We start from the raw sequence: 82,772 nt of genomic DNA, 5'->3' as shown, positions 1-82,772 counted from the left end.
CAACGGTATTGGGGGAGGGGACCAAGAAACTCTCCAAGCGCGACCCGCAGTCGAATCTGTTCGCCCACCGCGACCGCGGCTTCATCCCCGAGGGGCTGCTGAACTATCTCGCGTTGCTCGGCTGGGCGATCGCCGACGACCACGACCTGTTCAGTCTCGACGAAATGGTCGCCGCGTTCGACGTCGTCGACGTCAATTCCAACCCGGCCCGCTTCGATCAGAAGAAGGCCGACGCCCTCAACGGTGAGCACATCCGCATGCTCGAGCCCGCGGATTTCGCGCGCCGGCTGCGCGACTACTTCGACGTCCACGGACATCGCGTCGGATTGGACGGCGCGGCGTTCGCCACCGCCGCCGACCTGGTCCAGACGCGCATCGTCGTGCTCGCCGACGCGTGGGACCTGCTCAGGTTCCTCAACGACGACGAATACGCCATCGACCCCAAGGCCGCCGCCAAGGAGCTCGGTCCGGACGCCGCCGCGGTGCTGGACGCCGCGCTGGCGGCGCTGGACGGCGTGACGGACTGGACCACGGCGCAGATCGAGGCCGCCCTCAAGGGTGCGCTCATCGAAAGCCTCGGCCTCAAACCGCGTAAGGCGTTCGGTCCGATCCGGGTGGCCGCCACGGGAACGACGGTCAGCCCGCCGTTGTTCGAATCGCTGGAGCTGCTCGGCCGTGACCGCAGCGTGCAGCGGCTACGCGCCGCACGCGAAACGGTCGCCGGATAGGCCCTAGACCTCGCGGGCCTCGCATGCGGATTGTCCCGAGAGTCTTTGGTAGTCTGCACTGCGGCTCACAAAGGCCGACAACGGTTGGCGGCAGCGGTCTTCCGAGCAGCTCGATGCGGCTCCAAATGACCGTTGACCAGCGGTTTTAGGCAGCCAATGGGGTATGGTGTAATTGGCAACACAGCTGATTCTGGTTCAGCCATTCTAGGTTCGAGTCCTGGTACCCCAGCAAAATCTCGCCACCTCAAGCGATTAGGTGGGGTTTGGAGCGTGAGCTATGCTGACTCTCCGGATCGTGTCCGGCCCCGTCGTCTAGCGGCCTAGGACGCCGCCCTCTCACGGCGGTAGCGTGGGTTCGAATCCCATCGGGGCTACAAAAAATTATTGGCCGGTGCCCAGCACTGCCGGTGCGGTGGATCCACCCACGGGCATGGCCGGCAGACCGAGTTTGCGGTGATCCCACGAGCGGTCGCGGTGGGCGAACAGATTCGACTGCGGGTCGCGCTTGGAGAGTTTCTTGGTCCCCTCCCCCAATACCGTTGGCAGGTGCGCGAACTCCGGGATGCGCTCGGCCACGCCGATCCGGATCAGCGACTGGTACAGCGCGAGCTGACGCGGCGTGGAGGGCAGCAGGTCCTCGCCCCGCAGCACGTGGGTGATTTTCATCAGCGCGTCGTCGCAGGGGTTGACCAAGGTGTACAACGGATCTCCGTTGGCGCGGGTCAGCGCGAAGTCCGGCACGGCGCCCGCGGCGAAATTGGTGGGTCCGCGCACCAGGTCGTGCCAGCCGAGGTCTTCGTCGGGCATCCGCAGCCGCACCACCGGCTTGCGGCCCTCGGCCAGGAAAGCGGCGCGCTGGGCATCGGTCAGCTGCCGGTCGAAGTTGTCGTACCCCAGTTTGGGGTTGCGGCCCGCCGCGATGTGGCGCGCCTCAACCTCTTCCGGCGTCGAGAAAGCGTAGTAGGCCTCGCCCGCTTCGAGCAGCTTGGCCACCACGTCCCGGTAGATCTCTTTGCGCTGCGACTGCCGGTATGGGCCGTAGGGCCCGCCGACCTCGGGCCCCTCGTCCCAGTCGAGGCCCAGCCAGCGCAGCGCGTCGAGCAGCGCCAGATAGCTTTCCTCGCTGTCGCGTTCGGCGTCGGTGTCCTCGATGCGGAAGACGAAGGTGCCACCCGTGTGCCGGGCGTAGGCCCAGTTGAACAGCGCGGTGCGGACCATCCCGACGTGCGGGGTGCCGGTAGGCGACGGGCAGAACCTGACGCGGACTTTCGTTTCGGTAGTCACGACTTTCCCTTACGGACCACGGGATTGGTGAGGGTACCGATGCCCTCGATGGTGACGGAGACCGTGTCGCCGTCCTCGATCGGACCGACCCCGGCCGGCGTTCCGGTGAGGATGAGGTCGCCGGGCAACAGGGTCATCACGGCCGAGATCCACTCGACGATGGCGCCGACGTCGTGAATCATCAGAGAGGTACGGCTGTGTTGCTTCACCGCGCCGTTGACGTCGGTGCGGATTTCGAGATCAGCCGGATCGACGTCGGTGACGATCCACGGACCCACCGGACAGAAGGTGTCGTGCCCTTTGGCCCGGGTCCACTGGCCGTCGGCCTTCTGTTGGTCGCGCGCCGACACGTCGTTTCCGATGGTGTAGCCCAGGATGCTGTCGGCGGCCTCGGCCGCCGAGACGTCCTTGCAGGGCCTGCCGATGACCGCGGCCAGCTCGCCCTCGAAATGCACGGGTGATGCGTTGGCGGGCAACCGGATCGGCACGTTGGGTCCGACGATGGCCGTATTGGGCTTGAGGAAGATGATGGGATCCGGCGCCGCGGGGCCGGTGAGCTCGGTCATCTCGGCGATGTGATCGGCGTAGTTCTTGCCGATGCAGACCACCTTGCTGGCCAGTATCGGAGCCAGCAACCGCACATCGGCCAGCGGCCACGATCGGCCGGTGAAGTTCGGCGTGCCAAAGGGATGCTCGGCGATCTCGCGGGCGATCATGGCGGCGGGATCGGCGAGTTCGCCCTCGATGCTGACGAAGGCGACACCGTCCGGGCTGGCGATTCGACCAAGGCGCATTTGGTTGAGCCTACTGATGAGTGGTTTGGGCGTCGCAAAGGCAGCAGGCACACGGTAATTACCAGCGCTTTTCGGGGCGTGTGCGAGCATTGGGGATGCAACCGGCAACGACCACGACGCGTGAACTGGGTGCGGGCGGGCGCTGGTCGATCATGGTCGTATCGCTGGTGGCCACGGCGAGCTCCTTCCTCTTCATCAACGGCGTCGCGTTCTTGATTCCCTCGCTACAGACCGCGCGTGGAATCCCGCTCGACGAGGCCGGTCTGCTGTCCTCCATGCCGAGCTGGGGCATGGTGGTGACGCTGGTGTTGTGGGGCTACGTGCTCGACCGCGTGGGCGAGCGGATGGTGATGGCCGCGGGTTCGGCGCTGACCGCGGTGGCGGCCTACGCCGCGGCCTCGGCACATTCGATGGTGTTGATCGCCGTCTATTTGTTCCTCGGCGGCATGGCCGCGGCCAGTTGCAACACCGCCGGCGGGCGACTGGTGTCGGCGTGGTTCCCGCCGCACCAACGCGGCCTGGCCATGGGCTTCCGCCAAACCGCGCAACCCCTCGGAATCGCCTTGGGAGCGCTGGTAATTCCGGAGCTGGCCGAACACGGCCCGGCTGCGGGGCTCAGATTCACGGCCTTGGCGTGCGCGTTCGGGGCGGTAGCGAGTGCGGTCGGCATCATCGACCCGCCGCGCAAGCCCCGGGAGAAGGCCACCGATTCCGAACTGGCAAGTCCCTACCGAGGGTCGTTGGTGCTGTGGCGAATTCACACCGTGGCGGGCCTGATGATGGTTCCGCAGACGGTGACCGTCACGTTCATGCTGGTATGGCTGATCAAGAATCTGCATTGGTCGGTCGCGGCCGCCGGCAGTCTGGTGACCCTTTCGCAACTGCTGGGCGCACTCGGCCGCGTGCTGGTGGGCCGCTGGTCCGACCGCATCGGCTCGCGCATGCGACCGGTCCGCATCATCGCGGGCGCCGCCGCGGTCACCCTCTTCCTGCTGGCCTGGGCCGACCTCCTGAATTCGAGTTGGCAGGCGCCCCTGATGGTCGCCATCTCGGTGATCGCCGTGCTGGACAACGGTTTGGAGGCCACGGCCATCACCGAATTCGCCGGGCCGTTCTGGAGCGGGCGCGCCCTGGGCATTCAAAACACCACCCAGCGGGTGCTGGCCGCGGCCGCGCCACCGCTCTTCGGTGCGTTGATCACCGCCGCGAAATATCCGAACGCGTGGATATTGTGCGGACTGTTTCCGGTGGCCGCGGTGCCATTGGTGCCGGCGCGGTTGCTCCCGCCCGGCCTGGAAACTACAGCCCGGCGGCAATCCGTTCGCCGACTTCGGTGGTGGCGAGCCGTTCGCTCCCACGCGTGGAGAGATAGGCCTCGACAGCCCGATCCACCCGCCTAGCCGCATCGTCCTCGCCGAGATGGGCGAGCAGCAACGCCACCGACATGATCGCCGCGGTCGGATCGGCGATACCCTGACCGGCGATGTCCGGCGCGCTGCCGTGCACCGGCTCGAACATCGACGGGTTGGTCCGGGTGGCGTCGATGTTTCCGCTGGCGGCCAAGCCAATTCCGCCGCACACCGCCGCCGCCAGGTCGGTGATGATGTCACCGAACAGGTTGTCGGTGACGATCACGTCAAAGCGACCGGGATCGGTGACCATGAAGATGGTGGCGGCGTCAACGTGTTGGTAGGCGACCTCGACGTCGGGGTAGTCCTCCCCGACCTCGGCCACGATCCGCGACCACAGCTTCCCGGCGAAGGTCAGCACGTTGGTCTTGTGCACCAGCGTCAGGTGCTTGCGGCGGCGCTGGGCGCGTTCGAAGGCATCGGCCACCACGCGCCGCACGCCGAAGGCGGTGTTGAGGCTGACCTCGGTGGCCACCTCGTGCGGCGTTCCGGTGCGAATCGCGCCGCCGGTGCCGGTGTAGGGGCCCTCGGTCCCCTCGCGCACCACCACGAAATCGATGTGCGGGTTCCCCGCGAGCGGACTGCTCACGCCGGGATACAGCCGGCCCGGTCGCAGGTTGACGTGATGATCCAGTTCAAAACGCAGGCGCAGCAACAGACCCCGCTCCAGCACACCGCTGGGCACCGACGGGTCGCCGATCGCCCCGAGCAGAATGGCGTCGTGCTGGCGCAGCTCGGCGAGCACCGATTCCGGTAACAACTCACCGGTGGCGTGAAAACGCCGGGCGCCCAGGTCATAATCGGTCTTCTCGACACCCGGCAACACCGCGTCAAGGACTTTGAGCGCCTCGGCCGTCACTTCCGGGCCGATACCGTCGCCGCCGATAACCGCGAGTTTCACGACAGATCAACCACCTCAAGCTTGTTGGCGCCCACCGCCGCGCCGATCGCCGACCGCACCTCGCTCGGCACGTCACGGTCGAGCCGCAACAGAATCGTCGCGCCCGGGCCCTCGGCGTCCTCGGAGAGTTGCGCGGCTTGGATGTTCACGCCCGCCGAGCCGAGCAGGGTCCCGATCTTGCCCAGCGCCCCGGGCTGGTCGACGTAGTTGATCACCAGGTTGGTGCCGCGTGCCCGCAGGTCGAAGTTGCGGCCGTTGATCTGCACGATCTTCTCCACCAGCTGCGGCCCGGACAGGGTTCCGGCCACGTTGACCGCGGTGCCGTCGTGGGCGACCGCGCGCACGTCGACGACGCTGCGGTGGTTCGGGCTCTCCGAAGCCGTCGTCAGCTCGGCGGTGACGCCGCGTTCCTCGGCCAGCGCCGGCGCGTTGACGAACGTGACCGGCCCCTCTACCACCGCCGAGAACAGTCCGCGCAGAGCCGAAAGCTTAAGCACCTCAACGTCTTCGGAGGCAAGCTCGCCACGCACCTGTACCGACACCGACACCGGCGGCCCGTCGGACAGCGAGGCGGCCAGCACCCCGAGCTTGCGCACCAGGTCCAGCCAGGGCGCCACCTCTTCGTTGACCACGCCGCCGCCGACGTTGACGGCATCGGGGACGAATTCACCGGCCAGCGCGAGCTTCACGCTTGCGGCGACGTCGGTGCCCGCCCGGTCCTGCGCCTCGGAGGTGGACGCACCCAGGTGCGGCGTGACCACCACCTGCGGCAGCTCGAACAGCGGGCTATCGGTGCACGGCTCCTTGGCGAAGACGTCGATACCGGCCGCGCGGACGTGTCCGCTGCTCACCGCTTCGGCCAGCGCGGCCTCGTCCACCAGGCCGCCGCGGGCGGCGTTGACGATGATGACGCCTGGCTTGGTCTTCGCCAGCGCCTCCTTGCCGATCAGGCCCGCCGTCTCGGGCGTCTTCGGCAGGTGCACCGAGATGAAGTCGGCGCGCCCGAGGAGGTCGTCGAGGGGCAGCAGTTCGATGCCCAGCTGAGCGGCCCGGGCCGGCGAGACGTAGGGGTCGTAGGCGATGAGGTGGGTGCCGAAGGCCGTCAATCGTTGGGCGACCAACTGCCCGATCCGGCCCAGCCCCACCACCCCGACCGTCTTGCCGAAAATCTCGGTGCCGTTGAACGACGACCGCTTCCAGGCGTGCTCGCGCAACGAGGCGTCGGCCGCCGGGATCTGCCGGGCGGCGGCCAAGAGCAGCGCCAACGCGTGCTCGGCGGCGCTATGGATGTTGGAGGTGGGGGCGTTGACCACCAGCACGCCACGCTCGGTCGCGGCGGCCACGTCGACGTTGTCCAGCCCCACCCCGGCGCGGGCAACGATCTTCAGCTTGGGCGCGGCGGCCAGCACCTCGGCGTCGACGGTGGTGGCCGAGCGCACCAGCAGCGCGTCGGCCTCGCCCACCGCGGCCAGCAGCTTTTCCCGATCCGGCCCGTCTACCCAGCGCACCTCGACCTGGTCTCCCAGGGCGGCGACAGTCGATTGGGCGAGTTTGTCGGCGATCAATACAACAGGCAGATTCACCCGGCCAGCCTAACGGCTCCGTTTGACGGGCATCGACGGGCTCACCACTGCCATAACCTGCGACGACGGCCGTTGGGCGCGGGCCGGCGAGGTCCTACGATGCGCTGATGACCAAACTCGCGATCATCTACTATTCGGCCACCGGGCATAACACCGCGATGGCACAACGCGTGGCCGCCGCAGCCGAGTCCGCCGGCGCCGAAGTCCGGCTGCGGCACGTCGCCGAGACCCGCGACCCGGAATCGTTCGCCCAGAACCCCGCCTGGACCGCGAATTACGAAGCGACGAAGGACCTTCCGGCGGCTTCCGGTGAGGACATCGTCTGGGCCGACGCGGTGATCTTCGGTTCGCCGACCCGCTTCGGCTCTCCCGCTGCGCAATTGCGCAACTTCCTGGACTCGCTCGGCGGGCTGTGGGCCGAGGGCAAGCTCGCGGACAAGGTGTACGCGGCCTTCACGTCGTCCAACACGGTGCACGGCGGTCAGGAGACCACGCTGCTGTCGCTCTACATCACCCTGATGCATTTCGGCGGCATCATCGTCCCGCCCGGCTACACCGACCCGGTGAAGTTCGTCGACGGCAATCCGTATGGGGTGAGCCTGGTCTCCACCCACGACAACATCAACGAGTTCGACGACGCCACCGGGAACGCCCTGGACCACCTGGCCCGCCGCGTGGTCGAAACCGCCGGCCGGCTCCGCGACACATAAACCACGCACACGACACGCCGTAAACGGTCGCCGTGGTTTAAGTTTCGCGGACGGGCGGCCTGCGGACAGCTACGCCGTCTCGGTGATGGGCCGGTCGACCCAGCTCATCAGGTCGCGCAGCTTCTTGCCGGTCACCTCGATGGGGTGCTCGGCGTTCTCCCTGCGCAGCCGTTCGAGTTCCTTATTGCCGCCTTCGACGTTGGCGACCAGCTTCTTGGTGAAGGTGCCGTCCTGGATATCGCGCAGGATTTCGCGCATCCGCTCTTTGGTGCCGGCGTCGATGACCCGCGGCCCCGACAGATAGCCGCCGAACTCCGCGGTGTCGGACACCGAGTAGTTCATCCGCGCAATGCCGCCCTCGTACATCAGGTCGACGATGAGCTTGAGCTCGTGCAGCACCTCGAAGTAGGCCATCTCCGGCGGGTAGCCCGCCTCCACCATGACGTCGAAACCGGTCTTCACCAATTCCTCTGTGCCGCCGCATAACACAGCCTGCTCACCGAACAGGTCGGTCTCGGTCTCGTCCTTGAACGTGGTCTTGATGACGCCGGCGCGGGTGCCCCCGATGGCCTTGGCGTAGGACAGCGCCAGCGCCTCGCCGTTGCCGTTCGGGTCCTGGTCGACCGCGATCAGGCACGGCACACCCTTGCCGTCGACGAACTGGCGGCGCACCAGGTGGCCGGGACCCTTCGGCGCCACCATCGCCACGGTGACGTCGGCGGGCGGCTTGATCAGACCGAAGTGGATGTTGAGCCCGTGCCCGAAGAACAGTGCGTCACCGGGCTTGAGGTTGGGCTCGATGTCGTTCTTGAAGATGTCCGCCTGCGCGGTGTCGGGCGCCAGCAGCATGATGACGTCGGCCCACTTGGCCACCTCGGCGGGGGTGTCGACGTCCAGGCCCTGCTCCTCGACCTTGGCCCGCGACTTCGAACCCTCCTTCAGCCCGACGCGCACCTGCACACCGGAGTCGCGCAGGCTCAGCGAGTGCGCGTGCCCTTGGCTGCCGTAACCGATCACACCGACCTTGCGGCCCTGGATGATCGACAGGTCTGCGTCGTCGTCGTAGAACATTTCTAGTGCCACTGTTGAATATCTCCTTGTGTGTTACTTGGCCGTGGCGATGCCGCGCGGACCGCGGGACAACGACACCACTCCCGATTGGACTATCTCGCGTATACCGAACGGTTCCAGCACCCGCAGCAGCGCCTCGATCTTGCCGCGATCACCGGTCGCCTCGATGGTCAGCGCCTCGGTCGATACGTCGATCACCTTGGCGCGGAAGAGGTTCACCGCTTCGATCACCTGACTGCGGGTGCCGGCGTCGGCGCGCACCTTGATCAGCGCCAGCTCGCGCGACACCGCGGCACCCTCGTCGAGCTCGACGATTTTGATGACATTGATCAGCTTGTTGAGTTGCTTGGTGATCTGCTCGAGCGGGGTCTCCTCGGCGCTGACCACAATCGTCATGCGCGACATGTCCTTTTGCTCGGTGGCACCGACGGCAAGCGACTCGATGTTGAAACCGCGCCGGGAGAACAGCGCCGCCACGCGCGCGAGCACACCTGGCTTGTCCTCCACCAACACCGACAGCGTGTGGGTGTGCATCAGGCGTGCCCTTCGCTCTCGTCGTCGAACAGCGGGCGAATGCCGCGGGCGGCCTGGATCTCGTCGTTGCTGGTGCCGGCGGCCACCATCGGCCACACCTGCGCGTCGGCACCGACGATGAAGTCGATCACCACCGGACGGTCGGTGATCGCCCGGGCCTGGTTTATCACGTCCTCGACGTCTTCCTCACGCTCGCAACGCAATCCGACGCAACCCAGCGCCTCCGCCAGTTTCACGAAGTCCGGGATGCGATGCGAGTGCGTGGCCAGGTCCGTCTGCGAATACCGCTCCTCGTAGAACAGCGTCTGCCACTGGCGCACCATGCCCAGGTTGCCGTTGTTGATCAGCGCCACCTTGATCGGCACGCCCTCGATCGCGCAGGTGGCCAACTCCTGGTTGGTCATCTGGAAGCAGCCGTCGCCGTCGATGGCCCACACCTCGGCCTCCGGGCGAGCCATCTTGGCCCCCATGGCCGCCGGGATGGCGAACCCCATGGTGCCCAGCCCGCCGGAGTTGATCCAGGTGCGCGGGTTCTCATACGAGATGAACTGCGCCGCCCACATCTGGTGCTGGCCCACCCCGGCGACGTACACCGCGTCGGGGCCGGCGATCTGGCCGAGCTTTTCGATGACGTATTCCGGGCCGAGGCTGCCGTCGCTCTGCGGGTCGTAGCTCAGCGGGTAGGTGGACTGGACGCTGTCCAGATAGGCCCACCATTCCGTCATGTCTGGGATTGCCGCGGTGCCGGAATGCTCGTAGTGCCGCAGCATCGCGATCAGGTCGGCGATGACCGCTTTGACGTCGCCGACGATCGGCACGTCGGCATGGCGGTTCTTGCCGATCTCGGCCGGGTCGATGTCGGCGTGGATGACCTTCGCCTCCGGCGCGAAGGTGTCGAGCTTGCCGGTCACCCGGTCGTCGAAGCGGGTGCCCAGGGCGATGAGCAGGTCGCTGCGCTGCAGCGCCGCCACCGCGGCGACCGTGCCGTGCATGCCGGGCATGCCCATGTGCTGCCGATGACTGTCGGGAAACGCGCCCCGCGCCATCAGCGTGGTGACCACCGGGATGCCGGTCAGCTCGGCCAGCTCGCGCAGCTGCTCGGTCGCCTCGCCGCGGATGACGCCGCCGCCGACGTAGAGAACGGGCTTGCGGGCGTCCGCGATCAGCTTGGCGGCCTCGCGGATCTGCCGGTTGTGCGGCTTGGTGTTCGGCTTGTAGCCGGGCAGGTCCATGCGCGGCGGCCAGCTGAAAGTGCACTGCCCCTGCAGCACGTCTTTGGGGATGTCGACGAGCACCGCGCCCGGACGGCCCGATGCGGCGATGTGGAAGGCCTCGGCCATCACCTGGGGGATCTCGTCGCCCGAGCGGACCAGGAAGTTGTGCTTGGTAATCGGCATCGTGATGCCCGAGATGTCGGCTTCCTGGAAGGCGTCGGTGCCGATCAGGGTGCGACCGACCTGGCCGGTGATGGCGACCACGGGCACCGAGTCCATCTGGGCGTCGGCCAGCGGCGTCACGAGATTGGTGGCGCCGGGGCCCGATGTGGCCATCATGACGCCGACCTTGCCGGTGGCGTGCGCGTAGCCGCTGGCGGCGTGGCCGGCGCCCTGCTCGTGGCGAACCAGCACGTGGCGAAGCTTTTTCGAGTCGAACAGCGGGTCGTAAACCGGCAACACGGCGCCACCGGGAATCCCGAAGATCACCTCGACGCCGAGTTCCTCCAGCGACCGGATCACCGACTGGGCGCCGGTAAGTTTCTCGGGCCCAACACGTTTCGGCTTCTTTGTGGGGGCGGCGGCGGGGGTTTCCGCCGCGTCCGAGGCGATGTCAGCGGCACGCTCCGGCTGGGTGGCGTGCTGCCTGGTTGGTGCGCTCACTGTCTTTCGTCCTTATTCACTCTGGGAGTCTCGCTGGGGGCAACAAAAAACCCCCGACAGCTCTTCTGCTGCACGAGGGTTGCGCGTTGGTCTGGATAGCTTCAAATGCCGAAGAGGCTAGTCAGGCACCAACGCGCCGACTAATTACTACGAGCATCCCGGGCTGTCCGGCGGTATCCATAACGTCCGACGTTAGCCTTCGCACAGCTCAGCAGTCAAATCCGCTGCCGTCGGCTCGCGCGGAGATCCGGTGCCCCGAGCCGGGTGAAATGATGGTCGGGTGGCTACCGGTTCGTCTTCCCACACGCCCGTGGTGATCAAGGTCTCGCCCATCGCGCACCTTGCCGTCGGATTCTTGACCCTGGGGTTGCTGATCCCGGTGATGCTGTGGCCGCTGTCCGTGCCGCTGCTGGTGATACCCGTGCTGTTGTCGGCAATGATCGTCCGACTACGCACCGTCGCCGACGATCGAGGCGTGACGGTCCGCACGCTGCTGGGCAGCCAGACCGTGCAGTGGGATGACATCGACGGGCTGCGCTTCCATCGGGGCTCCTGGGCACGCGCGCACCTCAAGAGCGGCGCGGATTTGCGGTTGCCCGCGGTGACGTTCGCGACCCTGCCTCAGCTGACCGAGGCCAGCTCCGGGCGCGTGCCCAACCCCTATCAGTGAGGAATCAGGCGATCGGGTTGACCCCGTTGAGCAGCACCCACACCGCGATGCCGGCGGCGATGCCCACCAGTAGGGCGACAAACGACCCGATGAACGGACGATGGGCCCAGCCCCGCCGCGCGTCGAGCCCGTAACGGCCGGGCCCGCACAGGATGACCGCGACGGCCAGGACGATCAGAGTGATCTGGTATTCGTGCCCGTCCGGCAGGAAGTACGTGAAGGTGTGCGGATGCGGGCGCGCCGTGATGGTGGCCAGCAGGCCGTTGATCAGGAAGGCCAGGGCCCCGGCCGCGGCCAGCGGAGTGAACAGCCCCAGCACCAGCAGCACACCGGCGACGAGCTCGCCGCCCGCACTGACGTAGGCGAGGATGTCGGCGTGCTGGTAGCCGACGTCGGACAGCGAGTTCTTGAACCCGCCCACCCCGGAGCCGCCCCACCAGCCGAAGAGCTTCTGCAACCCGTGGGCGGCCAGCACGACACCGAGGCCGACCCGCAGTATCAGCAAACCCAGATGCTGGGTGCCGCGCCGGCCGACGTCGTGCAGCCGGTCGTGGTGGTCGTCCCCGTCGATCTCGGCGGGCTCGGCGGCCGCGTGCCGGGCGGACTGCGGCTGGACGTAGGGCAGGGGCTCCTGCTGGTCGAGCACGTTGTAACCCGTCGCCCTGGGGCCGCCCACGCCCGCGTGGTCGCCCATGTAGGGGATGACGGTGGTGGTTCCGGTGGAGGGGTTGAAGTCGCCGGGGTAACCGACGGGCGTCAGATCATCTTCGGGGTCAACCACACGCGCCGTCGCGGGGCGTCCCGGGGTTGGCTCCGGGGATTCGCCGGGCCGCTGCCAATGTCCGTCATTCGGTTGACTGGTCACGCGTGACAGGGTAAGGGCAATTGTCGCTGAATTGGGGATTTGAGCGGCGCTTTCGCCAGGCAATCGGTGGTTTGCCCGCCAAACCGGCGCGGATCGGCCCGAAATTAGCCCGCTCGCGGCTCCAGCGGGTACCAAACGGCACATTTCGGGTCCCGAAGGCGGGCCGTGGGCGGCGCCAGAAGTGTTCCGCTGGTGTGGCGCCGGGCGGGCAGGCCCATGCGTGTGGCGGCGGCGGGCGCACTATCCGTAGCCTGTCGGTCATGCGACTACGGCGCTCGGTTCGGTGCGGGTTTGCCGCGCTCTGCGCGGTGGCGCTCGTCGCGAGCGGCTGCGCGCGGTTCAACGACGCCCAGTCGCAGCCTTTCACCACCAACCCGGAACTCAAGCCCCAACCCAGCTCGACGCCTCCCCCGCCGCCGCCGCTGCCGCCCACGCCGTTCCCCAAGGCGTGCCCGGCTCCCGGCGTGATGCAGGGCTGCCTGGAGAGCACCAGCGGACTGATCATGGGGCCCGACAGCAAAACCGCGCTGGTGGCCGAGCGCACCACCGGCGCCGTCAAGGAGATCTCGGTCAGCGCCGAGCCGAAGGTGAAGATGGTCATCCCGGTCGACCCGTCCGGCGACGGCGGCTTGATGGACATCGTGCTGTCACCGACCTATGCGCAAGACCGGCTGATGTACGCCTACATCAGCACGCCCACGGACAATCGGGTGATCCGGGTGGCCGATGGCGACATCCCCAAGGACATCCTCACCGGTATCCCCAAGGGGGCCACCGGCAATACCGGAGCGCTGATCTTCACCAGCCCCACCACGTTGGTGGTGCTGACAGGTGACGCGGGTAACCCCGCGGCCGCCGCCGACCCCAAATCGCTGGCGGGCAAGGTCCTTCGCATCGAGCAGCCGACCACGATCGGCCAGGCGCCGCCCACCACGGCGCTGTCGGGTGTGGGCTCCGGCGGCGGCCTGTGCATCGACCCCGTGGACGGCTCGTTGTACGTCGCCGACCGCACGCCGACGGCGGACCGGTTGCAGCGCATCACCAAGGCTTCCGAGGTCTCCACGGTGTGGACATGGCCGGACAAACCCGGCGTGGCCGGCTGCGCGGCGATGGACGGCACAGTGCTGGTCAACCTGATCAACACCAAACTGACGGTGGCCGTGCGGCTGGCGCCGGCGACGGGTGCGGTCACCGGGGAACCCGACGTGGTGCGCAAGGACACCCATGCCCACGCGTGGGCGCTGCGGATGTCACCCGACGGAAACGTCTGGGGCGCAACGGTCAACAAAACCGCCGGAGATGCCGAGAAGCTCGACGATGTGGTGTTCCCGTTGTTCCCGCAGGGCGGCGGCTTCCCGCGCAACAACGACGACAAGACCTAATCGGGTTTTGCGGAGCACGCCACACCCGTACCGTGGACGAACCACCACATGATTCGCGAATTCGATATCGCGGGTGATATCCCTTCCGAGACTCGCCTAATGATCGGCTGACGTCTCGCGCGCCCCGCCGAGTTGCTCCTGGTGGGCCGGCTAGCCCTGCCCGCAGGCGGCCAGCACCAGTTCGCGCACCCGTGCCGCGTCGGCCTGGCCCCGGGTGGCCTTCATCACCGCGCCGACGATCGCGCCCGCCGCGGCCACCTTGCCACCGCGGATCTTCTCCGCCACATCGGGATTCGCGGCCAGCGCCTCGTCGACCGCGGCCTGGGTCACCGAATCGTCGCGCACCAGCTCGAGGCCGCGGGATGTCATCACCTGTTGGGGTTCGCCCTCGCCGGCCAACACCCCCTCCACCACCTGGCGGGCCAGCTTGTTGGACAACTTGCCCTCGTCGACCAGTGCGATCACCGCGGCGACCTGGGCCGGGGTGATGGCCAGTTCGTCCAGGCCGATGTTCGCTTCATTGGCCTTCTGCACCAAGAAGTTTCCCCACCACGCGCGCGCCTGCTCGCTGGCCGCGCCGTGCTTGACGGTCTCCATGACCAGTTCCACGGCGCCGGCGTTGACCAGATCGCGCATCACCTCGTCGGAAACGCCCCACTCCTGCTGAATCCTCTTGCGGCTCAACCACGGTAGCTCGGGAATCGTCTGACGCAGCTGCTCGACCAACTCGCGGCTGGGCGCGACCGGTTCCAGGTCGGGCTCGGGGAAATAGCGGTAGTCCTGGGCTGTCTCCTTGGCACGGCCCGGGCTGGTGTACCCCGCCTCGTGAAAGTGCCTGGTCTCCTGAATGATCCGACCCCCGGATGCGAGGACCGCGGCCTGCCGTTGCATCTCGTAACGCACCGCCACCTCGACGCTTTTCAGCGAGTTGACGTTCTTGGTCTCGGTGCGCGTGCCGAACTCGGTCGTCCCGGTCGGCATCAGCGACACGTTGGAGTCGCAACGCATCGAACCCTGGTCCATCCGAACATCGGATACGTCCAAGGCGCGCAACAGGTCTCGCAGGGCCGTGACGTAGGCGCGGGCGATCTGCGGGGCCCGGGCGCCGGCACCCACGATGGGCTTCGTCACGATCTCGATCAGCGGCACGCCGGCCCGGTTGTAGTCGAGCAGCGACGTGGTGGCGCCGTGGATCCGGCCGGTCTCACTGCCCAGGTGGGTCAGCTTGCCGGTGTCTTCCTCCATGTGCGCGCGCTCGATCTCGACCCGCCAGGTGGTGCCGTCGTCCAACGGCGCTTCGAGGTACCCGTTGATGGCGATCGGCTCGTCGTACTGGGAGATCTGGTAGTTCTTCGGCATGTCCGGGTAGAAGTAGTTCTTCCGGGCGAAGCGGCACCAGGGCACGATCTCGCAGTTCAGCGCCAGTCCGATCCGGATGGCCGATTCCACCGCCGTGCGGTTGAGCACCGGCAGCGATCCGGGCAGGCCGAGGCACACGGGGCATACCTGGGTGTTGGGTTCGGCGCCGAAGGCGGTGGAGCAGCCGCAGAACATCTTGGTGACCGTCGACAGCTCGACGTGCACCTCGAGGCCGAGTACCGGGTCGAAGCGCGCGATGACGTCGTCGTAGTCCATGAGATCGGCGCTGGCAGCAACACTCATGCCGTCGATCGTAGTGGTGACCGCGAGCGCGGCGGAGCCGGGCGAAGCGGGTCACCACCATCAGGCGTAGTGGTGACCGCGAGCCCGGTGGAGCCGGGCGATGCGGGTCACCACCATCAGGCGTAGTGGTGACCGCGAGCGCGGCGGAGCCGGGCGAAGCGGGTCACCACCATCAGGCGTAGTGGTGACCGCGAGCGCAGCGGAGCCGGGCGAAGCGGGTCACCACCATCAGGCGTAGTGGGTGACCGCGAGCGCGGCGGCACCGGGCGAACTCAGGGCCAGTGTGGCGAGCGCGGCACCGGGAACCGGTTGCGCTCCTCACCCCTACCCGGGAACATGTCGGCCAGCACGGCAGCCATCTCGAGGTAACTGCGGCGGCTTTCCTTGCTCAGCCGATCCAGCTCGATCTGCTTGCCCTCGTGTATGTGGCGATCGAACGGCAGCACCACCGTCGCGGCTACCCGTGCGGACAGTCGCTCGAGTTCCTTGGCGGCCAGCAGCTCTACCTTGGCCGGCTCGACGTGGTTGATCGCCAGTATCGTCGACCGCACCAACGCTTGATAACCGTTGTTGCCCAACCAATCCAGCGTGGTGGCCGTCTTTCGTATCGCATCGATGGAGGTGCTGGTCACTACGACCAGCGCCCGCGCCTCGGGCAGGACCGCTTCCATCACACCGGAATTGAGGGCCTTGGGGCAGTCCACCAGCTCGACCGAATAGTGATTCCGCAGCAGCGAGAACGCCTTCACCACGTCGTGCCGCTCGAGTCGCCAGTCGGTGTGCGCATAGTCCGGCAAGCCGAGCACTTCGAGGCCGAAATTGTTCATGTAGGTGTGCGCCCGGACATCCGTATAGTTCGTGACCGCCTTGTCGGCGAGCAGATCGGCCATGTTCAGGGAGTTCGGACGGCCATGCCGCTCCGCCAGGTCGCCGGCGTCGATGTCGACGGCGACGATCCGGTCATGTCGCACGTCGGCGAACGTGGACCCCAGCGCCTCCACCACCGCGGTCTTGCCGACGCCACCTTTGAGGTTGAGGACGGCGATGGGAAATGCGCTGCCCACCGCCGCGCGAATGCGGTTGCGTAGGTCCTCTTCGTACCGTGAGTCTCTGCCGGGGCCCAGATCGATGCCGATCACGCGATGGACCACCTCGCGCCAGTTGAACCTCGCGGAACCCTCCCGCGCCTGCTGGTCCAGGCCGTCCAGTGCTGTCCCGCCCGGCAGTCGCGCCGGCGGCGGCGCAGGGGCTCGCACGGCCCGGGCGGGCGCAGCTGGCGGCGGGGGCGGCGGCGGCTTGAACGGCGGACGACGAATGGACGGATCCGAGCGATGGGGCTGTGGCACCGTGGCGGCTGCCGGATCGGTGTCGACGCGCCGAGGTGGCTGCGGCGGAATGACCGGCGGGCCCGGTGGCCCCGCCGACGCCGCGGGATGTTGAACGACTCCGCGAACCGAACCGCGGTTGCTCACCCTCCCGGTATAACCGCTGGGGACCAGTCCGGAAACCACGAATTTGCGCCGACCGGTTCTAAGCTGGTCAATCGCCGGGCAAATTCAGGTCGCCGTCACCCGCCGTTTGCCGTATTTAGGGCGAAATCATCCGAAGAAGGCCGCGGCGTCGTCGTAGCGACTCTCGGGCACCAGCTTGAGCTGGCGCACGGCGTCGGCCAGCGCCACGCGGCCGATGTCCTGCCCACGCAGGGACACCATCTGGCCGTATTCGCCCGCGTGCGCGGCGTCGGCGGCGTTGACGCCGAACCTGGTGGCCAACACCCGGTCGTAGGCCGTGGGCGTCCCGCCCCGCTGGACATGGCCCAGCACGGTCACCCGGACATCCTTGTTGATCCGCTTCTCCACTTCGGCGCCCAGCTGGGCCGCGACGCCGGTGAACTTCTCGTGGCCGAACTCGTCAATCCCGCCTTCGCGCAACGAGATCGAACCCGGGACGGGTTTCGCGCCCTCCGCGACAACGCAGATGAAGTGCGAATCCCCGCGCTGGAAGCGGCGTTTGACCAGCCGGCACACTTCTTCGACGTCGAAGGGCTGTTCGGGAATCAGCGTCATGTGCGCACCGGAAGCCAGCCCGGCGTTCAGCGCGATCCAGCCGGCGTGCCTGCCCATCACCTCCACCAGCATCACCCGCTGATGGGATTCGGCGGTGCTGTGCAGGCGGTCGATGGCCTCGGTGGCCACCGTCAACGCGGTGTCGTGGCCGAAAGTAACGTCGGTGCAATCGATGTCGTTGTCGATGGTCTTCGGCACCCCGACGACGGGAACGTTCTCCTCGGACAGCCAATGCGCGGCCGTCAAGGTGCCTTCGCCGCCGATCGGGATGAGGACGTCGATGCCGTTGTCGTCCAATGTCTGCTTGATCTGGTCGAGCCCGGCCCGCAATTTGTCGGGATGCACCCGGGCGGTCCCCAGCATGGTGCCGCCCTTGGCCAACAGCCGGTCATTGCGATCGTCGTTCTGCAGTTGGATGCGCCGGTTTTCCAGCAACCCGCGCCACCCGTCCTGGAAGCCGACGACCGACGAGCCGTACCGGGCATCGCAGGTGCGCACCACCGCCCGAATGACGGCATTCAGCCCCGGGCAGTCGCCGCCTCCGGTGAGAACTCCGATCCGCATGCCCTCATCTTGCCCTGCCCGCCACTCGCACGGCGACGAAAGGTCAGATGGCGGATGGCAGCGGGCCGCGGGCGGCCTCGTAGGCGGCGCCCACCCGGTACAGCCGGTCGTCGGCCAGCGCCGGCGCCATGATCTGCAGCCCGACGGGCAGCCCGTCGTCGGGCGACAAGCCCGACGGCACCGACATGCCGCAGTGGCCGGCCAGGTTCAACGGCAGCGTGCACAGGTCGAACAGGTACATCGCCAGCGGGTCGTCGACCTTCTCGCCGAGCGCGAAAGCGGTAGTCGGGGTCGCGGGCGACACGACCACCTCGACGGACTCGTACGCCTTGTCGAGGTCGCGGGCGATCAGAGTGCGTACCTTCTGCGCCTGGTTGTAATAGGCGTCGTAGTAACCGGCCGACAGCGCGTAGGTGCCGATCATGATGCGTCGCTTGACTTCCGGCCCGAAACCGGCGGCCCGGGTCAGCGCCATCACTTCCTCCGCGCTGTGCGTCCCATCGTCACCGACGCGCAGCCCGTAGCGCATCGCGTCGAAGCGGGCCAGGTTGCTCGACACCTCCGACGGCAAGATCAGGTAGTAGGCGGCCAGCGCGTATTCGAAGTGCGGGCAGTCGACTTCGCTCACCTCGGCACCCAGTTCGTTCAGCCGGCCGACCGCGGCCTCGAACGAGGCCAGCACTCCCGGCTGGTAGCCGTCTCCGCGAAGCTGCTTCACGACCCCGACGCGCACGCCCTTGAGGTCACCGGCCGCGCCCGCCTTGGCTCCGCCGACGACATCGGGCACCGCCGCGTCGACGGACGTGGAATCGCGGGGGTCGTGCCCGGCGATCACCTGGTGCAGCAGCGCGGTGTCCAACACCGTGCGCGCGCACGGGCCGCCCTGATCCAACGACGACGCGCACGCCACCAGCCCGTAGCGCGACACGGTGCCGTAGGTCGGTTTGACACCGACCGTCGCCGTCAGCGCCGCCGGCTGCCGAATCGAGCCGCCGGTGTCGGATCCGATGGCCAGCGGCGCCTGGAATGCGGCCAACGCCGCCGCGCTGCCCCCGCCGGACCCGCCAGGAACCCGGTCGAGGTTCCACGGGTTACGGGTGGGCCCGTAGGCGGAGTTCTCCGTCGACGAGCCCATCGCGAATTCATCCATGTTGGTCTTGCCGAGGATTGGGATGCCGGCGGCACGTAGCCGCATGGTGACGGTGGCGTCGTAGGGCGAACGCCAGCCTTCGAGGATCTTGGAGCCGCAGGTGGTGGGCATGTCGACGGTGGTGAAGACGTCCTTGAGCGCCAGCGGCACCCCGGCCAGCGGCGACGGCAGCCGCTCCCCCGCGGCCACCGCCTCATCGACGACGGCTGCCGCGCCGAGCGCCTCGTCGGCGGCCACGTGCAGGAATGCGTGATACCGGTCGTCGGTCGCGGCGATCTGGTCCAGGCATGCCTGGGTGACCTCGACCGACGAGAGTTCCTTGGCGGCGATCCGGGCGGCCAGGGTCGCGGCGTCGGCGCGGATGACGTCGTTCACTCGCTGTCTCCCAGGATCTGCGGCACGGCGAAGCGGCCGTCGGCGGCCTCGGGCGCCTCGGCCAGCGCCTCCCGCTGGGTCAGGCACGGGGTCGGCTCGTCCGGACGGGTCACGTTGACGTCCTTGAGCGGGTTACCGGTCGCTTCGACGCCGGTGACGTCGACCGCCTGCACCTGGCTGACGTGGGTCAGGATGGCATCGAGCTGTCCGGCGAAGCTGTCGAGCTCGCCATCGGTCAGCGCCAGCCGGGACAGCCGGGCCAGGTGCGCCACCTCGTCGCGGGAGATCTGAGACACGACAGGAAAGCCTAGCCGCGAGCATGCGGCCGGGTTCAGGCCCGTTGGCTCTGCGCGAAATGCAGTCCCCGCATCGCTGTGTAACAGTGTTGGCCGTGCCGTCGTATCTGTTGCGCATCGAGCTGGTCGACCGCCCGGGCAGCCTGGGCTCGCTGGCCGTGGCGCTCGGTTCGGTGGGCGCCGACATCTTGTCGCTCGACGTGGTCGAGCGCAGCTCGGGGTATGCGATCGACGACCTGGTGATCGAGCTCCCGCTGGGGGCGATGCCGGACACGCTGATCACCGCCGCGGAGTCGCTTTCGGGCGTCCGGGTGGACAGCGTGCGCCCGCACACCGGGCTGTTGGAAGCGCATCGCGAGCTGGAACTGCTCGACCACGTCGCCGCGGCGGGCGACAAGGTCTCGCGGCTGCAGGTGCTGGCCAACGAGGCGCCCAGGGTGCTGCGCGTCAGCTGGTGCACCGTGCTGCGCAGCGCGGGCGGTGAGCTGCAGCGCCTGGCCTCCAGCCCGGGTACGCCGGAGACGCGGGCGGATTCCGCCCCGTGGCTGCCCATCGAACGGGCCGCGACGCTGGACAGCGCCGGCGAGTGGGTGCCGCAGTCGTGGCGCGACATGGACACCACCATGGTCGCCGCCCCGCTGGGCGACCCGCACACGGCGGTGGTGCTGGGCCGCCCGGGCCCGGAATTCCGGCCATCGGAAGTGGCTCGCCTGGGCTATCTGGCCGGAATCGTCGCCACCATGCTGCGCTGAGCCCAGGCTAGGCGGGCACCGGGTCCAGCAGGCTGTTGTAGATGGCGATGATCTTCTCGGTTTGCACGGATTGGCGGCCGCTGTCCCGGTGTTCGGTGGCGACGCCGGACATTTCCCGCAGCCGGTCGCGGTCCGAGGCGAGCGCACGAATCGCCGCCGCCAGTGCGGACGGGGACGGGTCGGCCGCCAGGATGCCCCCGCCTTCGGGAACGGTTTCGCTCAGCGCCGGGTCGCAGTAGATGACGGGCGACGACATGGCCACCGCTTCGAGCAGGACGAGGCCCTGGGTGTCGAAATCATAGGAGGTGAACAGCAGCGCGTCGCTCGACCCCATCGCGACCAGGCAGGCTTCGCGGTCGACGCGACCGTGCAGGCGGACGCGGTGAGCGAGTCCGGCCGAGTGGATGAGTTTCCGCATCGACGCCTCGAGGTGTCCCTGCCCATAGATGTCGAGTGTGCAGTCGTCGACCTGGGCGACGGCCTCGATCGCTTCGAGAGCCCGCTTCTCCGAGGACAGGCGCCCGCACCAGACGAGGCGGAGCGGCTCGTCGTCCGACAAGGCGGCGACCACGGACGTCCTGGCCCGGTCGACCACGTCGTCGTCAAAGCCGTTGGAAATCGCCGATATTGGACGCGTTACCCCGCGCCTGGCCAGCGACTGCGCGAAATGCCGGGTCGGCGTGATCTGATGATCCACGGCTTGCGCGTTCGCCACCATGAACCGCCACGCCAGTCGCGAAGCCACGCTTTCCTTTTCGGGGGTCAGGTGGAATTCCTGTGCGAGGTACCGCTTCTGCACCTGGCTGACCAGAATCGCCAGGAACAGCGGAGCCGGGGTGGCTTGCTCGAAATACGTGTCGTAGCGGGTGTGTTTGGTCTGGACCACCGGAATACCGTGCCGCCGAGCGGCTTCCACGCCGGCTATCGCCACACCCAGGTCACCCTGGGTGTGCACGATATCGATGGGCCCGCGGTCGGCGAACGCCTCGTCGATGATCGCGCGATTCGCCTTGGAGGGCCAGACCAGAACATAGTCCTCGTGCCTGCCCAATTTGCGCATGATCGGGTCGATGACGGGCACCGGCTTCAATTCGACGACACAGGGGTCGGGGTCGACCGCGCCGGGCATGGGCGCCGTGAAGACCGTGACCCGGTGCCCACACTGCTCGAGCGCACGACGCTGAGTGGCCACCGAAACTTGCGTCCCCCCGAGGCCGTCGGGGTGAAGATCGGTGAAAAGTGCGACATGCATCGAAAAACCTCGCGAAGAGTTGAGCCGGGTGACGGTTGCCCATCGGATTGGTCGGCAACCACGATCGCCCCGCCCGCTCTGCCACGAGGGAGACCAAGCGGTCGTCGGACGCATCCTACTGACCGACCCGGCGGCACCCACAGGGTGTGGGCACCGGGACGGTCGCGACCGCGCTAAATCAGCGCACGTGCGAGTTCGATCCCGCCAGCACCGCATGGTCGTCGTCGTCCCACAGCAGCAGCTGTCGGACCGCCGGCCGCGGACCGTAGGGCCGCAACATCGTGCTCGCCGGGCGCGGGCGCACCCGCTGCGGCCACCAGAACCACCGCCCGAGGATCTTCGCGACGGAGGGCGTCATGAATGAGCGCACGATCAGCGTGTCGAACAGCAGGCCGAGACCGATCGTCGTGCCGATCTGACCGAGAACCTGAAACCCGCTGAACACGAACGCACACATGGTGACGGCGAAGACGATGCCCGCCGAGGTGACCACCGATCCGGAGCCCGCCATCGCGCGGATGATGCCGGTGTTCAGGCCGGCATGAATTTCTTCCTTGAACCGCGAGATCAACAGCAGGTTGTAGTCGGATCCGACCGCCAGCAGCAGGATCACGGCAAGCGCGAGCACGACCCAGTACAACTGGATGCCGAAGAGGTACTGCCACACCAGAACCGACAACCCAAACGAGGCACCCAGCGACAGCGCGACGGTGCCCACGATGACAAGCGCCGCGATCAGGCTGCGCGTGATGATCATCATGATCAGCAGGATGAGACTCAGCGCGGCGAACGCCACGATCATCAGGTCGTACTTGGCGCCGTCCTGGATGTCCTTGTATGTCGAGGCGGTCCCACCGAGATAGATGCCCGCGCCCGCCATCGGTGTGCCCTTCAGGGCCTCGCGCGCGGCCTTGGCCATCGGATCGATGTGCGAAATGCCCTCGGGTGTCGCGGGATCACCTTCATGCGTGACGATCATGCGCGCGGCCTTGCCGTCGGGCGACAGGAACAGTTTCAGCCCGCGCTTGAAGTCGGGGTTGTTGAAAACATCGGGCGGCAGGTAGAAGGTGTCGTCGTTCTTGGCGGCGTCGAACGCCCGCCCCAACGCCGTCGCATTGTCGATCGCGGCCGCGGTCTGCGCGTAAATGCCGGACAGCGTGGCGTAATTGGCCAGCGTCAGATCGCGATTGGTCTGCTGGCTGTCAATCTGGGGAGGTATGAGCGCCACCAGTTTCGGCTGCAGCGCGTCGAGCTTGTCGAGCGAGGCCGTGAGGCCTTCGAACTTTTCCGTGAGTTGGTCAATGCCGTCGAGCGCGTCGAAGAGTGATCGGAAAGCGAAGCACGCGGGAATGTCGAAGCAATGCCGTTCCCAGTAGAAGTAACTCCGGATCGGCCGGAAGAAATCGTCGAAGTTGGCGATCTTGTCGCGCAGATCCTGAATGGTGCCGAGAGTGTCGTGGAAGCTTTGGGTCTCGTCGTGGGTGGTGTTGGCGAGCTGCTGCTGCAATTCGTACTGCTGCCTGAGGATGTTGATCGTTTTGTTCAGTTCGTTGGCCTGCTTGAGGGCATCCTCGGCCCGATCCCGTTGATAGGTCAGGTTTTCCTGCTGCGCCGCGCTGGAATTGCTGACCACGAACGCCAGCGAGCTGTGCACCAGCGGGGTGCCCAGCGGACGGGTGATGGTCTGCACCTGCGCGACGCCGGGGACGTGAAATACCGCCTTGGCGACCTTGTCCAGGATGAGCATGCTCTCCGGGTTACGCATGTCGTGATCGGTTTCGACCATGAGCAATTCGGGCTCCAGCCGGGCCCGCGAGAAATGCTTCTCGGCGGCCGTGTAGCCGACGTTGGCCGGTGCGCTGGCAGGCATGTAGGGACGAGTGTCATAACTGGTCTTGTATCCGGGCAAGGCGATCAGCCCCACCAGGGCCAGCGCGCAGGCCGCGGCGAGAACGGCACCGGGCCAACGGACGATGGCGGTGCCGATCCGCCGCCAGCCGCGGGTTCTGACCGCCCGCTTGGGGTCGAAGATGCCCACCCTGGCGCCCAGGGTGAGGATCGCGGGCCCCAGGGTGAGCGCGGCGCAGAGTGCGACCAGGATGCCAAGCGCGGCCGGGATACCCAAACTCTGGAAGTAGGGCAGCCGGGTGAAGCTCAGACAGGCGACCGCGCCGGCCACGGTCAGCCCGGAACCCAGCACGATATGGGTCGTGCCGTGATACATGGTGTAGAAAGCCTTTTCGCGGTCTTCACCGGTTCCGCGCGCTTCCTGGTAGCGGCCCACGAAAAATATCGCGTAGTCGGTGCCCGCGGCAATCACCAAGAGCGTCAACAGATTCGTCGCATAGGTCGACAGCCCGATGACGCCCGCGTTCCCGAGAAACGCGACCAGTCCCCGCGCCGCCGACATCTCGATCAGGACCGTGGCGAGCACCAGCAGCGTGGTGAGCACCGAACGGTAGACGAAGAACAGCATCAGGGCGATCACGCCGATGGTGATCGCCGTGACCTTGGCCGTTCCCTTGCTGCCGACGTCGAACTGGTCGGAGATCAGGGGCGCCGCGCCGGTCACGTACGTCTTGACGCCGGGCGGCGGCTTCATGCGATCGACGATGTCCCGCAGCGCCCCGACGCCCTCGTTCGCCAGCGCCGAGCCCTGATTACCGGCGAGGTTCACCTGAACGTAAGCGGCCTTGCCGTCGCTGCTCTGCGACCCCGCCGCGGTCAAGGTGTCGCCCCAGTAGTCCTGGACATGCTCGACGTGCTTTTTGTCCTGCTCGAGCCGGCGGACCATCTCGTCGTAGAAACGGTGCGCGTCCGCGCCGAGCGGCTTGTCGCCTTCCAGCACGATCATGGCCGAGCTGTCGGTGTCGAACTCGTGAAACTTTTCACCGATGCGCTTGATGGCCTTGAGCGACGGGGCGTCGGGCGAGTTCAGCGCCACATTGTGCGTCTTGCCAACCTCTTCCAACTGCGGCACCGCGATGTTGGTGATGGCGGCCAGCGCCACCCAGAACAGCAGGATGGGCAATGCGAGGCGACGGATGGTGCGCGGGATGCGGGCCTGCGGCTGTTCGTGGTTGCTCATCGGGAATTCATCCAGACTTGTCGAGGCAGAAGGTGTAGGCGTCGGCTTTGTCAACGGTGCGTTGGTCTTTCACTTCCCCGTTGACGGTGATGCGGCAGCCGAGGCTGTCCCCGTTGCCCTGCGCGACGACGTTGCCGATGACCGCGGGCTCCGTCGTGGTGATCGTGAACGACCACGGCAACGGGGCGTCCTTCACTTGCTGCGGCTGGGCGTTGACATCAAGGTAGTTGATGGTCGCGGTTGCGCCGGGCCTGCCGAAGACCTCGAGCACCACCTGCTTGGGGTTGAACGGGACGATCTCGTTGGCCAGATTGCTGTCGGCCGAGGCGCTGCTCTGGGAGCCGAAGATTCCGTGCAAGCGATAGATGGCGAAGCCCGCGAGCACGACGACCAGCACCGCAACCATCACCATCCACCCGCGCCTGACGAGGGCAACCAACGAAATCCCCTTCACCCGTTCACCTTTCGATCATCGGGCGACACCATCACCCCCGAACCGACGGCTTACAACCGGCGGGACGGGCGTGATCGACAGGTATGACAGTACGGTACGGGACCGTACTGTACAAGAGACGCGAGCGTACACATTCCGTCTCGGCGGATTAACCCGGCGTTACGCGGTGGTTCTGGTCAGACCCGGGATGAGGAACCCGTCGACGAGCGCCTGCACGGTGCGGCGGGTGGGCGGCCGGCCGGGGATGATGGACCGGAAGATGAGGTACCCCGGCAACAGGTCCCAGAGTTCGTCGGTGATCACGTCCTCGCTGATCTCACCGCGGTCGACGGCCTGGTGCAGCACATGCTGAATCAGCGCCTTGCGCTGCTTGAGGAATTGCTCCTGCAAAGCGTCGTTGAGCGCCGGGTGCCGCGACACCTCGACCATCACCGCGCGAATGGTGCTGGCGTGCTCGGTGCCGTGCTGGCCGCAGGTCTCCCCCAGACTCAACAGATCGCCTCGCAACGTGCCGGTGTTCGGCGGAAGCGCGACCTGGCGAACGCCTTCGGTGAAGGCGGCCAGGACCAATTCGGCCTTCGAAGGCCACCGCCGGTACACGGTGGCCTTGCTGGCGTGGGCGGCACCGGCCACGGCCTCAACGGTCAGCTGGTCGTAGCCGTGTTCCTGCAATAGCCGCAGGGTCACCGCCAATATCTCGGCCTCGCGGGGTGACCACGGCGATGCCTGCGTGCACTCCTCGACCGTCTGCGTCATAGCGCCCACGATAGGACCGCTACGGCGATGCGGGCCACTTTATGACCGGAATCGCCCTAGCGACCGCCTCAACGGCCTAGTCCCCCGGTGTTACCGGCGGACCCTCGGCCAACAGCTTCCGGAAGCCGTCCTCGTCGAGGACCGGCACACCCAGCTCGATCGCCTTGTCGTACTTGGATCCCGGTGCGTCCCCGGCGACGACGAAGTCGGTCTTCTTTGAAACCGAACCGGCGGCCTTTCCCCCGCGCGCGATGATCGCCTCTTTGGCGTCATCGCGCGAAAAACCGGCCAGCGAACCGGTGACGACAATCGTCAGCCCTTCCAGGGTGCGGGGCACGCTGGCGTCGCGCTCGTCGGCCATCCGCACCCCCGCGTCGCGCCACTTGTCGACGATCGCGCGGTGCCAGTCGACGGTGAACCACTCGGTGAGCGCGGCGGCGATCGTCGGTCCGACACCCTCGACCGCCGCCAATTGCTCAGTCGAAGCCGACATGATCGCGTCCAGGCTGCCGAATTCGGTGGCCAGTGCCCGCGCCGCGGTCGGACCGACATGCCGGATCGACAGCGCCACCAGGACCCGCCACAGCGCCACCGTTTTCGCCTTGTCCAAGTTGTCGAGCAACCGCCTGCCGTTGGCGGACAACGCGCCGGCCTTGGTCCGGAAAAGCTCGGTGCGCAACAGGTCTTCCTCGGTGAGGGTGAACAGGTCGCCCTCGTCGGCGATCGCCCCGGCCTTCAGCAGCGCGATGGCCGCCTCATAGCCCAGCCCCTCGATGTCGAGCGCTCCGCGGCCGGCGACGTGGAAGACGCGCTCTCGCAGCTGCGCCGGGCAGGACCGCGCATTGGGGCACCGGATGTCGGCGTCGCCCTCCTTGGCGGGGGCCAGCGTCGTTCCACATTCGGGACACGTTGTGGGCATGACGAATTCGCGCTCGGACCCGTCCCGGAGGTCGACGACGGGGCCGAGCACCTCCGGGATCACGTCACCCGCTTTGCGGATCATCACCGTGTCGCCGATCAGCACCCCCTTGCGCTTGACCTCGGCGGCGTTGTGCAGCGTGGCCAGCCCCACGGTCGACCCGGCCACCTTCACCGGCGTCATGAACGCGAAAGGCGTGACGCGGCCGGTGCGCCCGACGTTCACCCGGATGTCGAGCAGCTTGGTCTGTGCTTCCTGGGGCGGATACTTATACGCGACCGCCCAGCGCGGCGCCCGCGACGTCGTTCCCAGCCGGCGCTGCAGCGCAAAATCATCGACTTTGACCACCACGCCATCGATTTCGTGGTCGATGTCATAGCGGTGCTCACCCCAATACCCGATCCGCTCCTCCACGGCGGCAAGGCCACGCACGCGCGCGGTCTCTTCGGCCACCGGCAGGCCCCAGGCTTTCAACGCGGTGTACGCCTCGTGCAACGTCTTGGGCGCGAACCCGTCGGTGCGGCCGATGCCGTGACAGATCATTCGCAGCTTGCGCCGGGCCGTGACCGCCGGATTCTTCTGGCGCAGCGAGCCGGCCGCGCTGTTACGCGGATTGGCGAAGGGCGCCTTGCCGTCCTCGACCAGGCTCGCGTTGAGCGCCTCGAAATCGGCGAGCATGAAGAAGACCTCGCCACGCACCTCGAGCACGGCGGGAATCGGCAAATCCCCACTGGCAGTGAGCCGCTCGGGCACGTCGTCGATGGTGCGCGCATTGAGCGTCACGTCCTCGCCGACCCGGCCGTCGCCGCGCGTGGCGGCCCGTTCCAGCCGGCCGTGGCGGTACACCAACGACAACGCCACCCCGTCGATCTTGAGTTCGCACAAGTAGTGCGGCTCACGTCCGATCTCGTTCTCGACGCGGTTGCTCCACGCGACCAGCTCGTCGCGGTCGAACACGTCGTCGAGGCTCAACATTCGCTCGAGGTGCTCGGCCTCGGTGAAGTCGGTGGCAAAACCGGCCCCGCCGACCAGCTGCGTCGGCGAATCCGGAACCCGCAGCTCCGGGTAACGGTCCTCCAGCGCGACAAGGTCGTTGAACATCTTGTCGAATTCGGCGTCGGAGACGATCGGCGCGTCCTTGATGTAGTAGCGGAACTGGTGTTCGCGGACTTCATCGGCGAGTTCCTGCCACTGCCGCCGGATCTCGGGCGCCACCGAATCAGCTTCTGGTGAGCTCACCCTCGCAGGCTATCCGAGAACTCCGACACTCCCGACTCAGTCCTCGACGTATGCCCGCAGCCGGTCCACCGCCGCATCCCACCGGCGCGACAACGCGGTGAGGTAGTCACTGGCCTGGGCCAGGGGGGCCGTCCGCACCGTCCAGACGCGCTCGCGACCCCGCTTGCTGCTGATCACCAAACCCGCCGACTCCAGCAGCTGCAGGTGCTTGCTGGCGGCCTGCCGGGTGACCGGAATGGCGCCGGTGAGCTGCGATGTCGAGCTCGGGCCCAGATCGCACAGCCGCACGATGATGCGCAGCCGGTTCGGATCACCGAGGGCGTCGAAGAGCGGCGCGCCCACGGCGGCGCGCCCGCTCATTCGCGGACTTCTTCCACATACCTGCGCACCAGGCCCGCCTGCATAGCCCACCCCTCGGCGTTGGCCTTGAACGAGGACGGGCGGCGCGCTTCGGGAATGTCCTCGAATCCGGATTCGGTGATGGTGAGCAGCACGCCATCGGGTGCCTCCGCCAAGGTGAACTCGACCAGCGTGGTCGGCTCTCGCCCGTAATCGACGTCGGGGTCGACGGCGAAGGGGTGCCAGCGATAGGCGAACCGCCGTTGCGGCTCGACCGCGACGATGTGCCAGGTGCTTTTCACCCCCGCGTGCGGCTCCTGCCGCTTGGCGACCTCGTCGTCGACCGTGGTCGGGCTGATCACCGCGGCGACCGACGTCCCGGCGACGAACGGCCCGTCGAAGCGGACGCCGAACCAGCGGCCGAATTCGTCGGCGTCGCTGATGGCCCGCCATACCCGCTCCAACGGTGCGCGCAACAGCACGCTCTTCTCGATCCTCATACGCAACCTCCTGGTTGCCTATGAGTCCAGCACGCCACCGCCAAAAGCGCAACTTTCTGGTTGCGTTTCAGATGGCGTCGGGATCCTCGGCGAAAGCCTCGGCCGCCTGGCGGGCCAGCCCGATCGCCAGGCGGGCCCACTCGGGCGTCGCACCGGCCAGGCCACACGCCGGCGTTACGCCGATGCGGTCGCGCAGCGCCGAGCGAGCGAAGCCGAGCCGATCCGTCACCGCGACCAGCGCGGTGGCCACCTCTTCGGCCGACGGCCGCCGCGGCGGTGCGCTGGCGGCGATTACTCCCAGCATGACCGTGCGGCCCGATTCGACGAATCCGGCGATACCGTCGAGATCCGCCGCGACCAACGTGTTGGCGTCCACCGAGACCGCATCAAAGCTGCTGTCCTGCAACATCTTCCACGGCAGCTCCGGGGCGCAACTGTGCAACAGAACCTCGCCTCCGACGGTGGCGACACAGGTGTCGAGCAGGGCGACGGCCACCGCTTCGTCGAGCGGCGCCACCGGGCTCAACGCCGTCACACCGCCCAGCCGCCCGCCCAATGCCCTGGGCAGCGACGGCTCGTCGAACTGCACCACCACCGGCGTTTCAAGGCGGCGGGCCAGCGCCGCGCGGTGGCCGGCGACACCTTCGGCCAACGACGCCGCCAGATCGCGCACGGCGCCGGGGTCGGTGATCGCCCGGTGGCCATTGGCCAGCTCGAGCTCGGCGGCCAGCGTGATCGGCCCGGGAGCCTGCACCTTGAGCACGCGGTCGCCGCCACCCAGGCCGGCCACCTCCCAGGCCTCTTCCAGCGCGTCCATGTCCTCGTCGAGGAGGCTGACGGCGCGGCGGGTGACGGCGCCGGGCCGGGAGGCAACTCGATAGCCGCGCGGCACGATGTCGATGGCCACATCGATCAGCAGCGCGCCGGCCCGGCCGAGCATGTCGGCGCCCACTCCGCGGGCGGGCAGCTCGACGATGTGGGGCAGCCCGCCGGCCAGCTCACCGACGACGACCTCGGCGGCCTCCCGGGGCTTGATCCCGGGCCACGACCCGATGCCGCTGCCGCTCGCGAAAACACTCACCCGCCCAACCGTATTCGACGTCACCGCGGACGCCCGTGACCAGGGGTGTCTGCCGCGCGTCCGCACGGGTAGGTTCGACGCCAGAAGGGTGCGAAACGTGTCGAGGATGGCGAGATTGGCACGGCCGCTGCTGTGGTGCGGGGCGGTGGTGCTGGCTGCCGCGTGCACCCGGGTGGTGGACGGCGCGGCGGTGGCCGGATACGGTGCCCCGCGCGGCGCCGTGCAGGGGGTCAACGTGGACACGGTCCTGCTGGACCAGTCGCGGATGCGCGCGATCACCGGCGCCGGCGAGCACCTCACGATCATCCCCTCGATGGACGGCACCAGCCTGGTTGACATCGACGCACTCGCCGACACCACGCCGCGCGAATGCCGATTCATCTACGCCGAGACGGCGACGTTCGGACCCGAGGTCGAAGAGTTCCACAAGACGACCTTCCAGGACCCGCCCGACGGCGCGCTGATCTCAGAAGGGGCGGCGGCCTACCGGGACGTCGACACCGCACGGCGCGCGTTCGGTGCGTTGGTGACCACGGTCGGGGACTGCGCGAACGGCTCGTCCGGCCAGCAATACGTCGGCGACTGGAAGGCCGACGCCGGTTCGCTGCACCTGCGGCCCGGTGGCTGCGGCCGCGACTATCGGCAGCGTTCGGTGGCCATTCTGGAGGTCACGTTCTGCGGCTTTGCGCAATCGGTGTCCGACATCGTGATGACGAACATCGCCGCGAACGTGCCGAACTAGCCCGCGGTGGCGGCGATGGTGGCGCTGCCAAGCACTTCGTCACCGTCCGGGTCGGGACGGTAGAGCACCAGCGTCTGACCACACGCGACGCCGCGCAGCGCGGCGCGCAACCGCACGACCAGCTCGTCGTGCACCAATTCCGCTACGGCACCGACAGTTTCACCGTGAGCCCGCACCTGCACCACGCACTCGACGGGACCGGACGGCGGTCGGCCAGCGGTGAAGACCGGCTCGCGCCCCCGCAACTCGCGCACGTCGAGGTCGGCCGCCTCCCCCACCCGCACGGTCGCGGTGTCGGCGTCGATGGCCGTCACATAGCGTGGGCGGCCGTCGGGCCCCGGCCCCGCGATGCCCAGGCCTTTGCGCTGGCCGATGGTGAAGCCGTGCACTCCGTCGTGCTCCGCGAGGACCGCGCCGTCGGCGCCGACGACGGTGCCACGGCGGACCGCGATGCGCTCGCCCAGGAATGCCCGGGTGTTCCCGGACGGGATGAAGCAGATGTCGTGGCTGTCCGGCTTTTCGGCGACCGCGAGGCCGCGCCGGGCGGCTTCGGCGCGGATCTGCGCCTTCGGGGTGTCGCCGATCGGGAACGTGGCGTGGCGGAGCTGGTCGGCGGTCAGCACGGCCAGCACGTAGGACTGGTCCTTGTCGCCATCGACCGCGCGGCGCAGCCGCCCGCCGGACAGCCTGGCGTAGTGGCCGGTGGCCACCGTGTCGAAGCCCAGCGCAAGGGCTTTCGCCGACAGCGCCGAGAATTTGATTCGCTGGTTGCACCGCACGCAGGGGTTGGGCGTTTCGCCGCGCGCGTACGACGACACGAAGTCGTCGATCACGTCCGCCTGGAACCTTTCGGCGAAATCCCATACGTAGAAGGGGATTCCGAGAACATCAGCGACGCGGCTCGCATCCGAGGCGTCCTCTTTGGAACAACACCCCCGCGAGCCGGTGCGCAACGTGCCGGGCGCGGTCGACAGCGCCAGGTGCACGCCGACCACGTCATGCCCGGCGTCGACCATGCGGGCGGCGGCGACCGACGAGTCGACGCCACCACTCATCGCGGCAAGGACCCTCACTTAGGGAGCCCCCGCGGCGGCCAGGGCGGCACGGCGGGCGCGGTCCACCGCCGCGGGCAGCACCTGTAACGCCGCATCGACGTCAGCATCAACGCTGGTGTGCCCCAAAGACATTCGTAGAGAACCGCGGGCGCTCGCCGGATCGGCCCCCATCGCGAGCAACACATGCGACGGCTGCGCGACGCCCGCGGTGCACGCAGATCCGGTCGAACACTCGATTCCGTTGGCGTCCAACAGCATCAACAGCGAGTCACCTTCACAACCGCGGAAGGTGAAGTGCGCGTTGCCCGGCAACCGCTGGGGGTACCTCCCGCTTGCGGGGGACGGGTCGCGGGCACCGTTGAGGCCGACGTCCTCGATGCCGGTCAGCACCCCGTCGATCAGGCGATCGCGCAACGCCCGCAGCCGCGCGCCGTTGGTCTCGAGGCCGTCCACCGCGATGCGGGCCGCGGTCGCCATGCCGACCGCCCCGGCGACATCGGCGGTGCCGGAGCGAATGTCGCGTTCCTGTCCGCCGCCATGGGCCAGCGGCGCACACGCCACGTCGCGGCGCAGCAGCAACGCCCCCACGCCGGGAGGGCCGCCGAATTTGTGCGCGGCCACGCTCATCGCCGAAAGCCCGCTGGCGGCGAAGGCCACCGGCAGCTGTCCCACCGCCTGAACGGCGTCGCTGTGCATCGGAACCCCGAATTCGGCCGCGACGGTGGCGAGCTCGGCGGCCGGCATGACGGTGCCGACCTCGTTGTTGGCCCACATCACCGATACGAGCGCGACGTCGTCGTGGCTGCGCAGCGCGTCACGCAGCGCCGTCACCGACACCGATCCGTCGGCGGCGGTCGGCAGCCAGGTCACCTCGGCGCCTTCGTGTTCGACGAGCCAGTTCACGGAATCCAGCACGGCGTGGTGTTCCACCTCGCTGGTGATGATGCGCCGACGGCTTGGTTCGGCGTCGCGGCGGGCCCAATAGATGCCCTTGACCGCCAGGTTGTCGCTTTCGGTCCCGCCCGCGGTGAAGATGACCTCGGAGGGCCGGGCGCCCAGCCGGTCGGCGATCAGCTCGCGGGATTCCTCGATGCGCCGCCTCGCCGTCCGGCCGCTGGTGTGTAGCGAGGAGGCGTTGCCGACCGTGCCGAGCACCGCCGTCATCGCCTCGACGGCGGCGGGGTGCATCGGCGTGGTAGCCGCGTGATCCAGGTAGACCATGACGCGACCCACGATACCGGCTGGTCGAGGGGCCTCCGGAGGCACTGTTCGGTCGTGGCGATCGCAAGCGCGGCGGAGCCGGGCGCCGCGGGTCGCCACTATTTGGTTAGGAGGCCACCAGCATGGGCCCTTGACCAGCGGGCCGGGGCGCTCCGACGCCCACCACCGACTGGCAGCGGCTCGCCAACGCTCGCCGATCGGCCCCCGGGAGCTGCAGAGATTCGACGTGCACCCGCGCCAGCGTGCGCCGCACGGCGAGCAATCTGCGGATGGACCGCCCCAGTGTCTCGTCGCCGACGAAGGCCGGCACGGTCGAGACGCTGCCGTCGACGTGGTGGTAGGTCAGCCGAAGCGGCTGCACCGGCCGGCCGGCGTCGATCGCCGCCTGGAACATCGCGGGATAGAACGCCCCGCCGTCCCGACCACACCAGGTGGTGCCCTCCGGGAAGCACACGACCGTCTGGCCGTCGTGCAGCCGGCGGGCGACGGTGTTCACCACCGCGGGCAACCGCCGCAGACTGGACCGCTCGATCGGGATGATCTTCAGGATGCGGGCCACCGTCCCCGTGGCGAGCCCGGAGAACATATCGGCCCGGGCGACGAAAGAACCGGGCAACACCGACCCGATGGCGAAGACGTCGAGCCACGACATGTGCGGGCTGACCACCAAGACGCCGCGCAAATTGCGTATCGGGCTGCCGGTCACCGTGATCCGAATTCCGAAACAGCGCAACACCATCCGGCAATAGATGCGCTGCACGCGGGTCCGGCCCGGCAGCGGTATCGCCAGCAGCACCACCCCCGGCGCCAGCAGCAGTGCCAGCATGACCCGGAGCGTCACCCGCAGCGCCACCAGCAGCGGTGGAGACGCGACCACGTCGCCGGCGCTCACGCAACCGGCGTCACACGAGGCGCGCGGTAGCCAGGAGTGCCCGGTGCGAGCGGAAGTGTTCATCGGTCGTCGCCCGCCAGCTGCGCGGCGGCCGACACGGAGCGCAGCCGCTTCAGGTATCGGGTATCGGCCCGCCGCTTGTCCAGCAGGACGCAGAAATCCCCCACGCCGAAGTCGGGGTCGTGCGCGGGCTCGCCGCACACCTGGGCGCCCAACCGCAGGTACCCGCGCATCAGCGCCGGGACCGACGGCCGTGCCGGGGCTGGGATGTCGTCGAGGGCGGTGCCGTCGACGATCACCGGCCGGTACGGACGCACCCGGTACTGCGCCGGGGCGGCGTGCCGGCTCAGGATGAAGTCGCGGACGCCGCGTAGCTGACGGCCCGGCACGCGGTTTTCCGGGTCGTCGGAATCCCCGCCGATGGGCACCGACACGCAGCCGGTCACGTAGTCGTAGCCGTAGCGATCCAGGTAGGCCAGGATGCCCGCCCACATCAGCAGCACAACGGCGCCGTTGCGGTGACCCTCGCGCACCACTGCGCGTCCCATCTCAACCAGCGACGGCCTGAGCGGATCGAAAGCACGGATGTCGAATTCCGTCGCGGTGTAGAGCCCTCCGGCCGCGATCGCGCCCGCCGGGGCCAGCATGCGGTAACAACCGACCAGTTCACCGGTGTCGTCGTCGCGGACCAACAGGTGGTCGCAGTGCTCATCGAAGCTGTCGACGTCCCGTCGTTGGTAGTCGTTCGCCGGCAGCGCGAAGCCGGGCGTGCTGGTGAAAACGTCGTACCGGAGCCGCTGCGCGGCCTCGATCATGCTGGCGTCGGTGGACAGCAGGAGCGAGTAGCGGGGTCCGGCGGCCGAACCGGCCGCCGGGCTTTCCGGTTTGTCGCTGGGTATGAGGACAGAAGCAATGCTCATGACACACAACGTGGCCGAACCGATGAGCTAGTCGGCATCGGGGCTGTGACATGTCGGTGCACGCCAGATGACGAACTGTGGCGAAAACGGGCGCAAGGAAACAGCTGGTCAACGGCCGGGAAAACAATTGTCGAGCCGGTCGCCGCCGACCGAACGTCAGGAAATCTGCAGTGGCGCGCTCCAGCGCACGCGGGTGCCGCCCCCGGGCGGACTGGTGATCGCGCAATCGCCGCCGAGGTCTCTGGCGCGGCGGGTTATAGCGTCCATGCCGCAGCGGGATTGATGGTCCGGGCGGGTGCCGCTCCCGTCGTCCGTGACCTCGATGAGCAGCTCATCGGTGACGGTGACCTCGACGGCGATGCTGGCGGCGCGGGAGTGCCGCACCGCGTTGCCGAGCGCCTCGCGGATGACGGCTTCGGCGTGTGCGGCGAGTTCGTCGCTCACCGCGGTCATCGTCCCCGCCATGCGCAGCGTGGTTCCCTCGTTGTCGTCGCCGGTGAGGCGCCCGAACGCGTCCTGGACGCGCTCGGAGAAGCTGCGCCGCCGCGCCTGCGGGTGCTGCAGATCGAAGACAGTGCGCCGGATGTCACCGATGACGGCCTGCAACTCGTCGACGGATTCGGTCACCCGCGCCGCGAGTTGCGGTGAGCGGAGGCGGGCGACGACGCCTTGCAGTTCCATGCCGACGGCGAAGACGCGGCTGATGACCTGGTCGTGCAGATCGCGGGCGATGCGCTCGCGGTCGACCAACACGCTGAGATCCCTCGCGTTCCGCCGTTCGGTGGCCAGCGTGAGGGCGATCGCGGCATGATCGGCGAAGTCGCGGACGAGGTCGAGATGCTCTTCGTCGAAGGGGCGCGCTTCGCTGTTGCGGGCCACTACGATCACGCCGAGCGTCTGCTGGTCGGAGCGAAGCGGCATCAAGATCGCGGGTCGCTCGCCGACGTCGGTGAACGCCGGGATCGGGCGGCGGAACGTCTCGGTGAGCAACGGGCGGCCAGACCGGAACACCTCCCCGGTGGTCGATCCCCGGACCGGGACCTCTTGTCCCAGAACCGCATTGGCGTGCAGGCCGACCGCCGCGGACACCACCAGGCGGTCCACCTCATCGCTGGGTAGATCGGGGTCGGCCGGAACGAGGACTATCGCCTGCTCGGCGTCCGTCAGCTCCGCCGCGCGTTCGGCGATCAGTTGCAGCGGCGGCAGGTCCGGCTGTGACTCCGTGAGCAGGGCGGTGCTGATCTCGCGGCTCGCGTCGGTCCACCGGGCGCCGGCGCGGACCCGGTCGAACAGCCGGGCATTGTCGATGGCCACCGACGCCGCCGACGCGAGCGCCCGCACCGTGACCTCGTCGGCCTCGCTGAAGGCGTGCCCGGGCCGATCGTCGGTGACATACAGGCTGCCGAACACCGCGCCGCGAATGATCACGGGCATTCCCAGGAAGGCGCCCATCGGGGGGTGGTGTTCGGGGAATCCGACGGCGGCCGGATGGTCGGACAACTGCGCCAGGCGCAGCGGCTCGGTTCGGTCGCGGAGGGCGCCGAGCACCCCTTTGCCCACCGGTAGGTGCCCGACCAACCCCACCGTGTCGGCATCCATGCCGCTGTGCACGAAGGACGCCAGGGTCCCCTCCGAGCTCCACACCCCGATGGCGCCGTAACGGGCGCCGGTCATGCCTATCGCGGCGGCCAGGATGCGGTGCAATACCGCGTCGAGTTCGAGATCGGAGCCGATCTCGATCGCTACTTGCAGCAGCTGTCCCATCTGCTGACGCTCGGCGACCAACTCGTCGAGTTGCTCGTGCATCCGGCTCAGATAGTCGGGGCTACGCAGCCCGAAAGCCGATTTACCCTCGTCTACGCGCATCTTCCGACCTTCCCCGACTGATGCCCGGCGGCCGGAGAGCTAAGCCGAAGCCCCAGCTGAAAATGTTTGCTGTCCTGGCCAATTCACCATGGGGGTGGGGCCTTGCTTCGCCGGTAGAAGCCACTCTAGCAGCCCAAACATCGGAAATCTTGGTGTTGCTACGCGTTACGAATAGCCGTAACATGGCGTTATGGCCGCGCGCCGCTTGCAGTGTTGGGAGTGCGGCACGGCTTTTTACGGCCGTGCCGACGCACGCTATTGCAGTGGGGCCTGCCGACAGAAATCCCACCGCGCCAGCGTGCGACGCCGTGCCGCCGAAGACACCGTGCCGGTACCCGGCCTGGGCGACGCCATTGCGCGGGCGCGAGAAGTCCGCGAGGCGGCCCGCGCCACCCGCGAACGCGCGGAGGCTACGCGCAAAGCATCAGAAGCCGCCGGAGTGCAGTTGAGCGATGATGAGGTCGTCAAGCAACAGCGCCGACTCGGTCGGTCGGCCCCGTGACAGGCGGCGGCATCATGCTCACCGTCGACCGCGTGATCGCGGCGCCGCCGTCGGCGGTGTGGGACCTGTTGGTCGACCTCGACGCGTGGCCGAAGTGGGGCCCGACAATCCGGGGAGCCCGGCTCGACGCACCGCACACCGAACTGGCCCTGGGCGCAACCGGGACGGTCCAGACGTCGCTGCTCGTGCCGGCGCCGTTCGTCGTCACCGACTTCGAGCCGGGGCGCCACTGGGGTTGGAAGGTGGCCGGCGTTCCGGCGACGCGTCACTGGGTGGACCCGATGGGCGACGGGTCGCGCGTGGGCATGGCAGCTCCGTGGTGGGCGGCGCCGTATGTGACGGTGTGCGCAATCGCGTTGCGGCGCATCGACGCAATGCTCACCCAGGCAGACGGCGACCGATAGGCGACTTGGAAATTTGATAGCACCCGCGCTATCGAATTCGGCGACCGGTCAATGCGGCCGTTGACGCGCAGGAGCCCCCGACGCCCGTCGGGGGCTCCTGGGCTAAGCGAATCAGCCCTTGCGTGCCTTGATGGCGTCGGTCAGCTGCGGGGCGACCTTGAACAGGTCGCCCACCACGCCGTAGTCGGCGATCTCGAAGATGGGCGCCTCTTCGTCCTTGTTGACCGCGACGATGGTCTTGGACGTCTGCATGCCCGCGCGGTGCTGGATGGCGCCGGAGATGCCCAGCGCGATGTAGAGCTGCGGCGACACCGTCTTGCCGGTCTGGCCGACCTGGAACTGGCCCGGGTAGTAGCCGGAGTCGACCGCGGCGCGCGACGCGCCGACGGCGCCACCCAGCGAGTCGGCCAGGGCCTCGACCACGCTGAAGTTCTCCGCGCTGCCGACCCCGCGACCACCGGACACCACGATGGTGGCCTCGGTGAGCTCCGGCCGGTCACCGGCGACCGCCGGTTCGCGGGCCGTGATCTTGGTGGCGTTCTCGGCGGGCGCGGGCACCTCGACGGTCACCTGCTCGCCGGCGCCGGCCTGCGGCTCGGCGTCAATGGCGCCACCGCGGACGGTGATCACCGGGGTGTCGCCGTTGGCCTGCGACTCGACGGTGAACGCCCCACCGAAGATGGAGTGGGTTCCCTTGTTGCCTTCCTGGACGCCGACCACGTCGACGAGCAGGCCGGATCCGATCCGGGCGGCGAGCCGGCCCGCGATCTCCTTGCCGTCGGCGTTGGCGGAAAGCAGTACGGCGGCGGGCGCGTTCGACTCGGCCAGCGCGGCCAGCACGTCGACCACGGGCGTGATCAGGTAGTTCTCGGCGTCGTCGGACTCGGCGACGTAGATCTTGGCGGCGCCCGCCTCCTTCAACCCGTCGACCAGCGGCGCGGCCGTTCCGGGCTTGCCGACGACGACGGCGGCCGGATCGCCCAGCGCGCGGGCGGCGGTGATCAGTTCGGAGGTGACTTTCTTCAGTGCGCCTTCGGCGTGCTCAACGAGCACCAAAACTTCAGCCATGGTTTCTTCGCTCTTCTCGTCTGTGGGATGGGTGCTCGTCTAGATGATCTTCTGGCCGACCAGGTACTGGGAGATCTGGTTGCCGCCCTCACCCTCGTCGGTGACCTTCTCACCCGCGGTCTTCGGGGGCTTCGGCGTCGACGACAGCACCGTCGATCCGGCGTTCTCCAGCCCGACCTCGTCGCTTTCGACGCCGATCTCGGCGAGCGTCAGCACGGTGACCTCTTTCTTCTTGGCGGCCATGATGCCCTTGAAGGACGGGAAGCGCGGCTCGTTGATCTTCTCGGTCACACTCACCACGGCGGGCAGCGACGCCTCGAGCGTGAACACGCCGTCGTCGGTCTCGCGTTCGCCGGTGATCTTGCCGCCCTCGATGGACAGCTTGCGCAGATGGGTCAGCTGCGGCAGGCCCAGGTACTCGGCGATGATGGCCGGCACGGCGCCGCCGGAGCCGTCGGTCGACTCGTTACCGGCGATGACGAGCTCGGTGCCCTCGATGGTGCCCAGCGCGCGCGCCAGCGCCCAGGCGGTTTGCACCACGCAGGAACCGCGCATGCCGTCGTCCTTGAGGTGGACGGCCTTGTCGGCGCCCATCGACAGCGCCTTGCGGATCGCCTCGGTGGCGCGTTCGGGGCCCGCGGTCAGCACGGTCACCGAACCCTCGCCGCCCTCCCGCTCGCGGATCTGCAAGGCCTCTTCGACGGCGCGCTCGTTGATCTCGTCCAGCACCGCGTCGGCGGCCTCGCGGTCCAGCGTGTAATCGCCGTCGTTCAGCTTGCGCTCCGACCAGGTGTCTGGGACCTGCTTGATCAGGACCACGATGTTCGTCATGAGTGTGGTTCGTCCTCCTATTGAAGGAGCCTCGCAGCAGTCGACCACGAGACTTTCAGTACGCGTTTAGCAGTGCACGGTCGTGTTACTACTCGGTAACTTTGTGCAGCCTGCATTCACACCATAGCGGGTCGTACTGGGCGTTCTTGCGGCGTGTCTGCCGTCGGCGGCCGGAGGCGCCCGGCTCGCGGTTCGCGAATCCGACACTTCGCGTTAGCCTGCCTATGCGATGAGCGCAACCGTCCCCGACGTCCCCCGACGCAGCCCCGGTGATCCCCCGCCGTCGGCCGACTCCGTGCTGACGCTGACGGGCGAGCGCACCATTCCCGATCTGGACGTCGAAAACTACTGGTTTCGCCGCCACCAGGTGGTTTACCAGCGGCTGGCCGGTCTCTGCGCGGGCCGCGACGTGCTCGAGGCGGGCTGCGGCGAGGGGTACGGCGCCGACCTGATCGCCGGCGTCGCTCGCCGGGTGGTGGCCGTCGATTACGACGAGGCCGCGGTGGCACACGTGCGCGCGCGCTACCCGCGGGTGGAGGTGATGCGGGCGAACCTGGCCGAGCTGCCGCTGCCCGACGCGTCGGTGGATATTGTGGTCAACTTCCAAGTCATCGAGCACCTGTGGGATCAGGCACAATTCGTGAACGAGTGCGCGCGGGTGCTGCGCCACGGCGGGTTGCTGATGGTGTCCACACCCAACCGGATCACCTTCTCCCCCGGCCGCGACACCCCGATCAACCCGTTCCACACCCGCGAACTCAACGCCGACGAGCTGACCGAGTTGCTGGTCGACGCGGGCTTTCGCGACGTATCGGTCAGCGGGTTGTTCCACGGGCCGCGGCTGCGGGAGATGGACACCCGGCACGGCGGCTCCATCATCGACGCGCAGATCGCATTGGCGTTGGCCAGCGCGCCCTGGCCGCCGCAGCTGCAGGCGGACGTCGCCGCGGTGGCGTGTGACGACTTCGAGATACTGGAAAGCGGCCGCCGTGACATCGACGACAGCCTGGATCTGATCGCAATCGCGGTAGCGCCGTGAGTAATTCGCACGACCGGGTGCCCGGCATGTTCACCCTGGTCCTGCACACCCACCTGCCGTGGCTCGCACATCACGGGCGGTGGCCGGTCGGCGAGGAGTGGCTCTACCAATCCTGGGCCGCCGCCTATCTGCCGCTGATGCGGGTGCTGACCACGCTGGCCGACGAGGACCGCCGGGGCTTGGTCACGCTCGGCGTCACTCCCGTCGTCAACGCGCAGCTCGACGACCCGTACTGCCTCGATGGCATGCATCACTGGCTGGCCAACTGGCGGCTGCGGGCGGCCGAAGCCGCCAGCGTGCGGTCCGCTCCCCGTTCGAAGTCCGCCGGCTTCTCGTCATGCACGCCGGAAGCGCTGCGCGACTTGGGTATTCGCGAATGCGCCGAGGCGGATCGGGCGCTGGACGAGTTCGCCACTCACTGGCGGCACGGCGGCAGTCCGCTGCTGCGCGGCCTGATCGACGCCGGCACCGTGGAGTTGCTCGGCGGCCCACTGGCCCACCCGTTCCAGCCGCTGCTTGCGCCACGGCTACGCGAGTTCGCCCTGCGCGAGGGGCTGGCCGACCCCCAACAGCGGATGGCGCATCGCCCGAGCGGGATCTGGGCGCCCGAATGCGCCTACGCGCCGGGCTTGGAGCAGGACTACGCCGCCGCCGGTGTCACCCATTTCATGGTCGACGGCCCGTCGTTGCACGGCGACACCGCGCTGGGCCGACCGGTCGGTGACACCGACGTGGTCGCGTTCGGTCGCGACCTGCAGGTCAGTTATCGGGTGTGGTCGCCGAAATCGGGCTACCCGGGGCACGCCGCCTACCGCGACTTCCACACCTACGACCACCTCACCGGGCTCAAGCCGGCGCGGGTGACCGGGCGCAACGTGGCGTCGGAGGCCAAGGCGCCCTACGATCCCGCGCGCGCCGACCACGCGGTCGACAGCCATGTCGCCGACTTCGTCGACGTGGTCCGCAACCGGCTGACGAGCGAATCCGAGCGGATCGGGCGGCCCGCACACGTGGTCGCCGCCTTCGACACCGAACTGTTCGGCCACTGGTGGTACGAGGGCCCGACGTGGCTGCAGCGGGTGCTGCGGGCGCTGCCCGCCGCCGGTGTGCGGGTGGGCACGTTGAACGACGCCATCGCGGACGGATTCGTCGGGGGCCCAGTGGCATTGCCACCCAGTTCGTGGGGTTCGGGCAAGGACTGGCAGGTGTGGGCCGGCGACAAGGTGGCCGATCTCGTCCAGCTCAACAACGAAGTGGTCGACATGGCGCTGAGCACCGTCGACAAGGCGCTGTCGCAGCGGGCATCCCTGGACGGGCCGCTCCCCCGCGACCACGTCGCCGACCAGATCCTGCGCGAGACCCTGCTCACCGTCTCCAGCGACTGGCCGTTCATGGTGAGTAAGGACTCGGCCGCCGACTACGCGCGGTATCGCGCCCACTTGCACGCCCACGCCACCCGCGAGATCGCGGGGGCGCTGGCGTCCGGCCGGCGGGACACCGCCGGGCGGCTGGCCGACGGATGGAACCGCGCCGACGGACTTTTCGGAGCGCTCGACGCGCGCAGGCTGCCCCGATGAGTGGGGCGCCCGCGTGAAGATCCTGATGGTGTCCTGGGAGTACCCGCCTGTGGTGATCGGCGGGCTCGGCCGGCACGTGCATCACCTGTCCACCGCGCTGGCCGCCGCCGGCCACGAGGTCATCGTGCTGTCCCGACAGCCCACGGGCACCGATGCCAGCACGCACCCGTCGTCCGACGAGGTGGTCGACGGCGTCCGGGTGATCGCGGCCGCCCAGGATCCGCACGAATTCTCCTTCGGCGCCGACATGATGGCGTGGACACTGGCGATGGGCCATTCCATGATCCGCGCCGGGCTATCGCTGAAGAAGCGGGGCACCAACCGGCCGTGGCGTCCGGACGTCGTGCACGCACACGACTGGCTGGTGGCCCACCCCGCGATCGCACTCGCCCAGTTTTATGACGTGCCAATGGTTTCCACCATTCATGCCACCGAGGCCGGACGGCATTCCGGCTGGATCTCCGGCGCCATCAGTCGCCAGGTGCACGCTCTGGAGTCGTGGTTGGTGCGCGAATCCGATTCACTGATCACGTGTTCGGCGTCGATGGGCGACGAGATCACCGAACTGTTCGGTCCCGGCCTGGCCGGAATCACGGTGATCCGCAACGGTATCGACGCCGCGCGCTGGCCGTTCGCCGAGCGGCGAGCGCGTACCGGTCCCGCCGAACTGCTCTACCTCGGGCGGCTGGAGTACGAGAAGGGTGTGCACGACGTCATCGCCGCCCTACCGCGGATCAGGCGCACCCATCCCGGAACCACATTGACCATCGCCGGGGAGGGCACCCAGCAGCAGTGGCTCGTCGAGCAGGCCCGAAAGCACCGGGTGCTCAAGGCGATTCGGTTCGCCGGGCACCTCGACCACGCCGAACTGCTGGCGGTGCTGCATCGCGCCGACGCCGCGGTGCTGCCCAGTCACTACGAGCCGTTCGGGATCGTCGCGCTGGAAGCCGCCGCGGCGGGCACTCCGCTCGTGACGTCGAACATCGGCGGCCTGGGCGAGGCGGTGATCAACGGCCGGACCGGGGTGTCTTGTGCGCCCCGCGAGATCTCCGGGCTGGCGGCGGCCGTGCGGACCGTGCTCGACGATCCGGCTGCCGCGCAGCGCCGCGCCCGCGCCGCCCGCGAGCGGCTCACCTCGGACTTCGACTGGAAGACCGTGGCCGGCGAGACCGCGCAGGTGTATTTGGCCGCCAAGCGCGCCGAGCGGCAGCCACAGCCGCGCATGCCCATCATCGAGAACGCCCTGCCGAACCGCTAGCCTGCAGTATGGGGTTGGAATATTCGAGCGTGGTCGACGCGCCGATCGCCGACGTCTTCGCCTGGCACGCCCGGCCGGGCGCGTTCGCCCGGCTCTCGCCGCCGTGGCAGCCGATGCGGCTGGTCACCGAGGCCGCATCGCTGAAGGACGGTCGGGCGACGCTGGCGCTACCGGGCGGCCTGCGCTGGGTCGCCGTCCATCAGGCGGGAGGCTACGATCCGCCGCGGCGCTTCGTCGACGAGATCGGCGGTGACGGCCTGGCCGCGCTGCCGGCACGAATGGCGGTGCGCTGGAGACACACCCACGACTTCGAAGATCTGGGCGACGGTCGCACCAGGGTCATCGACCGGGTCGACACGCCGGTGCCCGGGTCGTTGCTGCGCCCCATGTTCGACTACCGGCACCGTCAGCTGGCCGACGATCTGGCCGCGCACCGGCTGGCCGCCGAGAATGGGCTGGCGCCGGTGACGGTCGCGGTCACCGGGGCGTCGGGGTTGGTGGGTTCGGCGTTGACGGCGTTTCTGAGCACCGGCGGCCATCGCGTCGTCCGGTTGGTTCGCCACGCCCCGCGGACCGACGACGAGCGGCAGTGGAATCCCGACGACCCCGACCCGGGATTGTTCGATGGCGTGGACGCGGTCATCCATCTGGCGGGCGCCTCGATCGCCGGCCGGTTCACCGAGAAGCATCGACAGGCCATCCGCGACAGCAGGATTGGCCCGACCCGCCGGCTGGCCGAAGCGGTGGGTCGCGCCCCACAGCGGCCGGCCGTGTTCGTCTCGGCTTCGGCGATCGGATACTACGGATACGACCGCGGCGATGACATCCTGACCGAGGACAGCGACCGCGGCGACGGTTTTCTCGCCGACGTCGTGGCGGATTGGGAGGCGGCGACCGCACCGGCGGGACAGGCCGGCGTGCGGGTGGTGCAGGTGCGCACCGGCATCGTGCAGTCCCCACGCGGCGGCACGCTGAAGCTGATGCGCCCGTTGTTCAGCGCCGGCCTGGGTGGCCGGCTCGGCGACGGCCGGCAATGGCTCTCGTGGATCGGGATCGACGACCTGGTCGACATCTACCACCGCGCACTCTGGGACGAAGCACTGGCGGCGTCCGTGAACGCCGTTGCCCCTCAACCGGTTCGCAACAGTGAATACACCGCCACCCTGGCCCACATCGTGCACCGGCCCGCGGTGTTGCCGGTGCCGTCGCTGGGGCCTCGGCTGCTGCTCGGTGAGCAGGGCGCACGCGAACTCGCGTGCGCCAATCAACGAGTGGCTCCGCAGAAGCTGACCGCGGCCGGGCACCGGTTTCGCCAGCCAGACCTCGACCAGGCGCTGCGTCACCTGCTCGGGCGCAATGCCTGAGGGCACGACCTGGCGCGTTTGGGCCTGATCAGTCCCCCATCCGCGCAAGTAAATGGTTCAATTTCTTAATGATCTCCGGTGCGCTGGTCCGGCGCGCCAGCGCGGCCGCCATGTGTATCGCCGCGGTGGCCGCCGTCATGCTTGCCCCGCTCCAGGCCCGAGCCGAATCCACGGAAGCGGACAGCACGACCGACGTCGCATGCGCGAGCGAGACCCGGGCGGTTCCCACGACCTGGTATTTCCCGAGCACGCCGCCGCTGGGATTGGTCTGGCTGCAGCACGGCTTCGTCGAGGGCGCGAAAGTCTGGTCCGCCTTCGCCGCCGAGGTCGCCGGAAGCGGCTACCTCGTGATGGCCACCAAGCTGTCCACCGTCAACCCCTTCGGCTGCACCGTGGAGCACCTGATTGACAACACCGGCTTCCTGAACAACATCGCCGAAGTCTTTGCCCACAAAGACGATCCGAATGGCGCGTTGGCGTCGTCCTTCGCGGCCGCGGCCGCCAAGGCCGGTCGAGCTGTCACGCCACTACCCGAAAAGTTGGTTTTCGTGGGGCATTCGGCAGGGGCCGAGGCCGTCGAATACGTCGCCGAGCGCCTGCACACCGCTTACCCGGACACCTTCGCCCAACTGCGCGGCATCGTCAGCGAGGACGGCGTGAAGTCGTTCCTCGGTTCCAATACCGACCAGGCGCTGGCAGGCCTGGCAGGCACCACGCTGCCGATCTACGCCACGGCGTCACCTCACCTGCTCTGCAACTTCTTCCAACTCGGCACGAAGGCGATCGAACGGTTCCTGTCGGACCGACCATTTCACGGCGTGAAGATCACCACCGGCGCGCACGGCGACGCACTCGGACCGTCGTCGCCCACTTACGAAAACCTGGTGTGTGGTCGTCCGAAGCCGGGCAATGTCGCGGCGGTATGGGGCCTGACGCGCGGCTGGATCGCCGACATGTTCGCGGGAACCCAGACACCCGACTTCTACCCGGGCGGAAGCTATTACACCGAACTTTTGACGGACGGCACCATAACCACGCTGCCGTGACGAGTCAGGGCACCGGCCGCATGGTCAATGGCCCTCGAGCCATATCGCGGGCAACCGCGTCGGCGAACGATCGCGAACGAAGGACCGGGCTCTGAGTGCCCGATTCGTCCAGAAAGCCGTCGATCAGGTCGCCCAGCGCTTCCACGGAGCTCCACCGGGGCGACCAACCCAGCACGTCGCGAGCCCGGTCGGTGTCCAGCAACGGCAGGGAAAACGCCATATCAATCCAACCGCGGTCAATGGGTTGCAGTCGCGCCCGCCAGGACGCCTCCGCCAGCAAGCCCAGGACGGTGGAGGGCACATGAATCGGACGTGCGCGCAGCGCCCGCGCGATGTCCTCGCGGCACAGCGGCGGTTCGGCCGCCAGGTTGAAAGGCCCCAGCGCGCAGTGCTCGATCGCCTTGACGCAAGCCTCGGCGACGTCCTGCGCGTGCACGATGGACACACTCAGCGAGCGATCCAGCGGTAGCACCGGCAGCCAGCGCAGCCATTTGGGATCCACGTAAGCGGGCAGGGTGTACCGCCGGAGTCCCATCGCGGCGTCGCGCTGCATGATGAATCCGGGCCGCATCCGGGTGATGCCGACACCGTCGGGATTGCGATGCTCGTAGCCGTCCAGCAGCTGTTCCACCGCCGATTTCGCCCGGCTGTAGGCGGAGGACCTGATGCCGGCGGTCGACCACGTCTCGTCCACCCGCTCCCCGTACCGCCCGGGGGCGTAGCTGCCCACCGACGACATGTGCACGAGGTGAGGCACTTTGGCGTTGTGCGCCGCGCTCAGCACCGCAGCACTGCCGTTGATCGCGACCGCGTCCAGGTATCGCGTGTTGCGGGTGGGTTGAAACCCCCACGCGAGGTGGACCACGCACGCGGCGCCGCGAAAGATCTTGTGCAGCTGGATTTCCACCCCGGGTTCGGCCAAGTCGACTTGATGCCAGTCGGCACGGGCGTAAACGCCGTCCAGCGGTGGCTGTCGGCGGTTGACGCCGACGATGTCATAGTCGTGGCCGTCCTCGACGAGCCTGCGCAGCAACGCAGTCCCCACGTTGCCGCTGGCCCCGGTGATGACGATGCGCTTGGACACGGCGCCCCCTTAGTTCGCGTCCCTGCCGTGACGGCTCCGCCGATAAGCCCGGGCCCGCAGATCGGCGAGCCACCGCGGGTGCAGGCTCAAGCCGGTCGGAGTGTTGATGACGGGATCGAACGACACGTCCCCCGCCCGCTCGGGGTCGATGACGCCGGTCAGCGTGAGCCGGCCCAGCGGCATGAAATCGCCTGTGCCACAAGCCTGGTCGAGTGAAACCTCAATTCTGTCATGCTCGAGCCGGTTGCGGACGCTGTCCAGGGACAGACCGAAGCCGTCGATCTCGCTCACGATCCGGGCCCTGAGCCACCAGTTGTCTCCTTGATAGTGCAGCGGCATCAGGGTGGTCAGAGTCTGACCGCTCCAGGAGATGGCCGGCCGCAGTGCCAGCGCCCGGGAAAGCACCCCTGAGCCCGAGGAGACGACCAGGATGTCCCACGGCCCTGGAGCCTGTGCCGGCGTCAACCGGAAGGCCAGGCCGATGAAGTCCGGCAAGGGTCCAGGGGTGCCGCTGGCCTTGGATACCCGCGCGACAATCTCGGACGACGAGATGGGCAGGCCGTGGCCGGCGGGCGCGAGACGTTCGAGGAAGCCTTCCGCCAGCACCCCGATGGGATGGAACAACCGCTTTCCCCGGATGGCGGAACCCCATTGGAAGGGCGCCGCGACAAGATCGGAAACGTTCACCGGCGGCGGGTTCCCGTTTCCCGCCGAAGAAAACGCCGCTCGGGCCGTTGCCTTCAGGCGAGCCTCAAGAGCCCGGGGCGGTCACGCGGCCACCCGATGTCCGATGATGCGCGCTTCACCGGGCGGTTGTTGCTGCTGAGTCTGGGAGCGGCCGTCGACGTAGACCTGCTGCATGACCGCCTGCCACGACTCCATCTTGGGCACCGATCCCCATATCCCCTCGAACAACCCCACGATCACGGCCGCGTCGTCGGTCAGCACGTAAACGGGACCGCCGAAGTCGCGGCCGTCCACTGCGGCGTCGGCAACGATGAAGCGGCCATTGCTGACGGAGCTGATGGATCCGCACCACTGGCCGACCGCTCGCCGGAACTGGCACACCGGCAGGCCGGGCTGCGCGCGCAGGCCGGGCGATGACTTCAGTTGCCGGCCGGTGGGCAGCACGTCCGAGGCCGTCACGGTGGCGCCAAGCGCAATCACTTCGTATTCGACGGGCAGCATCGCGCCGTTGGCCGCCGTGTCGTCGGCGGCCTGGCGGCGCGCGAGCACCACCGTCCCCACCGGGTTTCCGTCCCGGTCGGTGACCTCCGACGCTCCGCTCTCGCATTGGCCGCTGGTCACCGCGACCCGCAGCCGCGGCTCCACCATCCCGACCATGCAAACCGTGCCACCTTGGCGAATCTCCATTCCGGGAAACACTGTGACGGCCGGATCGGCGCTCGCCGGGCTCGGGGATCCGACGACCATCACCGCAAACGCGAATGCGATCGCCAGGCGACTACACCGGCAGCTGACCGTTTGCATTGGGCCACACCACCCCTCACGTGAGTCCGAGCAGTTTTGCCGGACACGCTGATGAGCCGTGGATACCCCCCGGCAATGCCGTCAAACCGCAAAAACCCAGCTCGGAGGTGCCGCTCATGGCCGGGGGTCGCTTACGTCGCCCTGGAATCGCTGCATCGCGTGGATCATCGCGCCGAGCACCCGATGGGCCGCCATCAAGTCCGCGTCGGGCAGCTCCTCCAGGGCGACCCGAGTGAGGGCGCCCAGCGGACTGAAGAACGACTTGGCAGTAGCCAGGCCGGTTTCGCCATGCCGCAGGACGACCTTGCGACGATCGTCCGGGTGTGAATCGCGGCGGATGTGTCCCGAATCGATCAACCGATCGACGAGGTAGGTGATGGCCGAACCGGACAGCCCCATCCGCTGGCTTAGATCACCAGAGGTCATCGGGCGACCCGCGCCTTCTGCCACCATGACATACATCAATGCGCGGAAGTCGTTGGGCCGCAGATGATTCGACATCGCGAACTGCCGCCCGATCTGGTCGGATTCGGCTGATATCTCTCGCAGATCGGCAGAGATCAGCGACTCCAGCGCATCGCGGCTCCAGCGCTGCCCGTCAGCTTCCATAAGAATGTGAGCATATCCCTGAACCGCCAAACAGTTAAGTTCGTTAATGGTTAATTGAATGAAGTGATCCTGGGTGATGACCCTGCCGGGAGCGAACGGCCGAAGCGACGCCGCTTTACCAGCCGCTCCCGACTGGCGGGCCGAGGAGAGTTTCAGTAAGTTAACGTTTAAGTTTTTGAAGGTGATGGGTAAGGTCTTCCGAGGTCCAGAAGGGTCGATCGGAGCGGTTTCAGAGCTGTCGCACCGCGTTGTTTGAGCCGATCTAGCCTGGGAATGCCAAGCCGGCCAGGAGGGAGCGCGTGGCCAAGATGGGTGCTTTGTCGTTGACACCCGCCACAGATTCGCCGGTGATCGCGGCGGAACGGCCAGATGTGCAGGACTTCGACGAGTGGCGCTCGCACGTGCGATACGCAGTTCTCGCCCACCTCGCCGACTTCATCGCGCCGCGGCGTCGCGAGCTTGACGACACGCGCATCGATGCCGCGAGCGACATCCTGACAACGTTCATTTCCAGCGGCAAATGCGTGCGGTCGACCTTCGCGTATCTGGGATGGCTGTGCGGTGGCGCGCCCGGCGAGTCCGCGTTGCGGGCGGCCGCCAGTTTCGAGTTGCTACACGTGTTTGCGCTGCTGCAAGACGATGTCATGGACGGTTCGCCCGAACGGCGGGGGCGGCCCTCGGCGCACATTCGATTCGCCCAATGGCACCGCGAGCGCGGGTTATCCGGCTCGTCTCGGCGGTTCGGCGAATCGGCCGCCATCCTGCTGGGTGACCTCTGCCTGATCTGGTCCGAACAGATGCTGCGCGAGAGCGGTGTCGAATCCGCGGGCGTGCAGCGGGCGTGGCCCCGCTACGACACGATGCGCACCGAGCTGGCGATGGGTCAGTTCGGCGACCTGACGAGCGACGTCCGGCACATGCCTTCGCTGGAGGCCGTCCTCGACGTGGCGCGGCGCAAGTCGGGCAACTACACCGTGCGGCGGCCCCTGGAGATCGGGGCGGCGATGTCCGGTTGCGACGATCGAACGATGACACGGTTGGGCCGGTACGGCGCCGCCGTCGGGGAAGCGTTCCAGCTTCGCGATGACGTCCTCGGCGTCTTCGGCTCGCCGGCGACCACGGGGAAGCCGTGTTCCGGAGATCTGCTGGAACGCAAGGCAACTAGCGTGGTGGTGACAGCACACCAGCTGGCCGATCCGACGACCCGCGCAGAAATGAACGAATTGATGTACGGGCATGTCCTCGACGACGATGCGCTCGATCGGTGGAAGGCGTTGATCGTCAAGACCGGGGCCCTCGCGATGATCGAGGAGATGATCAGCGACCGCGTCGCGTCGGCGCGCGACCACCTTGGCGACACCCCGATCGGCGAACCCGTCCGTGCCGCGCTGGACAAAATGGCGGCCGCCTGTACGGATCGCGTCGAATGAGCGCCACAAGTTTGGGAGCATGCTGATATGCGGACCATCAAAGGACGCAGCGAGCACGTAGTGGTGATCGGCGCCGGCCTGGCGGGACTGTCCGCCGCGTTGCACCTGGCGGGGCGGGGGCGGGCGGTCACGGTGGTCGAGCGCGAAGCGTGGCCGGGCGGCCGCGCCGGCCGGCTCGACATCGACGGCTACCGCATCGACACCGGGCCGACGGTGATAACGATGCCGGACATCATCGATGAGACTTTGGCGGCCGTGGGGCAGAGCCGGTCGGGTCGGCTGGAGCTGCTGCCGCTTGATCCGGCCTACCGGGCGGTGTTCGCCGACGGCAGTGCGCTCGACGTGCACACCGATGCCGACCGGATGGCAACCGCCATTGAAGAGTTCGCTGGCTTCGGGCAGGCAGCGGGCTACCGGAGGCTGCGCGAGTGGCTGAAGCGGTTATACCGAATCGAATTCGACGGGTTCATCGCCGCCAATTTCGATTCCCCGCTGGCGTTGCTCACGCCGCAGTTGGCGCGGCTGGCCGCGATCGGCGGGTTCCGCAAATGGGATCGCGTAGTAAGGCGCCACATCAGCGATCCCCGGCTGCAGCGGGTCTTCACTTTTCAATCGCTGTACGCCGGCGTGGCGCCGCGCAACGCTCTGGCGGTCTACGCGGTCATCGCCTACATGGACACCATCGCGGGCGTGTTCTTTCCGCGCGGGGGCGTTCGCGCACTGCCCGACGCCCTGGCCGCGGCGGCCGTCGACGCCGGGGTCCAATTCCGTTACAACGCGACGGTGACCGGGCTCGACCGCGTCGGAGGGCGGGTCAGCGCCGTGCGAACGGATCGCTTGGACCCCATCAGCTGCGACGCGGTGGTGCTGACCACCGAATTGCCGAAGACCTATGAATTGTTGGGCCACACACCGCGTCGCCCCGTGCGGCTGCGGCCGGCGCCGTCGGCGGTCGTGGCGCACCTGGGCTGCCGCCGTGTCGCGCCGGACACAGCGCATCACACCATCCTGTTCGGTGACTCCTGGGATCAGACGTTCACCGACATCATCCGCGACGGACGGCTGATGCGGGATCCGTCGCTCCTGGTCACCCGCCCCACCGCCAGCGACCCGACGCTGGCCCCCGACGGGCGCGACCTGCTCTACGTCCTCGCCCCGGCACCGAACCTGGATCGCGGGAACATCGACTGGGGCAGCGTCGGCGATCTCTACGTCCACGACCTCATCGGCGACGTGGCGGCGCGGTTGTTGCCCGAATTGCCCGGAGACGCAACGGTATTGGACGTCGTCACACCCGCGGACTGGGCGCGGCAGGGCATGGCCGCGGGCAGCCCATTCGCGCTGGCCCACACCTTCGGGCAGACCGGACCGTTCCGGCCGGCCAACATGGTGCGCGGCGTCGAGAATGCGGTGCTCGCCGGGTCGTCAACCGTCCCCGGTGTCGGTGTGCCCACCACGCTGATCTCGGGCCGGCTCGCCGCGGACCGCGTCACCGGCTCCAATGCCGGCCGAACCGACCGGATGGCGACACACCACGACATGGGAGCCGGGTTGACATGATCCGCAGCGAATTGGACGCGGCCGGAATCGACGATCCACGCCTGCGCGAGGGGTATCGGCGCTGCCGCGAACTCAACGCCGCGCACGGCCGCACCTTCTTCCTGGCCACCCGCCTGCTGGCGCCCGACCAGCGTCCGGCGGTGCACGCCCTCTACGGTTTCGCGCGCTACGCAGACGACATCCTCGACGACCTGGATCCCCAGCTGCGCACCGACATTCGCAGCACGAGACTCCAGCAACTGGCCGATCAGTTCTTTTCAGGCGGAGACCATTTGGACAATCCCGTGCTCGCCGCGGTGACCCACACCGCGCGCAGGTACCGGATCGGCATCGAATTGTTCGACGACTTCCTGGCGTCGATGCGGATGGATCTCACGGTCACCGACTATCCGGACCGCGAGGCGCTCAACCTCTACATGCGCGGTTCCGCCGAAGCCATTGGCCTGCAGGTCCTTCCGGTGCTGGGCACGGTGGTGCCGGTCGAGGAGGCCGCGCCCTATGCCGCCGCGCTGGGCAGGGCGTTCCAGCTCACCAACTTCCTGCGCGACATCGACGAAGACCTGCTGCGGCAACGGGTCTACCTGCCGGCCGACGAACTGGCCGCCCACGGAGTCGACCGCGAGCTGTTGACCTGGTGTCACCAACACCGCCGCACCGATCCGCGGGTCAAGGAGGCGCTGGCGGCCCAACACGAGATCACCCGGGAGACTTACCGTTTCGCCGCTCCCGGTATCGCCATGCTCAGCCCCCGCTCGCAACCGTGCGTCGCGGCCGCGGCGGCGTTGTACTCGGAGATCCTGGATCGCATCGAAGAAAGCGACTACGCGGTTTTCAATCACCGGGCGACGGTCGGCAAGGCTCGACGACTGCAGGTCGCGGGCATCGGGCTGATACGGTCGTGGCGGGCGCGCAATGGTTCGCCCGGTGTTTCGGATCCCCCGGGGGCCGCATGACCGATCGCTGGCAATATCTGTTGGTCCTGGCCGCATGCCTGGCCATCACCGCGCCCCTGGAGATGTTCGGTCCCGGCGTTTACCGGCAATGGCGCCGGCTGGTGACGGCGGTCTGGCCCGTGGCCGCGGTATTCCTGCTCTGGGACGAGATCGCCATCGCCGCGCACGTGTGGACGTACAACGGCGCCTACATCACCGGCCTGAGCATTCCGTTCCACGTGCCGATCGAAGAGGTGCTGTTCTTCATCGTCATCCCGATCTGCGCGCTGCTCACCTACAACGCCGTCAGCACCATTTTGGAAAGGGTCAACCGCCGATGACGGGAGTGGGCTACACCGTTCCGGCCGTGGCGGCGGTATTGGCCGTGATTGCGCTGGAATTGGCGGTGCTGCGCACGGGGCTCTTCCGGCGGCCGGCCTACTGGCTGTCGATGCTGATCATTCTCGGCTTCCAGGTCCCGGTCGACGGCTGGCTGACCAAGCTCAGCTCCCCCATCGTCAGCTACGACCCTCGACACATCACCGGCCTGCGTTTCCCGTTCGACATCCCGGTCGAGGATTTCTTGTTCGGCTTCGCGCTGGCCACCGCCGTGCTGCTGGGATGGGAACGCCAACGTGCGCGTCGATGAGGCGCGTCCCACGCCCGACCAGTTGTCGGCCGCGTTCGATGCGGGAGCGACCGCCTATGACCGGCTGGTCGGCGCCAGCCCCGGCTACCACGACCAACTGCTGCTCTCCGCCCGCCGCATGCGAATCCGCGACCGCGGCAAGGGCTTACGGCTGCTCGACGCCGGGTGCGGCACCGGCGCCTCGACGGCCGCTCTGCTGGCCGTGGCGCCCGAGGCCGACATCGTCGCCGTCGACGCGTCCCGGGGCATGCTCGACGCGGCGCAAGCCAAGGACTGGCCACCGTCGGTGCGATTCGTGCACACCCCCGTCGAGCAATTGGCCGAGCACGGCGTCACCGGACCGTTCGACGGCATCCTGGCCGCCTACCTGATCCGCAACCTCGCCGACCGGGACGGGCAATTGCGGAAACTCCGGATGCTGCTGCGCCCCGGCGCCACCCTGGCGGTGCACGAATACTCGGTGCGCGACTCCGCCGCCGCCACCCGAATCTGGCATGCCGTGTGCTGGGGCATCATCATTCCCGCCGGGTGGTGGCGCACCCGGGACACGGCGCTGTACCGCTACCTGTGGCGCAGCGTGCTGGAGTTCGACGGCGCGGCACGATTCCGCGCCCGCCTCGCCGATGCAGGCTTCACCGCGGTGCACAGCGAAACGATGCCCGGCTGGGAGGCCAACATCGTGCACACCTTCCTGGCGGATGCGCCATGACAGCCATCGGTACCGACCGGCGACGCGAAACACTTCCCGCGACAACCGGATTGCCGGACGCGAATGCGCTGGCGTCACGACCCCGGGTGGTCGTCGTGGGCGGCGGCATCGCGGGCCTGACCGCCGCCACCGGACTGGCCGAACGCGGCGTCGCCGTCGAGGTGATCGAGCGCGAACATTACCTGGGCGGCCGGGTGGGCGGCTGGACGGAGCAGCACGGTGGCACCGGCCTGGCGATGAATCGCGGCTTCCACGCGTTCTTCCGCCAGTACTACAACCTGCGGGCCCTGCTCGGGCGCATCGATCCGCACTTGCGAATGCTCACGCCCGTGGCCGACTATCCGCTCATCGACGGGGCGGGCCGGCGCGACACCTTCCGGGGGTTGCCGCGGACCCCGCCGTGGAACGCGGTGGCCTTCGCGGCGCGCAGCCCGACCTTCCGGCTCCGCGACTTCCTTGAGATCGACGCTCGCGCGGCCGCGCCCCTGGCGGCGGTGTCGGTGCCGGGAATCTATGAGCGCCTCGACCACTTCGACGCCGCGACGTTCCTGAAGAGCATCCGATTCCCGCAGGCGGCAAGGCATCTCGCATTCGAGGTGTTCTCCCGCAGCTTCTTCGCCGACCCCGCCAAACTTTCCGCGGCTGAACTGGCGACCATGTTCCACATCTACTTCCTCGGATCGTCCGAGGGCCTGATCTTCGACGTCCCCACGTCGAACTACGACAGCGCCCTATGGGATCCGCTACGGCGCTACCTCGAGGCGCGGGGCGTGCGCTTTCGCCTCGGCACCGGCGCCTCGCAGATCGACACGGGACCGTCGGAACCGTTCCGGGTGCATACCGATTCGGGCGACCACATCAAGGCGGATGCCGTGGTGCTCGCCACCGACGTGACCGGTTTGCAGCGCATCGTCGCGGCATCGACCGGGCTGGCAACCGACGACTGGCGCGCACAGATCGCGCAGCTGCGCACCGCACCGCCATTCGCCGTGTATCGGTTGTGGCTCGATCGGCCCGTCAACGCCGGGCGGCCGGCGTTCCTGGGCACGGCCGGCCACGAACCACTGGACAACATCAGCGTGCTGGAGCGCTACGAACTTCAGGCCGCGGAATGGGCACGCGCTCACCGCGGGTCCGTCGTCGAATTGCACTCGTACGCCCTCGATGCCGAGCCGTCGCGCGCCGCCATGCTGCGCCAGCTGCACAAGATCTATCCGGAAACCGCGGCGGCGCAAGTCGTTTGCGAACAGCTCCTGCAACGCAACGATTGCCCGCTGTTTTCGCCCGGATCGTATGCGCACCGCCCCCCGGTGGTCACGCCGCAGCCCGGTCTGCTGTTGGCCGGCGACGCCGTCCGCGTCGATCTGCCCGTGGCGCTGATGGAGCGCGCCGCGACCACGGGATGGTGCGCGGCGAACCATTTGCTGGGAAGATGGGGGCTGGCCGGTCACCCGTTGGTCACGGTACCCACCCGCGGCCGGTCACCCCTGTTGCGATGGCTCGCCAGCCGCGAAGGACGCGCCCAGAGATGAATATTCGTGAACAGCTGCAACACCTGTGGCCGGCCACCCGAGCGAAAGACTGGCCGTTGCAGGTGATTCCGCGTACGCCGTGGGCCGAGCAACGCCCGACCTACCGGGACGCGCAGCCGGCCATCATCGACGGCGCGCTGGAACGCGCCCAGCAAAGACCGACGGGGAACTGGTTCGCGTTCGCAGGCAGCGCCGACGTGCGCCCCGGGCGACCGTTCGGCGCCCGGGTCGCCGGAGTCGAACTCGTCGCCTGGCGCGACGCCGACGACCGGCTTTGTGTCGGGCCCCGTAGTTGCCCGCACCTGGGGGCCGATCTGGCCACCGGGACCGTGCACTGCGGCACTCTGATCTGCAGATGGCACGGGCTGGCCCTGGATGGTCGCGCGGGTGAATTCGGCTGGAGTCCCTTGCCCAGCCACGACGACGGCACCCTGGTTTGGGTGCGGCTCGACAGCGTGGGTGGGGAGGCCCCGTTGGATGAGCCGGTGATCCCGGCCCGGCCGGCCGGCGACATCCTGGCCGCCGTCGCCCGCACTGTGGGCGTGTGCGAGCCCGCCGACGTCATCGCCAATCGGCTTGACCCCTGGCACGGCGCGTGGTTCCACCCGTACTCGTTCGCCCGGCTCGAAGTGCTCACCACGCCAACCGAACACATCGATCGGTTCCTGGTGGCGGTGACCTTCCGGATGGGCCGGCTGGGCGTTCCCGTTGTCGCGGAGTTCAGCTGCCCCGAGGCACGCACCATCGTGATGCGCATCGTGGACGGCGAGGGAACCGGCAGCACGGTGGAAACGCACGCCACGCCGGTCGGGTCAGGCCCCGACGGGCGGCCACGCACCGCCGTGCTGGAAGCCACCATCGCGTACTCGGACCGTCCCGGGTTCAAGCGGGCGTCCCGGGCGGCCCCGCTGATCACACCGCTCATGCGCTTCGCGGCCGGCAGGCTCTGGCGCGACGATCTCGCCTACGCCGAGCGCCGCTACCAGGTGCGTGCCGGTCTCGGCTGACGGCTCGGCCATGCGAAGAGGGTATGCCGCCGCGGTCGTGGTGACGGTCGCCGTGCACCTTGCCTACCTGGCCTACGTACCCTCGGGCGGCTTCCTCGCGCTGCGCTGGCCGCGCACCATCGTGCTGCACCGGGCGGCAGTCGCCTGGGGCGCCGCCGTCGTCGGGCTCAAGCTGCCCTGCCCGTTGACATCACTGGAATCATGGGCCCGTCGCCGCGCCGACATGGATCCCTTGCCCAGCACGGGGTTCGTCGACCGCTACGTCGCAGGGTTTGTCGTTCCGTCCGGCCGCATCGGCGTCGCTCAGGCATTCGCGTTCCTGTCGGCCGCCGTCTCCTGGGGCCTGTTCGCGAGACGCGTCAGCCGTTGAGGCCGGCCTGCGGCCGCGGCGCGCCCGCCCGTGAGGCATCCGTGCCGGGGGGCACCGCGTCGGGTTGACTCCGGCCAGACTGGCGTTGCCGCGTTCGTTGCCACACGGCCCAAGTGAGCGCCGAAAGCAGAACGGCCAAAACGATCAAAGTCGGCCAGAGGGCCAACTGCGCAAGCCACAGGTCTCGTTGTAACCGCATCACTTTGCGCCGGCCGCGCCAGACACGCTGCGGTACCTCTTTCACAGTCATCGCAGGCCACATACCCCGGAGCCGACGGATTAAACGACAGGGCATTCGAGGTCCCAACGTGTTTGGACCATTGCGTGAGGGGCTAGTCACCAGCATGAGCACCGAGTCCCACATTCCCACCGAGCCGTCATCGCGATCGTTCACCCGGCTGGCGGCCGCGTGGTGGGCGCTTGTCGTCGGCCTGGTGATCTTGATCGTTCTGCTTATCTTCGTCGCGCAGAACACCGAATCCATCACCGTCCACTTCCTTGGCTTCCACTGGAACCTGCCCGTCGGAGTGGGCTACCTGTTGGCGGCGGTTGCCGGGGCAACCACAACGGTGCTCGTCGGCGCCGCGCGGATCATCCAGCTCCGCAGGGCGACAAAAAAGCATCTCAAGGCGCTTTGATCCCCGGCGCCAAAGCCCTTGCTCGGCAAGCACTCACGAGTGAACCATCCTGGCGAAGCGGGCGTTATTCCAGTCACTTAATTATTAAGTGATTTAAGTTACGGATGCCGGTTCCGGGGATTCGGCCCCTATTCCACGGGGAATGCCTTAACGACCGGTCGGGGAGGAAGCCATGGATCACGCAGAAACGAGCGACGCCGTCGCCGAGGCGGTCGGCAAAGTCACCGAGGCCCTCGAAACCGTCGAGCGCGCTCGGGGCCACCTGTATTCCTTCCACCAGCTGACCGGGCGGGCCGACCTGCAACTCGACGCCGCGGTCGCCCAGCTGAACGAGCTGGGGCACTCCGACCTGGCGCGACACATCAGCGTCGAACTGGTCGGGCGCAACGTGTTACCCGGACGGTGGACGTTTCAGGTCGTCGACGATTACGACGACGGCTACTACCGATGCTTCCGAGAAGTGGAACGCCTGGTGCGGAGCCGGCTCACCGCCGGTCGTCGCCACGTTTACGAAGCACAGCTCAAGGAGCGCCGGCGCACGTCGGGGCATCCTGCCCATACCGCCAGCCCCAACGACAGCTCAGCTGAAGGAGCGAATTGATGCACTGCGTCGTGTTCGGCGCCACGGGATACCTGGGCACGCGGCTCATCCCCGAGCTGCTCGAGAAGGGGCACACCGTGCGCGTGCTGGCCCGAGACCCCGCCAAGCTTGACGACGTCGCCTGGCGCGGCCAGGTCGACGTCGTTGCCGGCGACGTCATCGACGCCACCGGCGTGGGGCGGGCACTGGAAGGTCAGCAAGTCTTGTACTACCTGGTGCATTCGCTGATGCGGCCCGACTTCGTGGACTTCGACGAACGCGCGGCCCGCAACGTCGCCGAGTGCGCGGCCCGGGCGGGGCTGTCGCGCATCGTCTACGTCGGCGGCATCACGCCCGACGGGCAGAAGCTCTCCGATCACCTGGCCTCACGCGCGCAAGTCGGGCGCCTGCTACGGATTTCGGGCGTGCCCTCCGTTGAATTGCGCGCGGCCGCCATCATCGGGGCGGGGTCGGCCAGCTTCGAGATGCTGCGGTACCTCACCGAGCGGCTGCCGCTGATCGTCGCGCCGCGATGGTTGCGTACCTGCGTCCAGCCCATCGCGGTGCGCGACGTCCTCTACTACCTGGTCCGCGCGGCGGAGCTGCCCGCGGAGGTGAACCGGCCATTCGACATCGGCGGACCGGACCGCTTCACCTACACCGAAATGATCCGCAAGTACGCCGTGATCGCGGGCCTGCCCCGGCGGCCCGCGGTGCCTGTGCCCCTATTGACGCCACGGCTGTCGGCGCCGTGGGTCGACATGCTCACCCCAATTCCTCGCCAACTGGCCGTCTCGCTGATGGAGTCGCTGGAAAACGACGTGGTGTGCGCCAACCACGACATCGCCCGGTACATACCCGATCCCGACGGCGGGCTCACCCACTACGAGGAGGCCGTCGAACTCGCCCTGGGGCACGTGCGCGAAAAAGATCTGCGCACCCGGTGGTCGCGCGCCGACATGAATGGTGCACCCTCCCAGCCGCTGCCCACCGACCCGCAGTGGGCCGGCGGATCGCTGTATGAGGATGTGCGCCAACGCCATAGCCGCACCGACCCCGAAACGCTATGGCGGGCCATCCAAACGGCCGTCGCGGAGCGCAACTGGTCGGCGTTTCCGTTGGAATGGCCCCTGCGCGGCTGGATCAACGGCGCGCTGGGCGCCGTGCGGTTTCTGCGCCGGCCGCTGGACGGGCAGCAACTGCACGAAGGCGAGGCCCTGGACTGGTGGCGGGTGGAGCGCATCGACACGCCGCGGCTGCTCCGACTGCGCGCTGATATCCCGCTGCCCGGGCGCCTCTGGCTGGAGCTGTCGGCGAGCCCCGCCGGCAACGGCGGATCCCAGTACCGCCAGCGGGCGTTGTTTCAGCCTTATGGCCTTGCAGGGCAGATCTTTTGGAACGCGGCAGCGCCCTACCGCGACGTGGTGTTCGGCGGCATCGCCCGCGACGTCACCGCCACCGCGCGCGGTGGCGTAACGCCGGCGGCGGCTCCGTCATGTTGAAAGGAGAAGCGACATGGGTGACAAGAAATTTCAGGAGGGCGACAAGGTCGAGTGGCGCAGCCACGGCAGCACCGTTCGGGGAACGGTGGAGCGCGAAATCACCTCGGACACCGAGGCCGCCGGACGCACCGTGCGCGCCTCCGAAGACGAGCCGCAGTACCAGGTCCGCAGCGACAAGACGGGCGCGGACGCGGTGCACAAACCCAGCGCGCTGCGCCGCCGGGACTGAGGTCGAAGATGGCCGACGATGACGACGAGACCACCTGGGACAGCTTCCGGAAGACGGTCAACATGACCGCTGGCGAGCTGGAGAAGTGGCTCGCGACCGAGCAGTCGCAGAGTGTGGGACAGACGCGGGGCGGCGATGAGTCGACCGGCCATGCCAGCGGTCGCCGCATTGTCGAGATACTCCGGGCCAAACGGGGTGACCTCGCGGCCGACGACTACGCGCACATGCGCAAGGTCGTCGGCTACGCCAAGCGCCACCTGGCGCAACGCCCCCGGGGCGACATCGCCGAGAGCGCTTGGCGCTACTCCCTGATGAACTGGGGCCACGACCCGACCAAGTCCTGAACGGGCCAATCCGGCGCAAATGCGAGACACTTGGCGGGGTACGCGGACCGCGCGCGGCGGTCGCCGATACGCTGGGCGGCGAATCTTGCAGAAGGACACAGGTAAGTGACCAAGCGCGGCGCCTCTGATCGACGACTAGACCGAGCCGAACTCGAGAAGTTGATGTCGGCCGACATGCGCGCACTCACAGCGCAATCGGACCGCATCGGACGGCACTTCGCCCGTCAGCACGATGTCGGCGGCACCGACTTGCACGCCTTGCTGCACATCATGGTCGCCGAAACCGCCGGGACGCCGCTGACGCCGGCCCAGTTGCGACAACGGCTGGACGTGTCGCCCGCCGCGATCACCTACCTGGTTGACCGAATGATCGACTCCGGGCACCTTCGGCGCGAGCCCGATCCCGTCGACCGGCGCAAGACGCTGCTGCGTTACGAAGAACCCGGCATGGAGCTGGCCCGCTCGTTCTTCACCCCACTCGGCGCGGAACTGCGCGCGGCCCTTGCCGACCTGTCCGACCGCGATCTGGCCGCAGCACATCGGGTTTTCCTGGCGATGATGGAGGCCATGTCCACCTTCGAATCGCAATTCGACACGGCGGCCCCCAAACCTTCGGTGAACGAAGCCAAGCCCGCGCCAGCCAAGGGCCGGCGAAGGCCGGTGAGTAAGACCGGCGATCGCCCGACCTAACGCACCGGCCGCCGGGCCGCCGGGCCGAGCACCCGCTGCTCGATCAGGTCCGCCCCGCGCTGCACACCTCCGGTCGCGGCGAACCCGGCAGCCACGCGGCGCGCGCCGTCCGCCATCGTCATCGCCGCCCGCACCTTCGCCCTCAGCCGCGCCACGGTGAGGCGTTTGGCAGCCAGGCGGGTGCCGCAGCGAGCGACCTCGACGCGCCGCGCGACCTCGGCCTGGTCCCGCGCGAACGGCACGACGCAGACGGGTACGCCGCGGTCGAGGGCTTTCAGCGTCGTTCCCATCCCCCCGTGTGTGATGGCGCAGCTGGCCCGCTCCAGCACCGCCCCGTGGGGGACGAAGCGGCTTATGGTCGCGTTGGGTGGCCGCGGAAGGTCGGGTGGTATGCCCGCGGGGAACGTCGCCACCACGTGGACCGGCTCATCGGCCAGCGCCCGAAGCGCGATTCGCCCCAGGGCGGCGTCGGGCTGTTTGATCGAGGACGTGTTCACCAGTACCACTGGCCGTTCGATGGCGGCGAGCCACTCCGGCGTGGCGCTCTGCGCGGGTTCGAAAACACACGCGCCGATGTGGTGAACCAAACCGGCCCAGCCGGGGTGCCGATACTCGAAGGGCTCGCCGCCGACGGCCAGCAGCAGCGGCGCGCGCCGCACGAAGTCGTCGACCGAGGCGACCGGCGCCACCCCCAGACCAGCGCGAATGGCGTTGACCCGCGGCAGCATTGGCCGGTCGAACAGGTGCCGGACGATCGGTCGAACCGAGGCGTCCCGGAAGTCGCCGACGATGCCGGGAAGCGGTCGAAAGCCCGGGCCGAAGGGCGGAACGCCACGGGACCGTAGGTACGGGGTGAAGGGCGAAAAGACCAGCCATGGGATGCTTCCGGCATCCGCGGCCGACATCGCCCCCCAGCAGTTCGCGTCCACGATGATGGCATCCGGCCGGACCGCATCGACCGCGCGCCGCAGATCCTCGACTTCGAGCACCGCGCGACGGCAGAGCACGTCGATGGTTGACTTCAACACTTCCAAGGCGTTTCGCGCCCGCCAGTCCTCGCCGACGATCGCCTCGATGTCGGGCGCGACGGGCTCGGCGTGCACGCCCACCCCCCGCATCGTCGCGACGCCGGCCGCCATAGTGCGGGCGTGAACCTCGTGACCGCGGGCGACGAGCTCGGCCAGCAGCGCCCCGACCGGCAGCAGGTGCCCGAGGGCCGGCGACCCGTAGGCCAGTATCACCGCCATCTCGCACGCCTCTACGAGACCGGCGTGAGGTCGAGGGCGCGCAACCCGGAAAGGCCGGCGACACCGCAGCCGTGCAGGCAGACGCGAAGCTCGTCGATGAACGGCTGCAGCCAATCAACAACGGCCGCAGCGGAATCGATCGCGGCCGGCAGCAGCGGCCGAGCCACCGCCACGACGTCGGCGCCCAACGCGATGGCCTTGGCCGCGTCCATCCCCGTGCGGATACCCCCCGAAGCCACCAGCGGAATCTCCGGCAGCACCTCCCGCACCTCGACGATCGCCGTCGCGGTCGGGATGCCCCAATCGGCCAGATGCGGGTACCGCAGCTCGCCGTAGCGGACGAACTGCTCGACCCGCGACCATGACGTGCCGCCGGCGCCCGCAACGTCTATCCCGGAAAGGGGCAGGTCCCCTTCGGCCCCAACCAGTTCCGCCGCCGCCACGCCGCCGATCCCGTGGCCGACCTCCTTGAGCAGCACCGGGCGATCTATCGCGTCGGCCACAGCTCGCAGCCTGGCCAACGACCCGGAGAAGTCCGTGTCACCGTTGCTCTGCATGGCTTCCTGCAACGGATTGGTGTGCACCGCAAGCGCATCGGCGCCCACCCGGTCGAGAGCCTTCGCGAGCTCGGGCACGGCGGCCTCGGTCAGCTGGGCCAGGCCGATGTTGCCGAACAGCAAGACATCCGGGGCCACATCACGAACCGTGAAGCTGGCCGCCGCCCGCTCGCCGAGCACGCTGTCGAGCATGATCCGCTGTGAGCCGAGCATCATCCCGACGCCAAGCTGTTGAGCGGCCGCGGCCAGATTCCGGTTGATGGTGCCCGACAACTCGGCGCCGCCGGTCATCGCACCGATGAGAACCGGCGACCGCAGGTTCGCACCGAAGAATTTGGTGGACAGGTCGATGTCACCGAGGCTGGTCTGGGTCAGCGCGTTGTAGGGCAACCGGTAGCGCTCCAGCCCCGTACTGAGCTGCTCATAGTTGACCTGCTCACCGAGGCACACGTCGATGTGCCGACGCTTGCGAGTGGTCATCGGCCCGCGGTCGGCCGTCACTGCGGGCACCCCGGCGCGACGAACCCCCGGCCCCTCACATCCATAATGTTCATAGTGCCCCTTGTTGCGTGCCGTCGGCGCCCTAATGCGTGACGATGCGTAATTTCAGTTGATTAATGTTTAACATACTGAAAGACTTCTCTTTGTGATGTGGGATGGCTTGGCCGCGGCCCTGACGGGGCGGCGATCGTGGCTGTTCGCGCTGGCTGCCCTGCTGCTCGGCATCGGTTTCATGGTGATCGTCGGCGCGAATGCGGCGGCGGGCCAGGCGCCGTTGTCTGTGCCGACGGCTTCCGATTCCGCCAGGGTCGACGCCCTGGCTCGCCAGTTTCCCGGCGGGGACCGCGTTCCATTGATCATGGTCGTCAGCCGCACCGACGGTGCCGCGCTCACTCCCGCCGACGTCACCGCCGCACAGGCGGCGCGCGACCGCATGCAGGCCGCCGTACGGCCGGACGTCGCCGCGGCGGCGGCACCGGCGCAGGTGTCGGCCGACGGCAAGGCGGCCATCGGGGTGGTGCCGGTCAGCGCCGATCTGTCGGGCCTCACCCTGAGCGACACGGTCGCCAACCTGCGCAAAGCCGCCTCCACCGGCCTGCCGACGGAGCTGCAGGCACACGTCACGGGCGGCCCGGCGTTCGGCGCCGACATCGCCGGCGCGTTCACCAACGCCAACATCACCCTGCTCGCGGTGACGGCCTCGGTGGTGGCCCTCCTGCTGATCGCCACCTATCGCTCCCCGGTGCTATGGCTGCTGCCGCTGGTGGTGGTCGGGTTCGCCGACCGGGTCGCGGCGGCGGTGGGTACGGCGGTGGCGTCGCTGACCGGGCTGAGCTTCGACGGGGCGACCTCCGGAATTACCAGTGTCCTGGTGTTCGGTGCGGGCACCAACTACGCGCTGCTGTTGATTTCGCGCTATCGGCAGGAGCTTCGGCACACGAGCGAACACCGAGAGGCCCTGCGTCGCGCGGTGCGGATGGCCGGGCCCGCGATCGTCGCCAGCAATGCCACCGTGGTGCTGGCGTTGCTCACCTTGCTGTTCGCCTCGACGCCGAGCACACGCAGCCTGGGCGCGCTCGCGGCGTGCGGACTCGTGGTCGCCGCGGTGTCGGCCCTGGTGATACTGCCACCGCTGCTGGGACTGTGTGGCCGTCGATTGTTCTGGCCGTTCATTCCCCACCCCGAGGACCACCCGACCACGGATTCCGGTGCCTGGCATCGCATCGGGGAGTGGGTGAATCGGCGTCCGGCGCTGGTCGCGGCGGTCGCGGTCGCCGGTCTGGCGGCCCTTGCCACCGGCCTACTGGGCACGCGCATCGGTTTGTCGCAGACCGAGCAGTTCCGGGTTGACGCGGATTCGGTGACCGGTTACGACATTGTGGCCGCGCATTTTCCGGCCGGCCTGGCCAGCCCGACGCTCGTGGTCGCCCCCACCGATTCGCGGGTGCCGCAGGCCATCAAGGCGACCCCCGGCGTGATCTCGGCGACCGATTCGGGCCACTCGGCGTCCGGGCTGACTAAGTGGTCGGTGGTGATCGATGCGCCGCCAGCCACCGATCGGGCGTTCAATACCATTGCCGCGCTGCGTGATACGACCAAGTCCGCCGACCCTGCGGCGCTGGTGGGCGGAGCGGATGCGCAGGCACTCGACGTCCGCAACGCGGCAACCCACGACCGGCATCGGCTGATCCCGGCGATTCTTGCGGTCATCCTCGTCGTGCTCTATGTCCTGCTGCGATCCGTACTCGCGCCGCCCACACTGCTCGCGGCGACGATTCTCGGGGCACTGGCCGCATTAGGCCTTGGCGGATGGGCCAGCAGCCACGTGTTCGGCTTTCCGGCGCTGGACAACAGCACGCCGCTGTTCGCCTTTCTCTTTCTGGCCGCCCTCGGGGTGGACTACACCATCTTTCTGGTCACCCGGGCGCGCGAGGAGTCCGCGCAGCGCGGGGCACGGGCGGGGATGGTCGCGGCGGTGTCGGCCACTGGCGGCGTCATCACCAGTGCGGGAATCGTGTTGGCCGCCGTCTTCTGCGTGCTGGGCGTGTTGCCGCTGATCGTGCTCACCCAGCTGGGAATCATTGTCGGCCTGGGCATCCTGCTGGACACCTTCGTGGTCCGCACACTGGTCATCCCCGCGCTGTTCGCCGTCATCGGCGACCGTATCTGGTGGCCCGCCGTACCGAAACCCGCCAACACCGTTGCAGCACAAGCCGAATATCAACACGAACGGAGCGCCAAGTGAACAAGTCAACCCTGGCCGCGACGAGCCTCGCCGTGGCCGTCGCCGGCGGATCCGGAAGCATCGCGAGCGCCAAGGCCGTTCCCGCCTGGTACGCACGGCTGCGCAAGCCGCCCTACCAGCCCCCCAACGCCGCCTTCCCGGTGGCGTGGACCACCCTTTATGGCGACATCGCGGTCACGTCCGCGGTGGCCATCGACCGGTTTCGCGCGGCGGGACAATACGACAAGGCGCGCCGCTACACCGCGGCACTCGGGCTCAATCTTGTTCTCAACGCCGCATGGAGCTGGCTCTTCTTCCGTTTCCACAAACTCGGCGCCTCCGCGGTCGGTGCCGCCGCGCTGACGGCCAGCAGCGTCGACCTCACGCGTCGGACGGCGCAAGCCGACCCGCGGGCCGGACTGGCCCTGTCGGCGTATCCGCTGTGGTGCTCCTTCGCGACGGTCCTGGCCACCCATGTTTGGCGGCTGAACCGCTGAGGAAATCATCGGACCATGCCGACCCTCTTGTGGTTTCGCCGCGACCTACGGTTGGGTGACCATCCGGCGCTGAATGCCGCGGCCGGCGCCGGAGAAGTGCTCGCCTGTTTCGTGCTCGATCCGAAGCTCGAGGCTTCCTCCGGCCGGCGCCGCCTCCAGTTCCTGGGTGACTCGCTGCGACAGTTGCGTGACGACCTGGATGGCCGGTTACTGGTGACCCGCGGCCGGCCCGACGACGTGATCCCGCGCATCGCCGGGGAGGTCGGTGCGTCGGCCGTGCACATCTCCGAGGATTTCGCGCCGTACGGCAAGCGCCGTGACGAAAAGGTGCGTGCCGCATTGGATTCCGTTCCCCTGGTGGCCACGGGATCGCCGTACCTGGTGTCACCGGGCCGGGTCACCAAGAAGGACGGCACCCCCTACCAGGTGTTCACCCCGTTTCTGCGCCAGTGGCGCGAGTCCGGGTGGCGGGCACCGGCGAAATCGAGCGCCGGTTCGGCGCGCTGGCTCGATCCGGCGCAGCTGCCGTTCGAGCAAGCCGAAATCCCAGATCCCGGCGCCGAACTCGACGTCGCCGCCGGCGAGGCCGCGGGCCGCAAGCAGTGGAAGTCGTTCGTGGACAACGGCTTACAGCGCTATGCCGAGGAACGTAACCGGCCCGATATGCACGGCACCAGCCGGATGTCGGCGCACCTGAAGTTCGGCAGCATCCATCCCCGGACCCTGGTCGCCGATCTCGACCTCCGTCACGACGGGGCCCGGGCTTATCTGCGCGAGTTGGCATTCCGCGACTTCTACGCCGATGTGCTGCATCACCGGCCGGCCAGCGCCTGGCGCAATTGGAACAGCCAGTTCGACGGCATCCGTACCGACACGGGTTCCGACGCGAAACGCCGCTTCGAGTCGTGGAAGGCCGGCGAAACCGGCTTCCCGATGGTGGACGCGGGGATGCGTCAACTGCGCGAGACGGGGTTCATGCACAACCGGGTGCGGATGATCGTCGCATCGTTCTTGGTCAAAGACCTGCACCTGCCCTGGCAATGGGGCGCCGAGTGGTTCCTGGATCAGCTCGTCGACGGTGACATGGCGAACAACCAGCATGGGTGGCAGTGGTGCGCGGGCTGCGGTACCGATGCCGCGCCGTACTTTCGGGTGTTCAACCCGACCACCCAGGGCGAAAAGTTCGACCCGTCCGGGGAGTACGTCCGGCGCTGGGTGCCCGAGCTGCGCTCGGTCGACGACGCGCACCTGCGCAAGGGCGAGCGGCCGGCCGACTACCCCGCCCCGATCGTCGACCACGGCGCCGAGCGCGCCGAAGCGCTGCGGCGCTACCAGAGCATCTGAGCCACCAGCCGACGCACCTCGCCCAGCAACGAATTGTCGCCCGCGTGAACGTTTGCTCATTCGCCTGCCCCGAAGCCAGCTGGCATGCAATTATCAGCCGATTCACAGTTGTCAAGCCGCTCGGGAGGCACTAATGACACACTTCATCGTTCGCACGTTGGTGGCCTCCGGTGCCGCAGCGGGATTGCTGGCAGGCGTCACCGCCTGTTCGTGTTCCGTGGGCTCGTCGCACACGGTCAGCAAGAGCGACGTTGCCGGCCAGATCACCTCCAAGCTCACCGATGCCGCGGGCAATAAACCCGATTCGGTGACCTGCCCGAACGATCTGCCGGCAAAGGTTGGGGCGCAACTCAATTGCGAGATGAAGGTCAAGAACCAGACATTCAATGTCAACGTGACCGTCACGAGCGTGAACGGCAATGACGTCAAGTTCGACATGGCGGAGACGGTCGACAGGAACCAGGTCGCCAGCATCATCAGCGACAAGCTGACCCAGCAGGTGGGCCGACGGCCGGACGCGGTCACCTGCCCCGACAACTTGAAGGGCGTGCAGGGCGCGACGCTACGGTGCCAGCTCGTCGACGGCAAGGACAAATACGGCGTAGCGGTGACCGTCACCAACATCGACGCCGGCGACGTCAACTTCGATTTCAAGGTCGACGACCACGCCGAACCGGCCGCCTAGCGGGGATCGCGAGCGCGGCGAAGCCGGGCGCTGCGGGTCACCGCCATCCGGCTAGCGGGCAGCCTTCTTGCGCTCGATGTCGGCCAGCGCGGCGGCCAGTTCCGCCCGCTGGGCGGCCGAGCTCTCCCAGGCGAGCTGGCGGTTCTTGACCACCTTGGCCGGGGCGCCGACCGCTATCGAGTAGTCGGGGATGACACCGCGGACCACCGCGTGCGAGCCCAGCACGCAGCCGCGGCCGACGGCCGTGCCGCGCAGCACCGTCACCTTCACCCCGACCCAGGTGTCGGGCCCGATCCGCACCGGTGACTTCACGATGCCCTGATCCTTGATCGGCAGGTTGATGTTGTCCATGCGGTGGTCGAAGTCGCAGACGTAGCACCAGTCGGCCATCAGGACCGAATCGCCGAGTTCGATGTCGAGGTAGGCGTTGATGACGTTGTCACGGCCCAGCACCACCTTGTCGCCGAACCGCAGCGACCCCTCGTGGGCACGGATCGTGTTCTTGTCGCCGATGTGCACCCAGCGACCGATCTCCAGCTGCGCGAGTTCGGGCGTCGCGTGGATCTCCACGTCCTTACCCAGGAAGACCATCCCTCGGGTGATGATGTGCGGGTTGGCGAGCTTGAACTTCAGCAGCCGCCAATACCGCACCAGGTACCAGGGCGTGTAGGCGCGGTTGCGCAACACCCATTTCAGCGACGCCAGCGTGAGGAACTTGGCCTGGCGCGGGTCCCGCAGGTTCGATCCACGCCAGCGGCGATGAACCGGCGCGCCCCACATGCTCGTCATGGCCGGACAGCCTAGCGATCAATTGCGCCGAGATCTCCACGGGTTACCCTCACCTGTACTCGATCGCTGCCCATGCCGACGTCCGCGGAAAGGATCTGGGGAATCCAAGTGCGTGCCCGACATCTGCTGCGTGGGCTTCGGCGTTGGTCATCCGCGCTGCTGGCGGCCGGGATCACCATGGGGTTCGCCGGCTGCGCCAACACCGACTCGTGGGTGGAGGCATCCGCCTCGGCCGGCTGGCCCGCGCAATACGGTGACGCCGCCAACAGCAGCTACACCGGCACCAACGGCGCCACCAAGCTGGCGCTGGGGTGGACGCGCTCCGTCAAGGGCGGCTTGGCCGCGGGCCCGGCGCTGAGCGCGCGCGGCTACCTGGCCCTCAACGCGCAGACGCCGGCCGGCTGTTCGCTGATGGAGTGGGAGAACGACCACAACGGCCGGCAGCGCTGGTGCGTGCGGCTGTTCCAGGGCGGCGGGTTTGCGGGCCCCCTCTTCGACGGGTTCGACAACCTCTACGTCGGCCAGCCCGGCGCGTTCCTGTCCTTCCCGGTCACGCAGTGGACGCGGTGGCGGCGGCCGGTGATCGGAATGCCCGCGACGCCAAGGTTTCTGGGACACGGGCAGCTGCTCGTGGTGACGCACCTGGGCCAGGTGCTGGTCTTCGAGGCGCACCGTGGCGAGGTGGCCGGCAGCCCGATGGATCTGGTGGACGGCGTCGATCCCACCGACGCGACGCGCGGGTTGGCCGACTGCGCGCCGGCCCGCCAGGGTTGCCCGGTGGCCGCCGCACCCGCATTCTCGGCGGCCAGCCAGATGGCGGTGCTGGGCGTCTGGCAGCCGGGCGCCCCGGCCGCCGGGCTGATCGGGCTGAAGTATCACCCCGGGCAGACGCCGCTGCTGTCGCGGGAGTGGACCAGCGACGCCGTCGGGGAGGGTGTCATCGCCAGCCCCGTGCTGTCCGCCGACGGGTCGACCGTCTACGTCAACGGCCGCGACCAACGACTGTGGGCACTTCACGCCGGTGACGGGAAAGTGAAATGGTCGGCGCCGCTGGGGTTCCTGGCACAGGCGCCGCCCGCCGTCACGCCCGGCGGACTCATCGTGGCGGGCGGCGGGCCCGACACCCGGCTGGTGGCGTTCAGGGACGCGGGCGATCACGCGGATCAGGCGTGGCGCCGCGACGACGTCGTCCCGCTGTCGTCGTCGAGCCTGGCGGGCGCCGGCGTCGGCTACACGGTCACCAGCACCCCGGCCGCGAACGGCGCGCCCGGCATGTCGCTGCTGGTCTTCGATCCCGGCGATGGTCACACCCAGGGCAGCTACCCGCTTCCGGCGGCCACCGGATATCCGGTCGGGGTCTCGGTCGGCACCGATCGCCGGGTCGTGGCCGCGACCAGCGACGGCCAGGTGTACGGTTTCGCGCCGGCATGACCGGGCCATACTGACCCCATGGCCACCGATGACGACGAGACGCGGGGCGCTGTCGCCTCCTACTCCGGAAAAAGCGAGCGCAACCTGGCGGTGGACCGCACCGCGACCATCGTGCTGCTCGCCGTCCACGCCTTCCTGGTCGCCGTCACCATCGGCGTGCTGAGCCTCTTCGTCATGGGTACCGACCCGTGCGGCTACCGGAAGTGCGGCGACCCGGCGTGGATCGACCGCGCCATGTTCTTAGGCCTCGGCGGCGGGGCCGTCGTCTTCGTCGCCGCCCTGGTGGTCGCCATCCGCCGCCTCGCCCGGCGCCGCGCCGCCTTCTTCGTCCCGCTGCTCGGGTGCCTCGCGCAGGTGGCGCTGGCGGCCGGCGCCGCGGCAATGGAGACGCTGGCCGGTCCGGTCTGACGCCAGCGGTGTCAGAGGGCCAGCGGCGGGATGGCGTTGCGGGGCACCTCGGCTTGGACCGGCCCGGCAAACGCCGGCAGCATCTCACCGGGCGCGAAGTAGAAGATCAGTTGGTCGTCGGTGATCGCAAAGTTCTGGTAGTGCGTCGGGTCGTGCCCGGTCGAGGGCAAAATGGTTGCGCCCAAAGGAGTTTGGCGTGCCAGGTCACGCTGCACGACCGGGAAGATGCTGTCCAGCGGGTTGGTGCCCGGCGCGAACAGGTTGTCGAAGGTGATGGGCTGCTTCGTCCCGAGGTTGTAGTTGAACGCCTTGTACCAGATGGAGGGGTGCGACCCGCCGAGGTCCTGGAAGAGCTTGAGCACCACGCTGCGGGTGTTGTGCGGCGGCTGACCGGAGCTGCGCTGCTCGGTGGTCGCCTCGAATTGGTAGGGCTGATCGCGCGACCCGGAGCTCTGCGCGACGTTGACGAAACCGTCCCGGTTCTGCGTGATGTAGTCGGTCAGCGCCTGCTCGTCGGGATAGTCGGCGGGAAACACCATGTTGAGCATGTAGGTGGGGCCGGTGGCGCGCACGCGGCACATCTGGCCGTCCTCCATGGTGCCGCCGAGGCTGGCGCACGACGGTGGGGCGGCGGCGGCCGGCCAGCCCAACAGGGCCGCCGACGCGAGCGCAACGGCCGCTATCAGATAACGCATCCTTCTATTGTCCTTGCAGATTAGGCGGGGCTGGCGCCTCCAAGAGCGATCCCACCAGCCTACCGCGAGGGCCTGCAGACGAACGCCGTCGCGCGACCGGCGGCCCGCGACCCGATGCGGGTGATGACCACCGACAGGGGCCGGCTGCCACGCAGCCGCATCCGCCGCCGCAGGGCGTCGGGGTCGACCCGCACTCCGCGAACCAGGACCTCCAGCGTCCCGCAGCCCAGCGCTGACAACGCCTGGCGGAGCCGTCGCTCGTCGAACGCCAGCCGCTCGAGCACCTCGAAGCCGCGGACCGCCGCCGGCAGCACATCCCCGGACAGGTAGGCGATGTCGGGATCGAGTTGCCACAACCCGTGCCGCGCCGCGTAGTGGCGAACCAGCCCCGCCCGGACCACCGCCCCGTCGGGATCGACTATCCATCGCCCGGCCGGCCCCACCGGGCAGTCGTCCGGGTCGGTGTCGGTGATCTGCTCGTCGCGGTCGAGGACGCTGGCCCGCCGGCGGACACCGCCCTGCGCCAGCCCGCGCGACCACAGGCACGCTTCCCGCACCGCGCCGCGATAGGACGTCACCTCGATCTCGCCGTCGAAACCGAGCCGGCTGACTTCGTCGAAATCTATTCCGGGAGAACACTTTACGACGAGATTGCGATCCCGATAGGTGTCGATCAGGGCACCAAGGCCCGGCCGGTAGTCGTCGATGCGGAAGCGGCGCCGCCCGCTGTCGCGCCGCGCCGGGTCCACCAGCACGGCGGCGTCGCGGGTCACCGGCACCAGCGCGTCGGCGCGGCAGAGGTGGGCGGCCTCACCCAGGTTGTGCCGGGCCATCGCCAGCCGCACCGCATCGAGGTCGCTGCCCACCGACCGGACCCCGAGCCGGTGCAGCGCGGCCAACTCGGTGCCGATCGAACAGGTCGCGTCGTGCACGACGACTCCCGCCTCGGCGAGCCGCGCGGCGCGGTGCAAAGCCACCGGGGCCGCGGTGGCCTGCTGCAGCGCCTCGTCGGTGAAAAGCCATTCTGACACCGGGATTTCGGGACCCAGTCCGCTGAATTTCTCGGCGGCGCGCCGCCGCAGCAACGTCGTTTCCACCAGCACCGCCGCCCGGTCGCCGAACCGGGCGCGCGCCGAGGCGATATCGGCGATCCGGGTGGCATCGGTCAGCTCGAGTTCGGCGACCACCGCCAGCGCCGCGGCACCCGATTCCGACCGCAGGTAACGGACGTCCCCGATGCCGAACGTGAGGCCGTCACTCAGGAGGGCTTGACCCCGGTGATCATCACGTTGTAGAACCAGCCCTTCGGGGCCAGGTGGCGCATGACGTTGGCGTCGAGCCAACTCAATGTCTTCCAGCTGGTGAACGCGAACTTCGCCCAGCCCCAGCCGAGCCGCCCGGGCGGCACCGCGCATTCGAACGTGCGCAGTGGCCAGCCCAGCATCGCGGCGGTGAATTCCACTGTGGCGCTTTGAACTTCGGCCGCACCGGCGTCGACGGCCAGCCGCTCCAGGCCGTCCGGCGTGAAGGTGTGTAGGTCGACGACGGCCTCCAGCGCCGCGGCGCGGGAGGATTCGTCGAGTTCGGCCTGCGGTCGCCGCCAGCCGTCCAGACCGGGCAGCTTGGTGACGTTGGTGGCGACCCGCCAGGTCAGGGTCGACAAGGTGCGGGCGTAGGTGTCGCCGACGGTGGTCGGCTCGCCGGCGAACACGAACCGGCCGCCCGGCCGCAGCACCCGAACGACCTCCCGCAGCGCCAGTTCGACGTCGGGGATGTGGTGGAGCACAGCGTGCCCGACGACCAGGTCGAAGGTGTTGTCCTCGTAGGGAATGCCTTCGGCGTCGGCGACCCGGCCGTCGATGTCCAGGCCCAGCGACTGCCCGTTTCGGGTGGCGACCTTGACCATGCCGGGCGAAAGGTCGGTGACCGATCCGCGGCGAGCGACCCCGGACTGGATCAGGTTGAGCAGGAAAAACCCGGTGCCGCAGCCTAATTCGAGGGCCCGATCGTAGGGCAGCTCGCGCTGCACCTCGTCGGGCACGGCGGCGTCGAAGCAGTCGCGCGCGTAGTCCACGCAGCGCTGGTCGTAAGAGATCGACCACTTCTCGTCGTAGGATTCGGCTTCCCAATCGTGGTAGAGCACCTGGGCCAGCTTGCTGTCGTGCCTTGCCGCTTCCACCTGCTCGGCGGTGGCATGGGGGTTCGGAACGGCATCGGTCGAACTCGTCGTCATGCAGGGCAGCCTAACGGGCGCCGGATTCGGAGTCGTCTTCAGCGCTGCCACCAGCGGCGAACACTTCGACGTAGCGGCGCCGCTCGGCGGCGGCCCGATCGGCCGGACTGAGCTCGAACACGTCGTTGATGCCGGCCTTCGCGGCGGCCAGCGCGTGGCGCGGACCGTCGAGGAAGCGGCGCGCCCACCCCGCGGCGGCGTCGTAGACGTCGTCGGGGGCCACCATCTCGTCGATCAGGCCCAGCTCCAGCGCCTCCTCGGCGTCGAAGAACCGGCCGCTGAACACCAGTTCCTTGGCCTTGCTCGCCCCGGCCGCGCGGGTCAGCCGGGCCATGCCGTCGCCGCCGGGGATGAGGCCGGCCAGGACCTCGGTCGCGCCGAATTTCACGTTGTCACCGCTGACGCGCCAATCGGCGGCGAGGGCCAACGTGAGCCCGGCGCCCAGCGCGTACCCGGTGATCGCGGCAACGGTCGGCTTCGGGATCCGCGCGACGGCGTCGATCGCCTGCTGCCGCGCCACGGCCGCCGTCTCGGCCTCCGGCCCGGTCAGCGTCCGCAGCTCGGGCATGTCGTCACCGGCCGAGAAAATCTCGTGGCCACCGAACAGGATGACCGCGGCCACGTCGTCGCGCTCCCCCAGCTCGGCGGCCGCGGCGACGATCTCCCGGTAGAGCTGGCGGGTCATCGCGTTCGTCGGCGGCCGCGACAGCAGCAGCATGGCGAGCCCGGCGTCTTGCGAGCCGTCGCTGACCACCGTGCTGACGAACTCGCTCAATGTCGCCACCCCATCCCGCCGGCTTCGCGTGCCTGGTGGTAGCGGTCGGAATCGAAGAACTCGAAGACCCAGTTGTCGCCCTGGATCTCCAGGTGCGGCTGCACCGTGACGATTTGCCGTTCGACGGCCAGCACTTCCGCGACGGTCCGCCCCGCCAGCGAATCCAGCTGGGTCCACGTCGGCGGCAGCAGGAAACAGCGGCCGGCGGAGAAGTCGTCGATGGCGGCCTGCGGCGTGGTCCAGCCGGCGCGGTCGGATTCGGTGTTCTCGCCGTCGGCCCGCTGCCCGTGCGGCAGGGCGCCCACAAAGAAGTAGGTGTCATAGCGGCGCGTGCGCTCGGCTTCGGGGGTGACCCAGTTGGCCCACGGCCGGAGCAGGTCGGCACGCAGCTCGAGGTTCTCCCGGCGCAGGAAATCCGCGAACGACAACGTGCCGTCGGCGAGCGCGCGGCGGGCGTCGGCGTACAACGAGGCGTCGCCGACGATCCCGTCCGGGTCGCCGGCCGGCCCCGCGAACAGCACCCCCGACTCCTCGAACGTCTCCCGGGCAGCCGCGCAGACCAGCGCTTCGGCCAGGTCGGGCTCGATGCCGAACCGCTGCGCCCACCACTGTGGCGGCGGCCCGGCCCACGCGATGTCGGCGTTGCGGTCGCGGTCATCGACGCCACCGCCGGGGAAAACCATCGTCCCGGCCGCGAACTCCATCTTGGCGTGCCGGCGCATCAGGAAGACGGCGATACCGCGCGGGTCGTCGCGGACCAGCATCACCGTCGCCGCCGGCCGCGGCACCAGTGGGGCTTCTTCGGTCGGTGACGTCATAGCTGCCTCCGGTGGGCTGCGCGGGTGCGGACGCGGCGGGCGAAGTAGCGCCCGTCGACGACATCGAGGGCTATCGACTGCCCGAATGCGGTGGACAGGTTCTCGGCGGTCAGCACGTCGGTGAGCAACCCGGCGGCGACCACCGTCCCTTCGGACAACAGCATGCAGTGGCTGAAGCCGGGCGGAATCTCCTCGACGTGGTGGGTGACCAGCACCAGCGCGGGCGCGTCGGGGTCGGCCGCGAGGTCGGCCAGCCGCGCCACCAACTCCTCGCGGCCACCCAGGTCCAGACCGGCGGCCGGTTCGTCGAGCAGCAGCAGCTCCGGATCGGTCATCAAAGCGCGGGCGATCAGCACTCGCTTGCGCTCGCCTTCCGACAGCGTTCCGTAGCTCCGGTCCGCGAGGTGCTCGGCGCCCAGGCTCTCCAGCATGTCGACGGCCCGGCGGTAGTCGACGTCCTCGTAGCGCTCCCGCCAGCGGCCCAGCACCGCGTAGCCGGCCGAGACCACCAGGTCGCGCACGACCTCGTCGGTGGGCACCCGCTGCGCCAGGGCCGAGGAGCTGAGGCCGATCCGGGAGCGCAACTCCGACATGTCGACCCGGCCCAGCCGCTCGCCGAGCACGAAGGCCACCCCCGACGAGGGGTGCTCGGCCGCCGCGGCGATCCGCAGCAGCGACGTCTTGCCGGCCCCGTTGGGGCCGACGATGACCCAGCGCTCGTCGAGTTCGACCGCCCAATCCACTGGCCCGACGAGGGTGTGGCCGCCGCGCCGCAGCGACACGTTCCTGAAGTCGATCAGCAGATCGGGGTCGGCTGCCTCACTTCCGTTTTCGGGCACCCGCTCATCGTGCCGTACCGGGGCCGCTACGCGTCGGGCGGGATCTCCACCCTGCGGACCTCGCCGTCCACCGCGTCGGCGGCCTCGATTTCCCCGCGGGTGACGCCCAGCAGGAAGAGCACCGTGTCCAGGTACGGGTGGCTCAGCGAAGCGTCGGCCACCTCACGCAACGCCGGCTTGGCGTTGAACGCCACCCCCAACCCGGCCGCGGCCAGCATGTCGATGTCGTTGGCGCCGTCGCCGACGGCCACGGTCTGCGCCATCGGGACCCCGACCCGCTCCGCGAAGTCCCGCAGCGCCGCCGCCTTGCCGGCACGGTCGACGATGGGGCCGGCGACCCGCCCGGTGAGTTTGCCGTCGACGATCTCCAGCTCGTTGGCGGCGACGTAGTCCAGCATCAGCTCCTCGGCCAACGGCTCGATGATCCCCCGGAAGCCGCCGGACACGACACCGCAGTGAAAACCCAAGCGCCGCAACGTCCGCAGCGTGGTCCGGGCGCCGGGCATGAGCTCCAACTGACTGGCGACCTCGTCGATCACGGTGGCGGGCAGGCCCGCCAGGGTGGCCACCCGTTGTTCGAGGGACTGCGCGAAGTCCAGCTCGCCCCGCATGGCCGCGTCGGTGATAGCGGCGACCTTCCCTTCGGCGCCCGCCCGGGCGGCCAGCATCTCGATCACCTCGCCCTGTACCAGCGTCGAGTCCACGTCGAACACGATCAGCCGCTTGGCCCGCCGCTCGAGGGTGTAGTCCTCGACGGCCACGTCGATACGCTTCTCGGCGGACACCTGGTTGAGGGCCGTCCGGAGCGCGGCGTCCGATCCCGGCGGCACGGAGACCCTGAGCTCGAGGCCGGTAACCGGGTAGTCGGAGACGCCGCGGATGAGGTCGATGTTGACCCCCAGGCCGGCCACCGCCCGGGCCACCTCGCCGAACGCACCGGCGGTGATGGGCCGGCCCAGCACGAAAATGGTGTGGGTCGACGGCTCCCGGATGATCTCCACGTCGTCGCTGTGTTCGATGGTGACGTCGAGGCCCACCCCGCGGATGGCCGACTCGACGTCACGGCGCAAGTCGGGGCCGTCGGCGACATCCGCGGGGCAACACACCAGCACGCCCAGGGTCAGTCGGTGCCGAATCACCACCTGTTCGACGTTGAGCAGCTCGACGCCGTGCCCGGAGAGCGCCTCGAAGAGGGCCGAGGTGACGCCCGGTTGGTCCACTCCGGTGACGGTGATCAACACCGACACCTTCGGTGGTGTGCTCACCCCCGACTCAGCCGCTACTGCTCAGGGGTCGAGCGATCGGGCTCGGTCCGTGGACCGAATCCCTTCGGCGATTCGAGAGCCGTGGCGTGGCGTCCGACGTGCGCCTCGGCGCGCAGCCGCTCCACCATGTGCGGGTAATGCAGCTCGAAAGCCGGTCGCTCGGAACGGATCCGGGGCAGTTCGGTGAAGTTGTGCCGCGGCGGCGGGCAACTGGTCGCCCACTCCAGCGAGTTGCCGTAGCCCCACGGGTCGTCGACGGTCACCACCTCGCCGTAGCGCCAGCTCTTGAACACGTTCCAGACGAACGGGAACATCGACGCGCCCAGGATGAAGGCGCCGACCGTCGAGGCGACGTTGTACGGCTGGAAGCCGTCCGAGGGCAGGTAGTCGGCGTAGCGGCGCGGCATGCCCATGTCGCCGAGCCAGTGCTGCACCAGGAAGGTGGTGTGGAAGCCGATGAAGGTCAGCCAGAAGTGCAGCTTGCCCAGCCGCTCGTCGAGCAGCCGGCCCGTCATCTTGGGGAACCAGAAGTAGACGCCGGCGAACGTGGCGAACACGATCGTGCCGAACAGCACGTAGTGGAAGTGCGCGACTACGAAGTAGGTGTCGGTGACGTGGAAGTCCAGCGGGGGGCTGGCCAGCATCACGCCGGTCAGGCCGCCCAGCAGGAAGGTCACCAGGAAGCCCACCGAGAACAGCATCGGGGTCTCAAAAGTGAGTTGCCCCTTCCACATCGTGCCGATCCAGTTGAAGAACTTGATCCCGGTGGGCACCGCGATCAGATACGTCATGAACGAAAAGAACGGCAGCAGAACGGCTCCGGTGGCGAACATGTGGTGCGCCCACACCGCGACGGACAACGCGGCGATCGACAGCGTCGCGTAAACCAGGGTCGTGTAACCGAAGACCGGCTTGCGGGAGAACACCGGGATGATCTCGGTGATGATCCCGAAGAACGGCAAGGCGATGATGTACACCTCGGGATGGCCGAAGAACCAGAACAGGTGTTGCCACAGCAGCACCCCGCCGTTGGCCGCGTCGTAGACGTGGGCCCCTAGATGTCGATCGGCGGCCAGCCCGAACAGCGCGGCGGTCAGGATCGGGAACGCGATCAGGATCAGGATCGACGTCACGAGGATGTTCCAGGTGAAGATCGGCATCCGGAACATCGTCATGCCGGGCGCGCGCATGCACACCACGGTGGTGATCATGTTGACTGCACCCAGGATGGTGCCCAGACCGGCGACGATCAGGCCCGTGATCCACAGGTCTCCCCCGGCGCCGGGCGAGTGGACGGCGTCGGACAGCGGCGTGTAGGCCGTCCAGCCGAAGTCGGCGGCCCCGCCCGGGACGATGAATCCGGCCGACGCGGTCAGACCGCCGAACAGGAAAAGCCAGAACGAGAAGGCGTTCAGCCGCGGGAAAGCCACGTCGGGAGCGCCGATCTGCAGCGGCAGCACCAGGTTGGCGAACCCGAACACGACCGGCGTCGCGTACAGCAGCAGCATGATCGTGCCGTGCATCGTGAACAGCTGGTTGTACTGCTCATTCGACAGGAACTGCAGTCCCGGCGCGGCCAGTTCGGTGCGCATCAACAGGGCCATCAGTCCGCCGATGAAGAAGAAGACGAAGCAGGTGACCGTGTACATGATGCCGATCATCTTGTGATCGGTCGTGGTGATCAGTTTGTAGACGAGGTTCCCTTTGGGGCCGGTCCGGTCTGGGTACGGACGAACGGCCTCGAGTTCTCCCAAGGGGGGCGCTTCGGCTGTCAACAGCTTCTCCAAACAGTAGGACAGGGGCCCAAAAACAGAGCTGACATGAATCTTAACCGTCGATCATGCCGACGTCAGGGCTGGTCCTACAAACTGTCGTAAACGGCTCGGCGGTGCGGCGTGTCGGTTCGGAGTGCCGGGCTGCGAGCCGGCGGGTGTTAGCGTCTGACGCGTGCTTTTCGGCGTGACCCGACCCGCGTCCCTGCGCGCGGCCGCCGCGCTGGCGGTGGCGGTCGCCGTCGCATGCAGTGGCTGCGGATCCGGCAAGCCCGGAACCAAGGCGCCAACTCCGACGCTGGTCACCCCGACCACCCAGATCGCCGGGGTCGGCGTGCTCGGAAACGACCGCCGCCCCGACGAGTCGTGTGCACGGGATGCCGCGGCCGCCGATCCGGGACCGAAGACGCGGCAGGCCCACAACGCCGCCGGGGTCAACCCGGACGTGGTGCAGGTGCCCGCCGAGCCTCAGCGCATCGTGGTGCTCTCCGGCGATCAGCTCGACGCCCTGTGCGCGCTCGGGCTGCAATCGCGGGTGGTCGCCGCCGCGCTGCCGGACGGATCGTCGAGCCAGCCCGCCTACCTGGGCAGCGCGGTGCACGGCGTGCCCGGCGTCGGGACCCGCAGCAACCCGGACCTGGCCGCAATCGGGGCGACCCATCCCGACCTCATCCTGGGCTCGCAGGGGTTGACGCCCAAGCTCTATCCGCAGCTGGCCGCGATCGCCCCGACGGTGTTCACCGCCGCCCCCGGTTCCGCCTGGGAAGAGAACCTGCGCGGCGTGGGCGCCGCGACGGCGCGCGGGGCCGCGATGGACGCGCTGCTCAACGGCTTTTCGCAGCGGGCCAGCGACGTCGGCGCCAGGCATGACGCGTCCCACTTTCAGGCGTCCATCGTGCAGCTGACCACCGACACGATCCGTGTCTACGGCACCAATAACTTCCCGGCCAGCGTCCTGGGCGCCGTCGGGGTGGACCGACCGGCGGCCCAACGGTTCACCGACAAGCCGTACATCGAGATCCGCGCCACCGACGACGACCTGGCCAAGAACCCGGACCTGTCCGCCGCCGACGCCGACGTCGTCTACGTGTCGTGTGCGTCACCGGCGGCCGCCCAGCGCGCCGCGACCGTGCTGGACAGCAACCCGTGGCGCAAGCTGTCCGCCAACCACGACAACCGCGTCTACGTCGTCAACGACGAGCTGTGGCAGACCGGCGAGGGCCTGGTCGCGGCCCGCGGCATCGTCGACGACCTCCGCCTGGTCAACGCCCCCATCAATTAGCGCGCGGGCGCGCGGGTGTCCGCGGTCCTAAGGTGATACCGAGCGGCCTCCGGTGGCCCGGGACCATTACCTTAGCTAAACTTTTTGCAGACGCGACCACATTGAAGAGGGATATATCCATGAGCACTGTTTCGGCTTACGCCGCAACCTCGGCGACCGAACCGTTGACCAAGACCACCATCGAGCGCCGTGACCCCGGCCCGCACGACGTAGCGATCGACATCAAGTTCGCCGGGATCTGCCACTCCGACATCCACACCGTCAAGGCCGAGTGGGGCACGCCGAATTACCCGGTGGTGCCCGGCCACGAGATCGCCGGCGTCGTCTCCGCGGTCGGCTCCGAGGTCAGCAAGTACAAGGTCGGCGACCATGTCGGTGTGGGCTGCATGGTGAACTCCTGCGGCCAGTGCAGCAGTTGCAAGGCCGGTCTCGAGCAGTACTGCAAGCCGGGCGCGACCTTCACCTACAACTCCATCGACAAAGACGGCACGTCCACCCAGGGTGGCTACAGCCAGGGTGTCGTCGTCGACGAGAACTTCGTGGTGCGCATCCCCGACTCGCTGCCGCTGGACAAGGCGGCACCTCTGCTGTGCGCGGGCATCACGCTGTTCTCGCCGCTGCGCCACTGGAAGGCCGGCGAGGGCACGCGGCTCGCGATCATCGGCCTCGGTGGCCTCGGGCACATGGGCGTCAAGCTGGGCGCGGCGATGGGCGCCGAGGTGACGGTGCTGTCGCAGTCGCTGAAGAAGATGGAGGACGGCCTGCGGCTGGGCGCCAGGCACTACTACGCCACCGCCGACCCCGACACCTTCAAGAAGTTGCGCGGCAGCTTCGACCTGATCCTGAACACCGTCTCGGCGAACCTCAAACTGAACGACTACCTCAACCTGCTCGACGTCGACGGCACCCTCGTCGAGTTGGGCATTCCCGAGCACCCCATGGAGGTGGGCGCGTTCCCGCTGGCGCTGGCGCGGCGCAGCCTGTCCGGGTCGAACATCGGCGGGATCGCCGAAACCCAGGAGATGCTGGACTTCTGCGCCGAACACGACGTGACGCCCGAAATCGAGCTGATCGAACCGGATTACATCAACGAGGCCTACGAGCGCGTCCTGGCGAGCGACGTTCGCTACCGCTTCGTCATCGACATCTCGAAGCTATGAGGCGACCTCTGACGGTTCTTCGGGCGCGCAGTCGCGGGCGATGACTTCGGCCGCCTCCGCGTGCTCGTCGTCGGGAACGACCTCGCTGACGTCGATGCCGGCCAGTGGCCATCCGGCCGCGGCCAGCGTGGCGGCCACCCGGATGATGTTTTCCTTGCCGGCGTCGAACTGCGTCATGTCGGAGATGAACTCCGCGATTTCGTCGCGGTCGATCGGGTGATCGATCGTCTCCGGAGAGCCTTCCTTCGCGGTGATGTGGCGCACCACCTCGCGGATCTGGTCTTCGGTCAGCGGTGTGCTGCGCAGCAATGCCATCAGCGGCACGCGGTCCGGGCCGGGGACGCCGTTCGGGTAGCCGACCTGCAGCCACTGGATCACTGAGCGGCAGAAATGGTGGCGGTGATCCTTCTCGGAGGATGCGGGTTTCGTCACCAGAACAGTGTCAGGGCAGGGGCATCACCGGCGCTAGCGAGCCGTCGCTCCGTGCCCACAATTCACATGCCGTTCATTGCCCGAACACGTCGGGGTCGGGCGTGGCGCTCGCGGTAAAGGTCCAGTTTGTCGTTGCCGGTCCCTACCATCGAGGCGTGCTCAAGGCGCTCGTCGTCCTCCCGCTGGCCTGCGGGCTGTTCGTCGGCGTCCTCGACCGCAGCCCCGGGATGGGGCTGGTGGCGTTCTATGTGATGCTGCTGCTCGAGGTGCTGGTCGGCTGGTCAACCAACCGTCAGTGGCCGCGCGGCGCAGGCGGGCGGCCACATAGCCCTCGAACTCGACCCCATCCATCGCGTCGACCGCCGCGAATCTGGCC

The 82,772-nt window shown here is 68.3% G+C and carries 80 protein-coding genes, 2 tRNA genes and 1 pseudogene; 39 read left to right on the top strand and 44 right to left on the bottom strand.

Going from position 1 to position 82,772, the window contains the following annotated elements; translation table 11 throughout:
- From A5709_RS20865 to A5709_RS20855, 3 genes are all read left to right on the top strand, one after another.
- Window positions 1-728 (top strand): glutamate--tRNA ligase family protein (locus A5709_RS20865; RefSeq protein ID WP_231987022.1); only part of this gene is annotated, 728 nt, incomplete at its 5' end.
- A gap of 157 nt (window positions 729-885) precedes the next feature.
- Window positions 886-957: transfer RNA gene (locus A5709_RS20860), tRNA-Gln, on the top strand.
- Between the two features lie 72 nt (window positions 958-1,029).
- Window positions 1,030-1,102 (top strand) — tRNA-Glu (locus A5709_RS20855).
- A gap of 85 nt (window positions 1,103-1,187) precedes the next feature.
- Here A5709_RS20855 and gltX read toward each other — a convergent pair.
- Together gltX and A5709_RS20845 are read right to left on the bottom strand one after the other, a co-directional pair.
- Window positions 1,188-2,012: pseudogene (gltX, locus tag A5709_RS20850) on the bottom strand (glutamate--tRNA ligase); the annotation flags it as partial.
- Window positions 2,009-2,806, bottom strand: coding sequence for a fumarylacetoacetate hydrolase family protein (locus tag A5709_RS20845; protein ID WP_067947627.1), 798 nt, complete (start codon window positions 2,804-2,806; stop codon window positions 2,009-2,011). The pseudogene gltX and the gene A5709_RS20845, both read right to left, overlap by 4 nt.
- A 95-nt stretch (window positions 2,807-2,901) precedes the next feature.
- On the opposite strand from A5709_RS20845, the gene A5709_RS20840 reads away from it, so the two are divergent.
- Window positions 2,902-4,206, top strand: a complete 1,305-nt coding sequence (locus tag A5709_RS20840) for an MFS transporter (RefSeq protein ID WP_068122077.1) — start codon at window positions 2,902-2,904, stop codon at window positions 4,204-4,206.
- On the opposite strand, the gene A5709_RS20835 is transcribed toward A5709_RS20840, so the two are convergent.
- Both A5709_RS20835 and serA read right to left on the bottom strand, forming a co-directional pair.
- Window positions 4,106-5,116, bottom strand: a complete 1,011-nt coding sequence (locus A5709_RS20835) for a 3-isopropylmalate dehydrogenase (protein ID WP_068122074.1) — start codon at window positions 5,114-5,116, stop codon at window positions 4,106-4,108. The genes A5709_RS20840 and A5709_RS20835 overlap by 101 nt on opposite strands.
- On the bottom strand, window positions 5,113-6,699 hold the full coding sequence (gene serA, locus A5709_RS20830; protein WP_068122071.1) for a phosphoglycerate dehydrogenase: 1,587 nt from the start codon (window positions 6,697-6,699) through the stop codon (window positions 5,113-5,115). The genes A5709_RS20835 and serA overlap by 4 nt, the downstream gene beginning before the upstream one ends.
- 107 nt (window positions 6,700-6,806) lie before the next feature.
- Here serA and wrbA point away from each other — a divergent pair, with 107 nt between their 5' ends.
- The gene (wrbA, locus tag A5709_RS20825; RefSeq protein ID WP_068122068.1) at window positions 6,807-7,409 is read left to right on the top strand and encodes an NAD(P)H:quinone oxidoreductase; all 603 of its coding nucleotides are present in this window, start codon (window positions 6,807-6,809) and stop codon (window positions 7,407-7,409) included.
- A gap of 69 nt (window positions 7,410-7,478) precedes the next feature.
- Here wrbA and ilvC read toward each other — a convergent pair whose 3' ends face one another.
- The 3 genes from ilvC to A5709_RS20810 are packed head-to-tail and all read right to left on the bottom strand — an operon-like array spanning window position 7,479 to window position 10,840.
- Window positions 7,479-8,480, bottom strand: a complete 1,002-nt coding sequence (ilvC, locus tag A5709_RS20820) for a ketol-acid reductoisomerase (protein ID WP_156768116.1) — start codon at window positions 8,478-8,480, stop codon at window positions 7,479-7,481.
- A gap of 33 nt (window positions 8,481-8,513) precedes the next feature.
- The gene (gene ilvN, locus A5709_RS20815) at window positions 8,514-9,014 is read right to left on the bottom strand and encodes an acetolactate synthase small subunit (RefSeq protein WP_067948358.1); all 501 of its coding nucleotides are present in this window, start codon (window positions 9,012-9,014) and stop codon (window positions 8,514-8,516) included.
- Window positions 9,014-10,840, bottom strand: coding sequence for an acetolactate synthase large subunit (locus A5709_RS20810; protein WP_369827388.1), 1,827 nt, complete (start codon window positions 10,838-10,840; stop codon window positions 9,014-9,016). Before A5709_RS20810 ends, ilvN begins: the two co-directional genes overlap by 1 nt.
- Before the next feature lie 361 nt (window positions 10,841-11,201).
- On the opposite strand from A5709_RS20810, the gene A5709_RS20805 reads away from it, so the two are divergent.
- Window positions 11,202-11,561 (top strand): PH domain-containing protein, encoded by a 360-nt coding sequence (locus A5709_RS20805; protein WP_197520209.1) that lies wholly within the window; start codon window positions 11,202-11,204, stop codon window positions 11,559-11,561.
- A gap of 4 nt (window positions 11,562-11,565) precedes the next feature.
- On the opposite strand, the gene A5709_RS20800 is transcribed toward A5709_RS20805, so the two are convergent.
- Window positions 11,566-12,426, bottom strand: a complete 861-nt coding sequence (locus A5709_RS20800) for a DoxX family protein (RefSeq protein ID WP_067948362.1) — start codon at window positions 12,424-12,426, stop codon at window positions 11,566-11,568.
- A 260-nt stretch (window positions 12,427-12,686) separates the two neighbouring features.
- Here A5709_RS20800 and A5709_RS20795 point away from each other — a divergent pair, with 260 nt between their 5' ends.
- Window positions 12,687-13,808: a sorbosone dehydrogenase family protein gene (locus A5709_RS20795; RefSeq protein ID WP_067948364.1), complete on the top strand. Its 1,122-nt coding sequence runs from the start codon at window positions 12,687-12,689 to the stop codon at window positions 13,806-13,808.
- A 150-nt stretch (window positions 13,809-13,958) separates the two neighbouring features.
- Here the strand turns inward: A5709_RS20795 and gatB are convergent, their stop codons facing one another.
- The 5 genes from gatB to gatC form a co-directional block, all read right to left on the bottom strand.
- Entirely contained in the window at window positions 13,959-15,470 is a 1,512-nt protein-coding gene (gene gatB, locus A5709_RS20790) for an Asp-tRNA(Asn)/Glu-tRNA(Gln) amidotransferase subunit GatB (RefSeq protein WP_067948366.1), read from the bottom strand.
- A gap of 272 nt (window positions 15,471-15,742) precedes the next feature.
- The gene (locus A5709_RS20785) at window positions 15,743-16,942 is read right to left on the bottom strand and encodes a MinD/ParA family protein (protein WP_231987021.1); all 1,200 of its coding nucleotides are present in this window, start codon (window positions 16,940-16,942) and stop codon (window positions 15,743-15,745) included.
- Window positions 16,943-17,068: 126 nt separating this feature from the next.
- Window positions 17,069-18,100, bottom strand: a complete 1,032-nt coding sequence (locus tag A5709_RS20780; RefSeq protein ID WP_067948368.1) for an ATP-dependent 6-phosphofructokinase — start codon at window positions 18,098-18,100, stop codon at window positions 17,069-17,071.
- A gap of 43 nt (window positions 18,101-18,143) precedes the next feature.
- On the bottom strand, window positions 18,144-19,625 hold the full coding sequence (gatA, locus tag A5709_RS20775) for an Asp-tRNA(Asn)/Glu-tRNA(Gln) amidotransferase subunit GatA (protein ID WP_068122065.1): 1,482 nt from the start codon (window positions 19,623-19,625) through the stop codon (window positions 18,144-18,146).
- Complete coding sequence (gene gatC / locus A5709_RS20770) at window positions 19,622-19,921, bottom strand: Asp-tRNA(Asn)/Glu-tRNA(Gln) amidotransferase subunit GatC (RefSeq protein ID WP_068012395.1); 300 nt, start codon at window positions 19,919-19,921, stop codon at window positions 19,622-19,624. The genes gatA and gatC overlap by 4 nt, the downstream gene beginning before the upstream one ends.
- Window positions 19,922-20,016: 95 nt before the next feature.
- Between gatC and A5709_RS20765 the strand changes: the two genes are divergently transcribed.
- On the top strand, window positions 20,017-20,673 hold the full coding sequence (locus A5709_RS20765; protein ID WP_156673434.1) for an amino acid-binding protein: 657 nt from the start codon (window positions 20,017-20,019) through the stop codon (window positions 20,671-20,673).
- A gap of 7 nt (window positions 20,674-20,680) precedes the next feature.
- On the opposite strand, the gene A5709_RS20760 is transcribed toward A5709_RS20765, so the two are convergent.
- The 8 genes from A5709_RS20760 to A5709_RS20725 form a co-directional block, all read right to left on the bottom strand.
- Window positions 20,681-21,925 (bottom strand): glycosyltransferase, encoded by a 1,245-nt coding sequence (locus tag A5709_RS20760; RefSeq protein WP_068122062.1) that lies wholly within the window; start codon window positions 21,923-21,925, stop codon window positions 20,681-20,683.
- A gap of 178 nt (window positions 21,926-22,103) precedes the next feature.
- Window positions 22,104-25,013 carry an RND family transporter gene (locus A5709_RS20755; RefSeq protein ID WP_068122060.1) on the bottom strand — a complete coding sequence of 970 codons (2,910 nt, stop codon included), beginning with the start codon at window positions 25,011-25,013 and terminating at the stop codon, window positions 22,104-22,106.
- A gap of 7 nt (window positions 25,014-25,020) precedes the next feature.
- Window positions 25,021-25,467, bottom strand: a complete 447-nt coding sequence (locus A5709_RS20750) for an MmpS family transport accessory protein (RefSeq protein ID WP_197501106.1) — start codon at window positions 25,465-25,467, stop codon at window positions 25,021-25,023.
- 159 nt (window positions 25,468-25,626) lie between these two features.
- Window positions 25,627-26,223 carry a TetR/AcrR family transcriptional regulator gene (locus A5709_RS20745; RefSeq protein ID WP_067948380.1) on the bottom strand — a complete coding sequence of 199 codons (597 nt, stop codon included), beginning with the start codon at window positions 26,221-26,223 and terminating at the stop codon, window positions 25,627-25,629.
- Between the two features lie 76 nt (window positions 26,224-26,299).
- Window positions 26,300-28,381, bottom strand: a complete 2,082-nt coding sequence (ligA, locus tag A5709_RS20740; protein WP_068122057.1) for an NAD-dependent DNA ligase LigA — start codon at window positions 28,379-28,381, stop codon at window positions 26,300-26,302.
- 36 nt (window positions 28,382-28,417) lie between these two features.
- Window positions 28,418-28,741 carry a helix-turn-helix transcriptional regulator gene (locus A5709_RS20735; RefSeq protein ID WP_068122054.1) on the bottom strand — a complete coding sequence of 108 codons (324 nt, stop codon included), beginning with the start codon at window positions 28,739-28,741 and terminating at the stop codon, window positions 28,418-28,420.
- Window positions 28,738-29,220, bottom strand: a complete 483-nt coding sequence (locus A5709_RS20730; RefSeq protein WP_068122053.1) for an SRPBCC family protein — start codon at window positions 29,218-29,220, stop codon at window positions 28,738-28,740. The genes A5709_RS20735 and A5709_RS20730 overlap by 4 nt, the downstream gene beginning before the upstream one ends.
- A 67-nt stretch (window positions 29,221-29,287) precedes the next feature.
- Window positions 29,288-30,301 (bottom strand): methionine synthase, encoded by a 1,014-nt coding sequence (locus tag A5709_RS20725; protein ID WP_068122049.1) that lies wholly within the window; start codon window positions 30,299-30,301, stop codon window positions 29,288-29,290.
- Between the two features lie 106 nt (window positions 30,302-30,407).
- Between A5709_RS20725 and A5709_RS20720 the strand changes: the two genes are divergently transcribed.
- On the top strand, window positions 30,408-31,043 hold the full coding sequence (locus tag A5709_RS20720) for a sensor domain-containing protein (RefSeq protein WP_067948390.1): 636 nt from the start codon (window positions 30,408-30,410) through the stop codon (window positions 31,041-31,043).
- On the opposite strand, the gene mnmA is transcribed toward A5709_RS20720, so the two are convergent.
- The 5 genes from mnmA to A5709_RS20695 form a co-directional block, all read right to left on the bottom strand.
- Window positions 31,040-32,116 (bottom strand): tRNA 2-thiouridine(34) synthase MnmA, encoded by a 1,077-nt coding sequence (gene mnmA, locus A5709_RS20715; RefSeq protein ID WP_067948393.1) that lies wholly within the window; start codon window positions 32,114-32,116, stop codon window positions 31,040-31,042. The two genes, A5709_RS20720 and mnmA, sit on opposite strands and share 4 nt — an antisense overlap.
- On the bottom strand, window positions 32,117-33,319 hold the full coding sequence (locus A5709_RS20710) for a cysteine desulfurase family protein (protein ID WP_068122046.1): 1,203 nt from the start codon (window positions 33,317-33,319) through the stop codon (window positions 32,117-32,119).
- A 106-nt stretch (window positions 33,320-33,425) separates the two neighbouring features.
- Window positions 33,426-34,274 (bottom strand): 1-acyl-sn-glycerol-3-phosphate acyltransferase, encoded by an 849-nt coding sequence (locus A5709_RS20705; RefSeq protein ID WP_067948397.1) that lies wholly within the window; start codon window positions 34,272-34,274, stop codon window positions 33,426-33,428.
- A complete protein-coding gene (locus tag A5709_RS20700) occupies window positions 34,271-35,131 on the bottom strand; it encodes a GNAT family N-acetyltransferase (RefSeq protein ID WP_068122042.1) in 861 nt (286 codons plus the stop codon). Before A5709_RS20700 ends, A5709_RS20705 begins: the two co-directional genes overlap by 4 nt.
- A 156-nt stretch (window positions 35,132-35,287) precedes the next feature.
- Window positions 35,288-36,937, bottom strand: a complete 1,650-nt coding sequence (locus A5709_RS20695) for a GAF domain-containing protein (RefSeq protein ID WP_231987023.1) — start codon at window positions 36,935-36,937, stop codon at window positions 35,288-35,290.
- A 576-nt stretch (window positions 36,938-37,513) separates the two neighbouring features.
- Between A5709_RS20695 and A5709_RS20685 the strand changes: the two genes are divergently transcribed.
- Window positions 37,514-37,903: an SRPBCC family protein gene (locus A5709_RS20685; protein WP_067948428.1), complete on the top strand. Its 390-nt coding sequence runs from the start codon at window positions 37,514-37,516 to the stop codon at window positions 37,901-37,903.
- A gap of 111 nt (window positions 37,904-38,014) precedes the next feature.
- Here the strand turns inward: A5709_RS20685 and A5709_RS20680 are convergent, their stop codons facing one another.
- Together A5709_RS20680 and A5709_RS20675 are read right to left on the bottom strand one after the other, a co-directional pair.
- Entirely contained in the window at window positions 38,015-38,971 is a 957-nt protein-coding gene (locus A5709_RS20680) for an electron transfer flavoprotein subunit alpha/FixB family protein (protein ID WP_067948402.1), read from the bottom strand.
- 39 nt (window positions 38,972-39,010) lie between these two features.
- Window positions 39,011-39,802: an electron transfer flavoprotein subunit beta/FixA family protein gene (locus A5709_RS20675; RefSeq protein WP_067948404.1), complete on the bottom strand. Its 792-nt coding sequence runs from the start codon at window positions 39,800-39,802 to the stop codon at window positions 39,011-39,013.
- 229 nt (window positions 39,803-40,031) lie between these two features.
- Between A5709_RS20675 and A5709_RS20670 the strand changes: the two genes are divergently transcribed.
- The 5 genes from A5709_RS20670 (at window position 40,032) to A5709_RS20650 (ending at window position 46,086) form a co-directional block, all read left to right on the top strand.
- Window positions 40,032-40,841 (top strand): bifunctional 2-polyprenyl-6-hydroxyphenol methylase/3-demethylubiquinol 3-O-methyltransferase UbiG, encoded by an 810-nt coding sequence (locus A5709_RS20670; protein ID WP_068122035.1) that lies wholly within the window; start codon window positions 40,032-40,034, stop codon window positions 40,839-40,841.
- A gap of 26 nt (window positions 40,842-40,867) precedes the next feature.
- On the top strand, window positions 40,868-42,418 hold the full coding sequence (locus A5709_RS20665) for a glycoside hydrolase family 57 protein (RefSeq protein WP_156673439.1): 1,551 nt from the start codon (window positions 40,868-40,870) through the stop codon (window positions 42,416-42,418).
- 13 nt (window positions 42,419-42,431) lie between these two features.
- On the top strand, window positions 42,432-43,676 hold the full coding sequence (locus A5709_RS20660; protein ID WP_068122032.1) for a glycosyltransferase family 4 protein: 1,245 nt from the start codon (window positions 42,432-42,434) through the stop codon (window positions 43,674-43,676).
- A gap of 8 nt (window positions 43,677-43,684) precedes the next feature.
- Window positions 43,685-45,040 (top strand): TIGR01777 family oxidoreductase, encoded by a 1,356-nt coding sequence (locus tag A5709_RS20655; protein ID WP_068122028.1) that lies wholly within the window; start codon window positions 43,685-43,687, stop codon window positions 45,038-45,040.
- Window positions 45,041-45,108: 68 nt separating this feature from the next.
- A complete protein-coding gene (locus A5709_RS20650; RefSeq protein ID WP_068122025.1) occupies window positions 45,109-46,086 on the top strand; it encodes a hypothetical protein in 978 nt (325 codons plus the stop codon).
- A 4-nt stretch (window positions 46,087-46,090) separates the two neighbouring features.
- Here A5709_RS20650 and A5709_RS20645 read toward each other — a convergent pair whose 3' ends face one another.
- From A5709_RS20645 to A5709_RS20630, 4 genes are all read right to left on the bottom strand, one after another.
- Window positions 46,091-47,170: an NAD-dependent epimerase/dehydratase family protein gene (locus A5709_RS20645; protein WP_068122023.1), complete on the bottom strand. Its 1,080-nt coding sequence runs from the start codon at window positions 47,168-47,170 to the stop codon at window positions 46,091-46,093.
- 9 nt (window positions 47,171-47,179) lie between these two features.
- Entirely contained in the window at window positions 47,180-47,857 is a 678-nt protein-coding gene (locus tag A5709_RS20640) for a phosphodiesterase (protein ID WP_068122022.1), read from the bottom strand.
- An 81-nt stretch (window positions 47,858-47,938) separates the two neighbouring features.
- Window positions 47,939-48,661 (bottom strand): hypothetical protein, encoded by a 723-nt coding sequence (locus tag A5709_RS20635; protein ID WP_068122019.1) that lies wholly within the window; start codon window positions 48,659-48,661, stop codon window positions 47,939-47,941.
- 114 nt (window positions 48,662-48,775) lie between these two features.
- A complete protein-coding gene (locus A5709_RS20630; RefSeq protein ID WP_068122015.1) occupies window positions 48,776-49,270 on the bottom strand; it encodes a MarR family winged helix-turn-helix transcriptional regulator in 495 nt (164 codons plus the stop codon).
- A 308-nt stretch (window positions 49,271-49,578) separates the two neighbouring features.
- Here A5709_RS20630 and A5709_RS20625 point away from each other — a divergent pair, with 308 nt between their 5' ends.
- From A5709_RS20625 to A5709_RS20555, 15 genes are all read left to right on the top strand, one after another.
- Window positions 49,579-50,700 (top strand): polyprenyl synthetase family protein, encoded by a 1,122-nt coding sequence (locus A5709_RS20625; RefSeq protein WP_082974309.1) that lies wholly within the window; start codon window positions 49,579-49,581, stop codon window positions 50,698-50,700.
- A gap of 27 nt (window positions 50,701-50,727) precedes the next feature.
- Complete coding sequence (gene crtI / locus A5709_RS20620) at window positions 50,728-52,260, top strand: phytoene desaturase family protein (RefSeq protein ID WP_068122012.1); 1,533 nt, start codon at window positions 50,728-50,730, stop codon at window positions 52,258-52,260.
- Window positions 52,257-53,213, top strand: a complete 957-nt coding sequence (locus A5709_RS20615) for a phytoene/squalene synthase family protein (protein ID WP_067945702.1) — start codon at window positions 52,257-52,259, stop codon at window positions 53,211-53,213. Before crtI ends, A5709_RS20615 begins: the two co-directional genes overlap by 4 nt.
- The gene (locus A5709_RS20610) at window positions 53,210-53,533 is read left to right on the top strand and encodes a lycopene cyclase domain-containing protein (RefSeq protein ID WP_067945700.1); all 324 of its coding nucleotides are present in this window, start codon (window positions 53,210-53,212) and stop codon (window positions 53,531-53,533) included. The genes A5709_RS20615 and A5709_RS20610 overlap by 4 nt, the downstream gene beginning before the upstream one ends.
- Window positions 53,530-53,841, top strand: coding sequence for a lycopene cyclase domain-containing protein (locus A5709_RS20605; protein WP_067945698.1), 312 nt, complete (start codon window positions 53,530-53,532; stop codon window positions 53,839-53,841). The genes A5709_RS20610 and A5709_RS20605 overlap by 4 nt, the downstream gene beginning before the upstream one ends.
- Complete coding sequence (locus A5709_RS20600; protein ID WP_067945696.1) at window positions 53,828-54,550, top strand: class I SAM-dependent methyltransferase; 723 nt, start codon at window positions 53,828-53,830, stop codon at window positions 54,548-54,550. The genes A5709_RS20605 and A5709_RS20600 overlap by 14 nt, the downstream gene beginning before the upstream one ends.
- Window positions 54,547-56,082 carry an NAD(P)/FAD-dependent oxidoreductase gene (locus A5709_RS20595; RefSeq protein ID WP_068122010.1) on the top strand — a complete coding sequence of 512 codons (1,536 nt, stop codon included), beginning with the start codon at window positions 54,547-54,549 and terminating at the stop codon, window positions 56,080-56,082. The genes A5709_RS20600 and A5709_RS20595 overlap by 4 nt, the downstream gene beginning before the upstream one ends.
- Window positions 56,079-57,089, top strand: a complete 1,011-nt coding sequence (locus tag A5709_RS20590; protein ID WP_068012364.1) for a DUF5914 domain-containing protein — start codon at window positions 56,079-56,081, stop codon at window positions 57,087-57,089. The genes A5709_RS20595 and A5709_RS20590 overlap by 4 nt, the downstream gene beginning before the upstream one ends.
- 10 nt (window positions 57,090-57,099) lie before the next feature.
- Window positions 57,100-57,459 (top strand): DUF2784 domain-containing protein, encoded by a 360-nt coding sequence (locus tag A5709_RS20585; protein ID WP_067945736.1) that lies wholly within the window; start codon window positions 57,100-57,102, stop codon window positions 57,457-57,459.
- Window positions 57,460-57,803: 344 nt separating this feature from the next.
- The gene (locus tag A5709_RS20580; RefSeq protein ID WP_067945689.1) at window positions 57,804-58,097 is read left to right on the top strand and encodes a lipopolysaccharide assembly LapA domain-containing protein; all 294 of its coding nucleotides are present in this window, start codon (window positions 57,804-57,806) and stop codon (window positions 58,095-58,097) included.
- A gap of 172 nt (window positions 58,098-58,269) precedes the next feature.
- Window positions 58,270-58,698 (top strand): hypothetical protein, encoded by a 429-nt coding sequence (locus A5709_RS20575; RefSeq protein WP_068122007.1) that lies wholly within the window; start codon window positions 58,270-58,272, stop codon window positions 58,696-58,698.
- Window positions 58,698-60,179, top strand: coding sequence for a DUF2867 domain-containing protein (locus tag A5709_RS20570; RefSeq protein WP_068122003.1), 1,482 nt, complete (start codon window positions 58,698-58,700; stop codon window positions 60,177-60,179). The genes A5709_RS20575 and A5709_RS20570 overlap by 1 nt, the downstream gene beginning before the upstream one ends.
- Window positions 60,180-60,192: 13 nt before the next feature.
- The gene (locus A5709_RS20565) at window positions 60,193-60,408 is read left to right on the top strand and encodes a DUF2945 domain-containing protein (RefSeq protein ID WP_067945683.1); all 216 of its coding nucleotides are present in this window, start codon (window positions 60,193-60,195) and stop codon (window positions 60,406-60,408) included.
- Window positions 60,409-60,416: 8 nt separating this feature from the next.
- Entirely contained in the window at window positions 60,417-60,752 is a 336-nt protein-coding gene (locus tag A5709_RS20560) for a DUF3140 domain-containing protein (RefSeq protein WP_067945681.1), read from the top strand.
- Between the two features lie 105 nt (window positions 60,753-60,857).
- Window positions 60,858-61,442: a MarR family winged helix-turn-helix transcriptional regulator gene (locus A5709_RS20555; protein ID WP_068122001.1), complete on the top strand. Its 585-nt coding sequence runs from the start codon at window positions 60,858-60,860 to the stop codon at window positions 61,440-61,442.
- On the opposite strand, the gene A5709_RS20550 is transcribed toward A5709_RS20555, so the two are convergent.
- Complete coding sequence (locus A5709_RS20550; RefSeq protein ID WP_067945677.1) at window positions 61,439-62,689, bottom strand: glycosyltransferase; 1,251 nt, start codon at window positions 62,687-62,689, stop codon at window positions 61,439-61,441. The two genes, A5709_RS20555 and A5709_RS20550, sit on opposite strands and share 4 nt — an antisense overlap.
- 11 nt (window positions 62,690-62,700) lie before the next feature.
- Window positions 62,701-63,726, bottom strand: a complete 1,026-nt coding sequence (fni, locus tag A5709_RS20545; protein WP_156673438.1) for a type 2 isopentenyl-diphosphate Delta-isomerase — start codon at window positions 63,724-63,726, stop codon at window positions 62,701-62,703.
- 169 nt (window positions 63,727-63,895) lie between these two features.
- Between fni and A5709_RS20540 the strand changes: the two genes are divergently transcribed.
- From A5709_RS20540 to A5709_RS20525, 4 genes are all read left to right on the top strand, one after another.
- The gene (locus A5709_RS20540; RefSeq protein WP_082974307.1) at window positions 63,896-65,992 is read left to right on the top strand and encodes an MMPL family transporter; all 2,097 of its coding nucleotides are present in this window, start codon (window positions 63,896-63,898) and stop codon (window positions 65,990-65,992) included.
- Window positions 65,989-66,468 carry a TspO/MBR family protein gene (locus A5709_RS20535; RefSeq protein WP_067945671.1) on the top strand — a complete coding sequence of 160 codons (480 nt, stop codon included), beginning with the start codon at window positions 65,989-65,991 and terminating at the stop codon, window positions 66,466-66,468. Before A5709_RS20540 ends, A5709_RS20535 begins: the two co-directional genes overlap by 4 nt.
- Window positions 66,469-66,483: 15 nt before the next feature.
- Window positions 66,484-67,812, top strand: a complete 1,329-nt coding sequence (locus A5709_RS20530; RefSeq protein WP_068121995.1) for a deoxyribodipyrimidine photo-lyase — start codon at window positions 66,484-66,486, stop codon at window positions 67,810-67,812.
- 133 nt (window positions 67,813-67,945) lie between these two features.
- Entirely contained in the window at window positions 67,946-68,497 is a 552-nt protein-coding gene (locus tag A5709_RS20525; RefSeq protein WP_067945667.1) for a DUF4333 domain-containing protein, read from the top strand.
- A 51-nt stretch (window positions 68,498-68,548) separates the two neighbouring features.
- Here the strand turns inward: A5709_RS20525 and A5709_RS20520 are convergent, their stop codons facing one another.
- Complete coding sequence (locus A5709_RS20520; RefSeq protein WP_046186342.1) at window positions 68,549-69,286, bottom strand: acyltransferase; 738 nt, start codon at window positions 69,284-69,286, stop codon at window positions 68,549-68,551.
- Between the two features lie 177 nt (window positions 69,287-69,463).
- Between A5709_RS20520 and A5709_RS20515 the strand changes: the two genes are divergently transcribed.
- Together A5709_RS20515 and A5709_RS20510 are read left to right on the top strand one after the other, a co-directional pair.
- Window positions 69,464-70,717, top strand: coding sequence for a PQQ-binding-like beta-propeller repeat protein (locus A5709_RS20515; protein WP_068122083.1), 1,254 nt, complete (start codon window positions 69,464-69,466; stop codon window positions 70,715-70,717).
- An 18-nt stretch (window positions 70,718-70,735) separates the two neighbouring features.
- Complete coding sequence (locus A5709_RS20510; protein ID WP_068121992.1) at window positions 70,736-71,125, top strand: DUF6264 family protein; 390 nt, start codon at window positions 70,736-70,738, stop codon at window positions 71,123-71,125.
- Window positions 71,126-71,136: 11 nt separating this feature from the next.
- Here A5709_RS20510 and A5709_RS20505 read toward each other — a convergent pair whose 3' ends face one another.
- From A5709_RS20505 to ctaD, 8 genes are read right to left on the bottom strand one after another with little or no spacing between them, the layout of a single operon-like run.
- A complete protein-coding gene (locus tag A5709_RS20505; RefSeq protein ID WP_068121989.1) occupies window positions 71,137-71,820 on the bottom strand; it encodes an esterase in 684 nt (227 codons plus the stop codon).
- Between the two features lie 59 nt (window positions 71,821-71,879).
- A complete protein-coding gene (locus A5709_RS20500; RefSeq protein ID WP_197520207.1) occupies window positions 71,880-73,082 on the bottom strand; it encodes a class I SAM-dependent methyltransferase in 1,203 nt (400 codons plus the stop codon).
- Entirely contained in the window at window positions 73,079-74,053 is a 975-nt protein-coding gene (locus A5709_RS20495) for a class I SAM-dependent methyltransferase (protein ID WP_067945661.1), read from the bottom strand. The genes A5709_RS20500 and A5709_RS20495 overlap by 4 nt, the downstream gene beginning before the upstream one ends.
- 10 nt (window positions 74,054-74,063) lie before the next feature.
- Window positions 74,064-74,828, bottom strand: coding sequence for an enoyl-CoA hydratase (locus A5709_RS20490; protein WP_067945730.1), 765 nt, complete (start codon window positions 74,826-74,828; stop codon window positions 74,064-74,066).
- Window positions 74,825-75,646, bottom strand: a complete 822-nt coding sequence (locus A5709_RS20485) for an NUDIX hydrolase (protein WP_068121987.1) — start codon at window positions 75,644-75,646, stop codon at window positions 74,825-74,827. Before A5709_RS20485 ends, A5709_RS20490 begins: the two co-directional genes overlap by 4 nt.
- Window positions 75,643-76,485 carry an ABC transporter ATP-binding protein gene (locus tag A5709_RS20480; protein WP_068121985.1) on the bottom strand — a complete coding sequence of 281 codons (843 nt, stop codon included), beginning with the start codon at window positions 76,483-76,485 and terminating at the stop codon, window positions 75,643-75,645. Before A5709_RS20480 ends, A5709_RS20485 begins: the two co-directional genes overlap by 4 nt.
- A gap of 26 nt (window positions 76,486-76,511) precedes the next feature.
- Window positions 76,512-77,750, bottom strand: coding sequence for a phosphoserine phosphatase SerB (gene serB / locus A5709_RS20475; RefSeq protein WP_067945655.1), 1,239 nt, complete (start codon window positions 77,748-77,750; stop codon window positions 76,512-76,514).
- A gap of 14 nt (window positions 77,751-77,764) precedes the next feature.
- On the bottom strand, window positions 77,765-79,525 hold the full coding sequence (gene ctaD, locus A5709_RS20470; RefSeq protein WP_067945728.1) for a cytochrome c oxidase subunit I: 1,761 nt from the start codon (window positions 79,523-79,525) through the stop codon (window positions 77,765-77,767).
- Window positions 79,526-79,727: 202 nt separating this feature from the next.
- Here ctaD and A5709_RS20465 point away from each other — a divergent pair, with 202 nt between their 5' ends.
- Together A5709_RS20465 and A5709_RS20460 are read left to right on the top strand one after the other, a co-directional pair.
- Window positions 79,728-80,804: an iron-siderophore ABC transporter substrate-binding protein gene (locus tag A5709_RS20465; protein WP_156768113.1), complete on the top strand. Its 1,077-nt coding sequence runs from the start codon at window positions 79,728-79,730 to the stop codon at window positions 80,802-80,804.
- Between the two features lie 119 nt (window positions 80,805-80,923).
- Entirely contained in the window at window positions 80,924-81,964 is a 1,041-nt protein-coding gene (locus A5709_RS20460; protein ID WP_068121979.1) for an NAD(P)-dependent alcohol dehydrogenase, read from the top strand.
- Here A5709_RS20460 and A5709_RS20455 read toward each other — a convergent pair.
- Complete coding sequence (locus A5709_RS20455) at window positions 81,959-82,396, bottom strand: DUF3349 domain-containing protein (RefSeq protein ID WP_067945650.1); 438 nt, start codon at window positions 82,394-82,396, stop codon at window positions 81,959-81,961. The two genes, A5709_RS20460 and A5709_RS20455, sit on opposite strands and share 6 nt — an antisense overlap.
- A 155-nt stretch (window positions 82,397-82,551) precedes the next feature.
- Here A5709_RS20455 and A5709_RS20450 point away from each other — a divergent pair.
- Window positions 82,552-82,772, top strand: a 221-nt coding sequence (locus tag A5709_RS20450; protein WP_156768112.1) for a hypothetical protein, incomplete at its 3' end; no start/stop codon positions are given.

The organism is Mycobacterium sp. E1386 (assembly GCF_001672745.1).
GTDB lineage: Bacteria > Actinomycetota > Actinomycetes > Mycobacteriales > Mycobacteriaceae > Mycobacterium.
The sequence above is the reverse complement of the archived record's forward strand: the minus strand, read 5'-3'. Positions and strand labels throughout refer to the sequence as shown.

Bases quoted from the DNA above. Each gene is read 5' to 3' on its own strand.
- A5709_RS20695 (WP_231987023.1), bottom strand. From the start codon at position 36,937: ATGCACGAGCAACTCGACGAGTTGGTCGCCGAGCGTCAGCAGATGGGA.
- A5709_RS20595 (WP_068122010.1), top strand. From the start codon at position 54,547: ATGACAGCCATCGGTACCGACCGGCGACGCGAAACACTTCCCGCGACA.
- A5709_RS20590 (WP_068012364.1), top strand. From the start codon at position 56,079: ATGAATATTCGTGAACAGCTGCAACACCTGTGGCCGGCCACCCGAGCG.
- A5709_RS20735 (WP_068122054.1), bottom strand. From the start codon at position 28,741: ATGAGCGGGCGCGCCGCCGTGGGCGCGCCGCTCTTCGACGCCCTCGGT.
- A5709_RS20515 (WP_068122083.1), top strand. From the start codon at position 69,464: ATGGGGTTCGCCGGCTGCGCCAACACCGACTCGTGGGTGGAGGCATCC.
- A5709_RS20565 (WP_067945683.1), top strand. From the start codon at position 60,193: ATGGGTGACAAGAAATTTCAGGAGGGCGACAAGGTCGAGTGGCGCAGC.
- A5709_RS20720 (WP_067948390.1), top strand. From the start codon at position 30,408: ATGGCGAGATTGGCACGGCCGCTGCTGTGGTGCGGGGCGGTGGTGCTG.
- A5709_RS20685 (WP_067948428.1), top strand. From the start codon at position 37,514: ATGCTCACCGTCGACCGCGTGATCGCGGCGCCGCCGTCGGCGGTGTGG.
- A5709_RS20510 (WP_068121992.1), top strand. From the start codon at position 70,736: ATGGCCACCGATGACGACGAGACGCGGGGCGCTGTCGCCTCCTACTCC.
- crtI (WP_068122012.1), top strand. From the start codon at position 50,728: ATGCGGACCATCAAAGGACGCAGCGAGCACGTAGTGGTGATCGGCGCC.
- A5709_RS20550 (WP_067945677.1), bottom strand. From the start codon at position 62,689: ATGGCGGTGATACTGGCCTACGGGTCGCCGGCCCTCGGGCACCTGCTG.
- A5709_RS20610 (WP_067945700.1), top strand. From the start codon at position 53,210: ATGACCGATCGCTGGCAATATCTGTTGGTCCTGGCCGCATGCCTGGCC.
- A5709_RS20530 (WP_068121995.1), top strand. From the start codon at position 66,484: ATGCCGACCCTCTTGTGGTTTCGCCGCGACCTACGGTTGGGTGACCAT.
- A5709_RS20520 (WP_046186342.1), bottom strand. From the start codon at position 69,286: ATGACGAGCATGTGGGGCGCGCCGGTTCATCGCCGCTGGCGTGGATCG.
- A5709_RS20700 (WP_068122042.1), bottom strand. From the start codon at position 35,131: ATGAGCATTGCTTCTGTCCTCATACCCAGCGACAAACCGGAAAGCCCG.
- fni (WP_156673438.1), bottom strand. From the start codon at position 63,726: ATGACCACTCGCAAGCGTCGGCACATCGACGTGTGCCTCGGTGAGCAG.
- A5709_RS20570 (WP_068122003.1), top strand. From the start codon at position 58,698: ATGCACTGCGTCGTGTTCGGCGCCACGGGATACCTGGGCACGCGGCTC.
- A5709_RS20745 (WP_067948380.1), bottom strand. From the start codon at position 26,223: ATGACGCAGACGGTCGAGGAGTGCACGCAGGCATCGCCGTGGTCACCC.
- A5709_RS20485 (WP_068121987.1), bottom strand. From the start codon at position 75,646: ATGACGTCACCGACCGAAGAAGCCCCACTGGTGCCGCGGCCGGCGGCG.
- A5709_RS20795 (WP_067948364.1), top strand. From the start codon at position 12,687: ATGCGACTACGGCGCTCGGTTCGGTGCGGGTTTGCCGCGCTCTGCGCG.
- gatB (WP_067948366.1), bottom strand. From the start codon at position 15,470: ATGAGTGTTGCTGCCAGCGCCGATCTCATGGACTACGACGACGTCATC.
- A5709_RS20780 (WP_067948368.1), bottom strand. From the start codon at position 18,100: ATGCGGATCGGAGTTCTCACCGGAGGCGGCGACTGCCCGGGGCTGAAT.
- A5709_RS20675 (WP_067948404.1), bottom strand. From the start codon at position 39,802: ATGACGAACATCGTGGTCCTGATCAAGCAGGTCCCAGACACCTGGTCG.
- A5709_RS20505 (WP_068121989.1), bottom strand. From the start codon at position 71,820: ATGCGTTATCTGATAGCGGCCGTTGCGCTCGCGTCGGCGGCCCTGTTG.
- A5709_RS20540 (WP_082974307.1), top strand. From the start codon at position 63,896: ATGTGGGATGGCTTGGCCGCGGCCCTGACGGGGCGGCGATCGTGGCTG.
- A5709_RS20525 (WP_067945667.1), top strand. From the start codon at position 67,946: ATGACACACTTCATCGTTCGCACGTTGGTGGCCTCCGGTGCCGCAGCG.
- A5709_RS20635 (WP_068122019.1), bottom strand. From the start codon at position 48,661: ATGCAAACGGTCAGCTGCCGGTGTAGTCGCCTGGCGATCGCATTCGCG.
- A5709_RS20605 (WP_067945698.1), top strand. From the start codon at position 53,530: ATGACGGGAGTGGGCTACACCGTTCCGGCCGTGGCGGCGGTATTGGCC.
- A5709_RS20710 (WP_068122046.1), bottom strand. From the start codon at position 33,319: ATGGTCTACCTGGATCACGCGGCTACCACGCCGATGCACCCCGCCGCC.
- A5709_RS20650 (WP_068122025.1), top strand. From the start codon at position 45,109: ATGATCTCCGGTGCGCTGGTCCGGCGCGCCAGCGCGGCCGCCATGTGT.
- ilvC (WP_156768116.1), bottom strand. From the start codon at position 8,480: ATGTTCTACGACGACGACGCAGACCTGTCGATCATCCAGGGCCGCAAG.
- wrbA (WP_068122068.1), top strand. From the start codon at position 6,807: ATGACCAAACTCGCGATCATCTACTATTCGGCCACCGGGCATAACACC.
- A5709_RS20845 (WP_067947627.1), bottom strand. From the start codon at position 2,806: ATGCGCCTTGGTCGAATCGCCAGCCCGGACGGTGTCGCCTTCGTCAGC.
- A5709_RS20730 (WP_068122053.1), bottom strand. From the start codon at position 29,220: ATGAGGATCGAGAAGAGCGTGCTGTTGCGCGCACCGTTGGAGCGGGTA.
- A5709_RS20575 (WP_068122007.1), top strand. From the start codon at position 58,270: ATGGATCACGCAGAAACGAGCGACGCCGTCGCCGAGGCGGTCGGCAAA.
- A5709_RS20705 (WP_067948397.1), bottom strand. From the start codon at position 34,274: ATGAACACTTCCGCTCGCACCGGGCACTCCTGGCTACCGCGCGCCTCG.
- A5709_RS20840 (WP_068122077.1), top strand. From the start codon at position 2,902: ATGCAACCGGCAACGACCACGACGCGTGAACTGGGTGCGGGCGGGCGC.
- A5709_RS20585 (WP_067945736.1), top strand. From the start codon at position 57,100: ATGCGAAGAGGGTATGCCGCCGCGGTCGTGGTGACGGTCGCCGTGCAC.
- A5709_RS20495 (WP_067945661.1), bottom strand. From the start codon at position 74,053: ATGACGACGAGTTCGACCGATGCCGTTCCGAACCCCCATGCCACCGCC.
- A5709_RS20665 (WP_156673439.1), top strand. From the start codon at position 40,868: ATGTTCACCCTGGTCCTGCACACCCACCTGCCGTGGCTCGCACATCAC.
- A5709_RS20630 (WP_068122015.1), bottom strand. From the start codon at position 49,270: ATGGAAGCTGACGGGCAGCGCTGGAGCCGCGATGCGCTGGAGTCGCTG.
- A5709_RS20755 (WP_068122060.1), bottom strand. From the start codon at position 25,013: ATGAGCAACCACGAACAGCCGCAGGCCCGCATCCCGCGCACCATCCGT.
- A5709_RS20560 (WP_067945681.1), top strand. From the start codon at position 60,417: ATGGCCGACGATGACGACGAGACCACCTGGGACAGCTTCCGGAAGACG.
- A5709_RS20655 (WP_068122028.1), top strand. From the start codon at position 43,685: ATGGGGTTGGAATATTCGAGCGTGGTCGACGCGCCGATCGCCGACGTC.
- A5709_RS20625 (WP_082974309.1), top strand. From the start codon at position 49,579: ATGGGTGCTTTGTCGTTGACACCCGCCACAGATTCGCCGGTGATCGCG.
- A5709_RS20460 (WP_068121979.1), top strand. From the start codon at position 80,924: ATGAGCACTGTTTCGGCTTACGCCGCAACCTCGGCGACCGAACCGTTG.
- A5709_RS20670 (WP_068122035.1), top strand. From the start codon at position 40,032: ATGAGCGCAACCGTCCCCGACGTCCCCCGACGCAGCCCCGGTGATCCC.
- A5709_RS20680 (WP_067948402.1), bottom strand. From the start codon at position 38,971: ATGGCTGAAGTTTTGGTGCTCGTTGAGCACGCCGAAGGCGCACTGAAG.
- A5709_RS20615 (WP_067945702.1), top strand. From the start codon at position 52,257: ATGATCCGCAGCGAATTGGACGCGGCCGGAATCGACGATCCACGCCTG.
- A5709_RS20760 (WP_068122062.1), bottom strand. From the start codon at position 21,925: ATGCATGTCGCACTTTTCACCGATCTTCACCCCGACGGCCTCGGGGGG.
- A5709_RS20580 (WP_067945689.1), top strand. From the start codon at position 57,804: ATGAGCACCGAGTCCCACATTCCCACCGAGCCGTCATCGCGATCGTTC.
- ilvN (WP_067948358.1), bottom strand. From the start codon at position 9,014: ATGCACACCCACACGCTGTCGGTGTTGGTGGAGGACAAGCCAGGTGTG.